The organism is Sinorhizobium sp. RAC02 (genome assembly GCF_001713395.1).
GTDB lineage: Bacteria > Pseudomonadota > Alphaproteobacteria > Rhizobiales > Rhizobiaceae > Shinella.
In genome coordinates this window covers 2941482-3051058 of sequence record NZ_CP016450.1, presented here as the reverse complement: position 1 = coordinate 3051058, position 109577 = coordinate 2941482, and the positions used below count along the sequence as shown (strand labels likewise).

Annotated in this window: 118 protein-coding genes, 1 tRNA gene and 1 pseudogene (1 of these 120 only partly in view); 52 read left to right on the top strand and 68 right to left on the bottom strand. The window is 64.9% G+C overall.

Translation table 11 applies throughout. The features are described 5' to 3' along the window. On the top strand, positions 1–269 hold the 3' portion of the coding sequence (locus tag BSY16_RS14735; RefSeq protein WP_150129969.1) for a GreA/GreB family elongation factor. It extends 262 nt beyond the left edge of the window; only the last 269 of its 531 coding nucleotides appear in the window; the start codon falls outside the window, past its left edge; the stop codon is at positions 267–269. A 12-nt stretch (positions 270–281) separates the two neighbouring features. Here BSY16_RS14735 and BSY16_RS14730 read toward each other — a convergent pair whose 3' ends face one another. The 3 genes from BSY16_RS14730 to BSY16_RS14720 all read right to left on the bottom strand — a co-directional run bounded on the left by BSY16_RS14730 (position 282) and on the right by BSY16_RS14720 (position 3218). Further along, on the bottom strand, positions 282–1433 hold the full coding sequence (locus BSY16_RS14730) for an HPP family protein (RefSeq protein ID WP_069060359.1): 1152 nt from the start codon (positions 1431–1433) through the stop codon (positions 282–284). A 170-nt stretch (positions 1434–1603) separates the two neighbouring features. Further along, positions 1604–1690: transfer RNA gene (locus BSY16_RS14725), tRNA-Leu, on the bottom strand. 97 nt (positions 1691–1787) lie between these two features. Further along, on the bottom strand, positions 1788–3218 hold the full coding sequence (locus tag BSY16_RS14720; RefSeq protein WP_069060358.1) for a phosphohexomutase domain-containing protein: 1431 nt from the start codon (positions 3216–3218) through the stop codon (positions 1788–1790). Positions 3219–3369: 151 nt separating this feature from the next. On the opposite strand from BSY16_RS14720, the gene BSY16_RS14710 reads away from it, so the two are divergent. Next, the gene (locus BSY16_RS14710) at positions 3370–3762 is read left to right on the top strand and encodes a BA14K family protein (RefSeq protein WP_083242917.1); all 393 of its coding nucleotides are present in this window, start codon (positions 3370–3372) and stop codon (positions 3760–3762) included. A gap of 52 nt (positions 3763–3814) precedes the next feature. Here BSY16_RS14710 and BSY16_RS14705 read toward each other — a convergent pair whose 3' ends face one another. Then, positions 3815–4117 (bottom strand): Rdx family protein, encoded by a 303-nt coding sequence (locus BSY16_RS14705; protein ID WP_069060355.1) that lies wholly within the window; start codon positions 4115–4117, stop codon positions 3815–3817. Positions 4118–4295: 178 nt separating this feature from the next. Between BSY16_RS14705 and BSY16_RS14700 the strand changes: the two genes are divergently transcribed. Next, positions 4296–4745 carry a DoxX family protein gene (locus BSY16_RS14700; protein ID WP_069060354.1) on the top strand — a complete coding sequence of 150 codons (450 nt, stop codon included), beginning with the start codon at positions 4296–4298 and terminating at the stop codon, positions 4743–4745. On the opposite strand, the gene BSY16_RS14695 is transcribed toward BSY16_RS14700, so the two are convergent. Continuing rightward, positions 4736–5134, bottom strand: a complete 399-nt coding sequence (locus tag BSY16_RS14695; protein WP_069060353.1) for a response regulator — start codon at positions 5132–5134, stop codon at positions 4736–4738. The genes BSY16_RS14700 and BSY16_RS14695 overlap by 10 nt on opposite strands. Before the next feature lie 187 nt (positions 5135–5321). Here BSY16_RS14695 and BSY16_RS14690 point away from each other — a divergent pair, with 187 nt between their 5' ends. Next, a complete protein-coding gene (locus BSY16_RS14690; protein WP_069060352.1) occupies positions 5322–6083 on the top strand; it encodes a Crp/Fnr family transcriptional regulator in 762 nt (253 codons plus the stop codon). Between the two features lie 4 nt (positions 6084–6087). Here BSY16_RS14690 and pyrC read toward each other — a convergent pair whose 3' ends face one another. The 5 genes from pyrC to BSY16_RS14665 form a co-directional block, all read right to left on the bottom strand. Continuing rightward, positions 6088–7128 carry a dihydroorotase gene (pyrC, locus tag BSY16_RS14685; protein WP_069060351.1) on the bottom strand — a complete coding sequence of 347 codons (1041 nt, stop codon included), beginning with the start codon at positions 7126–7128 and terminating at the stop codon, positions 6088–6090. Between the two features lie 59 nt (positions 7129–7187). Then, entirely contained in the window at positions 7188–7811 is a 624-nt protein-coding gene (locus BSY16_RS14680) for a nucleoside triphosphate hydrolase (RefSeq protein ID WP_069060350.1), read from the bottom strand. Continuing rightward, entirely contained in the window at positions 7808–8587 is a 780-nt protein-coding gene (locus tag BSY16_RS14675) for an ATP-binding cassette domain-containing protein (protein ID WP_069060349.1), read from the bottom strand. The genes BSY16_RS14680 and BSY16_RS14675 overlap by 4 nt, the downstream gene beginning before the upstream one ends. Beyond that, complete coding sequence (locus BSY16_RS14670; protein ID WP_069060348.1) at positions 8587–9687, bottom strand: ABC transporter permease; 1101 nt, start codon at positions 9685–9687, stop codon at positions 8587–8589. The genes BSY16_RS14675 and BSY16_RS14670 overlap by 1 nt, the downstream gene beginning before the upstream one ends. 261 nt (positions 9688–9948) lie before the next feature. Continuing rightward, positions 9949–10974 carry a sugar ABC transporter substrate-binding protein gene (locus BSY16_RS14665; RefSeq protein ID WP_069060347.1) on the bottom strand — a complete coding sequence of 342 codons (1026 nt, stop codon included), beginning with the start codon at positions 10972–10974 and terminating at the stop codon, positions 9949–9951. Between the two features lie 289 nt (positions 10975–11263). Here BSY16_RS14665 and BSY16_RS14660 point away from each other — a divergent pair, with 289 nt between their 5' ends. The 3 genes from BSY16_RS14660 to BSY16_RS14650 all read left to right on the top strand — a co-directional run bounded on the left by BSY16_RS14660 (position 11264) and on the right by BSY16_RS14650 (position 14059). Beyond that, complete coding sequence (locus BSY16_RS14660; RefSeq protein ID WP_069060346.1) at positions 11264–12493, top strand: ROK family transcriptional regulator; 1230 nt, start codon at positions 11264–11266, stop codon at positions 12491–12493. Next, on the top strand, positions 12494–12922 hold the full coding sequence (locus tag BSY16_RS14655; RefSeq protein ID WP_069060345.1) for an RbsD/FucU family protein: 429 nt from the start codon (positions 12494–12496) through the stop codon (positions 12920–12922). It abuts the gene before it with no gap. Positions 12923–13294: 372 nt separating this feature from the next. Further along, complete coding sequence (locus BSY16_RS14650) at positions 13295–14059, top strand: type 1 glutamine amidotransferase (protein WP_502695985.1); 765 nt, start codon at positions 13295–13297, stop codon at positions 14057–14059. Here BSY16_RS14650 and pdxR read toward each other — a convergent pair. Further along, positions 14056–15456 carry a MocR-like pyridoxine biosynthesis transcription factor PdxR gene (pdxR, locus tag BSY16_RS14645; RefSeq protein ID WP_150129968.1) on the bottom strand — a complete coding sequence of 467 codons (1401 nt, stop codon included), beginning with the start codon at positions 15454–15456 and terminating at the stop codon, positions 14056–14058. The genes BSY16_RS14650 and pdxR overlap by 4 nt on opposite strands. Positions 15457–15525: 69 nt before the next feature. Here pdxR and BSY16_RS14640 point away from each other — a divergent pair, with 69 nt between their 5' ends. From BSY16_RS14640 to BSY16_RS14620, 5 genes are all read left to right on the top strand, one after another. Beyond that, positions 15526–16248: a pyridoxamine 5'-phosphate oxidase family protein gene (locus BSY16_RS14640; protein WP_069060343.1), complete on the top strand. Its 723-nt coding sequence runs from the start codon at positions 15526–15528 to the stop codon at positions 16246–16248. A gap of 651 nt (positions 16249–16899) precedes the next feature. Then, positions 16900–17697 (top strand): bestrophin-like domain, encoded by a 798-nt coding sequence (locus BSY16_RS14635; protein WP_069060342.1) that lies wholly within the window; start codon positions 16900–16902, stop codon positions 17695–17697. Positions 17698–17707: 10 nt separating this feature from the next. After that, entirely contained in the window at positions 17708–18319 is a 612-nt protein-coding gene (locus BSY16_RS14630; protein WP_069060341.1) for a class I SAM-dependent methyltransferase, read from the top strand. Between the two features lie 291 nt (positions 18320–18610). Next, positions 18611–19357 carry a F0F1 ATP synthase subunit A gene (locus BSY16_RS14625; RefSeq protein WP_069060340.1) on the top strand — a complete coding sequence of 249 codons (747 nt, stop codon included), beginning with the start codon at positions 18611–18613 and terminating at the stop codon, positions 19355–19357. Positions 19358–19472: 115 nt separating this feature from the next. Beyond that, positions 19473–19700: a hypothetical protein gene (locus BSY16_RS14620; protein WP_069060339.1), complete on the top strand. Its 228-nt coding sequence runs from the start codon at positions 19473–19475 to the stop codon at positions 19698–19700. A gap of 39 nt (positions 19701–19739) precedes the next feature. On the opposite strand, the gene BSY16_RS14615 is transcribed toward BSY16_RS14620, so the two are convergent. The 5 genes from BSY16_RS14615 to BSY16_RS14600 form a co-directional block, all read right to left on the bottom strand. Beyond that, entirely contained in the window at positions 19740–19967 is a 228-nt protein-coding gene (locus BSY16_RS14615; RefSeq protein WP_069060338.1) for a DUF2188 domain-containing protein, read from the bottom strand. A 53-nt stretch (positions 19968–20020) separates the two neighbouring features. Then, positions 20021–20218: a hypothetical protein gene (locus tag BSY16_RS14610; RefSeq protein WP_069061555.1), complete on the bottom strand. Its 198-nt coding sequence runs from the start codon at positions 20216–20218 to the stop codon at positions 20021–20023. A gap of 267 nt (positions 20219–20485) precedes the next feature. Further along, positions 20486–20821, bottom strand: coding sequence for a hypothetical protein (locus tag BSY16_RS31960; protein ID WP_150129967.1), 336 nt, complete (start codon positions 20819–20821; stop codon positions 20486–20488). Between the two features lie 155 nt (positions 20822–20976). Further along, on the bottom strand, positions 20977–22809 hold the full coding sequence (gene lepA / locus BSY16_RS14605) for a translation elongation factor 4 (protein ID WP_069060337.1): 1833 nt from the start codon (positions 22807–22809) through the stop codon (positions 20977–20979). A gap of 61 nt (positions 22810–22870) precedes the next feature. Next, the gene (locus tag BSY16_RS14600; protein ID WP_069060336.1) at positions 22871–24121 is read right to left on the bottom strand and encodes an MFS transporter; all 1251 of its coding nucleotides are present in this window, start codon (positions 24119–24121) and stop codon (positions 22871–22873) included. A 155-nt stretch (positions 24122–24276) separates the two neighbouring features. On the opposite strand from BSY16_RS14600, the gene BSY16_RS14595 reads away from it, so the two are divergent. Beyond that, positions 24277–24843 (top strand): helix-turn-helix domain-containing protein, encoded by a 567-nt coding sequence (locus BSY16_RS14595; RefSeq protein ID WP_502695984.1) that lies wholly within the window; start codon positions 24277–24279, stop codon positions 24841–24843. Between the two features lie 14 nt (positions 24844–24857). Then, entirely contained in the window at positions 24858–25385 is a 528-nt protein-coding gene (locus BSY16_RS14590; protein ID WP_069060334.1) for a GNAT family N-acetyltransferase, read from the top strand. A 203-nt stretch (positions 25386–25588) separates the two neighbouring features. Here BSY16_RS14590 and BSY16_RS14585 read toward each other — a convergent pair whose 3' ends face one another. Next, complete coding sequence (locus BSY16_RS14585; RefSeq protein ID WP_069060333.1) at positions 25589–26575, bottom strand: Gfo/Idh/MocA family protein; 987 nt, start codon at positions 26573–26575, stop codon at positions 25589–25591. A gap of 160 nt (positions 26576–26735) precedes the next feature. On the opposite strand from BSY16_RS14585, the gene BSY16_RS14580 reads away from it, so the two are divergent. Further along, positions 26736–27692, top strand: a complete 957-nt coding sequence (locus BSY16_RS14580; RefSeq protein WP_069060332.1) for an aldo/keto reductase — start codon at positions 26736–26738, stop codon at positions 27690–27692. Next, positions 27689–28132 (top strand): GNAT family N-acetyltransferase, encoded by a 444-nt coding sequence (locus BSY16_RS14575; protein ID WP_069060331.1) that lies wholly within the window; start codon positions 27689–27691, stop codon positions 28130–28132. The genes BSY16_RS14580 and BSY16_RS14575 overlap by 4 nt, the downstream gene beginning before the upstream one ends. Here the strand turns inward: BSY16_RS14575 and BSY16_RS14570 are convergent. Beyond that, positions 28129–29019: a LysR family transcriptional regulator gene (locus BSY16_RS14570; RefSeq protein ID WP_069060330.1), complete on the bottom strand. Its 891-nt coding sequence runs from the start codon at positions 29017–29019 to the stop codon at positions 28129–28131. The genes BSY16_RS14575 and BSY16_RS14570 overlap by 4 nt on opposite strands. A gap of 136 nt (positions 29020–29155) precedes the next feature. Between BSY16_RS14570 and BSY16_RS14565 the strand changes: the two genes are divergently transcribed. Then, positions 29156–30154 (top strand): aldo/keto reductase, encoded by a 999-nt coding sequence (locus tag BSY16_RS14565; protein WP_069060329.1) that lies wholly within the window; start codon positions 29156–29158, stop codon positions 30152–30154. A 238-nt stretch (positions 30155–30392) separates the two neighbouring features. On the opposite strand, the gene BSY16_RS14560 is transcribed toward BSY16_RS14565, so the two are convergent. Together BSY16_RS14560 and BSY16_RS14555 are read right to left on the bottom strand one after the other, a co-directional pair. Continuing rightward, positions 30393–31010, bottom strand: coding sequence for a transglutaminase-like cysteine peptidase (locus BSY16_RS14560; RefSeq protein WP_069060328.1), 618 nt, complete (start codon positions 31008–31010; stop codon positions 30393–30395). Between the two features lie 116 nt (positions 31011–31126). Next, positions 31127–31939 carry an alpha/beta hydrolase gene (locus BSY16_RS14555; RefSeq protein WP_069060327.1) on the bottom strand — a complete coding sequence of 271 codons (813 nt, stop codon included), beginning with the start codon at positions 31937–31939 and terminating at the stop codon, positions 31127–31129. A gap of 223 nt (positions 31940–32162) precedes the next feature. On the opposite strand from BSY16_RS14555, the gene infC reads away from it, so the two are divergent. From infC to pheT, 5 genes are all read left to right on the top strand, one after another. Further along, on the top strand, positions 32163–32699 hold the full coding sequence (infC, locus tag BSY16_RS14550; RefSeq protein WP_286157226.1) for a translation initiation factor IF-3: 537 nt from the start codon (positions 32163–32165) through the stop codon (positions 32697–32699). 225 nt (positions 32700–32924) lie between these two features. Then, on the top strand, positions 32925–33128 hold the full coding sequence (rpmI, locus tag BSY16_RS14545; RefSeq protein ID WP_069060326.1) for a 50S ribosomal protein L35: 204 nt from the start codon (positions 32925–32927) through the stop codon (positions 33126–33128). Positions 33129–33168: 40 nt separating this feature from the next. After that, complete coding sequence (rplT, locus tag BSY16_RS14540) at positions 33169–33573, top strand: 50S ribosomal protein L20 (RefSeq protein WP_069060325.1); 405 nt, start codon at positions 33169–33171, stop codon at positions 33571–33573. A gap of 271 nt (positions 33574–33844) precedes the next feature. Continuing rightward, positions 33845–34930: a phenylalanine--tRNA ligase subunit alpha gene (gene pheS, locus BSY16_RS14535; protein ID WP_069060324.1), complete on the top strand. Its 1086-nt coding sequence runs from the start codon at positions 33845–33847 to the stop codon at positions 34928–34930. A gap of 22 nt (positions 34931–34952) precedes the next feature. Next, positions 34953–37379 (top strand): phenylalanine--tRNA ligase subunit beta, encoded by a 2427-nt coding sequence (gene pheT, locus BSY16_RS14530; protein ID WP_069060323.1) that lies wholly within the window; start codon positions 34953–34955, stop codon positions 37377–37379. Between the two features lie 252 nt (positions 37380–37631). Here pheT and mbfA read toward each other — a convergent pair whose 3' ends face one another. Then, a complete protein-coding gene (gene mbfA / locus BSY16_RS14525; RefSeq protein WP_069060322.1) occupies positions 37632–38615 on the bottom strand; it encodes an iron exporter MbfA in 984 nt (327 codons plus the stop codon). A 119-nt stretch (positions 38616–38734) separates the two neighbouring features. Between mbfA and BSY16_RS14520 the strand changes: the two genes are divergently transcribed. Beyond that, positions 38735–39559 carry a C40 family peptidase gene (locus BSY16_RS14520; RefSeq protein ID WP_286157138.1) on the top strand — a complete coding sequence of 275 codons (825 nt, stop codon included), beginning with the start codon at positions 38735–38737 and terminating at the stop codon, positions 39557–39559. A 70-nt stretch (positions 39560–39629) separates the two neighbouring features. Further along, positions 39630–40097, top strand: a complete 468-nt coding sequence (locus BSY16_RS14515) for a group III truncated hemoglobin (RefSeq protein ID WP_069060320.1) — start codon at positions 39630–39632, stop codon at positions 40095–40097. Between the two features lie 40 nt (positions 40098–40137). Here BSY16_RS14515 and BSY16_RS14510 read toward each other — a convergent pair whose 3' ends face one another. From BSY16_RS14510 to BSY16_RS14490, 5 genes are all read right to left on the bottom strand, one after another. Further along, positions 40138–40695, bottom strand: coding sequence for an AAA family ATPase (locus BSY16_RS14510; RefSeq protein ID WP_069060319.1), 558 nt, complete (start codon positions 40693–40695; stop codon positions 40138–40140). 96 nt (positions 40696–40791) lie between these two features. After that, a complete protein-coding gene (locus tag BSY16_RS14505) occupies positions 40792–41454 on the bottom strand; it encodes a YiaD family glycine zipper/OmpA-like lipoprotein (RefSeq protein ID WP_069060318.1) in 663 nt (220 codons plus the stop codon). 80 nt (positions 41455–41534) lie between these two features. Beyond that, positions 41535–42425, bottom strand: coding sequence for an EamA family transporter (locus BSY16_RS14500; RefSeq protein ID WP_069060317.1), 891 nt, complete (start codon positions 42423–42425; stop codon positions 41535–41537). 247 nt (positions 42426–42672) lie between these two features. Continuing rightward, positions 42673–43698: a histone deacetylase family protein gene (locus tag BSY16_RS14495; RefSeq protein WP_069060316.1), complete on the bottom strand. Its 1026-nt coding sequence runs from the start codon at positions 43696–43698 to the stop codon at positions 42673–42675. A gap of 220 nt (positions 43699–43918) precedes the next feature. Beyond that, a complete protein-coding gene (locus tag BSY16_RS14490; protein ID WP_069060315.1) occupies positions 43919–44329 on the bottom strand; it encodes a hypothetical protein in 411 nt (136 codons plus the stop codon). 127 nt (positions 44330–44456) lie between these two features. On the opposite strand from BSY16_RS14490, the gene BSY16_RS14485 reads away from it, so the two are divergent. Next, positions 44457–45257 carry a helix-turn-helix domain-containing protein gene (locus BSY16_RS14485; RefSeq protein ID WP_069060314.1) on the top strand — a complete coding sequence of 267 codons (801 nt, stop codon included), beginning with the start codon at positions 44457–44459 and terminating at the stop codon, positions 45255–45257. Here BSY16_RS14485 and BSY16_RS14480 read toward each other — a convergent pair. Further along, positions 45215–45604 carry a GtrA family protein gene (locus BSY16_RS14480; protein ID WP_069060313.1) on the bottom strand — a complete coding sequence of 130 codons (390 nt, stop codon included), beginning with the start codon at positions 45602–45604 and terminating at the stop codon, positions 45215–45217. The genes BSY16_RS14485 and BSY16_RS14480 overlap by 43 nt on opposite strands. Beyond that, positions 45601–46599: a glycosyltransferase gene (locus BSY16_RS14475; RefSeq protein ID WP_069060312.1), complete on the bottom strand. Its 999-nt coding sequence runs from the start codon at positions 46597–46599 to the stop codon at positions 45601–45603. The genes BSY16_RS14480 and BSY16_RS14475 overlap by 4 nt, the downstream gene beginning before the upstream one ends. Positions 46600–46712: 113 nt before the next feature. On the opposite strand from BSY16_RS14475, the gene BSY16_RS14470 reads away from it, so the two are divergent. From BSY16_RS14470 to BSY16_RS14460, 3 genes are all read left to right on the top strand, one after another. Further along, on the top strand, positions 46713–48545 hold the full coding sequence (locus BSY16_RS14470) for a hypothetical protein (RefSeq protein WP_069060311.1): 1833 nt from the start codon (positions 46713–46715) through the stop codon (positions 48543–48545). Positions 48546–48647: 102 nt separating this feature from the next. Then, positions 48648–50234, top strand: a complete 1587-nt coding sequence (xseA, locus tag BSY16_RS14465) for an exodeoxyribonuclease VII large subunit (RefSeq protein ID WP_069060310.1) — start codon at positions 48648–48650, stop codon at positions 50232–50234. 7 nt (positions 50235–50241) lie between these two features. Further along, positions 50242–50832, top strand: a complete 591-nt coding sequence (locus BSY16_RS14460) for an NAD(P)H-dependent oxidoreductase (protein WP_069060309.1) — start codon at positions 50242–50244, stop codon at positions 50830–50832. Here the strand turns inward: BSY16_RS14460 and BSY16_RS14455 are convergent, their stop codons facing one another. Further along, positions 50833–51315 (bottom strand): MarR family winged helix-turn-helix transcriptional regulator, encoded by a 483-nt coding sequence (locus BSY16_RS14455; RefSeq protein WP_069060308.1) that lies wholly within the window; start codon positions 51313–51315, stop codon positions 50833–50835. A gap of 83 nt (positions 51316–51398) precedes the next feature. On the opposite strand from BSY16_RS14455, the gene BSY16_RS14450 reads away from it, so the two are divergent. After that, complete coding sequence (locus BSY16_RS14450) at positions 51399–52307, top strand: EamA family transporter (RefSeq protein ID WP_069060307.1); 909 nt, start codon at positions 51399–51401, stop codon at positions 52305–52307. Here the strand turns inward: BSY16_RS14450 and BSY16_RS14445 are convergent. The 6 genes from BSY16_RS14445 to BSY16_RS14420 form a co-directional block, all read right to left on the bottom strand. Then, the gene (locus BSY16_RS14445; RefSeq protein WP_069060306.1) at positions 52258–53046 is read right to left on the bottom strand and encodes a pyrroline-5-carboxylate reductase family protein; all 789 of its coding nucleotides are present in this window, start codon (positions 53044–53046) and stop codon (positions 52258–52260) included. The two genes, BSY16_RS14450 and BSY16_RS14445, sit on opposite strands and share 50 nt — an antisense overlap. Then, entirely contained in the window at positions 53043–54296 is a 1254-nt protein-coding gene (locus tag BSY16_RS14440; protein WP_069060305.1) for an aminopeptidase, read from the bottom strand. Before BSY16_RS14440 ends, BSY16_RS14445 begins: the two co-directional genes overlap by 4 nt. A gap of 70 nt (positions 54297–54366) precedes the next feature. Beyond that, on the bottom strand, positions 54367–54840 hold the full coding sequence (gene ybaK / locus BSY16_RS14435; RefSeq protein WP_069061553.1) for a Cys-tRNA(Pro) deacylase: 474 nt from the start codon (positions 54838–54840) through the stop codon (positions 54367–54369). A gap of 222 nt (positions 54841–55062) precedes the next feature. Continuing rightward, positions 55063–56268: a 3-oxoadipyl-CoA thiolase gene (gene pcaF / locus BSY16_RS14430; RefSeq protein ID WP_069060304.1), complete on the bottom strand. Its 1206-nt coding sequence runs from the start codon at positions 56266–56268 to the stop codon at positions 55063–55065. 71 nt (positions 56269–56339) lie between these two features. Beyond that, the gene (locus BSY16_RS14425) at positions 56340–57044 is read right to left on the bottom strand and encodes a CoA transferase subunit B (RefSeq protein WP_069060303.1); all 705 of its coding nucleotides are present in this window, start codon (positions 57042–57044) and stop codon (positions 56340–56342) included. Then, positions 57041–57748 carry a 3-oxoacid CoA-transferase subunit A gene (locus tag BSY16_RS14420; protein ID WP_069060302.1) on the bottom strand — a complete coding sequence of 236 codons (708 nt, stop codon included), beginning with the start codon at positions 57746–57748 and terminating at the stop codon, positions 57041–57043. The genes BSY16_RS14425 and BSY16_RS14420 overlap by 4 nt, the downstream gene beginning before the upstream one ends. Before the next feature lie 295 nt (positions 57749–58043). Here BSY16_RS14420 and BSY16_RS14415 point away from each other — a divergent pair, with 295 nt between their 5' ends. Then, the gene (locus tag BSY16_RS14415) at positions 58044–58799 is read left to right on the top strand and encodes an IclR family transcriptional regulator (RefSeq protein WP_069060301.1); all 756 of its coding nucleotides are present in this window, start codon (positions 58044–58046) and stop codon (positions 58797–58799) included. A gap of 60 nt (positions 58800–58859) precedes the next feature. Continuing rightward, positions 58860–59510, top strand: coding sequence for a sulfite oxidase-like oxidoreductase (locus BSY16_RS14410; RefSeq protein WP_069060300.1), 651 nt, complete (start codon positions 58860–58862; stop codon positions 59508–59510). On the opposite strand, the gene BSY16_RS14405 is transcribed toward BSY16_RS14410, so the two are convergent. Beyond that, the gene (locus BSY16_RS14405) at positions 59495–60379 is read right to left on the bottom strand and encodes a helix-turn-helix domain-containing protein (protein WP_069060299.1); all 885 of its coding nucleotides are present in this window, start codon (positions 60377–60379) and stop codon (positions 59495–59497) included. The two genes, BSY16_RS14410 and BSY16_RS14405, sit on opposite strands and share 16 nt — an antisense overlap. A 115-nt stretch (positions 60380–60494) precedes the next feature. Between BSY16_RS14405 and pobA the strand changes: the two genes are divergently transcribed. Further along, a complete protein-coding gene (gene pobA / locus BSY16_RS14400) occupies positions 60495–61667 on the top strand; it encodes a 4-hydroxybenzoate 3-monooxygenase (RefSeq protein ID WP_069060298.1) in 1173 nt (390 codons plus the stop codon). Here pobA and BSY16_RS14395 read toward each other — a convergent pair. Then, positions 61661–62524 (bottom strand): phosphotransferase family protein, encoded by an 864-nt coding sequence (locus BSY16_RS14395; protein WP_069060297.1) that lies wholly within the window; start codon positions 62522–62524, stop codon positions 61661–61663. The two genes, pobA and BSY16_RS14395, sit on opposite strands and share 7 nt — an antisense overlap. 102 nt (positions 62525–62626) lie before the next feature. On the opposite strand from BSY16_RS14395, the gene BSY16_RS14390 reads away from it, so the two are divergent. Further along, positions 62627–63028 (top strand): OsmC family protein, encoded by a 402-nt coding sequence (locus BSY16_RS14390; RefSeq protein ID WP_069060296.1) that lies wholly within the window; start codon positions 62627–62629, stop codon positions 63026–63028. On the opposite strand, the gene pcaQ is transcribed toward BSY16_RS14390, so the two are convergent. Further along, on the bottom strand, positions 63029–63955 hold the full coding sequence (pcaQ, locus tag BSY16_RS14385) for a pca operon transcription factor PcaQ (RefSeq protein ID WP_069060295.1): 927 nt from the start codon (positions 63953–63955) through the stop codon (positions 63029–63031). A 95-nt stretch (positions 63956–64050) separates the two neighbouring features. On the opposite strand from pcaQ, the gene pcaD reads away from it, so the two are divergent. The 14 genes from pcaD to BSY16_RS14320 all read left to right on the top strand — a co-directional run bounded on the left by pcaD (position 64051) and on the right by BSY16_RS14320 (position 77369). Beyond that, positions 64051–64863, top strand: coding sequence for a 3-oxoadipate enol-lactonase (gene pcaD, locus BSY16_RS14380; protein WP_069060294.1), 813 nt, complete (start codon positions 64051–64053; stop codon positions 64861–64863). Beyond that, on the top strand, positions 64856–65260 hold the full coding sequence (gene pcaC, locus BSY16_RS14375; protein ID WP_069060293.1) for a 4-carboxymuconolactone decarboxylase: 405 nt from the start codon (positions 64856–64858) through the stop codon (positions 65258–65260). The genes pcaD and pcaC overlap by 8 nt, the downstream gene beginning before the upstream one ends. A gap of 7 nt (positions 65261–65267) precedes the next feature. Then, the gene (pcaH, locus tag BSY16_RS14370) at positions 65268–66017 is read left to right on the top strand and encodes a protocatechuate 3,4-dioxygenase subunit beta (protein WP_069060292.1); all 750 of its coding nucleotides are present in this window, start codon (positions 65268–65270) and stop codon (positions 66015–66017) included. Beyond that, complete coding sequence (gene pcaG, locus BSY16_RS14365; protein ID WP_069060291.1) at positions 66017–66631, top strand: protocatechuate 3,4-dioxygenase subunit alpha; 615 nt, start codon at positions 66017–66019, stop codon at positions 66629–66631. The genes pcaH and pcaG overlap by 1 nt, the downstream gene beginning before the upstream one ends. 212 nt (positions 66632–66843) lie before the next feature. Beyond that, on the top strand, positions 66844–67899 hold the full coding sequence (locus BSY16_RS14360; RefSeq protein WP_069060290.1) for a 3-carboxy-cis,cis-muconate cycloisomerase: 1056 nt from the start codon (positions 66844–66846) through the stop codon (positions 67897–67899). Between the two features lie 139 nt (positions 67900–68038). Then, entirely contained in the window at positions 68039–69211 is a 1173-nt protein-coding gene (locus tag BSY16_RS14355) for an ABC transporter substrate-binding protein (RefSeq protein WP_069060289.1), read from the top strand. 222 nt (positions 69212–69433) lie between these two features. Next, the gene (locus tag BSY16_RS14350) at positions 69434–70297 is read left to right on the top strand and encodes a branched-chain amino acid ABC transporter permease (RefSeq protein ID WP_069060288.1); all 864 of its coding nucleotides are present in this window, start codon (positions 69434–69436) and stop codon (positions 70295–70297) included. Continuing rightward, a complete protein-coding gene (locus BSY16_RS14345) occupies positions 70297–71304 on the top strand; it encodes a branched-chain amino acid ABC transporter permease (RefSeq protein ID WP_069060287.1) in 1008 nt (335 codons plus the stop codon). The genes BSY16_RS14350 and BSY16_RS14345 overlap by 1 nt, the downstream gene beginning before the upstream one ends. After that, entirely contained in the window at positions 71301–72065 is a 765-nt protein-coding gene (locus BSY16_RS14340) for an ABC transporter ATP-binding protein (protein ID WP_069060286.1), read from the top strand. Before BSY16_RS14345 ends, BSY16_RS14340 begins: the two co-directional genes overlap by 4 nt. Continuing rightward, the gene (locus BSY16_RS14335; protein WP_069060285.1) at positions 72046–72762 is read left to right on the top strand and encodes an ABC transporter ATP-binding protein; all 717 of its coding nucleotides are present in this window, start codon (positions 72046–72048) and stop codon (positions 72760–72762) included. Before BSY16_RS14340 ends, BSY16_RS14335 begins: the two co-directional genes overlap by 20 nt. A gap of 145 nt (positions 72763–72907) precedes the next feature. Next, the gene (locus BSY16_RS14330; protein ID WP_069060284.1) at positions 72908–74635 is read left to right on the top strand and encodes a thiamine pyrophosphate-requiring protein; all 1728 of its coding nucleotides are present in this window, start codon (positions 72908–72910) and stop codon (positions 74633–74635) included. A 25-nt stretch (positions 74636–74660) separates the two neighbouring features. Further along, entirely contained in the window at positions 74661–75194 is a 534-nt protein-coding gene (locus tag BSY16_RS14325) for a 2,4'-dihydroxyacetophenone dioxygenase family protein (protein WP_069060283.1), read from the top strand. Positions 75195–75299: 105 nt separating this feature from the next. Then, positions 75300–75476 carry a hypothetical protein gene (locus BSY16_RS32460; protein ID WP_171902420.1) on the top strand — a complete coding sequence of 59 codons (177 nt, stop codon included), beginning with the start codon at positions 75300–75302 and terminating at the stop codon, positions 75474–75476. Positions 75477–75842: 366 nt separating this feature from the next. After that, the gene (locus BSY16_RS14320) at positions 75843–77369 is read left to right on the top strand and encodes an ABC-F family ATP-binding cassette domain-containing protein (RefSeq protein ID WP_069060282.1); all 1527 of its coding nucleotides are present in this window, start codon (positions 75843–75845) and stop codon (positions 77367–77369) included. Here the strand turns inward: BSY16_RS14320 and BSY16_RS14315 are convergent. From BSY16_RS14315 to BSY16_RS14275, 9 genes are all read right to left on the bottom strand, one after another. After that, positions 77358–78116 carry an RES family NAD+ phosphorylase gene (locus BSY16_RS14315; protein WP_069060281.1) on the bottom strand — a complete coding sequence of 253 codons (759 nt, stop codon included), beginning with the start codon at positions 78114–78116 and terminating at the stop codon, positions 77358–77360. The two genes, BSY16_RS14320 and BSY16_RS14315, sit on opposite strands and share 12 nt — an antisense overlap. After that, a complete protein-coding gene (locus tag BSY16_RS14310; RefSeq protein ID WP_069060280.1) occupies positions 78076–78453 on the bottom strand; it encodes an MbcA/ParS/Xre antitoxin family protein in 378 nt (125 codons plus the stop codon). Before BSY16_RS14310 ends, BSY16_RS14315 begins: the two co-directional genes overlap by 41 nt. A gap of 63 nt (positions 78454–78516) precedes the next feature. Continuing rightward, positions 78517–79275: an SDR family NAD(P)-dependent oxidoreductase gene (locus BSY16_RS14305; protein ID WP_069060279.1), complete on the bottom strand. Its 759-nt coding sequence runs from the start codon at positions 79273–79275 to the stop codon at positions 78517–78519. 3 nt (positions 79276–79278) lie between these two features. Then, a complete protein-coding gene (locus BSY16_RS14300) occupies positions 79279–80730 on the bottom strand; it encodes an aldehyde dehydrogenase (RefSeq protein WP_069060278.1) in 1452 nt (483 codons plus the stop codon). Positions 80731–80751: 21 nt separating this feature from the next. Beyond that, a complete protein-coding gene (locus BSY16_RS14295) occupies positions 80752–81465 on the bottom strand; it encodes an ABC transporter ATP-binding protein (protein WP_069060277.1) in 714 nt (237 codons plus the stop codon). Beyond that, positions 81458–82186 (bottom strand): ABC transporter ATP-binding protein, encoded by a 729-nt coding sequence (locus tag BSY16_RS14290; RefSeq protein ID WP_069060276.1) that lies wholly within the window; start codon positions 82184–82186, stop codon positions 81458–81460. The genes BSY16_RS14295 and BSY16_RS14290 overlap by 8 nt, the downstream gene beginning before the upstream one ends. Continuing rightward, a complete protein-coding gene (locus BSY16_RS14285) occupies positions 82183–83106 on the bottom strand; it encodes a branched-chain amino acid ABC transporter permease (protein WP_069060275.1) in 924 nt (307 codons plus the stop codon). The genes BSY16_RS14290 and BSY16_RS14285 overlap by 4 nt, the downstream gene beginning before the upstream one ends. Continuing rightward, a complete protein-coding gene (locus tag BSY16_RS14280; RefSeq protein ID WP_069060274.1) occupies positions 83103–83975 on the bottom strand; it encodes a branched-chain amino acid ABC transporter permease in 873 nt (290 codons plus the stop codon). The genes BSY16_RS14285 and BSY16_RS14280 overlap by 4 nt, the downstream gene beginning before the upstream one ends. Positions 83976–84182: 207 nt before the next feature. Further along, a complete protein-coding gene (locus BSY16_RS14275; RefSeq protein WP_069061552.1) occupies positions 84183–85409 on the bottom strand; it encodes an amino acid ABC transporter substrate-binding protein in 1227 nt (408 codons plus the stop codon). Between the two features lie 182 nt (positions 85410–85591). On the opposite strand from BSY16_RS14275, the gene BSY16_RS14270 reads away from it, so the two are divergent. Continuing rightward, positions 85592–86491: a helix-turn-helix domain-containing protein gene (locus tag BSY16_RS14270; protein ID WP_069060273.1), complete on the top strand. Its 900-nt coding sequence runs from the start codon at positions 85592–85594 to the stop codon at positions 86489–86491. A gap of 3 nt (positions 86492–86494) precedes the next feature. Here the strand turns inward: BSY16_RS14270 and BSY16_RS14265 are convergent, their stop codons facing one another. The 3 genes from BSY16_RS14265 to BSY16_RS14255 are packed head-to-tail and all read right to left on the bottom strand — an operon-like array spanning position 86495 to position 88683. Next, positions 86495–86839, bottom strand: coding sequence for an ArsC family reductase (locus BSY16_RS14265; protein WP_069060272.1), 345 nt, complete (start codon positions 86837–86839; stop codon positions 86495–86497). Between the two features lie 49 nt (positions 86840–86888). After that, complete coding sequence (locus BSY16_RS14260; protein ID WP_069060271.1) at positions 86889–87506, bottom strand: YitT family protein; 618 nt, start codon at positions 87504–87506, stop codon at positions 86889–86891. Between the two features lie 7 nt (positions 87507–87513). Beyond that, a complete protein-coding gene (locus tag BSY16_RS14255) occupies positions 87514–88683 on the bottom strand; it encodes an amino acid aminotransferase (protein WP_069060270.1) in 1170 nt (389 codons plus the stop codon). A 159-nt stretch (positions 88684–88842) separates the two neighbouring features. Between BSY16_RS14255 and BSY16_RS14250 the strand changes: the two genes are divergently transcribed. Beyond that, positions 88843–89313, top strand: coding sequence for an Lrp/AsnC family transcriptional regulator (locus BSY16_RS14250; RefSeq protein ID WP_069061551.1), 471 nt, complete (start codon positions 88843–88845; stop codon positions 89311–89313). A 116-nt stretch (positions 89314–89429) separates the two neighbouring features. Further along, entirely contained in the window at positions 89430–90251 is an 822-nt protein-coding gene (locus BSY16_RS14245; RefSeq protein WP_069061550.1) for an endonuclease/exonuclease/phosphatase family protein, read from the top strand. Here BSY16_RS14245 and BSY16_RS14240 read toward each other — a convergent pair. After that, complete coding sequence (locus BSY16_RS14240) at positions 90223–91683, bottom strand: phospholipase D-like domain-containing protein (RefSeq protein ID WP_069060269.1); 1461 nt, start codon at positions 91681–91683, stop codon at positions 90223–90225. The genes BSY16_RS14245 and BSY16_RS14240 overlap by 29 nt on opposite strands. Positions 91684–91802: 119 nt before the next feature. Beyond that, a complete protein-coding gene (locus BSY16_RS14235) occupies positions 91803–92861 on the bottom strand; it encodes a M14 family metallopeptidase (protein ID WP_069060268.1) in 1059 nt (352 codons plus the stop codon). 134 nt (positions 92862–92995) lie between these two features. On the opposite strand from BSY16_RS14235, the gene BSY16_RS14230 reads away from it, so the two are divergent. Beyond that, complete coding sequence (locus tag BSY16_RS14230; RefSeq protein WP_069060267.1) at positions 92996–93556, top strand: methylated-DNA--[protein]-cysteine S-methyltransferase; 561 nt, start codon at positions 92996–92998, stop codon at positions 93554–93556. Here BSY16_RS14230 and BSY16_RS14225 read toward each other — a convergent pair. The 16 genes and pseudogenes from BSY16_RS14225 to BSY16_RS32455 form a co-directional block, all read right to left on the bottom strand. Beyond that, entirely contained in the window at positions 93553–94440 is an 888-nt protein-coding gene (locus BSY16_RS14225; protein ID WP_069060266.1) for a sigma-70 family RNA polymerase sigma factor, read from the bottom strand. The two genes, BSY16_RS14230 and BSY16_RS14225, sit on opposite strands and share 4 nt — an antisense overlap. Further along, positions 94430–94890 (bottom strand): annotated as a pseudogene (locus tag BSY16_RS14220) (carboxymuconolactone decarboxylase family protein). Before BSY16_RS14220 ends, BSY16_RS14225 begins: the two are co-directional and overlap by 11 nt. Positions 94891–95091: 201 nt before the next feature. Continuing rightward, positions 95092–96654, bottom strand: coding sequence for a glutamine-hydrolyzing GMP synthase (gene guaA, locus BSY16_RS14215; RefSeq protein WP_069060265.1), 1563 nt, complete (start codon positions 96652–96654; stop codon positions 95092–95094). A gap of 53 nt (positions 96655–96707) precedes the next feature. Continuing rightward, a complete protein-coding gene (locus BSY16_RS14210; RefSeq protein WP_069060264.1) occupies positions 96708–97352 on the bottom strand; it encodes a 5'-methylthioadenosine/S-adenosylhomocysteine nucleosidase in 645 nt (214 codons plus the stop codon). After that, positions 97349–97798, bottom strand: a complete 450-nt coding sequence (locus BSY16_RS14205) for a PaaI family thioesterase (RefSeq protein ID WP_069060263.1) — start codon at positions 97796–97798, stop codon at positions 97349–97351. The genes BSY16_RS14210 and BSY16_RS14205 overlap by 4 nt, the downstream gene beginning before the upstream one ends. An 83-nt stretch (positions 97799–97881) precedes the next feature. Then, positions 97882–98340: a TspO/MBR family protein gene (locus tag BSY16_RS14200; RefSeq protein WP_069060262.1), complete on the bottom strand. Its 459-nt coding sequence runs from the start codon at positions 98338–98340 to the stop codon at positions 97882–97884. A gap of 53 nt (positions 98341–98393) precedes the next feature. Beyond that, positions 98394–99497: a DUF1513 domain-containing protein gene (locus BSY16_RS14195; RefSeq protein WP_069060261.1), complete on the bottom strand. Its 1104-nt coding sequence runs from the start codon at positions 99495–99497 to the stop codon at positions 98394–98396. Beyond that, positions 99497–100627: an imelysin family protein gene (locus tag BSY16_RS14190; protein ID WP_069060260.1), complete on the bottom strand. Its 1131-nt coding sequence runs from the start codon at positions 100625–100627 to the stop codon at positions 99497–99499. The genes BSY16_RS14195 and BSY16_RS14190 overlap by 1 nt, the downstream gene beginning before the upstream one ends. Continuing rightward, positions 100627–102159 (bottom strand): di-heme oxidoreductase family protein, encoded by a 1533-nt coding sequence (locus BSY16_RS14185; RefSeq protein WP_069060259.1) that lies wholly within the window; start codon positions 102157–102159, stop codon positions 100627–100629. Before BSY16_RS14185 ends, BSY16_RS14190 begins: the two co-directional genes overlap by 1 nt. A 45-nt stretch (positions 102160–102204) precedes the next feature. Beyond that, positions 102205–103482, bottom strand: a complete 1278-nt coding sequence (locus BSY16_RS14180; RefSeq protein WP_069060258.1) for an imelysin family protein — start codon at positions 103480–103482, stop codon at positions 102205–102207. 211 nt (positions 103483–103693) lie between these two features. Then, positions 103694–104983: an RsmB/NOP family class I SAM-dependent RNA methyltransferase gene (locus BSY16_RS14175; protein ID WP_069060257.1), complete on the bottom strand. Its 1290-nt coding sequence runs from the start codon at positions 104981–104983 to the stop codon at positions 103694–103696. A gap of 77 nt (positions 104984–105060) precedes the next feature. Beyond that, entirely contained in the window at positions 105061–105423 is a 363-nt protein-coding gene (locus BSY16_RS14170) for a septal ring lytic transglycosylase RlpA family protein (protein WP_069060256.1), read from the bottom strand. A 361-nt stretch (positions 105424–105784) separates the two neighbouring features. Beyond that, positions 105785–106660 carry an SDR family oxidoreductase gene (locus BSY16_RS14165; RefSeq protein WP_069060255.1) on the bottom strand — a complete coding sequence of 292 codons (876 nt, stop codon included), beginning with the start codon at positions 106658–106660 and terminating at the stop codon, positions 105785–105787. Further along, entirely contained in the window at positions 106657–107802 is a 1146-nt protein-coding gene (queG, locus tag BSY16_RS14160) for a tRNA epoxyqueuosine(34) reductase QueG (RefSeq protein ID WP_069060254.1), read from the bottom strand. Before queG ends, BSY16_RS14165 begins: the two co-directional genes overlap by 4 nt. 10 nt (positions 107803–107812) lie before the next feature. After that, the gene (locus tag BSY16_RS14155; RefSeq protein ID WP_069060253.1) at positions 107813–108505 is read right to left on the bottom strand and encodes a glutathione S-transferase family protein; all 693 of its coding nucleotides are present in this window, start codon (positions 108503–108505) and stop codon (positions 107813–107815) included. Between the two features lie 11 nt (positions 108506–108516). After that, entirely contained in the window at positions 108517–108663 is a 147-nt protein-coding gene (locus BSY16_RS32455; RefSeq protein ID WP_160857823.1) for a hypothetical protein, read from the bottom strand. A 30-nt stretch (positions 108664–108693) separates the two neighbouring features. Here BSY16_RS32455 and BSY16_RS14150 point away from each other — a divergent pair, with 30 nt between their 5' ends. Then, positions 108694–109500 carry an undecaprenyl-diphosphate phosphatase gene (locus tag BSY16_RS14150; RefSeq protein WP_069060252.1) on the top strand — a complete coding sequence of 269 codons (807 nt, stop codon included), beginning with the start codon at positions 108694–108696 and terminating at the stop codon, positions 109498–109500. Positions 109501–109577 lie beyond the last annotated feature (77 nt).

Here is a 109577-nt window from a genome sequence, read left to right as displayed (position 1 = left end):
TCCTGCCGGTTACCACCTTCTATGGTCTGGCGCTGCTCGGGCTCAGCGTGGGGCAGGCCATGGCCTTCGCCCGGCCAGAGGGCCGGCGAGACTGGATCGTGCTGGAAAAGGTGCTTTTCCAGCCGGTGGCCGTGTCCGATCTCTCCTATGCAGCGATCCCGGTGGCGCGGCCGGCATTCCGGCTGATTGCCGGAGGGCTGGAAGAACGCGCCTTCACGCCGGCCAACGAAAACGGCCCCGGCACGGGTCCGGGACCATCGGCCGCCTGAAACGCGATCGGTTCAGATGCCCTGCCCGTGGCCGGCCATCAGGCTGGTCGGGCCGGCCTGGGAGAGGCTTTTTGCGAGCGTCGCCAAAAGGTCGGTCTGCGAAATGATGCCGACGACGTGGTGCTCGTCATCGAGGACCACGACCGCATGGATTGAGCCGTCCGTCAGGCGCGGCAAGAGACCGATCGCCGGGTCGGACGGCTTGGCGATCGCGGCCTGCGAAACGGGAAGCGGCGTGCCGGGCGCCATGGCGGCGAGTTCCCGGAGGCCGAGGGTGCCGCGAAGATGTCCCGCAGCATCGAGCACGGGCAGCGTGCGGATATCGTGGTCGAGCAGCAGACTGCGCGCCTCATCCGCCGTCGCGTTCTCGGCGACCGTCACCACGTCGCGCGACATGATGTCGGCGGCGCTAAGCTCGCCGCGCTGGCGCAGCAGCGCCTGGAGCTCGACCTGGCGCAGCAGCGCGTCGATGTCGGCGCGGCTGACGTCGAGCGTCTCGTTGAGGCTGGCAATGGCGACGTCGATGTCCTCGCTGTTGAACCCGACGCGAAAGGCCGCTGGCGGGTCGGCGGTCTTGTGCGTGTTGACGGGCACGATCGCCTGGCGATGCGGATATTGCCGTCCGGCAAGCCGGTGAAACACCATGCCGACGGCCACAAGGATCAGCGAGTTGATCGCGATCGGCACCAGCGGAAACCAGAAGCCGGCCCGCGCCACGGCGGCACCGCCGACGACGGCCGTCAGCGCGGCGGCCCCGCCCGGCGGGTGCAGCGAGCGGGTCAGCGACATGACGAGGATGGCAAGGGCCACGGCAAGACCGATGGCGAGCGACGGATTGGTCACGAGCGTGGCGACGCTGACGCCGACAAAGGCGGAAATCGTGTTGCCGCCGACGATCGACCAGGGCTGGGCTAGCGGGCTTGCCGGCACGGCGAAGAGCAGGACGGCGGAGGCGCCGATGGGCGCGACGATCAGCGGCAGGTTCGGATCCTGCCCCATGACGAGCGCGCAGACGAGGCTGGTCAGGCAGATGCCGATGAGCGCGCCGACGCAACCGATCAGCCGCTCCTTGAGCGTGGCACCGGCGAGAATCGGTGCAAAAAACCTGAACCTGGATGAAGTGCCCGGTTTCTGGGCATCGTGCGGAGGAATGGCCACGATGATCCTGATCGCAGAAGCGGATGACTGATTTTCAGGCTTATCTGCCTATCGCGGCCGGGACGCAAGGCGCAATCGGAAGATTCTGCGCTACGGCGAGCAGGGTTGCCGTCGGCAACAAAAAAGCCCGGCAGAGCCGGGCTTTTTTAGTGTTTCGGAAAACCGAAACGGGAATTTGGTGCCCAGAAGAGGAATCGAACCTCCACACCCTTTCGAGTACCAGCACCTGAAGCTGGCGCGTCTACCAATTCCGCCATCTGGGCGACGGAGAGCGATGTAGAAGGAGCGCCGCCCGGTGTCAACAGGCTTTTTGAAGTTTTTGCAACAGCTTGGCGAAAACCTTGTGGCGGGCAAAAGTCTTCACCGGCCGAGCGCCCATTCGCGAATGCGCGCAAGCCCGGCCGCCAGCAGCCGGAGAGCGGCGGCCTCGTCGCGGGCCTCCACGTAGCAGCGCATTTCCGGCGCATTGCCGGACGGACGAAAATGCACGACGTCGCCGGTCTCCAGCGTCACGCGCAATCCGTCGATGTCGCTGACCGTCGACGGCACGCCGATCGGCGCGAGGAACGCAGCAAGCGCGCCGGCGCCGGAGCGCAGCTCGGCCATCAGCGCAGCGCTCGTTTCAACGGGGAAGTTTTCGAGGCGGTCGCTTGCTGCGGCCGGCAGGGCAAAGCCGGCGGCGATGGTGGAGAGCGGACGCTTTTGTGCGGCGGCAAGCACCAGCACGGCAAGCACCGGCATCAGGCTGTCGCGCGTCGGTAGCGGCGCGAGCATGTGGCCGTTCACGGTGAAGGGCGTGGCGGTCAGCGTGCCGCCATTGGCCTCGAAACCGGCCACGGCCTTTTCGCCGGCCGCCACCGCGTCGTTCATGGCCGCGATGACGAAGGGAGAGCCGACCTTGGTGCGCAGCACGGTGCCGTCGACCGCGGCTTCGATGCCGGAATTGGACGTCACGGGCGTGGCGATGGCAGTGGCGCCGAGGAATCGGCTGGCGATGAGCCCGACCAGGTCGCCGCGGATCGGCATGCCGGTCTCGTCGGTGACGAGCGGCCGGTCGCCGTCGCCATCGGCGGAAATGATGGCGTCGAGCCCGTGCTGCACGGCCCAGCCCTGCAGCAGCGCGATAGTCTCGCTGGAGACCGCCTCCGTATCCACCGGAATGAAGGTTTCCGACCGGCCGAGTGCAACGGCATCCGCGCCGTAATGGGCGAGCACGGAGACGAACAGATCGCGTGCGACCGTCGAGTGCTGGTAGACGCCAACCCGCAGGCCGGTGAGGCTACCGGCCGGCAGAAGCAGGCGGTTGCGCGCGTCGTACAGCGCCATCGCGGCATCATGCAGGTCGTCGGCCGTTTCCTGTTCGGCGCCAGGGACGGTGCCCTCGGCGCGGATCGCATCGGCCGCCGCGGTGATGGCGGCTTCATCCGCCTTGTCGATCTCGCCGTCCGGCCGGTAGAATTTGATGCCGTTGCGGTCGGCGGGAATATGCGAGCCGGTGACCATCAGGCACGCCGCCTTGCGGGCGAGGCCGGTGAGCGCGAGGGCCGGCGTCGGCAGCGCGCCGCAATCGTGCGGGGCAAATCCGGCCTTGCGCAAAGCGGCGATCGCAATGGCCGAAATGGCCGGGCTGGAGGCGCGAAAATCGCGGCCGACCAGCACGAGGTCGCCCGGTTGCGCGATGCCGGCCGCCAGCAGATGGCGGGCGAAAGCCGTGGCATAGAGCGCGGTCGCCGGTCCCTCAAGATCGACCGAGAGACCCCGCAGGCCGCTGGTTCCAAATTTCAGGCTCATCTCGTCCCCTCATGCCTCTTGCGGATCGCAAATCCGGCGGTAAATCCCATGCTTATGCGGATGCGCGATCATGAATAAAACAAAATGCGTGAACGTAATGCAAAGCAGGGACGAGACAGGGAGAAATCCCGCCAGAACAGTGAGGATCAACATGTCGAAGATTCGAAATCTCGTTTTCGGTTGCGCTATGAGCATTGCCTCCGCAATCGCGCCCATGGGCGTGGCTGAGGCCGTTCCACTGGCCGTGCCGAAGGTCGAGACAAAAAGCGACGTCACCAGGGCCCAGGTGGAGTTCTGCTACGGCTATGGTTGCGAACGCCGCCAATATCGCCGCTACAATCGCCCGTATTACGGCGGTTATGAGCGTCGCTACGAGCGGCCACGCTACTATCGCCCGCGCTACGAGCGGCCGCGCTACTACGGTGGCGGCGGGAACGCCCATGTCCGGTGGTGCTCCAACCGCTACCGCACCTATGACCCCTATACCAACCGCTACCATGCGGGCGGTGGTGTCTATCGCATGTGCTATTCGCCCTACCGTTAAGCGCGGTCGGGTGACGAATAGGAACGGCGGGCTTCGGCCCGCCGTTTTCGTTTCATCCGGGATTGCTGTCGGCAACGCGGTCCGTGTGGCCGAGATCGCGGCCGGGTTCGATGACATCGCGCACGCGCTGTTTCAGTTCCTTTGGCCCTGGAAAACCGCCGTCGCGCTTGCGCTCCCAGACCAGCGCCGCGCCGACCCGGATTTCGAAATTGCCGCCGCTTCCAGGAATGAGCGCCACCTCGCCAAGCGAATCGGAAAAGGTCGACAACAGCTCCTGTGCCATCCAGCCGGCGCGCAGCAGCCAGTTGCACTGGGTACAATAGAGTATGGAAACGCGCAGCTTTTCCCCGGTCATGGCTACCTCCTGATGACCGGGAAAGCATATAGCAGCGCACGCGACTTGGCACCTATTTGCGCGCGATCCCTTCACGGAAATGTCAACTCAATTTATCATGTTTTGTTGTTGGACATCTTGTCGCAGGCCGGTTCATGAGAGAGACGTGGTGCACTGCAACATCCTACCAGGAGACCCCATGACCGACTTCACCACCAGCCGTCCCCGCCTCATCATTCCGTCGCTCGGCGGCATCTATGCGGCGCTCGGCGAAAGCGCGGAAACGATCCTGCGCGTCGCCGCCGGCCTGCTGCTTGTCACCCATGGTTACGGCAAGATCATCAACCCCTTCGGCGCAAGCGGCATGGTCGAAAGCCTCGGCTTCTATCCCGGCGCCTTCTGGTCGCCGCTGCTCGCCGCCACCGAATTCTTCGGCGGCATCCTGATCGCCATCGGCCTCTTCACGCGGCCGGCCGCTTTCGCGGCGATGATCGTGCTCGCCGTCACCGTCTATTTTCACGGCATCGTGCAGGCCGAAGGCCTGATGGGCGCGGAAAAGTCCATCCTCTGGGCGCTGATCATGTTCTACTTCGTCATCCGTGGCGCAAACAGCCATTCGGTCGACGCGAAGCTCGGTCGTCAGTTCTGATCGATCGCTTCCGGTGGTTGCGGCATCTGCCGCAGCCGCCCTTTGATGAGGGTCATGATCGCCTCGCCGTCATAGGGTTTTTTCGCGACGGGGATCACCTCGAAGCCTTCGACGCCGCTGACATCGATGCCGCCGACCGTCGTGAAAAGCAGCGGCACCCGCGCGTCGATCAGGCGCTCAATACGGGCTCTTACATGGCTCGCGTCGAGCGGCACGTCGAACAGGCAGAGATCGATACCCGAAAGCGCCGCCTCGTCCCACTGGTCGAGCTGCTCCGGCCGCAGCAGCGTTATGCGGCAGTCGAGCGCCCTCTTGATCAGAAATTCCGCATCGAGCGCGATCAGGAATTCGTGTTCTGCGATCACGATGTGCGGAAGAAAAGGTTCCATGGTGCCGCACTCCTCAGTCCATGCGCAACCGCCGGATCGGCCGGCGGTTCAGGACGCGGACTGTGGAGCCGGACCCATGGGGTGTCATTTAAAAAAGACATAGCAAATCGCCTTATGGAACAACGCGCGATGTTCCACGTTCAGCAAGCCAGTCCGGTGCTCAGGGCTGTGAACGGAAGGGGCAAGCATGGCCAGCAGCACGGCGGGCAACCATCATTCCAAATGGCGCACGCCCTGCCAGCAATGTCCCTTGCGGGAGCTCTCGGGCTTCCGCGATTTCACCGCCAAGGAAATCGACTTCGTCTCGCATTTCAAGAGCGGCGAACTGTCGAGCGAGCGCGGTGCGACCATCCTCGTCGAGGGCATGCACAGCGCCCATCTCTTCACCGTGCTCTCCGGCTGGGCCTTCCGCTACAAGCTTCTGCCGGATGGCCGGCGCCAGATCATGAACTATGTGCTGCCCGGCGATCTTCTCGGCCTGCAAGGCAGCCTGATGGGCGAGATGAATCATTCCGTCGAGGCGCTGACGCCCGTCACGCTCTGCGTCTTCGAGCGCTCCAAGCTGGAACGGCTGTTTGAGCGCCACCCCTCGCTCGGCTATGATCTCACCTGGATCGCCGCCCAAGAGGAGCGCATCCTCGATGAACACCTGTTGAGTGTCGGCCGGCGTTCGGCGCTGGAGCGCACGGCCTATCTCCTGTCCTTCATCCATCAGCGCGCCCATTCGGCGGGCGTCAATGGCGGTCGGCGCGTCATTCCGATCACCCAGCAGCATGTCGCCGATACGCTCGGCCTGTCGCTCGTCCATACCAACAAGACGCTGCGCAAGCTTTCGGATCGCAAGCTGATGCGCTGGCAGGACAGGGGCTGCGAAATCCTCGATGCGGACGGCCTGCTTGCGCTGGCCGGATGGGAGGGCCTGAAGAAGGAGGCCCGCCCCTTCATCTAGCCTTTTACGCGACGTCCCAGTGCAGCGGGAACATCGGGTCGAACACGGTCACCGGTCCGGCCCCCGTCTCTATCCTGGCCGGGAAGCTTACCGGTTCCGTACGCTTGACCAGGCGTATGGTCTCCTCGTTTGCCGGCAGGCCATACCAGGCCGGGCCGTTCAGCGAGGCGAAGGCCTCCAGCTTGTCGAGCGCGCCATCCTGTTCGAACACATGGGCAAGGCAGCTCATCGTGTTGATCGAGGTGTAGATGCCGGCGCAGCCGCAGGCGCATTCCTTCAGCGGATCGACATGCGGCGCGGAATCGGTGCCGAGGAAGAAGCGGGCGTCGCCGGACGTTGCCACGGCGCGCAGCGCCAGCCGATGCTCCTCGCGCTTGGCGACGGGCAGGCAGTAATAATGCGGCTTGATGCCGCCGACGAGGATGGCGTTGCGGTTGATGATCAGGTGATGTGTGGTGATCGAGCCGGCAAGGTTCGCCTTCGACGCCTTGATATAGTCGACGCCGTTCTTCGTCGTGACATGCTCCATGGTCACGCGCAGTTCCGGCAGGCGCTGGCGCAACGGATCGAGCACCGTTTCGATGAACACGGCCTCGCGGTCGAAGATATCGACTTCCGGCGTCGTCACCTCGCCATGCACGCAGAGCGTCAGGCCGATCTTCGCCATGCGCTCCAGCACCGGCATCGCCTTGTCCATGTCGCGCACGCCGCCATGGGAATTGGTCGTCGCACCGGCCGGATAGAGTTTGACCGCACGGATAAGGCCACTCTTATAGCCGGCTTCCACGTCGTCGGGGTTGGTGTGCTCGGTGAGATAGAGCGTCATCAGCGGTTCGAACCGGTCGCCGGCGGGCAACGCGGCGAGGATGCGATCACGATAGGCCGTGGCGTCCGCGGTGGTGACGACCGGCGGCACGAGGTTCGGCATGATGATCGCGCGGGCGAAATGGCGGCTGGTGTCGCCGATCACGCCTTCCAGCATGGCACCGTCGCGCAGGTGCAGGTGCCAGTCGTCCGGCCGGCGGATGGTGATTTCTGTGGTCATCGGCGTCGCTCCCGTGTTTGGCGCTGCGATAGCATCCATGGGCCGTGACGACAATCGCCTCAGAACATGTCGATATGCAGATCCGCGGGCCGGGAGTTTTCCAGGATGCGCTTTCCGTTCGGCAGATCATTGCCGTAGAGCTTCCAGCCGATCTGGTCCTCCGGCAGCGCATAGCCCATCCAGCGCTGACGCAGCCGCTCCTCCAACACGGGGTAGGGTGGGCCGACGAAGATGGTGAAATCGAACACGCCGTCCAGCCTGTCCCAGGGCGCATCCTTGAAGAGCAGGTAGTTGCCTTCGGCAAGGATGAAGCGTGTTTCGACCGGAATGGCGCGGGCGGCATTGATGGCAAGCTCGCGCGACCGGTCGAACACCGGCACCAGCACTTCGCCGTCAGCCTGTTTCAGGGCCTGCACGATATCGACGAAACCGCGCCCGTCAAAAGACTCCGGCACGCCCTTGCGCTGCAGCAATCCGCGCTCGGCGAGAATGCCGTTGTCCATGTGGAAGCCGTCCATCGGCAGGATTTCGGCGCTCTCGCCCCGGGCAACGAGCCCGTCGCGCAACGCTTCGGCCAAGGTCGACTTGCCGGCAGCCGGCGGTCCGGCAAGGCCGACGAGGAAGCGGCGCGCGTCCCCCGCGCGCCGTTGGAGTGCATCGACGATCGTGGTCGGCGATATCATGCCGCAATGGCCTCCGCAGGTACCTTGGCGCCGGTCATGAAGGCGACGGCGTCTGACATGGTGTAGTCCTTCGGATTGATGACGGTCAACCGACGGCCGAGCCTGTGGATGTGGATGCGGTCGGCCACCTCGAAGACATGCGGCATGTTGTGCGAGATGAGCACGATAGGAATGCCGCGCCGGCGCACATCGAGGATGAGTTCCAGCACGCGCCGGCTCTCTTTGACGCCAAGCGCCGCCGTCGGCTCGTCGAGGATGATGACCTTCGACCCGAAGGCCGCAGCGCGGGCCACGGCCACGCCCTGGCGCTGGCCACCCGACAGCGTCTCCACCGCCTGGTTGATGTTCTGGATCGTCATCAGGCCGAGTTCGGAGAGCTTGTCGCGGGCGAACTTTTCCATCGCGCCCCGATCGAGCGTGCGGAACAGATTGCCCATGATGCCGGGTTTGCGGATCTCGCGGCCGAGGAACATGTTGTCGGCAATCGACAGCGCCGGCGAGAGCGCGAGGTTCTGGTAGACCGTCTCGATGCCGGCCTTGCGGGCCTCGATCGGCGAGCGGAAGTTGATCACCTCGCCCTGCAGGCGGATTTCGCCTTCGTCCGGCGTGATGGCGCCCGAGATCGCCTTGATCATCGAGGATTTGCCAGCACCATTGTCGCCGATCACGGCGAGGATTTCGCCGGGATAGAGGTCGAAGTCGGCGTGGTCGAGGGCGGTGACGCGGCCATAGCGTTTTACGAGACCGCGGGCGGTGAGAATGGGTTCGAGAGCCATCAGCCTGCTACCTTTCTGATCCACTGGTCGATTGCGACTGCCGAGATGATGAGGACGCCGATCAGGAGATAGGTCCATTGCGGGTCCGTGCCGATGAGGCGCAGGCCGAGCGAGAAGACGCCAACGATGAGTGCGCCGAAGATCATGCCGAGGATCGAGCCGCGTCCGCCGAACAGCGAGATGCCGCCGATCACCACGGCGGTGATCGATTCGATGTTGGCGAACTGGCCGGCGGTCGGGGAAACCGAGCCGATGCGGCCGATGAGCGCCCAGCCGGCCAGCGCGCAGATGAGGCCGGACAGCGTATAGACCGAGACCAGCATGCGCTTGACGTTGACGCCGGCAAGCTCCGCCGCGTCCGGGTCGTCGCCGACCGCATAGACATGGCGACCCCAGGCGGTGTGGTTCAGCACGTACCAGAGCAGCGCGACCAGCAGCACCATGGCGATGACGCCGTAGGTGAAGACCGCGCTGCCAAGTTTGAGGTTGTTGCCGAAGAATTGCAGGATGGGCGCTTGCGTCGAAATATCCTGCGAACGGATCGTCTCGTTGGCCGAATAGAGGAAGTTCGAGGCGAGAATGATCTGCCACATGCCGAGCGTGACGATGAAGGGTGGCAGTTTCATGCGGGCGACGAGCAGGCCGTTGATGTAGCCGCAGATCGCACCGCAGGCGAGGCCGCACAGCACGGCAAGCGCCGGCGGCAGGCCGTAGCGGAAGGTGAACTGGCCCATCACGACGGACGAGAGCACCATGATGGCGCCGACCGACAGGTCGATGCCGGCCGTCATGATGACCAGCGTCTGTGCCGCGCCGACAATGCCGACGATCGCCACCTGTTGCAGGATGAGCGTCAGCGTGAAGGCGGAGAAGAACTTTCCGCCGAGGACGATGCCGAAGATCGCCACCGACAGCACGAGCACGATGAGCGGCACGGCAGAGGGACTGCCGTGCAGGAAGTGCTGGAACTTCTGGATGGGCGTCTTGTCATGCGTATCGAAGGATGCGACCTGCGTTGCGCTGCCGGTCAGCACCTTCTCGAATTCCTGTGAGGGTTGTGAGCCCTGCAAGGGCTGCGTGCCCGTCGTTGTCTCAGTCATGATGCTGTTCCTCCCCTTCCGGTGCCGACCGTCGCGGCTCCCCCGGATGAAATGGTGCACGGACGCATCGGTGCAGACGCTTTCGCGCACCTGCCGCCTTCTTCGGGCGGCCTCTTGCGAACGGTCTCGGCTTTCGCCGCCGCTCGTCAGAAGAAAGGTGCCCACGTCTGTTCGCGATTGTCAAAGCGGGTGCGTCGTCGCGCGCCCATCCGTCCGTAGCGGAATGCCGGCCCGGTCAAACCGGGCCGGCCTGGCAGGGCATCAGCCCCAGCACTTGTCCTTGCCGGCCTTGGTGTCGATGGACTCGACGCCGGCTGCCGGCTTGTCGGTTACGAGCGTGACGCCCGTGTCGAAGAAGTCCTTGCCTTCGGTTGCCTTCGGCTTTTCACCGGTATCGGCGAACTTCTTGATGGCCTCGACGCCGAGCGCCGCCATCATCAGCGGGTACTGCTGCGAGGTCGCGCCGATGACGCCGTCTGCGACGTTCTGCACGCCCGGGCAACCGCCGTCGACGGACACGATCAGCACATCGCCTTCCTTGCCGACAGCCTTCAGCGCTTCATAGGCGCCGGCGGCAGCCGGTTCGTTGATGGTGTGCACCACGTTGATCGACGGGTCCTTCTGCAGGAGGTTTTCCATGGCGGTGCGGCCGCCTTCCTCGTTGCCGTTGGTCACGTCATGGCCGACGATGCGCGCATCGTCCTCATCACCGATCTTGGTGATGTCCTTAACGTCGATGCCAAAACCCTTCATGAAGCCCTGGTTGCGCAGCACGTCGACCGACGGCTGGGAGGGCGTCAGGTTCAGGAAGGCGATCTTGGCATCCTTGGCAGCGTCGCCGAGGGTGGCGGCGGCCCACTTGCCGATCAGTTCGCCGGCGAGCAGGTTGTCGGTGGCAAAGGTCATGTCGGCGCTGTCGAGCGGCTCCAGCGGCGTGTCGAGTGCGATGACGAGCAGGCCGGCGTCACGCGCCTTCTGAACCGAGGGAACGATGCCCTTGGTGTCGGAAGCGGCAATCAGGATGCCCTTCGCGCCGTCGGCAATGCAGGTCTCGATCGCGGCGACCTGGCTTTCCGAGTCACCGTCGACCTTGCCGGCATAGGCCTTCAAGGTTACGCCGAGTTCGGTGGCCTTGGCGGTCGCGCCTTCCTTCATCTTGACGAAGAAGGGGTTGGTGTCGGTCTTGGTGATCAGGCAGGCGGTGGTGTCGGCGGCAGCGGCCGGCGACGAAAAGGCAACGCCGAGCGCAAGTGCGCCGAGAGCGGCGGAAACGATCGTCTTCTTCATATCATCAATCCTCCCAAGGACGAAACGGGATGCGCCCTTGTCCGGGCCATCCGGTCACACGGGCCAGGGGCTCCTCCGCCGGCCTTCCGTGTTTCCGGGGGTGAAAAGACCACCAAAAGAAATGCCTGTCAATAAATAAATCGAATTGAATTATTAATTCGATGTGGCATGCTGGTGGAAAGAATGGGTGAAAGCCCCGGCTGCATCGTTTCCGATGGAAGAGCGGAACCGCAGCCGATAAGAGGACCGGAAAGGGCGCGCCGCGTCGTGACCGGCACGGGAGGAGACGATGAGCAAACATGCCGCGACGGCACCCGCCGCGCCGGCCGAAATCCTCGACCCGAGCGGGGGCGCCAACCAGGTGCGCGTGCGCGCCTATAACGAGCGGCTGGTCATGTCGCTGGTGCGTCGGCACGGCAGCCTGTCGAAGGCCGATATCGCCCGGCGCAGCGGCCTGTCCGCCCAGACCGTCACCGTCATCATGCGCGTGCTGGAGGCCGAGGGCCTGTTGATGCGCGGCGAGCCGATGCGCGGCAAGGTCGGCCAGCCCTCCGTGCCGATGCGGCTCAATCCCGATGCCGTCTATTCCTTCGGCCTGAAGATCGGCCGCCGCAGCGCCGACATCGTGCTCATGGACTTCGTCGGCGGCATTCGCCGGCAGGTCCGCCGCACCCATGCCTATCCGATGCCTGGCCCGCTGCTCGCCTTCGTCGAGGAGGGGCTTGCCGAACTGGACGCGGCGATCACGCCGGAGGAACGCGCCCGCATCGCCGGCTTCGGCGTTGCAGCCCCCTTCGAGCTGTGGAGCTGGGCGGGCGAGGTGGGGGCGCCGCAGGCCGACATGGACCAGTGGCGGGGCGTCGATCTGGAAGCGGAGATCGCGAGGCGCGTGCCCTATCCGGTCGCGCTGCAGAACGACGCGACCAGCGCCTGCGCCGCCGAACTCGTCTTCGGCCTCGGCCCGCAATATCCGGACTTTCTCTATCTGTTCATCGGCTCCTTCATCGGTGGCGGCGTGGTGCTGAATTCCGCGCTGTTTACCGGCCGCACCGGCACGGCCGGCGCCATCGGCCCGCTGCCCGTGCAGGGTCGCGACGGCGAGACGGTGCAGCTCCTGAAGATCGCCTCGATCTACCGCCTCGAAAATCTTCTGCGCGAACATGGCATCGACCCGAAGCCGCTGTGGTATTCGCCGGATGGCTGGATCGATTTCGGCCCCCCGCTGGAAATCTGGATCGACGACATGGCGGCAGCGCTTGCCCAGGCGGTCGTCGCCTCCGCCTCGGTCATCGACTTTTCCGCCGTCGTCATCGATGGCGGTTTTCCGGCCTGGGTGCGCGAACGGGTCGTGGTCGCGACGAAGGCCGCCGTCGCCCGGCTCGACCTCCAGGGCGTGACCTTGCCCGAGATCGTCGAAGGCGCCGTCGGCAGCCACGCCCGCTCGGTCGGCGGCGCCAGCCTGCCGCTGTTCTCGCGGTATCTTCCCGACCACAATGTCCTCTTCAAGGAGCTTGCCTGAATGCTGAAAGGTATCGACCCCATCCTGAGCCCGGAATTGCTCGCCACGCTGCGCGCCATGGGCCACGGCGACGAGATCGCCATCGTCGATGGCAACTATCCGGGCGTCGAACATGCCCGCCGGCTGATCCGCCTCGATGGCGTGCCGCTCATCCCGGCGCTCAACGCCGTGCTCTCGGTGATGCCGATCGACGATTTCGTCGAGGACGCGATCTTCCGCTCGACCTTCCGCCAGGAGCGCGACACGCTGGAGCCGGTGCACCACGAGATCATCGCCTGCTGCGCAGGCCACGAACCGGCCCGCACGGTCGTGCCCCTCGTCGGCGCCGATTTTTACAATCGCGTCCGCGCCGCCCACACGCTGGTGCAGACCGGCGAGCCGCGGCTCTATGCCAATGTCATCCTGCGCAAGGGTGTGATTTATCCGTAGGGCTTTTTGTCCTGTTCCATCCGGAACAGCGCGGGGCGGGGCGATATGGGACAGTCCGGTCACTGGATGAGAGAGGCTCATCCCCAACCAGAGATCAGGAGAGACCCCATGCGCAAGTTCATCCTTTCCGCCACCGTCGCCGTCGTTGCAGCCGTGTCCTTCGCAGCGCCCTCGCAGGCCGGTTATTACAGCTATGGCTACGAGCACGATTGCTCCTCAAGCCGGTAAAACCCTGCGATCGCTACGGCAATGTCTTCGTCAAGAAGATCCGCATCTGCCGCCGATTTTCCCCTTCGCCGATCCTCCCCGCCTCGCCCGGCTCGAAAGAGCCGGGTTCTTTCTGTTCGAAGTCCTTGAACGAAGCACAAGGGCATGATTGTCTCGCGCGATATCGATGAGCAGGAGTATCGCATGCGGGTGTTGGTGGTGGAAAACGACAAGGTGACGTTGCTGGGCCAGATCGGCGTGGCGCTCAAGGAGGCAGGCGCCGAGATCGACATCTGCCGGCCGCATGCCGGCGACGCCATCCCCGCGGACGAGACCGGCCACGACGCCATCGTCGTCATGGGCGGCCCGCAGAATGCCCGCGACGACGAGCGGCACGGCTATCTGCCGACACTCGCCGCCCTGATGCGCCGCTTCGGCGACGCCGGAAAATCGGTGCTCGGCGTGTGTCTCGGCAGCCAGCTGCTTGCCCGGGCCTATGGGGCGGAGAACCGCATCGGCGCGGCGCCGGAATTCGGCTGGTGCACCGTGGCGCTGACGGCAGACGGGGCCGGCGATCCGGTGCTCTCCGCTGCCAGCGGTTCGTTCCCGATCTTCCAGTGGCACAGCGATACGTTTACGCTGCCGGAAGGGGCGGTGCGGCTTGCCACCAATGGCGCTGCCGAAAACCAGGCGTTTCGCATCGGCCGCGCCGTCTACGGCACGCAGTTCCATTTCGAGGCGAGCCGCGCGGTGGTGGATGGCTGGGCGGAGACCTTCCCGCAGCTGATCGAGACGCTGCAGCCCGGCTGGCTTGCGAAACGGGCGGCCCTTGCCGCCGAAAACGGCCCCAGCGCCGACGCCACGGGCCTCGCGATCGCCCGTGCCTGGGTGGCGACGATCACCGCCGCCGAGGCCCGCCGCGTCGCCTAAAATCCCGACAGCGCCGCTGCAAATCGTGTTGCGGCGGCGTGCAGGACCGCGGGCGCAAAGCCGGAAAAGCCGATGACCAGGCCCTGCTTCGGCGGGTTGGTGACGGCCATGGACGAAAGCGCCCGCACGCCGAGCCCGGCATGACGCGCGATCTCCACCGCATCCGTATCGATGAGTGACGCGGGCAGGCCGGCGACGAGGTGCAGGCCCTGGTCCGGCACGTCGAGCGAGAGATTTTCTGCCGCCGAAAGCCCTGTCACCAGAGCATCGCGCGCCGCCTGTGCCTGGCGCCGGGCGCGGCGAAGATGGGCGGCGAAATGGCCCTCGCGCAGGAGGTCGGTCAGGGCGGCTTCTGCCAGCGTCGGCGGGCTGCGGTCGGTGCGGCTGCGCAGGGTCATGACGGTGTCGAGCAGCGGATCCGGGATGACGGCGTAGCCGAGGCGCAGGCCGGGAAACAGCACCTTGGAGAAAGTGCCGAGATAGATCACGCGGCCGCTGTCATCCATGCCCTGCATGGCGGCGAGCGGCGGGCCGGCATAGCGGAATTCGCTGTCGTAGTCGTCCTCGATGATCCAGCCACCCGTCTCGCGTGCCCAGTCGATGAGGGCAAGGCGGCGGCGCATGCTCATGGTCACGCCGAGCGGGAACTGGTGCGACGGCGTGACATAGACCGCGCGGGCGCCGGGGGCTGCAAGCGCGATGTCGGCGCCCTCCGCATCGACGGCGAGGCCGGAGAGATCGAACCCGTTTCCGGCAAAGGCGGCCCGGGCGCTGGGATAGCAGGGGTCCTCGATCATCACCCGGTCGCCCGGCGAGAGCGCGGCGCGGATGACGAGGTCGATGCCCTGCTGCGTGCCGGTGGTGATGACGATCGAGCGGGCCTCGCAGCGCACGCCGCGTGCCTGCCGCAAATAGGCGGCGACGGCTTGGCGCAACGCTTCGCCGCCGCGTGGATCGCCATAATAGAAGTGCTCCGGGCCGGGGCGGGTGAGATGGCGCGACAGAAGCGTGCGGAAGATTTTTAGCGTGCGGGCATCCGCCATGGCGACGCCGAGCGTGCCGGGCAACGGCATTTTCGGATCGGCGCTTTTTGTTTCTAGGGCGACCACCGGCTTCACCGTCGGCACCCGATCGGCGACGAAGGTGCCGGCACCGGTGCGCGCCACGGCGTAGCCTTCGGCGATCAGCGTCTCGAAGGCGGCGACGACGCTGCCGCGCGCCGTCTTCAGCCGCTGCGCCAGATCGCGCGACGGCGGCAGCTTGCTGCCGGCCGGAATGGCACCCGCCTCGATCAGCCGGCGCAGCTCGCGATACAGTGCGGGTGTGCGCTTTCCGGTCGCCGGCAGGACGGGAATGAGCGACGACCAGTCCGGCAGATTGGCCTGATTTTTTTGCATAGGATTGGTACTTTTTCGATCCAATGGCATGGCGCACCATGGCGGCATCATTCCTGAAAGGCAAGATGCATGACCGCTGAGACCGAGACTGCCACCTATCCCGTCACCCCGCGCAACCGCGTCAAGCGTCTGCACGAACGCGGCAGCTACGACCGCGCCGCCGTGCACGCCATTCTCGATGCGGCCATGCTCTGTCACGTCGCCTATGTCATCGACGGCCAGCCCTATACGACGCCGACGCTGTTCTGGCGCAAGGGCGACACGCTCTACTGGCACGGCTCGTCGGCGAGCCGCATGCTGCGCCACCTCAAGACCGGCACGCCCGCCTGCCTCACCGTCGCCCATCTCGACGGGCTGGTGCTGGCGCGCTCCGGCTTCAACCATTCGGCCAATTACCGCTCCGCCATGTGTTTCGGCACCGCCCGCCTCGTCGAGGACCCGGAGGAGAAGATCGAGGCGATGCGCGACGTCGTCGACCGCTTCTATCCCGAGCGCAGCGCGCTGCTCCGCCCCATCACCACCCAGGAGGCCAAGGCCACGACGATCATCGCCATGCCGATCGACGAGGCGGCTGCCAAGGTGCGCGCCAAGGGCGTCGGCGACGACGAAGAGGATTTTGCGCTGCCCATCTGGGCGGGCGTCATCCCCGTGACGACGGTGCTCGGTCAAGCGCAGACCTGTCCCCGGCTGGTGGCGGGCGTCGACAAGCCCGAGGCGCTGTCGATCTTCCCCGAGGGCGGCCGGCTGGATGAGGCGCTGAAGACCGGGCAGCGGATCTACGAGGACGGCTGACCGGTCCGCCGTGCACGCCCAATGCCGACATCCACGCGGCGGAATCTTCGCCCGTGGGGTTTCAAGGAGCATCGGACGGGGCGCTGGAAGCTGCCTCGTAAAAGTGAGTGTATGTGGCACCTTTCAGCGCCCCGTTCAGCGGTTTTTGCCTGCGACCCCGATCCCTCTGCAAAGGCCGGTGCCGGTGGATGTCTGCCGCCGGTTTCCGGGATGGGCCGTTCCGATTTTTCGTCGCGCAAGACCTCGCCTTGAGGACATTGTGGACGGAAAGGGGTTTGCCCCTTCCGGACTGCTGCCATCCCGGCGGACGATGCCGACGCATCCGCCAGACCCAACCTCCTTGCGTGCCGCACAGGCACATCCGGCGCGCCGTTCGCGGCGTGAAACGACAGGGTCGGTCCGATGCCCTGCCGTTTCCCCCGTGTCGCCGGAGGGAGACCATTTTCCGCAGGCCCTTCCGGTGAAGGTTCACGTCCTTCCCGCACCGCAAGCACCGACCCCGCCTGACTGCCACGCCTGGCAGCGTATCCTCTAGCGGGATGCACAGAGTATGGCGCGTCCGGCGACAGCGGGGAAAATTGAGTCGCGCGCAAGAACAATTGCGGGCGCCTCCGGCTTGATTCTTCAGGGGTCGTGACGAATGGTGCGTCGATGGAAGATCTCGCCGACGTCCTCTCGTCTCTGCTGTCCGGTTCCGCCGTCGTTGTGGCGACGGTCGTGCTGGTGCTGGGGTCCTATTTCCTGGCGCGCCGGCTGATCCATCCGGGGCAGGAGGGCGACAGGACGCTGGAGGTGGCGGGAAACGTCGCCGTGCGCGTGGCCACGCTGCACAGCCTTATCCTCGGGCTCGTCTATGCGCAGGAACTGGACGACTACAAGGGCGTGCGCGCGACGCTGGTCGACGAGGCCATTGCGATCTCCGACGTCTTCAACGATGCGGGCCGCTATGGCGGGGCGATTGCGCTGCCGATCCAGCAGGGGCTGGCGCGCTATGTCGTCATCGTCGTCGACGAGGAGTGGGAGCGGCTCGGCCATCGCGAGGGGCTGTCGCCCCGTGCCTGGGAGGAGTGGAATGCCGTTTACACGCGGGTGCTGGATCTTGCACCGACCACCGAGCGCGAGCGCTATCTGAGCGGCCACATGAAGGAGAAGACCGCGGCGATCGCAAGGTTCCGCCAGTTGCGCGAGGCGGCCTCGGCCGGCCGCTTCTCCGGCCTGTTCTGGGGACCGGCGATCATCGGCCTCATCATCATTTCGGCGGCCTTCTACGTCTACCGGCCGACCAAGACGGATCTCGTCCTGCTGTCGTTCTTCGGCGCCTATTCCGGCGTCATCCTGTTTTTCATCTTCGCCTTCTCCAATCCCTATGCCAATCCCGGAAAGCTGCCGCCGCGGCCGTTCCAGCACCTGCTGAGCGGCGACGTCGGCAAGATGCTTCCGCCTCCCTGACCGCAGCACCATGAACGACATTCTGGACGGCTATGCCGCCGCCGCGACGCCAGAGCTGATCGAGCGCTACGAGGCCTTCGATCCGGCGGCGCTCTACGCGCCCGTGCTCGACCTGCTGCCGCAGACACCCGGCCGCGTCGCCGATATCGGCACCGGCACGGGACGGGATGCGGCGTGGTTTGCCGGCCAAGGGCACCGGGTTCTGGCGGTCGAGCCGGTCCGGGCGCTGCGCGAGGCCGGGATGGCGCGGCATGGCGACAAGGGCCTCACCTGGCTAAACGACACCCTGCCGGAGCTCGCGGCAACGCGACAGCACGGACCGTTCGATCTCGTGACGCTGAACGGCGTGTGGCAGCATATCGACGAGGCGGCACGCGCCATCGCCTTGCCGGTGCTGGCGGGGATGCTCGCACCGGGCGGACGCCTTGTTCTTGCGCTGCGCCACGGTCCCGGGGCTGCCGGCCGGCCCGCCTTCCCGATTTGCGACGACGACACGATTGCGGCCGCCGTCGGCTGCGGCCTCATTTTGCTGCGGTGCCGGGAGGCGGGATCGCACCAGGCGGCGAACCGGGCGCTCGGTGTCCGCTGGAGCTGGATGGTGTTCGAGCGGCCATCGGCGTGATCTGCTGCTGGGCGGGCCGGCCTGCGCCGAATTGAGGGGTGCGGTTGCTTTCGATGGTCCTTGCCATCGGCCGATGCAGCGGCTAAACAGCCTTCGCGCTGGACGACCAGCGCCTTGTTCGTTCCGGGGACGGCCCCTCATCTCGCAATCGAGAGAGAATGCCGCGACCGATGAACCCTTCACTCCCGTTCGTTCTAAAATCTGCCGCGCGGCCCGCGCGTGCCCTGCATCGCCGCGTCGCGATCACGGCGCGCTCCCTTGTCGTGCGCCTTGCCTTTCCGAGGATATCCGATGGCCGGACCCATTGAGCAATTCGAGATCAAGCCGCTAGTCCCGTTCGAAATCGGCGGACTGGACCTCAGCTTCACCAATTCCTCCGCCTATATGGTGGCGACCGTCGTGCTCGCGAGCGCCTTCCTGCTTCTGGCGACGGGCCGGCGCGGCCTGGTGCCCGGCCGCTGGCAATCGGGCGCGGAAATCGTCTACGAATTTGTCGCGACGACGCTCAGGGCCAATGCCGGCGAACAGGGCATGCGCTTCTTCCCGCTGGTGTTCTCGCTCTTCATGTTCATTCTGGTGGCAAACCTGGTCGGCATGTTTCCCTATGCCTTCACGGTGACGAGCCATCTCATCGTCACCTTCGCGCTCGCCATGCTGGTCTTCGCGACCGTGACGCTCTACGGCCTGTTCCGGCATGGCGCCGGTTTCCTGAAACTCTTCGTGCCGGACGGCGTGCCGCTGATCCTGACGCCGATCATCGTGCCGATCGAGGTGATCTCCTATCTCTCCCGCCCCGTCAGCCATTCCGTGCGTCTCTTCGCCGTCATGCTGGCTGGGCATATCACGCTCAAGGTCTTTGCCGGCTTCGTCGTCTCGATGGGCGAACTCGGCACGCTCGGCCTTCTGGGCGCGGTGCTGCCGCTCGCCATGACGGTGGCGCTGACGGCGCTGGAATTGCTGATGGCGATCATCCAGGCCTACGTCTTCACCATGCTGACCTGCATGTATCTGAACGACGCGCTGCATCCGGGCCATTGACGGCCTCCGGTCCTGTGCCGATTCCGCACAGGACCGGGCATCCGGCCGGCTTTGCCGTTCACGCGATGGAAAGTGCCGTCGCGTAGAACGTCAAGGGATCAACGAGGCCACCGCAATGCAGATAGCCGGCATCCTGAACACGGCCCTCCAGGGCATGGCGAGCGAGACGGCGCGGGCCGAGAAAATCGCCCGCAGCATCGCCGGCGGGGCATCACCCACGAGCGATCCGGCCATGGACATGCTGGACCTCATCTCCGCCGAAACCGGCTTCCGCGCCAACGCCGCCGTGTTCGAGACCGGTGCGGACCTCTGGGAGGTTCTGGCGAGTATCAAGCGGGATTGATTGGGCAAAAAAAGGCGGCGCGAGCGCCGCCCTTTCATGTCAGCCTTTCGGCGGGTAGGGATCGCTGCCGTAAGAGTTGCGTTCACGAATGCGACCGTTTTCCCCGTGGATTAGCATTTCGCTGCCCTGATTCTGTGCGATACCACGCGCGATGCCAATTGCTTCGCGCTGGGTTTCGACGACCTTGGTCGCGCGCTCGGAATTAGCGCCTTTGACAGCCCATCCGTTGGCATGGGGCACGACGTGTTGATTGCGTCCTTTGGACATGATCTGAATCCTTTTCAGAATGAGAAAGGCCGGCGCTTGGCGCCGGCCGATTGTTACGCACTACGCTTGGTAAGCGCCGCATCGCGGCTGCCGACGAACTTCCGTTCCTTGAGAACGTCGTTCACGCGCGCCGGGTTGACGTCAAAACTGGCGGCAATCCTGTTCTGAAATTCGCCGTTCCAGTGGCGGAGCCAAACCTCGACGGCGTCATCGAAGGTGAGCGTATAGCTCGGCATGTTGTCGTTGGTCATCATGACTTCCTGACTTCAAAAGGTAACGCCCTCTTGAAACGGAGACCAGGAAATGCGATTCTGAAGATGCAAACGGTTCAGATATCGGCATTCCCAGCTACTCCGTCCAACGGATTCGGGCTTGTCCGCTGACACCATGGGTCACATTTCAGGTCGGGTACCAGCCTTCCTGTTTTGTGGCCCTTATTGTTACCGCCAACCGCGACGGTGCTCGATGGTGCGGTTGGCTAATGCTCTTCTTGTGGGCTGTTGCATGTGTGGACTCCGCTACATGAGCTTCCGTGCCCATGAGGTTTTTACGGATGCACGTCCAAGTTCGGTCAGAACGTAACATCCCCGAGTGAGCGCCTCACCCTTTCTATAAGTCGCCAACCCGCGTTTTTCTAAAGTGCGATGGCTGACGAGGTTTCGTATCACTTGGCTTAACCGATCATCTTTTCTTCCCTTTAACTGCGCCAAATCCGCTGGTTTCGGGCGAATGATCTCGCGAAGCTTTTTTGCAAGAACGGAAATCTCCAAGCCATTCTCGATGTCACCATATCTCGATATGAGAGCAATTGCCGGATCCACCAGATCGGCCTCCAATGTGCGCTCGTTAACCATGTATTTCTCTGTATTTAAGCGTATTTTAGCACATGATACGAATCCGAATCCATTTGTCAATGATTCGTTAACTATATTTTGATCTGCATTTGTACGCCGTGGGATAAAAAAAGGGAGGCAAAGCCCCCCAATTTTACGTCGCATGAATCTGTGGCCTACTCGTCGCCCATCTTGAGCGCTGCGATGAACGCTTCCTGCGGGATTTCGACCTTGCCGAACTGGCGCATGCGCTTCTTGCCGGCCTTCTGCTTGTCGAGAAGCTTGCGCTTGCGGGTCGCGTCGCCGCCGTAGCACTTGGCGGTCACGTCCTTGCGCAGCGCCGAGATGGTCTCGCGGGCGATCACGTTACCGCCGATGGCGGCCTGGATCGGGATCTTGAACATGTGCTTCGGGATCAGCTCCTTGAGCTTCTCGCACATGTCGCGGCCGCGCTTTTCGGCGGCCATGCGGTGCACCATCATGGAGAGCGCATCGACCGGCTCGCCGTTGACGAGGATCGACATCTTTACCAGATGGCCTTCCTGGTGGTTGGTGATCTGGTAGTCGAAGGAGGCGTAGCCCTTGGAAATTGACTTCAGGCGGTCGTAGAAATCGAAGACCACTTCGTTGAGCGGCAGATCGTAGGTCAGCATCGCGCGGGTGCCGACATAGGTGAGTTCCACCTGGATGCCACGACGGTCCTGGCAGAGCTTGAGGATGCCGCCGAGATAGTCGTCCGGCGTCAGGATGGTGGCGCGGATCCACGGCTCGTGGATTTCCTTGATCCTCACGACATCCGGCATGTCGGCCGGGTTGTGCAGCTCGCGCTCCGTACCGTCGTTCATGAACAGCTTGTAGACGACCGAAGGTGCCGTCGCGATCAGGTCTAGGTCGAATTCGCGCTCCAGGCGTTCCTGGACGATTTCGAGATGCAGCAGCCCGAGGAAGCCGCAGCGGAAACCGAAGCCGAGTGCTGCAGACGATTCCATTTCGAAGGAGAAGGACGCGTCGTTGAGGCGCAGCTTGCCCATGGCGGCGCGCAGGTCCTCGAAGTCGGCGGCATCGACCGGGAACAGGCCGCAGAACACCACCGGCTGCGCCGGCTTGAAGCCCGGCAGCATGTGGGCTGTCGGGCGCTTGTCCTCGGTGATCGTATCGCCGACGCGGGTATCGGCCACTTCCTTGATGGAGGCGGTGATGAAACCGATCTCGCCGGGGCCTAGCGCCTCGACGGTGACCATCTTCGGCGTGATGACGCCGACGCGTTCCACCTGGTATTTCGCGTCCGTGCCCATCATGCGGATGGTCTGGCCCTTTTTCAGCACGCCATCGAGAATGCGCACGAGCACGATGACGCCGAGATAGGTGTCGTACCACGAATCGACGAGCAGCGCCTTCAGCGGCGCGGTCTCGCCGCCCTCGCTCTTCGGCGCGGGCAGCTGGTGGACGATGGCTTCCAGCACGTCGGGAATGCCAAGGCCGGTCTTGGCCGAAATCAGCACGGCCTGCGAGGCGTCGATGCCGATGACTTCCTCGATCTGCTCGCGGATGCGGTCGGGCTCGGCCGCCGGCAGGTCGATCTTGTTGAGGACGGTGACGATCTCGTGGTTGTTGTCGATCGCCTGGTAGACGTTGGCGAGCGTCTGGGCCTCGACGCCCTGCGACGCATCCACCACGAGCAGCGAGCCCTCGCAGGCCGACAGCGAGCGCGACACTTCGTAGGCGAAGTCGACGTGGCCGGGCGTGTCGATGAGGTTGAGGACGTAGGTCTCGCCATTGTTGGCGACATAGTGCAGGCGCACGGTCTGCGCCTTGATGGTGATGCCGCGCTCCTTCTCGATATCCATGTTATCGAGGACCTGTTCCGACATTTCGCGCGCGGCAAGGCCGCCGGTCGACTGGATCAGCCGGTCGGCGAGCGTCGACTTGCCGTGGTCGATATGGGCCACGATCGAGAAATTGCGGATATGGTCGAGGGGCGTCGAATTATTGGTGCTCATGCGCGCCATATAGCAGCGGGCGAGATTCCCGCAAAGCGGTAAATGAAGGGTTTCCTGCGCTCCGGCACCGCTATTCCGGGACGTTCTGGCCTTCGACGAGCGCGCCGGCATTTGGCACCTGGGCGCTGCGGATCTCAAAACTCTCCCGCGCCTCCATCGGCACGGTCTCGCGACGGCGCAGGCGATGGGTGACGAAGGCGGCGTAGAGCAGTGCGACCGCCATGGCGGCATAGATGAAGGTCTTGGGGCCGTAGATGGGCGTGAGCGCCGTGACCGCCAGCGGAACGAGCGTCGCGGAAGCCGACCAGGCGACGAGCAGCGTCGAGGCGAGCGGCACGAAATCCTCCGGATCCGTGCGGTCGTTGGCATGCGCATTGGCGATCGAATAGACGCTTTCGACCGCCCCCGCCCAGAGCGCGAAGACCAGAATGAGGATGGCGAAGGCCTGGAAGGAGACGAAGAGGGCGGCGACCGCTGTGCCGGATATCAGCAGGCAAGTGAAGATCAGCACGATGCGCCGGTCGATGCGGTCCGACAGCGTGCCGAGCGGATATTGCACGAAGAGCAGGCCGAACTGCATGACGAACATCAGCAGCGCCACGTCGGTCTGGCCGACATTGTTGGTGGCGGCGTAGATCGGCGTGAAACCCTGCACGACCATCGACAGGCCGCCGGCGGCGAGCACGCCGATGAGGGCGACGGGGGAATTGCGCCAGGCCATGGCGAAATCGACGCTGACGCGGGCGGGCGCGGGCGGCGTGGGCAACCGGGTCAGGCCGATCGGCAGAAGGGCGATGGTGGTGACGAAGATGGTGACGAGGGGCGCGAGGTTGCCGTCGGCCGGCATCTGCCCGAACAGCCAGGCGCCGACGCCCAGCCCCAGCACATAGGCCATGTAGAAGAACGACATGGCCTTGCCGCGCCAGCGGTTGTCGGCCGCGTGGTTCAGCCAGCTCTGGGCGATGATGAAATTGGAATTGCCCGCTGCGCCATAAATGCCGCGCGCCAAAATCCAGACAAGCGGGTTGACGCCGAGCGCCACGAGAAAGGCGGCGATGAGGACCAGCGCCATGGAGCAGGAGAAGGCGCGGGCATGGCCGACGCGGCGGATGACCGGGCCGGCGAGAATGCAGCCAAGCAGGCCGCCGAAGGCGATGGCGGTGACGGCAGCACCCGGCGTCCACGAGGGTGCATCAGCGCGCGACAGGACATAGGGCACATAGGCGAGCATGATGCCGTTGCCGATCGCCACGAAGGTCATCGAGACGACGATGGCGGTGATGGAAAAGAGCGAGGATGCCCGCTGCGTTTCACCTGTCATCCGTCCGCCCTCCCTGATTCTAGCGGCGTCACCATATCCGGGTGATCGATGTCGCATTGTCGCTGGAGCGGCATGGCGGAGAATTATTTTCAGATGGGTTGATGTCTGTTGACTCCATTATACGAGACAATTATTCCAGAATAATGGAAAACGAAATGGATCCCCTGGAAAGCGCGATTGGCGAGCGCGTGCGGCTGCTGCGCACTGCGAGGAACCAGACGCTCGACGACCTCGCAAGCGCGTCCGGCGTCAGCCGGGCGATGATCTCGCGCATCGAGCGCGGCGAGGCGAGCCCGACGGCGCAGCTTTTGTCGCGGCTCTGCGCGGCCCTCGACCTGACACTCTCGGCCTTCTTCGCCTTTTCGCAGGAGGACGGCGATCCGCTGTCGCGACGGGAAAAGCAGACGGTCTGGCGCGATCCGGAAACCGGCTACCAGCGCCGTGCCATCTCGGCGCCGAACACGGTTTCGCGTGTCGAGGTGATCGAGGTGGAGTTCCCGGTGGGCGCCCGCATGGCCTATCCGCCGGAAACGGCGAAGGCGGGCATGACGCAGCATGTCTGGCTGTTTTCCGGCGAGCTTCGCATGACGATCAAGGACGTCGTGTACGACCTTCGCCCCGGCGATTGTCTCTACATGAGCATCACCGAGGGCCATATTTTCGAAAACCCCGGCAGTGAACCGGCCCACTATGCCGTGGTGCTGGACCGCGGCCGCACCTGACCCTTGAGGAAGCGATGAGCGATATCAGACTGCTCGACCCTGCCGAAACCCGCGCCCGGCTGGGTGAACTTGCCGACGTGCTGGCCGATTGCGTGACCGGCGGCGCCTCCGTCGGCTTCATGGCGCCCTATGGGCCTGATGATGCGCTGCCCTTCTGGGAAGGGGTCGCAACGGCGGTCGGCGAGGATGCGACGCTGCTCTTTGCCGCCGAACGGGGAGGGCGCATCGTCGGCACGGTGCAGGTCGGCATTCGCCAGATGCCGAACCAGCCGCACCGGGCGGACGTCAAGAAGCTGCTGGTCATGGAAAGCGAGCGCGGCCGCGGCCTCGCCCGCGCGCTGATGGCGGCGGCGGAAGCAGAAGCCGCCCGGCGCGGCAAGACCGTGCTGGTGCTGGACACCGCCACTGGCAGCCCCGCCGAGACCGTCTACGAACGGCTCGGCTGGCAGCGCGCCGGCGTCATTCCGGATTATGCGCTCTATCCGGATGGGCGCTATTGCGCGACAACGTTCTTCTACAAGCGCATCGGCGACGGGGCGTAGGCCGCCCGGTCATCAGGACGCATGCCCTGCCGCGTGGATCCTCGGGTCGAGCCCGAGGATGATGGGGGAGGAGGGGCTCTAATTCCTAGCTGACGACGCGGCAGGCGGTGCTGGCAATTTGGCTGACGAACATTCCTTCTGTCGTCATCCTCGGCCTTGAGCCGAGGATCCACCCTGCACGCTCCCTCTCTGGAGAGGGGCGGTTACACCGCTTCCCAGCCATCCTTCTCGCTGGCCCGGTAGATGGCGTCGATGAGCTTCTGGTTGTTGACCGAGCTTTCGAGCGTCACGATCTCCTCGTTTTCCCCGAGCGCTGCCCGCGTAAAAGCTTCGGCTTCGCGCTTGTACTGGCGGGCATCCTGGAAGCGGAAGAGCTGGCTTTCGGTGTGGCTCTGGTTGGTGAGTTCGAGTTCCTCCGCGCCGTAACGATCGGCGTTGAACGGCGATTTCACCTCGATGAAACCCTTGTCGCCGTGAAAGACCATGACCTGCCGCTGGGCGAGCTGGGTGGAGACGTAGAAGGACAGTTCGAAATCGCCGAAATCGGCACGCACGCTGGAATAGATGTCGGTGCCGAATTCCGGGTCGCGGTCGGTGGTGGCCTGGACGCGGAGCGCTTCCTTGCCGGTGGTGAAGCGCGTGGTGATCGTCGGGTAGACGCCGATATCCGGCAGGCCGCCGCCGCCGAGCGCCGGCACGTTGCGCATGTTGCCGGGATCGCGGTTGTAATAGGTGAAAGCGCCCTGCACATGACGCAACTTGCCGATCGCGCCTTCCGCCAGAAGCGAGCGGACCTTGCGCCAGACGGGGCTGTAGGTGACCATATAGGCTTCGGAAATCAGCACCTTGTTGCGGTCGCGTGCTTCGATCAGCGCCGCGATCTCGCCGGCGTTCAGCGCAATCGGCTTCTCGCACAGCACATGTTTGCCGGCATCCGCCGCCTTGATCGACCACTCGACGTGCTGCGCGGTCGGCAGCGGAATGTAGACGGCGTCGATCGTGTCGGAGGCGAGCATTTCCTCGTAGGAGCCGAAGGCGTGCGGCACGGAAAACCGGTCGGCCATGGCGCGGGCCTTCGCAAGGTCGCGGCTGGCAATGGCGGTGATGACGCAGTTTTCCGCATCCTGGATGGCGGGCACGACAAGTTCGCGGCCGATCTTGGCGGTCGACAGGATTCCGAAACGCAGCATGATGATCTCTCCCTGATTGCGGCGAGAGACTAGTCGCGAGGTACGTTCCTCGCAAGCCGCGAGGCGTTCAAAAAATCGCAGCGGTGCAGCGTGCAATAGGCGCCGCACCGTCCTATGTTCCCTTCGACACTTTTCAGCACGAACCCTTTGGAGGACCTCCATGCAGCATCGCACCCTCGGCAAGACCGGCCTTTCGATCGCGCCCCTCGTCTTCGGCGGCAATGTCTTCGGCTGGACGGCCGACGAAAAGACCTCCTTCGACCTGCTGGATGCCTTCACCGGCGCCGGCTTCAATGCCATCGACACGGCGGATGTCTATTCGCGCTGGGTGCCGGGCAATGAAGGCGGTGAATCGGAGACGATCATCGGCAAGTGGCTGAAGCGCTCCGGTCCTTCCCGCGACAAGGTCGTCGTCATCACCAAGGTCGGCTCCGACATGGGGCAGGGCCGGCGGGACCTGCGCAGGTCGTGGATCATCGAGGCCGTGGAGAAATCTCTGAAGCGGCTGCAGACCGATCATATCGACCTTTACCTTTCGCACTGGCCGGACCCGGAAACGCCCTATGCGGAAACGCTGGAGGCCCATGCCAGCCTCGTGAAAGCGGGCAAGGTGCGGGCCTTCGGCGCCTCGAACCTCGATGCCGGCCAGTTGCAGGCCTCGTTCGAGGCGGCCGACACCGCAGGCCTGCCGCGCTACGGCGCGCTTCAGCCGGAATACAATCTCTACGACCGCGCCGGCTTCGAGGGCGCACTGGCAGATCTCTGCCAGAGAGAGGAGATTGGCGTTATCACCTATTACAGCCTGGCCTCCGGCTTCCTGACCGGAAAATATCGCACGAAGGCCGATACCGAGGGCAGGGCGCGCGGCGAGGACGTGGCGCACTATTTGGACGACAAGGGCCTGCGCATTCTGGCAGTTCTCGATGAGGTCGCGGCACAAACCGGCGCGAAGCCGGCGGAAATCGCGCTGGCCTGGCTGATGGCAAAGCCGGCGGTGACAGCGCCGATTGCCAGCGCCACCAGCCTTGCCCAGCTAGCCAGCCTGACGAAGGCGGCCTCGCTTTCCCTCTCCGCCGAACAGGTTTCGGCACTCGACACGGCAGGAGCCGCATCATGACGCTGACCATCCGCGATCCGATTGAAAGCGACGAAGCGGCCTGGAGAAAACTCTGGGCCGGCTACCTCACCTTCTACAAGACAGAGGTGCCGGAGGAGGTGACCGCCTTTACCTGGGCACGCATTCTCGACGCGGGTTCCCGGGTCTCGATGCGCGTCGCCTTGGAGGACGGCGAGATGCTCGGTTTCGCCATCCATCACTATCACGATTCCACCTGGGACATCGCGCCGGAAGGTTATCTCGAGGACCTCTATGTCGACGAGACGACGCGCGGCAAGGGGGTCGGGCGGGCGCTGGTGGACGACCTCGTCACGATCTCCAAGCGCAACGGTTGGCGCGGCATCTACTGGCACACCAACGAGGACAATCTTCGCGCCCGCAAACTCTATGACAGCTACGTTAAATCGGACGGGCATATCCGCTATCGGCTGCGGACCTAACTCCTGTAGCGGAAGAAATCCACGAAGGCCCGGAGTGCCGGGCGCATCTGTCGGCGGGACGGGTAGTAGATCGAAAAGCCGTCGAAGGCCGGGCACCAGTCCTCCAGCACGGGGATGAGCCGGCCGGCGCGGATATCCTCGTCGACGCGCTGGTCGAAGACATAGGCGAGGCCCGCGCCATCCATCGCCGCGCCGCGCATCAGCCGCTGGTCGGAGACGATCAGCGGACCCGTGACGTCGACCGTCACCAGCCGTCCATCCTTTTCCAGCTCCCAGCGATAGAGCCGGCCGCTCGAAAAGCGCCGGCGGATGCAGCGGTGCTGCATGAGATCGCGCGGCTGTACGGGTTTCGGATGCGTTTCGAAATAGGCGGGTGCGCCGACGATCAGGCCGCGCCACGGGCCGCTCGCCCTGACGGCGATCATATCCGCCTCCAGATGCTCGCCGAGGCGCAGGCCGGCATCGAAACCCTTTTCGACGATGTCCTCGAAGCGGTCGTCGGTGCGCAAATCCAGTTCGATATCCGGATAGGCCGCGAGGAAGGCAGCGAGCCGCGGCATGACGATGTCTTCGGCGGCGATCAGCGGCATTGTGATGCGCAAGGGGCCGGCCGGGCGGCTTTGCCGGTCGGCAAGTCCCTCCATGACGGCGCCGATATCGGCCAGTGCCGGCGCCAGCGTCTCCAGCAGCAGGCGACCTTCCTCCGTCGGCGCCACGCTGCGGGTGGTGCGGGCGATGAGGCGCACGCCGAGGCTCGCCTCCAGCGCCGACACTGCGTGGCTGACGGCGGAGGGCGCGATGGCGAGTTCGGCCGCGGCCTTGCGGAAGGAGCGCGCTTCCGCGACGATGGCGAGCACGGCGAGTTGGGAAAGCTGGGTTCGGTTCATTGTTCCAACAGATAGAACAAGCCGTTGGCCTTTGCAGCAATTTTCAGATGAAGCGCCGCACCCTAGATTGGTGTTGTCCGGATGACGGCGGCCGGCCCAACGGCCTGCTTGCCGGTGCCACGAAAAGGATTTTGTCATGCATCACAGAAAACTCGGCCCCCTCGATGTTTCCGCCCTCGGCCTCGGCTGCATGGGCATGAGCCATGCCTATGGCCCTGCCCAGGATGAGACGGCGGCGATCGACACGCTGCATCGCGCCGTCGATCTCGGCGTCACGCTGTTTGATACTGCTGAGGTCTACGGCCCCTACAAGAACGAAATCCTTGTCGGCAAGGCGCTGAAGCCGGTGCGCGACAAGGTGGTGATCGCCACCAAGTTCGGCTTCAGCATCGATCCGAGCAAGCCGGCGGCGCAGATGATGACGGGCACCGACAGCCGGCCGGAAAACGTCAAGGCCGTCGCCGAGGCCTCGCTGAAGCGGCTCGGCATCGAGGTCATCGACCTGTTCTACCAGCACCGCGTCGATCCAGCCGTGCCGATCGAGGAGACGGTGGGCGCCATGGCGGAGTTGGTGCGCGAAGGCAAGGTGAGGGCGCTCGGGCTTTCCGAAGCCGGCGCCGAGACGATCCGCCGGGCGCATGCCGTGCATCCGATCGCAGCCCTTCAGAGCGAATACTCGTTGTGGACCCGCGATCCGGAGGAAAACGGCGTGCTGGAAACCTGCCGCGATCTCGGCATCGGCTTCGTGCCCTTCAGCCCGCTCGGCCGCGGTGTTCTGACCGGCGCGCTGAAGAAGCTCGACGGCCTGTCCGCCGATGATTTCCGCCGCTCTCTGCCGCGCTTCGAGGCGGAGAATTTCGATGCAAACCTGGCGCTGGTGGCAGCCCTTGAAGAGATGGCGACGGAGAAGGGCGTGGCGCCCGCACAGCTGGCGCTTGCCTGGGTGCTGGCGCAGGGCGACTTCATCGTGCCGATCCCCGGCGCCAGCAAGGTGCCGCACCTCGAGCAGAACGTCGCCGCCGCCGACGTGGTGCTGACGGCTGAAGAGGCGGCCCGCCTCGGCGACATGCTGTCGCCGGCAAAGGTGTCCGGCGGGCGCTATTCGCAGCGCATGGCCTCGATGGCCAATCGATAAAGGCGCTGGCAGCGCGGTCCCGACCTGCTCCACGCTGCTGTCCCTCCGTCGTCATGGTCGGGCCTGACCCGACCATCCACGCCTCACCCGCTGCATGGATCCTCGGGTCGAGCCCGAGGATGACGGAGGAGGGGCGGTATGGAGCAGGACGGTAGTGTGGAGGTGAGGCATCGCGCACTGGAAAACAAAAAGGCCGCGGATCGCTCCGCGGCCTTTTCAAATCCGGCCTGCGGCCTGCTTACTGGCCGACCGACGATACCATGACGGCGTCGCCGTTTTCGATCGAGACCCAGCGGCCGGCGTGGAACGAGGCCTGGCGCTTCAGGTAGCGGTAGGGCGTCGTCGTCCAGGGTTTTACTTCGTTGTTGAGGTTGTCGAGGATGAAATCGCCCTCGGTGGTGCGCACCGTCAGCACGGCATGACCTTCGCCGTCCGGCTTGCGCACGACGGTAATCAGCAGGTCGCCGGGGGCAAAACCCTTCTGCATCAGCTTCTTGCGCTTCAGGAGGACGAAATCCTCGCAGTCGCCGGCGCCGTCCGGATAGGACCAGTATTCGTCCTTGCCGTGCAGTTCCTTGTCGGTCATCGGCGTGATGTCGCGATTGACGCTGGCATTGATCTGGCGAATGGCCGACCAGCCGACCTTCGTTACCTTTGCCGGTGCCTGGTTGCGCACGCCGGCGCGGCATTCGGACTTGTAGGTCTGACAGAACTCGTAGTGGCCGATCGGCTGGGAGGTCACGCCGCCGGTCTTCATGGAAAGCGCCGATGCCGGAGCCGTGAAAGCCGAGGAAGAAGAAACGAGGAGCGCAAAAAACGCCGCAGCCCCAGCCTTCGCACCAATCATTCGTGCCATGAAACGTCCCCTAATCGTTAACAAAGAGTTAACGGTCAGGAGGGCATCTCGTCAATCATCAGAATTGGCGATCCGACAATATGGTTAAAATGCGACCGCCGGGATGTGCAAAGGCCTCATTCCGCGCGGGCGAGCGCCTCCGCCGCCTCGAGGATCTTGGCGATATCCTGCGGGCGCGACAGGCGGTGATCGCCGTCGCGGATCATCGTCAGCACCACATCGTCGCCGGAAAGGTGCTCCATCAGGCGCACGGCATGGGTATAGGGCACGTCCGGATCCGCCATGCCCTGCAAAATGTGCACCGGGCAGCCGGTCTCGATGACGCCGGTCAGAACACGGTTGTCGCGGCCGTCCTCGATGAGCTTCAGCGTGTAGATGTTCGGATCCGGGCCGTAAGGCGTCGGCTCCTCGAACTGGCCGCGCTCGGCGAGCGCCGTGCGCTCGGCATCCGTCAGGTTCGGCTCGATCAGTTCGGAAGTAAAATCGGGCGCGGGGGCGATGAGCACCAGACCGGCGACCGCGACATCCCGGCGCTTGGCCAGTTCGGCGACGGCGCGCAGCGCGATCCAGCCGCCCATGGAGGAGCCGACGAGGACGACGCGGCGCGTGCCGAGGGCCTTTGCGGCACGGTCGATCACGGCGAGCGATTCTTCCAGCCAGCGCGAGATCGTGCCGTCGACGAAGGCACCGCCCGAGGCGCCGTGGCCGGAATAGTCGAAGCGCACGCAGGCTGTGCCGAGGCGGGCGGCGAGCGCTGCAAGCTCGATAGCCTTGGTGCCGGTCATGTCCGAGCGGTAGCCGCCGAGCCAGACGACATGGGCGAGCGCATTGCCGGCGGCGGCCGGCTGGAGCGCGATCGCGATCTGCCGGGCATCGTCACCCTTGCCGACCGTGAGGAAGTCTGCCCCGTTGTCCTTCGTCGCCGTCATACCTATCTCCTGTCTGCATCCCGGCCCCGAAAAGCCGGTCTTTTGCCGAAACCTAGACCAGATTCGCGCGTGCAAGGACAGGTGGTGATTTTTTCCACGGGCCATGCTATTGACTTCGCAAGCGTGATCAACACATTGCCGAAAAACGCCGAAAGGCGGGCAAACGGCCCGGTTGACGCACCCTAATTCATACCTGTCGAAACAGTTCGAGGAGAACACGACCATTCGCAGACCTTTTAAAGCGGAAGCTCCCGTCAAGGACGGCCCGCGCTCCAACAAGGAAATCCGGATTCCCCGGGTTCAGCTTATTGACGCCGACGGCAACAACCACGGCACCGTCCCCACCGATCAGGCGCTCCGCATGGCGGAAGAAGCAGGCCTCGATCTCGTGGAGATTTCGCCGAACTCCGAACCGCCCGTCTGCAAGATTCTTGACCTCGGCAAGCTGAAATACGCCAACCAGAAGAAGGCGGCCGAAGCGCGCAAGAAGCAGAAGATCGTCGAAATCAAAGAAATCAAGATGCGCCCGAACATCGACACCCATGACTATGAGGTGAAGATGAAGGCGATGAACCGCTTCTTTGAAGAGGGCGACAAGGTCAAGGTGACGCTGAAGTTCCGTGGTCGCGAAATGGCCCACCAGGAACTCGGCATGAAGCTCCTGATGCAGGTCAAGGAAGACACGCTGACCATCGCCAAGGTCGAAGCCGAGCCGAAGCTCGAAGGCCGCCAGATGATGATGGTGCTCGCTCCGAAGTGAGCCCCTCTCTCGCGCGTCTACGGACCGCACGGATCGAAGCCGCCTTACGGGGCGGCTTTTCCTTTTTGCACCGGGAACACCAAAACAAGGATTCCGGTTGCGCTTTCGAAGGACTTCGGTTACAAGCCGCCGTCCGAACGGTCCGGCAGGGCATGCCGTGGCCGTTCTTTTCGCTGGAGCCGTGCATCGTCACGCGGTTCAATTCAAGAAGAATGGAGTAGCAAAATGCCCAAGATGAAGACGAAATCGTCCGCCAAGAAGCGGTTCAAGATCACCGCGACCGGCAAGGTCGTCGCGGCTGCCGCCGGCAAGCGCCACGGCATGATCAAGCGTAGCAACAAGTTCATTCGCGACGCGCGCGGCACCATGGTGCTGGCCGAAGCCGATGGCAAGAAAGTCATCAAGAACTACCTGCCCAACGGTCTCTGAGACTATCTGGCACTTTTGATACGTTTAAGGAGATCATGATATGGCACGTGTAAAACGCGGCGTAACGTCCCACGCCAAGCACAAGAAGACACTGAAGGCAGCCAAGGGTTTCTACGGCCGCCGCAAGAACACGATCCGCGCCGCCAAGGCCGCGGTTGACCGTTCGAAGCAGTTCGCCTACCGCGACCGCAAGGTCAACAAGCGCAATTTCCGCGCGCTCTGGATCCAGCGTATCAACGCTGCCGTCCGCGAGCATGGCCTGACCTATGGCCGCTTCATTGACGGCCTCAACAAGGCCGGCATCGAAGTGGACCGCAAGGTGCTGTCCGACATGGCGATCCATGAGACCGAAGCTTTCGGCGCGCTCGTCGCTGCCTCCAAGAAGGCTCTCGAATACCTCAAGGACGCTGGTACGAAGAACGAGTTTGAAGCCGCCGTAAACTAACCGGCGCTTCCACAACCAAACGTCTTTTCGTTGTGAAACCCGCGCCGGGAAACCGGTGCGGGTTTTTGCGTGATGGCCACCGCCGAAACGGGCCTGCACCGTTTCCATGCCTCGTCTTCCGGCGGCGGTCGTTGCCAAGTTTTTATGGCGCACCCGATTGATCGGGCGCGTGCACATGGGTAGTGATCTGCGGGCTTCCGCGCCGCAACCCGCTATCTGTCGCAGGTTCTCTTGGCCCTCCGCCCGGCCGACGCAAGCAAAGCAGGTAAAGATGACTGAACTCGACACACTGGAACATCAGCTCCTCGCCGACGTTGCCGCAGCCTCCGACGAAGCGGCGATCGAAGCCGTGCGCGTGGGCGCGCTTGGCAAGAAGGGCTCCGTCTCGGACCTCCTGAAGACGCTCGGCACCATGTCGCCGGAAGAGCGCCAGACGCGCGGTGCGGCGATCAACGCGCTGAAGACGCGCGTCACCGACGCGATCACCGAGCGCAAGACGGCGCTGCGCGATGCCGCGATCGACGCCCGCCTCAAGGCCGAGACCGTGGATGTCAGCCTGCCGGTCCGCCCCTCGCCGGCCGAGCGCGGCCGCATCCACCCGATCAGCCAGATCGTCGACGAAATCACCGCGATCTTCGCGGATATGGGTTTTTCCATCGCCGAAGGCCCCGATGTCGAGACCGACTACTATAACTTCACGGCGCTGAATTTCCCGGAAGGCCACCCGGCCCGCGAGATGCACGACACGTTCTTCTTCCCGCCGGACGAGAATGGTGGACGCAAGGTGCTGCGCACGCACACCTCGCCCGTGCAGATCCGCACCATGGAAGCGCAAAAGCCGCCGATCCGCATCATCATCCCCGGCAAGACCTATCGCCAGGACAGTGACGCCACCCATTCGCCGATGTTCCACCAGGTCGAAGGCCTCGTGGTCGACAAGAAGGCGAATGTCGCCAACATGCGCTGGGTGCTGGAAGAGTTCTGCAAGGCGTTCTTCGAGGTCGACAGCGTCACCATGCGCTTCCGCCCGTCCTTCTTCCCGTTCACCGAGCCGTCCTTCGAGGTCGATATCCAGTGCGACCGCTCGTCGGGCCCGATCGTCAAGTTCGGCGAAGGCACGGACTGGATGGAAATCCTGGGCTGCGGCATGGTTCACCCGAACGTGCTGCGCGCCGGCGGGCTCGATCCCGACGAGTACCAGGGTTTTGCCTGGGGCATGGGCCTCGACCGCATCGCCATGCTGAAATACGGCATGCCGGACCTGCGCGACTTCTTCAACGCCGACGTCCGCTGGCTCAGCCACTACGGCTTCCGCCCGCTCGACATGCCGACCCTGTTCGGCGGCCTCAGCGCGTAACCGGCATCCAAGGAGAAACATCATGAAATTCACGCTCTCCTGGCTGAAGGACCATCTCGAGACCGACGCCTCGCTGGACGACATCTGCGCGAAGCTGACGGCGATCGGGCTTGAGGTGGAAGAGGTCGACGACAAGGCGGCGTTCAAGCCCTTCGTCATCGCCAAGGTCGTTTCCGCCGAACAGCACCCGAATGCCGACAAGCTGCGCGTGCTGATGGTCGACACCGGCAAGGGCGACCCGATCCAGGTCGTCTGCGGCGCGCCGAATGCCCGCACCGGCCTCGTCGGCGCCTTTGCTGCGCCCGGCACCTATGTGCCCGGCATCGACGTGACGCTTGCCGTCGGCACCATTCGCGGCGTCGAAAGCCGCGGCATGATGTGCTCGGAGAAGGAACTGGAAATCTCCGACAACCATGACGGTATCATCGATCTGCCGGCCGATGCGCCGGTCGGTGAGAGCTATGCCGCCTATGCCGGCCTTGACGATCCGGTCATCGAGATCAACCTGACGCCGAACCGTCCGGACTGCACGAGCATTTTCGGCATCGCCCGTGATCTTGCCGCCTCCGGCCTCGGCACGCTCAAGACCCCGAAGGCGCCGTCCTTCGCGGTCGAAGGCGAGACGCCGGTCAAGGTTAAGCTCGATCTCGGTGGCGACGATCATCTCTGCCCGGGCTTTGCGCTCCGCCTCGTGCGTGGCGTCAAGAACGGCCCGAGCCCGCGCTGGATGCAGCAGCGGTTGCTGGCGATCGGCCTCCGCCCGATCAACGCGCTCGTCGACATTACCAACTACATGACCTTCGACCAGGGCCGCCCGCTGCACGTCTTCGATGCGGCCAAGGTGAAGGGCAATCTCGTCGTGCGCCGGGCAGTGGACGGCGAAAAGGTACTGGCGCTCGATACGCGCGAATACACGCTGAACCCGTCGAACGTCGTGATAGCCGATGACAACGGCGTCGAATCGATCGGCGGCATCATGGGCGGCGAGCATTCGGGCTGCGACGCGGACACCACGGACGTGCTGATCGAATCGGCGCTGTGGGACCCGATGAACATTGCCAAGACCGGCCGCGCGCAAGGCATCATCACCGATGCGCGCTATCGCTTCGAGCGGGGCGTCGACCCGGAATACATGGTGCCGGGCCTCGAGCGCGCCACCGAACTGGTGCTGGAACTGTGCGGCGGCACGGCGGCCAAAACCGACGTCGTCGGCTACAAGGGCTATGATGCCAGGATCATCGATTTCCCGTTCACGGAAGTGAAGCGCCTGACGGGGCTCGACATTTCGTCGGACGAGAGCGTCGACATCCTGACCCGCCTCGGCTTCAAGGTTTCGGGCTCCGGCGAGCGCGTCTCCGTTGCGGTTCCTTCCTGGCGCCCTGACGTCGATGGCAAGGCTGACCTCGTCGAAGAGGTCATGCGCATCCACGGCGTCGACAATATCAAGCCGGCGCCGCTGGAAAGCCATGGCGCGGTGAACGGCCGCATCCTGACCACGCTGCAGATCCGCTCGCGGCTGGCCAAGCGGGCGCTCGCCGCGCGCGGCATGATGGAGGCCGTCACCTGGTCGTTCATCCCGAAGGCCCATGCCGAACTCTTCGGTGGTGGGGCGGCTTCGCTTGCGCTCTCGAACCCGATTGCGGCTGACATGTCCGACATGCGGCCCTCACTGCTGCCCGGCCTGCTGGCGGCAGCCCAGCGCAATGCCGACAAGGGGCATGGTGACGTCGCGATCTTCGAAGTCTCCGGCACCTATGAGAACGACAGGCCGGAAGGCCAGCGTCGCGTCGCCGGCGGTATCCGTCGCGGCACGGCCTCGCTTGCCGGCGCCGGTCGCCTCTGGTCGAATGCGGCCAAGGGCGGCGGCAAGGCGGTCGATATCTATGACGCCAAGGCCGATGCGCTCGCCGTGATCGAGGCCTGCGGACTGCCGATGGGCAATGTGCAGATCGAGGCCGGTGCGCCCGCCTGGTATCACCCGGGCCGCTCCGGCACGATCAAGATGGGGCCGAAGGTCGTGCTCGGCTACTTCGGCGAATTCCACCCGAAGGCGCTCGGTGCGCTCGACGTGTCTGGTGCGCTCGCCGGCTTCGAGATCTATGTCGATGCCATGCCGGAGCCGAAGAAGAAGGCGACCCGCACCAAGCCGGCGCTCGACCTTTCGCCGTTCCAGGCGGTGAAGCGCGACTTCGCCTTCGTCGTCGACAAGACGGTGGATGCGGGTGCGATCGTGCGCGCGGCGACGGGTGCCGACCGCAAGCTGATTTCGACCGTCAGCGTCTTCGACGTGTTCGAGGGCGCCTCCGTTGGCGAAGGCAAGAAGTCGATCGCCATCGAGGTCGTCATCCAGCCGACCGACAAGACCCTGACCGACGAGGATTTCGAGGCGCTGACCGCCAAGATCGTCGGCAATGTGCTGAAGACCACGGGCGGCACGCTGCGCGCCTGAGCGATTAGGGAGCGGGGCGTCAACGCCCCGCTCTCGTTTCCGTGTGCGACGGTCGCATTTTGTGAACACAGCGTAACAGGTTTCGCGATTGCGGATTGGTTAGCAAGACCTTAACTGTTCCCTCAAGGGGACAACGAGGTCGACATGGATTCTATTGCCAATCTTCTACCCCTCGCCATCATGGGCGGCGGTATCTACCTTTTCTTCCGCTGGGTCGTGCGCGACATGAACCGCCCGACCGGGCGCTAGCCCTCACGCATTGCCGATCAGCACGCCCGCGGCCAAAACGAGGCTGCCGCCGAGCACGACCTGCATGGCAGCACGCAGGAACGGCGTTTCCATGTAGCGGTTCTGGATGAAGGCGATCGCCCACAATTCCACGAAGACGACGAAGACGGCGATGGTCGTCGCCAGCATGAAATTCGGGATCAGGTAGGGCAGGGCGTGGCCGAGGCCGCCGAGCGCCGTCATGATGCCGGAGGCGAGGCCGCGTTTGACCGGCGAGCCGCGGCCGGACAGCTTGCCGTCGTCGTGTGCGGCTTCCGTGAAGCCCATGGAGATGCCGGCGCCCACCGAGGCGGACAGGCCGACCAGAAACGTCTGCCAGGTATCCTGCGTGGCGAAGGCGGCGGCGAAGATCGGCGCGAGCGTCGAGACCGAGCCGTCCATCAGGCCGGCAAGGCCCGGCTGCACATAGGTCAAAACGAACTGCCGCCGGGACGTCTGGTCCTCCTCGGCCTTCACATCCACGGGGGTGTGCTCCTCGCCGAGCCGGCGGGCGAGCGATTCATGCGATTTTTCCGCCAGCGCCAGATCGCCAAGCAGTTTGCGCGTCGCGGCATCCTGCGTGCGGGCGGCGGCTTCGAGATAGAAGCGGTGCGCGGCCTCTTCCATCGCCTCGGCCTGCGCGCGGATTTTTTCGATCGGCATGTTGTGGATCAGCCAGTCGGGCTTGCGCTCCGGGAAATCGCGCACAAACTCCCGCCGTACCAGCGGAATGCGATCGCCGAAGCGCGCGATGTGCCGGTCGATCAGCATCTGGCGGTGATGGCTTTCCTCCGCTGCCATCTCCTCGAAGACGCGGGCGGAGTAGGGATAGGCATCACGCAGCGCATCCGCATAGGCAAGGTAGATGCGGCCGTCGTCCTCTTCGGAGGAAATCGCGAGCGCCAGGATTTCCTGTTCGCTCAAGGACTCGAGGCTGCGTTTGCCGGGGCGGAGAAGGCGGGAGAACATCTGCAAATATCCAGTTTAGAATAATTCTAAATATAGGGCGTGGAGCCTTTTGGTCAAGCTCGACAGGATGTCGCGGCTAGGGTTAGAGTGGCGCGATGTGAGACTGTGAAGGACGAGCCGTGACTGCTGCCTTGAAGCCGCTTTCCCTAGGCCGCGACACGCTGCTCGACCGCCTCGGGCGTCGCGTCGCGGATCGGCTGCAAAGCCAGACCTCCGGCTACGAACCCTACACGCCTTCCGACCCGGAAACGCTGGCGCGCACGCTGAGGCCCGGCGACATCCTGCTCGTCGAGGGCAACCAGAAGGTCTCGGCAGTGATCAAGTATCTGACGCAATCCACCTGGTCGCATGCGGCGCTCTTCGTCGGCGACGAGACCCCGCTGACGCTCGACCAGGCGACCTTGACCTCGGTGGAGCGCCCGCAGCTCATCGAGGTCAATCTCGGCGAAGGCTGCGTTGCCGTGCCGCTCACGAAGTACCGCACCTACAACACGCGCATCTGCCGCCCGGTCGGGCTGACGCCGGAGGACCGCAATGCGCTGGTCTCCTTCATGGTCTCGCGCCTCGGCCTCAAATACGACCTGAAGAACATCACTGACATGCTGCGCTACTTCCTGCCGGCACCGCCCGTGCCGGTGCGCTGGCGCCGCCGCATGCTGGCCTTCGGCTCGGGCGATCCGACGCGGGCGATCTGCTCGACGCTGATTGCCGAGGCTTTCGAGCGGATCCGCTACCCGATCCTGCCGGAAATCGCCCGCGCGCCCGGCCATGCGGCCGCGACCTCCACCTATTCGCGCGAGGAAATCCTGCATATCCGGCATTATTCGCTCTACACGCCGCGCGACTTCGACCTCTCGCCCTACTTCGAAATCATCAAGCCGACGCTGGAATACGGGTTCGATTACAAGCGGCTGGAATGGGCGCCGGGGCGGGAAGGGCCTTGATTTCGTCCTGTCCCGTCCTGCGGCGATCGGCCGGATTGTACCGACACGGAAAGCTCCCTATCTTCCGGCCATGAGCGAAACCGATCCAGACCGTCTTTCCCACTTCGCCGCCATGCGCGTCCGCGCACAGTCCGACATGCAGGCGATCGGCGTCACCGCCGATTTCATTCCGCTGCTGGTGGAGACGTTTTACGGCCGGGTGCGGGCGCATCCAGAGCTTGGCCCGGTCTTCGACGGCCGGCTGAACGGCCGCTGGCCCGAGCATATGGAAAAGATGAACCGCTTCTGGTCCGCCGTCGCCTTCAAGGACGGCAGCTATGGCGGCAAGCCAGTCATGGCGCATCAGGGCGTTCAGGGCATGAACCCGCCGCTGTTTCAGACCTGGCTCGGCCTGTTCTCCGCCACGCTCGATGATATTGCGCCCTCGCCGGAAGCAAAGGCGTGGTTCATGGCGACGGCCGAGCGGATCGCGAAGAGCCTGGTGCTCTCGCTCTTCTACAATCCGGCCGACGACGACCCGCGGCTCAAGCAGGCCTGAACCCCGCTTCAAGCACGTTTGCTGGACTGTTCCAGCAGGCTTACTCTTGCTGACCGCCTATATCGAGCCAGCCAGTTTTCTGAAGAATGATCCCTGCCAGTTCCGCAGGTCTTTTGCCGTCCGTAGGCAGCAAGATGATGCCGTCCGCGTCTTCGCCTGCCATGCGCCTTGCCTGCCGAAGCGAGCGCTGTGCTTGTTCGTCTGCTCCAGAACCGATCTCCCGCTGCGCAAGCCGCGCCAACAGTGTCGGCTCGGCAGCCACCATGCGGACGACCGTAATTCGCGCTTCGGGTATAGCGGAAAGGATCCACCGCTTGTCAAAATTCAGGTGCATCATGACGCCCGACATGATCAAGCGCGTGTGCCCCAAGGCCTGGTATGTCGACCAGAGCGCAGCCAGGTTGATGCTGCTGACGTCAATCGCGCCGGGCTGAATTCTGCCAAGCTCATCGGCATCGGGACGCGGGAACACCCTATCGAGTTCATCGCTTTCGATAACGGCGTGAGCGACCTGAGCTGCGGCGAGTTGAGCACTCATTTCCCAGCTCAGCGTTGATTTGCCCACGCCGGCGGGTCCGGTAATCAGCAACAGCTGCATGCCACCTCGGCTTCCCATTCGATCTCGGGCTTTCTGGTGCGCCGGACGGCCCGGCACACCCCAACACCGGTCATTTCGAATTTACGCGTTCGCGGCCTAGCTCTTGAGCGGCGAGATCGCGATTTCGACGCGGCGGTTCTGCGCGCGGCCGGCTTCCGTCGCGTTGGAGGCGATCGGGCGCTCCAGACCGTAACCCATTGCCGACATGCGGCGCGGATCGACACCGCGCGACGCCAGATAGTTGGCGACCGAGTTGGCGCGGCGGTTGGAGAGATCCTGGTTGTAGCCGGCATTGCCGACCGAATCGGTATGGCCGTCGACGTCGATGAGCGTCTTGTCGAACTTGCGCAGCACGATCGCGACGGAATCGAGCGTCGGGTAGAACGGCGGGATCACCTGGTCCTGGTCGGTCGAGAACGTGACGTTCGACGGCATGTTGAGGATGATGCGGTCGCCGTTGCGGGTGACCGAGACGCCGGTGCCCTCAAGCTGTGCGCGCAGCTCGGATTCCTGCGTGTCCATGTAGTTGCCGATGGCGCCGCCGGCCAGTGCGCCGATGCCCGCGCCGATCAGCGCGGCATTGCGGCGCTGCTTCGGGTTGTTGCCGATGAGAAGGCCGGCGACCGCGCCCATGCCGGCACCGATCGCGGCGCCGCCTGCGGTGTTGGAAACCTTCTGCTCGCCCGTATAGGGATCGGTGGTCGTGCAGCCGGTGAGGTAGACCGCGGCAAGCGCGACGACAGCGTATTTCTTGTACATTGAGGCGTCCCCGAGAATTCGATGATTCTGCTTGAACCTACCGATTGCGGCAGGAACATGAAAGGGGGCGGTCCTTTTGACTAGGTTTCACCGCCGCCGCTCGAGGTCACACCGGCGCTGGCGGCGACCACAAGTGCCGTGCCGAGCATCTGGAAGGGCGTCATCGGCTGGCTGAGCACGAGGAAGCCGGCGAGCGCGCCGAGCGCCGGCTCGAGGCTCATCAGGATGCCGAAGGCCGCCATCGGCATGCGCCGCAGCGCCGTCATTTCCAGCGCGTAGGGGATCAGCGGCACGAGAAGGGCAAGGCCGAGCATCATGCCGAGCCCTTCCGGGTTCATCGCCTCATGCGCCCGCGGCAGGCCGAAGGGTGCTGCGACCATGGCGGCGACGATCAGCGACATGGACAGCCCTTCGAGCCCCTTGAAGAGCTTACCGGACTTTTTCATCAGGATGATGTAGGTGCCCCAGCCAACGCCCGCACCACAGGCGAAGAGCATGCCGACGGGATCACCGACCCAGCCGCTGCCATCATGCGAGAGCAGCACGACGCCGATGAAGGCCGCCAGCGGCCAGATCAGCCGCCATCCGCCGCCAAGCCCCCATGTCGCAACGGCAAGCGGCCCGAGAAACTCGATCGCCACGGCAAGCCCGAGCGGAATGCGCCCGATCGCCGCGAAGAAGCAGAGCGTCATCGCGGCCATGGTGGCGCCGAGCGCCAGTGCGCTCTTCCACTGCTGGCGGCTGTAGGAGCGCATCGGCGGGCGCACGATGACGGCAAGAATCGCCGCCGCCATGACGAGGCGCAGGAAGGTCGTGGCGAACGGCCCGAAATCGGCAATCGCCGTCGCGGAAAAGGCCGCGCCGAACTGGATGCACGACATGGAGGCGAAACAGAGCAGGATGCCCGTGAAGAGCCCCGCATTTCCCGAGCCCGAAAGCCCGCCGCCTGCCGCTACCTGTTGATCTGCCATGTTGAAGCCCTCCCGGCATCGCCGCCATCATAGGAAAGCCCCCTCATCCGACCCTTCGGGCCACCTTCTCCCCGAGGGGAGAAGGGAAACGAGGCGCCATATATCTTCCCCTTCTCCCCAGCGGGGAGAAGGTGCCGGTAGGCGGATGAGGGGGCTCTAATGAACCGCGTCGCAGTCCTAGACGAGGGCGCGTCCTGCGACAAATGGATAATCGTGACGTCTTGCTTCAGGAAAATTGATGCTGGTCTCAGCCGGCAATGCCCTTCAGCGTGTTGGCGACGTTGAGGCCGATTTCCGGCACGCCGTAACCGCCTTCCATGACGACGAGTACCGGCACGCCGCTGGCGGCGACTGCCTGGCCCATCGTGATGTAGTCCGCCGAGACGAGCTTGAAGAAGGAAATCGGGTCCTTCTCGAACGTGTCGACGCCGAGCGACAGCACGATCGCTTCCGCGCCGAAGGCGGCGATGCGCTTCAGTGCGTCGTGAAGGGCGGCTTCCCAGACGGAGTAGGGCGTGCCGGGCGGCATCGGATAGTTTTGCGTCGTACCAACACCTGCGCCCTTGCCGGTCTCTTCCGCATAGCCGAGGAAGTGCGGGAAGGCTTCGGCCGGGTCGCCGTGCAGCGAGGCGAAATAGACGTCGCCGCGTTCGTAGAAAATGTCCTGCGTGCCGTTGCCGTGGTGGAAATCGACGTCGAGCACGGCAACCTTCTTCGCGCCCTTGTCGAGGAGGCGCTGGGCGGCGACGGCGGCGTTGTTGATGAAGCAGTAGCCGCCGAAACTGTCGATGCCGGCATGGTGGCCGGGTGGACGGCAGAGCGCGAAGGCGGCCTTTTCACCGCCCGCCACGATATCGGTCGCCGTCAGCGCGGTCTGCATGGAGGAGACGGCCGCCTCCCAGGTACCGGGCGAGATCGCCGTCTCGGCGGCATTGCAATAGTAGCCGAGCAGGCCGTCGATCTGGGTCGGGATGCGCGGCGAGGTGCGGCGCACGGGAAACGAGGTGGCGATCGCCTCGCCGTTATAGCCCGCCGCCTTCCAATGGTCCCAGGCGGTTTCGAGGAAGGAAAGGTAGCCGGCATCGTGTACCTTCAGCGCGGTCTCGAGCCCGTGGCGTTCCGGTGCTGCAATGTCGGTGAAGCCGGCATCCTTGACCGCGGCCAGAATCCATTCCGCCCGGAACGGCGCCTCGAAGGGCGGCACGAGTTCGCCGCCGTGCAGCTCGCTGCGGGCGTTCCTGAGCTTGTGGTCCTCGGAAAAGATAACGCGCATGAAAGGCTCCCATTGTCATTCGGGCGCGACGGTAGTGCATTTTGCGAGAGAGGGGAATCACTCCCGCGGGGTAGGTTTTTGCTTTGTTGCCGGGCCACAAAGGTCCTTCGCCCTCGCTTTTGGCGAGGGCAATCCTACCGGGTTGAAGAGCGGTTCCTTCCTCCCCTTCTCCCCGCTGGGGAGAAGAGGTGTGTGGCTGCCGTGTAGACACATGGCTCCGTCAGGCGAGGACGGCGCGCTGTTGCCGGCCGAGGCCGATTTGCTTGAGAAGCAGGATATCGGCGACGGCGACGGCGGCGACGGCGATGAGGCCGATGCCGGTCAGCGTCAGGCCGTCGCGGGCGACGAGCAGAACGGCGATGCTGCCGAGTATCCACAGCGCGTCACCGGTGATGGCGAAGCGCACCGCGGCGGGTGAGGGTCGCTCCTGCCGGCCGACAGCGAGATGGAAGGCGCCCCAGAGCAGGAAGAAGGCAGCGAAGCCGTTGACGATGGCAGGCGTCGCATGGGGGCCGACAAGGGCACTGACCGGGCCGGAAAAGGCGAAGAGGCCGGCGGCGGTGACGATAGAGAACACGCCGTCGAAGAGCATGATGGACTTCAGCAGATTGCGGTTGAGGGTGGCGAACATGATGGGGCTCCTTTCGTTTCGATGGGCCAATCCTGCCGGGAGCCGTGCGGCAAACCAATTACCTTGGAGGTAATGGAAATCATGCCGTGCCTCATGTTTAGTGCGCGGGACATGAGAGGAGTGAAGCATGGAATTCGGAGACCATCTTAAGGAGTGGCGCGGCCACCGGCGCATGAGCCAGCTGGAGCTGGCGACCGAGGCCGGCATTTCGTCGCGCCACCTGTCCTTTCTGGAGACCGGCCGCTCGCGTCCGTCCGAGGGCATGATCCTCAGGCTTTCCGCCGTGCTCGACATTCCGGCGCGCGACCGGGGCATGCTGTTTTCCGCCGCCGGATTTCGCCCGCGCTTCGCAACCGCGCCGGCCGCCAGCCTTGCGGCCTTCCCGCCGGCGGTGGCGGAAGCGATCGGCCTCATCCTGGGCCGGCACGATCCCTATCCCGGCGTCGTCTTCGACCACGAATATAACGTGCTGACAGCAAACCCGGCATTTCTCGGCCTTGCCGGCATGGCGGGCATTGCGGTGTCACCCGGCGACAATTTTCTCGATGCCTATCTCGGCGCAACGCCGCTGCGCTCCATCGTCGTCAACTGGGCGCAGTCGGCGGCCGATCTGGTGCATCGCATCAGGGCGGAAGCCTGGCTGCAGGGGCCGCGCAGCCCCCTCTCCAAGCGCATCGAGCGACTGTCGGCGGCGGCGGATATTCAGGCGGCGCTGGAGGCGTTCCCGGAAACCGACCGGCTGCCCATCCTGCCGATCGAGATGAAGATCGGCGCCAAGCGCTTCAACTGGATCACCACGCTCACCTCTTTCGGTTCGGCGCAGGATGCACTGGTGCAGGGCGTGCTGATCGAGAGCTTTTTCCCGGCGGACGCCGAGACGCGGGCTCACTTCGAGGGCGAGGACGCGCCGAAGACGAAGCGGGAATAGCCGAGGAACGACCAGACCATCGCGACGAGCGAGGCGATGGCGACGGCAAGAACCGGCCAGAGCGCCGGGAAGGCAAGTATGAGTGCCGAATAGACGGCGTAGTTCAGCACCGCCGCACTGATGCCGACGCCGCCATAGCGCGCGCCTTCCGCGGCGAGGCTGCGTTCGCTGCGACCGAAGGTGAAGGTGCGGTTCAGCCAGAAGGTGAAGAGCATGGCGGCCGCGATGGCGAATAGCCGCGCGACGAGCGGCCCGAGCGGCGTTGCCCAGAGGAGGAGCGCAAGGATGCCCGCATCGACGAGGAAGCCGGCGGCGCCGGCAACCGCGAAGAGCAGGACGCGTTTCATGCGGCGCGGGACCGCGTTGCCGGTGCCTCCGCCGGCCGGGCGCGGCGGCGGTGACCGCTCTGGATGGCGGGCAGGCCCATATAGTGGATGCGCAATTGCTCGGCGCGGGCGCGGGCGAGCGAATCGAGGATCATGCCGGCTGAAAAGACCAGGAAGGACATCATCATCAGCACCAGCGAGAACACCCAGGTCGGCATGCGGTCGACGAGGCCGGTGCGGAAATAATCGGCCAGGACCGGCGCCATGAAGGTGAGGCTTGCCAGCATGAACAGGCCGCTGATCGCGCCGAAGAAGGCAAAGGGCCGCGTCTCCTTCATCAGCATGGCGAACATCCAGAGGATCTTTGCGCCGTCGCGGAAGGTCGAGAGTTTCGAATGCGAGCCTTCCGGCCGGCGACCGTAATCGAGTTCCAGTTCGGCGATCGGCAGGCGCAGGCGCGAGGCATGCACCGACATTTCCGTCTCGATCTCGAAACCGCCGGAGACGGCGGGAAAACTCTTGGCGAAGCGGCGCGAGAAGGCGCGGTAGCCGGAGAAGATATCGGAGAAATCGTTGCCGAACAGCGAGCGGAACAGCGTGTTGAAGATGCGGTTGCCGAAGGCGTGGCCCTGGCGTCCGGCATCGGCGCGCACGTTGCGGCGCGTGCCGACGACCATGTCGGCGCCCTCGGTGATCAGCGTGCGGACGAGCTCCGGCGCATCGCCGGCGGCATAGGTGCCGTCGCCGTCGGCCATGAGGTAGATGTCCGCGTCGATATCGGAGAACATGCGGCGCACCACATTGCCCTTGCCCTGGCGGCGCTCGCGCACGACGGTGGCACCAGCAAGGGCTGCGCGCAGCGCCGTCGCGTCGGTGGAATTGTTGTCGTAGACATAGACGCGGGCGGATGGCAGGGCGGCCCGGAAGGCCGTCACGACGTCGCCGATGGTCTGCGCCTCGTTGTAGCAGGGCAGCAATACGGCAATTTCGAGGTCTTCCAGCAAGGCTTCCGTCATGACGACGCGTTCTCCCATCCGGCCGCCTCATGCGACCGCTGGTTTTACTATTTCTTGAGAAGGTTAAGGCTAGGTTTCGCACACGGTTCCAATGGTGGACGAAGGGGCGAAACGTGCTGAAAAACCTGCCTGCGGCCCTGTCGCTCGCAAACTCTGAGGCGCCATCGCGCCGCGAAGGCATGACGCTGGGCGTGCTCGCGGCCTATTCCCTCGTCACGATCATCCTGTTACTGGCAATGACGCTGCCCTTCGTGACCGACTATGTCGGTCCCGACAATGACGACACGATGCGGCTCGTGATGGTGCGCGATCTGATCGCCGGCCAGAACTGGTTCGACACGACCCAGTATCGCCTCGGCCTCGACGGCGGCACCACGATGCACTGGTCGCGGTTCGTCGACCTGCCGATCGCCAACCTCATCGGTTTCTTCTCATTGTTCACCGGGCAGGAGCGGGCGGAGGCGCTGGCGCTCGCCGTGTGGCCGGCGCTCCTCGTCGTGCCGACCTTCTTCGGCATGGGGCTCGCGGCCTACCGGCTGGGTGGCACCGCTGCCATGCATGCGACGCTGGTGCTGACGACGATCCTCATCCTCTCGGTCAACCGCTTCCAGCCGGGCGCGATCGACCATCACAATCTCCAGATCGCGCTCGTTGCCTGCATCGCCGCCATGCTGCTCGATCCCGCAAAACGGGCTCGCGATCATGCCATTGCCGGTGCGCTTTCCGGTTTTGCCATTGCCATCGGCGCGGAAACGACACCGCTGATCGGCGCCGTCTGCATCGTGGTGGCGCTGCGCTGGGTCTGGCACGGGCAGGCTTTTCGCGAGGCCGCGGCCGCTTTCGGCCTCGCCTTGGCCCTGACGGTGACCATCGCCTTCTTTTCGACCGTCGCGCCGTCGCACTATGGGCAGGTCACCTGCGACAGCCTTTCCTACGGCTTCTACGCGCTCGCCACCTTCGGCGGCGGCATACTTTTCCTGACCGTGTCGCTCACCAGCCCCTGGTCACTCGCCGGACGGGTCGGCGCGCTCGCCGGTGCCGGGGTGGTGGTGGCCGCCGCGGTCCTGCTGATTGCGCCCGGCTGCCTTGCCAACCCGCTGGACACGCTCGATCCGCTGCTGAAAACCTTCTGGCTTTCCGGCGTCATCGAAGCGCAATCGCTGTTCGCCCAGTTCCGCCTCGATCCGGGCTCCATTGGCGGCTTTTACGCGGTGGGCCTTTTCGCGATCCTGGTCTGCCTGTGGCGGATCCGGCGCGGTGACCGGGTGGAAGCCCATCTGGTGCTGCTCACGCTGCTTGTCGTTGCCTATGCCGTGACGCTCATCCAGATCCGCGGCTCGATCTTCTCCAACCTGCTGTCCGCCTTGCCGCTTGGCCTGCTGATTGCCGATCTGCGCCACGCCTCCCATGCCGATCCGAAGAACCTGAAGCGCGGGCTTGTCTTCGTCGCTGCGACGCTTGCCGCCGTGCCGGCGAGCTGGGCGCTGGCGGGCGCACTGCTGCCCGGCCGGTCGCAGGACATCCTGGCGGCCGAAATCTCCGACGATGCGGCGCCGCGGCAAGCCTGCAACGACCAGGCGGCGATGGCGCCGCTTGCCGGCGAGCCGACCGGCGTGGTCGCGGCGGCGTCCGATCTTGGCGCATCGACCCTGCGCTTTACGCGCCACCGCGTTCTGTCGGCGCCCTATCACCGCAACCAGGGCGGCATGCTGACGGAACTGCATATCGGCCTATCCAATCCGCACCAGGCCGAGGCCTTTCTGCGCGGTGCGAAGGTGACGCTCGTCGCCTTCTGTGAAACCGACACGCAGACCCACAACATCGCCGGCGCCGAACCCGAAGGCCTCTATGCCGATCTTCTGAAGGGTCGGGTGCCGGCCTATCTGGAGCCGGTCGCGGGCACGGAGACGGCGGCGCTGCGGCTCTACCGGGTGCGGCCGGAATAGAGGGCTGGCCCGTTCCGGGATGGGACGCTTGACAACCAAGTGTGCTGGGGATGCGGCCTTTGCGGGCCTGTCATCGGCAAGCAAACGCACTACACTTCTGCCATGAGCTTCTTTTCGGACACTGATTCGCCCAGCAACCTTGCCGAATACTCGGTGTCGGAACTCTCCGGCTCCATCAAGCGCACCGTCGAGCAGGCCTTTGACCAGGTGCGCGTGCGCGGCGAGATTTCCGGCTATCGCGGGCCGCATTCCTCCGGCCACGCCTATTTCTCGCTGAAGGACGACCGGGCGCGCATCGACGCGGTGATCTGGAAGGGCAGTTTTTCAAAGCTGCGTTTCAAGCCGGAAGAGGGCATGGAGGTGATCGCCACCGGCAAGATCACCACCTTCCCTGGCTCGTCGAAATACCAGATCGTCATCGAAACTTTGGAGCCGGCCGGGGCAGGGGCGCTGATGGCGCTGCTCGAGGAGCGCCGGCGCAAGCTTGCCGCCGAGGGGCTGTTCGACCAGGAGCGAAAGAAGCCGCTGCCCTTCCTGCCGAAGGTGATCGGCGTCGTCACCTCGCCGACCGGCGCGGTCATCCGTGACATCCTTCACCGTATCGCCGATCGCTTTCCGGTGCATGTCATCATCTGGCCGGTCAAGGTGCAGGGGGACGGCTCTGGGCAGGAGGTGGCCGCCGCGATCGAGGGGTTTAACGCCTTCGAGCCCGGTGGCGCCATGCCACGGCCGGATGTGCTGATCGTCGCACGCGGCGGCGGCAGCCTCGAAGACCTGTGGAGTTTCAACGACGAGATCGTGGTGCGGGCCGCCGCCGCGTCAAAAATCCCGCTCATCTCCGCCGTCGGCCACGAGACGGACTGGACGCTGATCGACCACGCGGCCGACCGGCGCGCACCGACGCCGACGGGGGCCGCGGAAATGGCCGTGCCGGTGAAGGCCGATCTCGACGCGGAGGCCGCCTCGCTCGGCGCGCGGCTCAGCGGCGCCGTGCTGCGCCAGATGGACAACCGCCGCCAGGGGGTTCGCGCGCTCGCCCGCGCGCTTCCGTCGCTCGACCAGCTTCTCGCCTTGCCGCGTCGCCGTTTCGATGAAGCGGCCGCCGGCCTTGGCCGCGGCTTGCAGATGAACACGGTGAACAAGCGCCGCGCCTTCGAGCGTACGGCGGCGCATCTGAGGCCCGACGTGCTTCTCACCCGCATCGCCGAGCGCCGCCAGCGTGTCGCCGATCGAGTGCAACGGGCCGAACGCATTGTCGAGCGCAGGCTCGACCAGTTTCGCGCTCGGCTTTCGGCCTTCGATGTCTCGCTGCGGGCGACGCCGGCGCGGATCGCCGCCCATACGGGGCGGGCGCGCGATCGGCTTACCGGCCTTGCGCTGCGCGGTGAAAGTGCGCTTGCCGGCGACCTCGCCCGCCGTCGGGCCCTGCTTCAGGCGCAGGACCGGATGCTGCAATCGCTGTCCTATCGTAACGTGCTGAAGCGCGGTTATGCGCTGGTGCGCGACGAGGAGGGCGCGCCGGTGAATGGGGCAGCCAACCTCGGCCCCGGCCGTGCGATCGCCATCGAGTTTGCCGACGGCACGGTGGATGCCGTCACCGGCTCGGGTGGCGGGACGCCGCCGCGCAGGAAGGCGAAGGTAGACGCGGAGGCGGAAAAACCCGCAGCCCGCCAAGGCTCGCTGTTCTGAGGCCGCCATGCGCATCCTGCTCGTGCTCGCCCATCCGCTGGAGGAAAGTTTTGCCGCAAGCGTCGCCGAGACGGTGCGGCAGAAGCTGACGGCGAACGGCCATACGGTCGACCTGCTCGATCTCTACAGCGAAGGGTTTGACCCGCGACTGACGCCAGACGAAAGGGCGCGTTATTTTGAGCCGGCTTACGATCCGTCTTCCGCCGAACCCTTCATCTCCCGGCTGAAGCAGGCGGATGGGCTGGTGCTGGTCTTTCCGCAATGGTGGTTCAATTTTCCGGCCATCCTGAAAGGTTTCTTCGACCGGGTCTTTGCACCCGGCGTCGCCTTCGAGAACGACCCGGCCGGTGGGCGCATCCAGCCGCGGCTCGGCAATATCCACCTGTTCTGGGCGTTTACGACAACCGGTTCGCCCTGGTGGGTGGTCAATCTCTATATGGGAAACCCGGTGAAGCGGCTTTTGAAGCGCGGCATCGCCGCCTTCTGCGCCAAGGGGCTCGATTTCAGGCTCACCAATCTCTACGACATGGACCGGGTGAGCGCGGAAAAGCGCAAGGCGCACATTGCGCGGGTCGAAAAGCTGGTCGACCGGATCTGACTATTCGAAGTCGACGAGAAATTTTCGAAGCAGGTCATCCAGTGCCACGCGCTCGTCCGTGCTCAGGTTTTCCAGCAGCCGGTGCTGGTTGGCGACATGCGATGTCACGGCCTCGTCCACCAGCGCAAAACCCTTCGGCGTCAGCGCGATGATGACGCTCCGGCGGTCGTCCGGATTGTGCGAGCGTTCGATGAGGCCGGCCTTTTCCAGTTGATCGAGCCGGTTGGTCATCGTGCCGGAGCTGACCATTGTCGTCGCGATGAGATCGCCCGGCGACAGCCGGTAGGGCGGGCCGGAACGGCGCAGCGTCGCCAGCACGTCGAAGCTCGCCGAATTTAACCCGTGACCGGCGAGCGCCTTTTCGATCTCCCTGGCAAGATGCGTGCGAAGCCGCGCCAGGCGGCCGAGCAGGCCCATCGGCTCGACATCGAGGTCGGGCCGTTCGCGGTTCCATTGGGCGAGAATTCTATCGACGTGATCCATGCTCCGACTTAACGAGGAGATTCTCTTGACGTCAAGATAAAATGAGGTATCTTGATGTCAAGATTCTTTGAGTGGAGATAATCATGTCCCGCGCCACCGATGTCCTTCTCACCGCCGCTGCACCCGCCATCTGGGGCAGCACCTATATCGTCACGACCGAGCTGCTGCCGGCCGGTTATCCGCTGACCGTCGCCATGCTGCGCGCACTTCCCGCGGGGCTGCTCCTGCTGCTCCTCGTCCGGCAATTGCCGCAGGGCATCTGGTGGGGTCGGACCTTTCTGCTCGGCGCGCTGAACTTCTCGTTCTTCTGGGCGATGCTGTTCGTCTCGGCCTATCGCCTGCCGGGCGGTGTGGCGGCGACGGTCGGCGCCATCCAGCCGCTGATTGTGCTGGGGCTGTCCCGCGCGGTGATGGGAACGACGGTGCAGCCGCTGTCGATCGTCGCGGGTCTTGCCGGCATAGGAGGCGTCGCCCTCCTCGTGCTGACGCCGTCCGCCAGCCTCGACCCGATCGGCATTGCCGCCGGTCTTGCCGGTGCGGTCTCCATGGCGTTCGGCACGGTGCTCTCGCGCCACTGGCAGCCGCCGGTGCCGCCGCTGACCTTCACCGCCTGGCAGTTGACGGCGGGCGGCCTGCTGCTCGTGCCCGTCGCGCTGTTCTTCGAACCGGCCCTGCCCATGCCGACGGCACAGAACCTCGTCGGCTTCCTCTATCTCGGCCTGATCGGCGCAGCGCTCACCTATATCGTCTGGTTCCGTGGCCTCGCGAAGCTCGGTCCGGCGGCGATCTCGCCGCTCGGTTTCCTCAGCCCGCTCGTTGCCGTCGTGCTCGGCTGGGCGATGCTCGGGCAGGATTTGAGCTGGCTACAGATCGCGGGCATGGTCGTCGTGCTGGCGAGCGTCTGGCTCAGCCAATGGGCGCAGGCATCGCGGCCGGCGCCGGTCAGCTCCCGCTCTGCGCCGCCTTTCGCCGCGCCGCGGTCAGGCCGTTGAAGATGGCGTGTTCGATATTGGCTTCCATCATGGCGGAAAGGCCCGCGGCCGTGGTGCCGCGGTACTCCATGAAGAGCTCCACGATGTCGGCCGGCGTGTCGGAAACCCGTGCCATCTGCGTGGCGGCGCCGAGAAAGAGCTGGCGAACCGCGAGGTCCGCCGTATCGGGATCGATGCCGGCCTCGACGGCGTGCCGGATCATCGCATCCGCCATGAGTGCCGGGAAGGCGGCGCCCGAGCCGGTTAGCGCGGTGAAATAGTCGAGGTCCTGCTCGTTAGTGATGAGATGCGCCTGGCCGGATGCGGAGAAGAAGCGCTGCGCGAAGGCCGTTTCCGAGCGGCGCACGTCGTCCGTCGCAAACCACGGCGTGAACGAGAGGCGCTGTTCGGCGCAGGCATTCGGCATTGCCCGCACGATGCGACGGGCGCCGTAACGCTCGCCGATTTCCTCGACCGTCACCCCCGCCATGACGGAGATGACGAAGCGCCCGCGAAGATCGAGTTCTATGGCGTCGAGATCCTCCGGCCGAACGGAAAAGAAGATGACGTCGGAGGCGTCGACAAGGATCGCATTGTCCGTCGTCATATGCACGCTCGGCCAGGATTCGAAACCGGAAATCTGGCCGGAGCGCGAGGAAAGAACAAGGTCGGCGGGCCGGATGACGCGGTCGGCAAGTGCCGGCCGGAGCAGCGCCCCGGCCAGCCATCCGCCGCCACCGATCACGCCGAGATTGGTCATGCCCACTCGCCGGCGCGCATGACGGGCGTGCGGCTTCCGTCATTGCGGATGCCGTCGATATCGACCTTGTCGGAGCCGATCATCCAGTCGATATGGATGAGGCTTTCATTGCCGCCCTGGGCGCGGATCTGCTCCGGCGTCAGGCTCGCGCCATCGAGGAAGCACTTGGAATAGCACTGGCCGAGCGCGATGTGGCAGGAGGCGTTCTCATCGAACAGCGTGTTGTAGAACAGGATGCCGCTCGCCGAAATCGGCGAGGAATGCGGCACCAGCGCCACTTCGCCGAGCCGGCGCGCGCCCTCGTCCGTGTCCAGCACCTTGTTCAGCACCGCTTCGCCCTTCGAAGCTTTCGCCTCGACGATGCGGCCACCCTCAAAGCGCACCTGGATATCGTCGATCAGCGTGCCCTGGTGGGAGAGCGGCTTGGTCGACGAGACGTGGCCTTCGACGCGCAGCGCGTGCGGCGTGGTGAAGACTTCCTCCGTCGGGATGTTCGGATTGCAGGTGATGCCGTTCTTGGCGGTGGATGCACCGCCGTGCCATTCGTGGCCGTCGGCGAGGCCTACCGTCAGGTCCGTGCCCGGTCCCTTGAAGTGAAGGGCTGCAAAGCGTTCGCCATTGAGCCACGCGGAACGCTTGGCAAGAGCCGCATTGTGTTCTTTCCAGGCGGCGACCGGATCGGCAACATCGACGCGCGAAGCGGCGAAGATGGCGTTGGCGAGCTTTTCGACCGCTACGTCTTCCGGGTCGTTCGGAAACACCTGCTTGGCCCAGGACGGGTTCGGATAGGAGATGATGTTCCAGTTGATGTCAAAATTGGCGATCTTTTCCAGCGCCGGCTTGTAGGCGGTGGAATTGGCCTTGTTGGCGCGGGCGACTTTGGCGGGGTCTTCGGCCGACAGCAACATCGGGTTGTCGCCGGCAATGGCGAGACGTGCCGCGCCATTGGCATAGGCCTTGGCCATGCCTTCGTAGAGCCAGTCGCTTGCGCGATCGAAACTTTCGTCCGGCGCGTGGTGGTAACGGGCAAGCGTTGCCTCTTCGTCGGCATAGAAGGTGCTGACGAGGCCGGCGCCGGCCATATAGGCGTGTTTGGTGATCAGGCGGGCGAGCGGCAGTGCGGCAATGGGCGCCGTCATCACGAGGTCCTGCCCCCTCTGCAGCTGCAGGCCGATGCGCACGGCGACTTCGGCGAGCTTGTCGAGCTTTGTCGCATCGACGGCAGGGGCGGAATTGGCGGGAGTGGTCATGGCATGCCTGTCTGTTTCTGAAAGGGACGGAAGAAACTTAGTGTGCTTGTTGCCGGATGAGAAGGCGCAATCAGGCGATGACCGGCGCCGAAATCGCTTTCAGCGCGACAAGCACGTCGCTCGGCGCCAGCCGGACCTGAAGTCCACGCTGCCCGCCATTGATGTAAACCGCCGCGTGTACCAGCGCTGCCTCCTCGATTGCCGTGGGGACCTGCTTCTTCTGGCCGAACGGGCTGATGCCGCCGACGACATAACCCGTCAGCCGCTCGGCATCTGCCGGCTTCATCATGCTCGCCGACTTGCCCTTGAAGGCGCTTGCCAGCTTTTTCATGCTGACCTCGCAGTCTGACGGGACGATGACACAGACCGGCTTGCCATCCACCTCCGCCATCAGTGTCTTCAGCACGCGCGACGGGTCTTCCCCCAGCGCCTCGGCCGCCTGCATGCCGACGCGCTCGGCGGTCGGGTCGTAGACGTAGGTATGGACGGTGAAGGAAATACCGGCCTTGGCAAGGGCCTGGGTGGCGCGGGTGGTCTTAGACATGGTGGTCGTCATCGAAGCGAGGATATCGGACCGCATGGGTGCCGGAGGGCAGGGCGGGTGTCAATGTGCTTGGTGAAAGCTGCCCCTCATCCGGCTGCCGCCACCTTCTCCCCGCAAGCGGGGCGAAGGGATATGCCGCTCCGGTTCGCCACACTCTATAACTTCGTTGGGCACGTTCCCTCTCCCGCTTGCGGGGAGAGGGTTAGGGTGAGGGGCTAAACGTCAAGCCCGCTCCAGCGCCACCGCGATGCCCTGGCCGACGCCGATGCACATGGTGGAGAGCGAGCGCTTCTTGCCGGTGAACTGCAGTTCCAGCGCGGCCGTGCCGGTAATGCGTGCACCGGACATGCCGAGCGGATGGCCGAGCGCGATGGCGCCGCCGTTCGGGTTGACGTGATCGGCATCGTCGGCAATGCCGAGTTCGCGCAGCGTCGCGAGGCCCTGGGAGGCGAAGGCCTCGTTCAATTCGATGACATCGAAGTCGGACGGTTTCAGGCCGAGCCGTGCGCAGAGGCGCTGCGTGGCATAGACCGGGCCGATGCCCATGATACGCGGCGGAACGCCGGCCATGGCGCCGCCCAAAATGCGGGCGATCGGCGTCAGGCCGTATTTCTTGATGGCCGCTTCCGAGGCGATGATCAGGGCTGCTGCCCCATCATTGACGCCGGAGGCATTGCCGGCGGTCACGGTGCCGCCCTCTTTCTTGAACGGTGTGCCGAGCTTTGCGAGCGCTTCCAGCGTGGTTGCGCGCGGATGCTCATCCGTGTCGACGACAATGGGATCGCCCTTCCTCTGCGGGATGGTGACGGGCGTGATTTCCTTGGCCAGGCGGCCGTTTGCCTGCGCCTCAGCGGCTTTCGCCTGCGAGCGCACGGCGAAGGCGTCCTGGTCCGCGCGCGACACCTTGAAGTCCTCGGCGACATTCTCGCCGGTCTCCGGCATGGAATCGACGCCGTACTGCTTCTTCATCAGGGGGTTGATAAAGCGCCAGCCGATGGTCGTGTCGTAGATTTCCGCATTGCGTGAAAAGGCGCTGTCCGCCTTGGGCAGCACGAAAGGTGCGCGGCTCATGCTTTCGACGCCGCCGGCGACGATCAGTTCCGCCTCGCCGGCCTTGATGGCGCGGGCGGCGGCGATGACGGCATCCATGCCGGAACCGCAGAGCCGGTTGATCGTGGTGCCGGAGACAGAAACGGGCAGGCCGGCCAGCAGCGAGGACATGCGCGCGACGTTGCGGTTGTCCTCGCCCGCCTGGTTGGCGCAGCCGAAGATAACGTCGTCGACGGCTTCCCAGTCGATGCCGGTGTTTTTCGCCATCAGCGCCTTCAGCGGGATGGCGCCGAGATCATCGGCGCGCACGGCGGAAAGCGAGCCGCCGAAGCGGCCGATGGGCGTGCGGATATAGTCGCAGATATAGGCGTCAGACATGGCTTTTCCTTTCAAGCAATTCCAGCAAAAGTGCGCAGCGGTTTTGCGTGCGGAATTGCGTAAACAACGTTCTAGAGTTCCGGCACGACGAGATCGGCAACGGGGCCGTCGACATGAAGTTTCGCGCCTGTCATAGCCTGCAATTCCTCGATCGTCATGCCGGCCAGTTTTTCACGCAGCACGAAGCGGCCACCGGATACGTCGATCACCGCATGGCTGGTATAGATGCGGGTGATGCAGCCGACACCGGTGAGCGGGAAGGTGCAGGCTTCGACGAGCTTCGGCTCGCCGTTCTTGGTGACATGCTCGGTGATCACGACGACCTGCTTGGCGCCGTGCACGAGGTCCATCGCCCCACCCACTGCCGGCACACCCTTGGAGCCGACGCGCCAGTTGGCGAGGTCACCGTTCTCCGCCACCTGGTAGGCGCCGAGAATGGCGACGTCGAGATGGCCGCCGCGCACCATGGCAAAACTGTCGGCATGGTGGAAGAAGGCGGAGCCGGGCTTCAGCGTCACGGCCTTCTTGCCGGCATTGATCAGGTCCCAGTCCTCCTCGCCAGCCGGCGGCGCCTCGCCGAAATCCAGAATGCCGTTTTCCGTATGGAAGATCGCTTCGCGGCCTTCCGGCTGGTAGCGGGCGACCATTTCGGGAAAGCCGATGCCGAGATTGACATAGGCGCCGTCCTCGATGTCCTGCGCCGCGCGCCAGGCGATCTGCGCGTTGGAGAGTTTTATGTCTTCGCGTGTATCGATTTCGCTCGTAACGGGGCTCATGCGTAAACCACTCCTGCGCGGATGAGATCTTCTTCCTGTCTGGGCGCGGAAACTTCCACGACGCCATCGACGAAGATGCCGGGGGTGACGACCTGTTCCGGGTCGATGCCGCCCGGCTTCACCAGTTTCGAGACCTGCACGATGGTCTTTGCCGCCGCCATGCACATCAGCGGGCTGAAGTTGCGGGCGGCCTTGTTGTAGGTGAGGTTGCCGTGCGTGTCGCCGACATGCGCCTTGATCAGCGCGACATCCGCCTTGAGCCAGCGTTCCTGCACATACATGCGGCCGTCGAATTCGGCGGTGGGCTTGCCCTTCGCCAGCTCCGTGCCAAAGCTTGTGGGCGTGTAGAAAGCCGGAATACCGGCGCCGCCGGCGCGGATGCGCTCGGCAAGCGTGCCCTGCGGCACCAGCTCCAGTTCGATCTTGCCGGCGAGATAGCTGTCGGTGAAGGCGCGTGGATCGCTCGAGCGCGGGAACGAGCAGATCATCTTGCGGATCAGCCCCGCATCGATCATCGCCGCAATGCCGATGCGGCCGTTGCCGGCATTGTTGTTGACGACGGTGAGGTCCCTGGCACCCGTATCGATGAGCGCGTGGATCAGCTCGATCGGGGCGCCTGAACCGCCGAAGCCGCCGATCATCACCGTCGTGCCATCACCGATACCCGCCACGGCCTCCGCCAGACTTCCGATGGTCTTGTCCATGCAAAATCTCCCGTTGTGGCCCTAGAGGTAAATCCGAAGGGGGAAACGGGCAATCCATTTTGTGCGATAATTGACTTTTGTTCAATTATCGCACAAACTATAGCGAGATGCTGTTCGCGGGGAATGGCGACGCTCACTCCACTCTCGTCGTCATCCTAGGCCTCGAGCCGAGGATCCATGCGGCAACCCGAGCCTGGATGCTCGGGTCAAGCCCGAGCATGACGACGGAGGGCAGGGAGGGATGGAGGCGACGCGATGGCGGACGGCCAAACCGACCGCCCGAAAAGGAGACGCCATGCGGGAAACGGATTTCATCGGCGGGTTTGCCAAGGGCCTGAAGGTCATCGAAGCCTTCGACGAGGCAAAGCCGCGGCTCACCATCAGCGATGTGTCGAAGGAAACCGGTCTCGACCGGGCGACGGCGCGGCGCTGCCTGCTGACGCTCGCCGAACTTGGCTATGCGGCCTATGACGGGAAGTTCTTCCAGCTGACGCCCAAAATCCTGCGGCTCGGCCATGCCTATCTGTCGGCAACACCGCTGCCGCGGCTGGTGCAGCCCTATCTCGACCAGCTTTCGGACAAGGTCGGGCAAAGCGCCTCCGCCTCCGTGCTCGACGGGACGGAAATCGTCTATGTGGCACGCGCCGCACAGAAGCGGGTTATGTCGATCAACCTCATGCCCGGCTCGCGCCTGCCGGCCTATTGCGCCTCGATGGGCCGGGTGCTGCTTGCCGCCCTTCCCGAAGCGGAGGCGCGCGCCATTCTGGAGGCCTCGGACCGCAGGGCGAACACCCCCTTCACCAAGACCGATCCCGATGTGCTGATGGAAGAGTTCGCCCGCGTGCGCCGGCAGGGTTTTGCGGTGATCGACCAGGAGCTGGAAATCGGCCTCTGCTCCATCGCGCTGCCGCTGGAAAATGCCCGCGGCCGGGTGGTGGCGGCGCTCAATATCGGCGCACCGGCGGCCCATGCGGCGGCAGGCGAGATGGTCGAGCGCTACCTGCCGGCGATGCGCGAGGTGCAGGCGGCACTCCGGCAGGTGCTGGCTTGAGCCGACCTTGACAGACGACAGGCGGCGATCCCACCTATTGCACTGCAGCAGGAGACCGCCATGCGCGACGACGACAGCAAGCTTACCCGCACGAAACGCCAATGGGCGGACCAGGGAAAATTCCTGACGGGCCGCATGTCGAGGCCGGAGACCGACCGCCTGCCGCCCGGCCAGCACCTCGTCAAGAACTGGCCGGTGCTCGATCTCGGCCAGCAGCCGGTGATCCGTCCGGAAAACTGGCGGCTCGACGTGAAGGGCGGTGCGGAAAACCCGATGTCCTTCGGCTGGGCGGATTTTCTTGCGCTGCCGCAAAGCCAAAAGCTGTCCGATATTCATTGCGTAACGACCTGGTCGCGCTACGACAACCGCTGGGAGGGCGTTGCCACCCGCGATCTGCTCGATCTCGTCATACCGCGGCCGCAAGCGAATTTCGTGATGCTGACGAGCTATGACGGCTATACGACGAACCTGCCGCTCGCCGATTTCGCCGTCGAGGACGCCATTCTCGCCACCCATTGGGAAGGCCAGCCGCTGACCGCCGAGCATGGCGGCCCGATGCGCCTCGTCGTGCCGCATCTGTATTTCTGGAAGAGCGCCAAGTGGCTGACACGCATCGATTTCCTACCCGGCGACCAGGCCGGCTTCTGGGAGCGCAACGGCTATCACATGCGCGGCGATCCCTGGATGGAAGAGCGTTACGCCGACGACTGAGCGGCGAGCCGCGCCCGTTCGGCGAGCCGCCAGGCGCGCGGTGTCTCGCCGGTCTCGCGCAGAAAGAACCGCGAAAAATACGCCGGGTCGGCAAAACCGAGGCGCAGACCGATCTCCTGCGCCGGCCTTTCGGTGAAGACGAGCTCGCGTTTCGCCTCGTCGACCAGTTTCCGGCCGATATAGGCGTGCGCCGTCAGGCCCGTCGCGGCCTTGACGATGCGGTTGAGATGCGTCGACGACACGCCAAGCTGCTGGGCGTAGAAATTCGCCGGCTTCTGGCTGCGGAAATGCTGCTGGATCAGGCCGTTGAGACGTTCCATGCGGCGCACCGTCTCACCGATGCCTTCGGTCGGATTGTCGCGGGCCCACAGCCGCGCCGTCAGCGTCAGCGTCGAAACGAGATAGGCCTCCATCAGATCCGTGCGCCCGCTGCGCCGGCTCGCCCATTCCGCCGCCAGCCGCTCGAGCGTCGCGATCAGGAAGGCGCCCTCCGGATCGGCGGCGTCGAGCGCGGTGACGCGTGGTTCCGCCGCAAAACGCGCCGCCTCGCCGGCAAGCCGCCCGTGTGAGGCGAGCATGGTGAAGACATAGCCATCGATATCGGGAGAAAAGCGGAACCCGTGGTTGACGGCCGGCGGCACGGAGACGATGGCCGGCGGGCGCAATGTCAGCCGCCTGGCCCCGAACAGCGCATCGCCCGATCCGGCGGAAATGTACAGGATCTGGAAAAAACTCTCGTGCCGGTGCAGGCCGATTTCGTAGCGATGCAGGCTGCTGCGCGACGGGATCGTTTCGCAGTGCAACCAGAAATCCGACGGATTTCCCGTTCTTTCGCCGTAGAGATCATAGGTCGGAACGGGCCTGTTCATGTCGGTGCCGCCGGTTTGCAATGTTTGATTTGTACAAGTCGAGGGCTGATCCGTCCATTGCCCGGAGCCACCCATCTCGCCGACACTTTGCGAAATGCCAGTTTCGGAGGACAGCATGCGCGTTCAGGTCGTCATCATCGGTTCGGGGCCGTCGGGCCTGCTGCTAGGCCAGCTGCTCGGCAATGCCGGCATCGAGACCGTCATCCTCGATCGGTCGAGCCGCACGCATATTCTCGGCCGCGTGCGGGCCGGCGTGCTGGAGGCGGGCACGGTGGGTCTGATGGACAGTGCGGGCGTCGGCGCGCGCATGCATGCCGAGGGCCTGCCGCATGACGGCTTTTCGCTCGCCTTCGATGGCCGCGATCATCGCATCGACCTCTTCGATCTCACCGGCGGCAAACGCGTGATGGTCTATGGCCAGACCGAGCTGACCCGTGACCTCATGGAGCAGCGCCAAGCCAACAGCCGGCTAACGATCTTCGAGGCTGCAAACGTGACGCCGCACGGCTTCGATGGCGCAACACCTTATGTCACCTACGACAAGGACGGTGTGACGCACCGCATCGACTGCGATTTCATCGCCGGCTGCGACGGCTTTCACGGCGCAAGCCGCAAGGCGGTGCCGGATGGCGCGATCCGCACCTTCGAAAAGATCTATCCCTTCGGCTGGCTTGGCCTTCTCTGCGAGGTGCCGCCGGTCAGCGACGAACTGATCTACGCCAACCATCCGCGCGGTTTCGCGCTCTGTTCCATGCGCTCGCCGACCCGCAGCCGCTACTACATCCAGTGCGCGCTGGACGAGAAGATCGAGGACTGGTCCGACGAGCGCTTCTGGGACGAGTTGCGTCGCCGGCTTCCCGCCCACCATGCGCAGGCGATGGTGACCGGGCCGAGCTTCGAGAAGTCGATAGCACCGCTGCGTTCCTTCGTCGCCGAGCCGATGCGCTTCGGCCGGCTGTTCCTCGTCGGCGATGCCGCCCATATCGTGCCGCCGACCGGGGCCAAGGGGCTCAATCTGGCGGCAAGCGACGTGCATTACCTGTTCTCCGGCCTGCTAGAGCACTATCAGGACCGCTCGAATGGCGGCCTCGACGGCTATTCGGCAAAGGCGCTCGCCCGTGTCTGGAAGGCGGTGCGTTTCTCCTGGTGGATGACGAGCATGCTGCACCGGTTTCCGCAGACCAATGATTTCGACCAGAAGATCCAGGAAGCCGAACTCGACTATCTTACCCATTCGCGCGCCGCGGAAACGGTGCTGGCGGAAAATTACGTCGGCCTGCCCTACTGACGGCGGGCCCAGGCGGCGATCGAATCAATCATCGTCGCGTGATGCTCCGGTGCTTCGGCCAACGCCGCGAGTTCCCACAGGCGATGCACGCCGGTCAGCAGATGGATGCGGGTGCGGTCGAGCGTTCGACCAGTGATGCGCTCGTAGCCGTCGGCGATCCGTGCGGTCAGGTCCGGGCTGATGAAGTTGGAATATATGAAATCCTGGTGCAGCGGCCCGAAGCCGGAATCGGCGAAATCATAGATGCCGTTAAGCTGCCCGGCGGCATGATCGAAGGCCATGTTCCAGCCGTGGCCGTCGAAGAAACCGTAGGTCTCGCCATGGGGCTCCGGCGACAGGACGCGCCAGCCGGCAAGGGTTTCCTCCGCGAAGGCATGCAGGTCCCGCGGCAGAAGCGGCAGGGCCTTGGCCGCAATCGTATCGGCATCGAGCCAATGCTCGATGGGCCTGGCACCGGCAGTGGCCATGGTGGCGCGGTCGAGCGCGTGCAACTCGGCATAGAAGCGGACGAGATTTGTACCTAGCGCCAGCCGTGCCGGCTCCGGCAGGGCCTCGTAGTGCGCCGTTTCCAGATGCTCCCCGGGGATGATCCGGTGTTCGGAGAAGAGGGGCGTCCCCTCGTGCAGGCGAAGGTTGGGGACAGTCATGGTGACGTGCGGGCGCACAGCGGCGAGGATCGACGCCTCGCGCCGCAACGCGCTTTCCGCCTGTTCTCCCTGCGGGAACTTGAAGACGAGGCGCCCATCGACCTCGAAAGCCTTTGAATGCCACCCGCCGGGCAGTGGCCGGATGTGCGCATCGGCGAGGTCGGAGGCGGCGTGGGCGATGATGGCGCGGTATGAATCGAGATCGGACATGCGCAAAAACTACCCGCCCTGCGGAGCCGGTTCAACGGGGCTTTGGACCTGCGGGCTGTCCGTCTTAAAGTGGCGCAGGATTGTTTGCCCATGGAGGGGGATATGGTCGCTGTTGCGGTGGAATTGCGCAATGTCGAAGGAACCGAAGCCGCGATGGGTTGGGCTGGCGGCCACACGATCGTTGTCGACCGCCCGGAAGGCAAGGCCGGCGGTGCCGGGCTCGGCTTCAACGGCGCTCAGCTGCTTGCGCTGGCGCTCGGCGGCTGCTTTTGCAACGATCTGCGATACGCGTCCCACGAGATCGGCGTGCCGCTCGGGCGTATCGCGGTTACCGTGACAGTCGAACTTGGCGGCACGCCTCTTGTTGCAATGTCGGCGGCGATGCGCGTGGACTGCGAGACGCTGGATGGGTCGGACCCGCGGCCTGTCATCGAGCAGGCGAAGGCCGTCTGTACCGTTGCGCATTCGCTGCGAAACGGCCTGCCGGTATCCATCGACGGCTGATCAATGTCCCTGGGACACCGCCCCGGCCACTTCGCGGATCGTCTGCATGAGGATGGCGAGCGGCATGGAGGGAACGGCGTCGGTGCGCATGGTGAGGCCGACCGGGCCTTTCGTGCCGCTGGTATCGATCGGCAAGGCGGCCAGCTTGCCCTCCGCGATGTCGGCCGCGACGACCCCTTCGGAGATGATCCAGATCGCATCGCTTTCGCGCACGAAGGCGCGGCCGAAGGCGTCGGAGACGGTCTCGATCTGGTTCGGCAGCCCGGCAATGCCGTTGGTGATCAGGAAGCTCTCGACGAAGGGGCGGATGATCGAGGCGCGGGTCGGCATCAGCACCGGATAGGCATCCAGTCCGGCGAAGATCGCGTTGCCACTGGACAGCAACGGGTGGCCGGCGCGCACGCAAAAAACCACCTGTTCGGAATAGAGATGCTCGAAGGAAAACCCCGTCATTTTTTCCGGTGCCGTCAAGCGGCCGACGACGAGGTCCAGATCGCCGACGCGCAGCTGCTCGAGCAGCACGGCATTTTCGCCGGTGACGATCTTGATCCGCGCGCCTGTTCCCTCGGCGAGGAATAGCCGCATTGCTTTCGGCATGATGCGCGTCGAGACCGTCGGTAGCGCCCCGATGCGGATCGGTGTCGCATCGCCGGACAGCGCCTGCGAGACGGAATCGAAGCCTTGCCGCAGCGCCGTCAGCGCAGCACCTGCATGTTTGAGGAAAACCTCGCCGTAGCGGGTGATTTTTATGCCGCGGCCGTCGCGCTCGAAGACCGCGACGCCCAGAACCTCCTCCAGTTCGCGGATCGTCTTGGTCACGGCAGGCTGGCTGACATGCAGAAGGTCCGCCGCCTTCATCACGCTCTTCTGGCGCGCCACCTCGACAAAGGTTTGCAGATGACGGAACTTGATACGGCTGTCGACCATGGCTTTCATAACTCTGAAGTTAACGAAACGGCATGAAATATCATTTTACCTAACCAGATCAAGCGATCAATCTGGGAAGACGGGAGGAGAAAGCCGTGCAATTCGCAACCGTCAACGACGTCATCCTGCATCACCAGCTGATCGGCGGCCCGGCCGGGCGGCCGGTGATCGTCTTTTCCAATTCGCTCGGCACCGATTTCCGCATCTGGCGCGACGTCGTGGTCCGGCTTGCCGGTGATTTCCCGATCGTCACCTATGACAAGCGCGGCCATGGCCTGTCCGATCTCGGCCAGGTGCCCTATTCGATCGACGATCATGTGCTCGATCTCGCCGCCCTGCTCGACCGGCTCGACGTCAGGAACGCGATCATCTGTGGCCTCTCGGTCGGCGGCATGATCGCGCAGGGGCTTGCGGCCAAGCGGCCGGATCTCGTCAAGGCGCTCATCCTCTGCGACACGGCGCACAAGATCGGCACGGCCGAGATGTGGAACGCCCGCATCGAAAGCGTCGAGACGAAGGGCATCGAAAGCCTCGCTGATTCTGTCATGGAGCGCTGGTTCACGCCGGCCTTCCGCCGCCCGGAAAATGCCGCCTATCATGGCTACCGCACCATGCTGACCCGCCAGTCCGCGGTCGGCTACGCCGCGACCTGTGCCGCCCTGCGCGATGCCGACCTCACCCAGTCCACCAAGAACATTTCCGTGCCGACGCTGTGCGTCGTCGGCGACCAGGACGGCTCGACGCCGCCGGATGTCGTGCTGTCGATGGCAAAGCTCATTGCCGGTGCGCGCTACGAGGTCATCAAGGATGCCGGGCATATTCCCTGCGTCGAGCAGCCGGAAATCCTCACCGAGATGATCCGCGCCTTCATCGCCACCCTACCTGCCGGAGACGAGCCCCATGGCTGATGCCCATACCTTTTCCGATCGCTATCGCCAGGGCATGGTGACCCGTCGCGCGGTGCTCGGCGACAACCATGTCGACCGCGCCTCCTCCGCCGCGACGGACTTCGACCAGCCGTTTCAGGAGCTGATCACGGAAGGCGCCTGGGGCACGGTCTGGTCGCGGCCGGGCTGGACGAAGCGCGAGCGCTCCATGGTGACGATCGCGCTGCTCGCCGCACTCGGCCATGACGAGGAGGTGGCGATGCATGTGCGCGCGACGGTCAACACCGGGGCGAGCCGCGACGACATCGCCGAGGCGCTGCTGCATGTGGCGATCTATGCCGGCGTACCGGCCGCCAACCGGGCGATCAAGGTCGCCAAGCAGGTCTTCGAACAGTTGGACGCGGAAAAGGCGGCTTGAGGCAGAGATGACGGACCTTTCCAATCGCAAGCCCGAAACGGGCGCCTTCTTCTCGCGGGATCGGCTGTGGCATCCGCCCGGTCTCACCCCCGGCTACAAGACCTCCGTGCTGCGCTCGCCGCAGAAGGCACTGCTGTCGCTCGACGGCACGGTGTCGGAAATCACCGGGCCGGTCTTCGGCCATTCGATCCTCGGCGAACTGGACAACGACCTGATCCACAATTTCGCGAAAGCCGGCGAAAGCGCTATCGGCGAGCGCATCATCGTGCATGGACGGGTGCTCGACGAGCGGGCGCGGCCGGTGGCCGGCGCGCTCCTGGAATTCTGGCAGGCCAATGCCGGCGGACGCTACCGTCATAGACGAGAAAGTTATCTCGCACCACTCGACCCGAATTTCGGTGGCTGCGGCCGCACCATCACCGATGCGGACGGCTACTATGCTTTCCGCACCATCAAGCCCGGCCCCTATCCCTGGCCGAACGGCGTCAACGACTGGCGCCCGGCGCATATCCACTTCTCCGTCTTCGGCCATGGATTTGCCCAGCGGCTGATCACGCAGATGTATTTCGAAGGCGACCCGATGATCTGGAAATGTCCCATCGTGCAGACGATCCCGGACAAGGCGGCGATCGAGCAGCTGGTCGCGGCCCTCGACTGGGGCAACACGATCCCGATGGATGCGCGTGCTTACAAGTTCGACATCGTGCTGCGCGGTCGCCGCTCGACGCTCTTTGAAAACCGCATGGAGGGCAACTGATGGTCCAGCCGCTCGGGTATCTCAAGGAAAGCGCCTCGCAGACGGCGGGGCCTTACGTCCATATCGGCCTGACGCCCAATTTCTCGGGCATCGGCGGCGTCTATGAGAGCGATCTCGGCGCCACCATGGTGAACGACAAGACGCTCGGCCGGCGCATCACCATTACCGGTCGCGTGCTCGACGGCACCGGCACGCCACTGAAAGATGCACTGCTCGAAATCTGGCAGGCGGATGCCGCGGGCCTCTACAACAGCCCGTCGGAACTGCGCGGCAGCGCCGATCCGAATTTTTCCGGCTGGGGGCGCTCAGCGACCGACGGCGTGACGGGGGAATACCGTTTCGAGACGATCAAGCCCGGCCGCGTGCCGTTCAAGGACGGTCGTCCGATGGCGCCGCACATTTCGGTCTGGATCGTCGCGCGCGGCATCAATCTCGGCCTCAACACGCGCCTGTATTTTGGCGACGAGGAGGCGGCCAACGCCGAAGACCCAGTGCTGGCCCGCATCGAGCACCGCGTGCGCGTGCCGACCTTGATCGCCGTGGCGGATGGGGACGAGTACCGCTTCGACATCCATCTGCAGGGCGAGAAGGAAACGGTGTTCTTCGATATTTGAGGCAGCGTTTGCGCGGCAATCGCCTATAATGTGTTTTCCGCCGGGGCGTGGATCGTCGGGTCGAGCCCGAGGATGACGAAAGAAGGGAAGCCTGGGTACATCGAGCGATACGGCAGGCCGCGCCGCCCAGGAATCCGGCAAACTATCCTCCCCTCCGTCATCCTCGGGCTCGACCCGACGATCCACGCCCGCCCATCTTGCCAGAGGGACCCATGACCGTTTCATCCTTCGACCATCCCTACCTCTCGGGTCTTCTCGGCGACGAGGAGGTGGCGGCATTCTTCTCCATCGCGGCGGAGCTGGAAGCCATGCTCGCCTTCGAGGTGGCACTGGCCAAGGCCGAGGCGGCCGAAGGGCTTATCCCGACCGAAGCCGCGGATGTGATTGCGGATAGAGCGCATCGTTTCTCGCCGGATGTGGCGAGCCTGCGGGACGCCACGGCGCGCGACGGCGTCGTGGTGCCGGATCTCGTGCGCCAGCTACGCGTCGCCGTCGGCGAGCCGCATGGCAGGCATATGCATTTCGGCGCGACCAGCCAGGATGTCATCGACAGCGGCCTGATGCTGCGCCTTGCGCGGGTGGTGCCGATTTTCGAAACGCGGCTGGCTGCGCTCGCCGATATCCTCGACGGACTTGCAGTCACGTTCGGCGAACGCACGCTGATGGGACGCACGCGCATGCAGGCGGCGATCCCGATCACCGTGGCTGACCGCATCACCTCCTGGTGCGCGCCCTTGCAGCGCCATGCCGACCATTTGACGGCCTTCGCCCAGACGGGCCTCGCCATCCAGTTCGGCGGTGCCGCCGGCACGCTGGAGAAACTCGGCGAAAAGGCGCCGGCGGTGCGCGCCGCGCTGGCGGGCGAGCTTGGCCTTGCCGATGCTCCCCAGTGGCACAGCCAGCGCGACCGGATCGGCGCGCTTGCCGCATTGCTGGCGGCCATCACCGGCAGTCTCGGCAAGATCGGCCAGGACATTGCGCTGATGGCGGATCGTGGTGACGAGATCGCGCTTGCCGGCGGCGGTGGTTCGTCTGCCATGCCGCACAAGCAGAACCCGGTCGCCGCCGAAGGGCTTGTCACGCTTGCCCGCTTCAATGCCGCCCAACTCGGCGGGCTGGCCCAGGCGATGGTGCACGAGCAGGAACGCTCCGGTGCAGCCTGGACGCTGGAATGGCTGATCCTGCCGCAGATGGTGGTGGCTTGCGGCGCATCGCTTCGCCTTGCCGCCACGCTTCTTTCTTCCATTCGCCGGTTTGGCGCGGCCTAACGCATTTTCATAATTTATGAGTTATGAAAATGGCCGATTTTTTCATTTTACATCACCGTTTCATCTGGCAATCTGACAAAAAGCCATTCTGGGACTGGACCGCGTGTTGGCGGGAGGCCGGCTTTTCTGGGAGGAAAACATGAAGACGATTGCAATCGCCGCGCTGACGGCTGCACTTCTGGGCGGTGTCGCCAATGCCGATACGATCAAGGTCGGGGTGGTCGGGCCGTTCTCCGGTCCCTTCGCGCTGCAGGGCAAGAATTTCAAGGCGGGCATCGATGCCTATATGGCGCTGAACGGCGCGACCGTTGGCGACGACACGATCGAGATCATCTACCGCGACATCCCGACCGCCGATCCGGCGCAGTCGAAGGCCCTGTCGCAGGAGCTGGTGGTCAAGGAAGGCGTGCAGTACTTAGCCGGCTTCTACTTTACGCCGGATGCCATGGCCGCCACGCCGCTGCTCGAGCAGGCGAATGTGCCGATGGTGGTGATGAACGCCGCGACCTCGGCCATCGTCACGAAGAGCCCCTATGTGGTGCGCACCTCGTTTACCACCTGGCAGACCTCGACGCCGATCGCCAAGGTCGCCTTCGACGGCGGCACGAAGAAGGTGATTTCCGTCGTCAGCGACTACGGCCCGGGTGTCGACGCGGAAGCCGCCTTCAAGGCCGGCTTCGAGAAAGCCGGCGGTGCCGTCGTCGAGGCGATCCGCATCCCGCTCCAGACCAATGACTTCTCGCCGATCATGCAGCGCATCAAGGATTCGGGTGCCGAAGGCATCTTCGCCTTCCTGCCGTCCGGCCCGACGACGCTTGGTTTCGTGAAGGCCTTCAACGAGAACGGTCTGAAGGATGCCGGCGTCAAGTTCTTCGCGCCCGGCGACCTGACGCAGGAATCCGACCTGCCGGCGCTCGGCGAGGCCGCACTCGGCCTCCAGACCACCTTCCACTATGCCGTCTCGCATGACTCGGCGGAAAACAAGAAATTCGTGGAGGCCGCCGCCAAGGCGATCGGCAACCCCGCGGAACTGTCGTTTCCCTCGGTCGGCGCCTATGACGGCATGCATGTCATCTACAAGATGATCGAGGCGACGGGCGGCGAGCAGGATGCGGCCAAGGCCGTCGAAGCTGTAAAGGGCCTGTCCTGGGAAAGCCCGCGCGGGCCGGTGACCATCGATCCCGAAAGCCGCCATATCACGCAGAACATCTATCTGCGCGAGGTGGCGAAGGCAGAGGACGGGACCTACTACAACAAGGAAATCCAGACCTTCGAGAAGCAGGGCGATCCGGGTCTGGCGGCTGCGAAATAGCCGGACTACCCCGGCGACGTGCCTGGCGGGTGGATCCTCGGGTCAAGCCCGAGGATGACGGAGGGCAGGGAAGCGCTTCCCGTCCATCAGGCGGCGCGGCAAGCGTCGTCGTCGCTGTGGTACGTTGCCCTCGCTTCTTTCGTCATCCTCGGGCTTGACCCGAGGATCCACCGGCCTCCGACGAGTGACCGCCGACATCCCGGCGACAAGCAGGACAGGAACATGCAAACGGTCTTCAGCATCGGGGTCGATGCCCTTGCCTATGGCATGGTGCTCTTCGTCATCTCCATCGGCCTTTCGGTGACGATGGGGCTGATGCGGGTGGTCAATCTGGCGCATGGCGCCTTCGCGATGATCGGCGGCTACATCGCCTCCTATGCGGCACGTGATCTTGGCCTTGCCTATGCCGTTGCCGTCATGCTCGCGGTCGCCGGCACGATCCTCATCGCCATTCCCATCGAGCGCCTGCTCTATCGCCGCATCTACGGCCAGCCGGAGCTGACGCAGGTGCTGATGACCATCGGCATTACCTTCTGCATCATCGGCATCGCCAATTACGTCTTCGGCCCGACGCTGAAGACCATTCCGACGCCGGAAATGCTGCGCGAACCCGTCAGCCTCGGCTTCCGCACCGTCTCGGCCCACCGGCTCTTCGTCATCGGTTGCGGGGCCGCCGTTGCCGTCGGCCTCTGGTATTTCATCGAGCGCACCGCCTTCGGTGTGAAGCTGCGCGCCAGCGTCGACAATGCGGCGATGGCGGCAGCGCTCGGCGTGAAGACCGAGGTCGTCTATGCCGTGAGCTTCGCCGTCGCCGTCGGCCTTGCCGCCTTCGGCGGCGTGGTCGGCGCCGAGCTGCTACCGATCGAGCCCTATTATGCGCTGCGCTACATGGTGACCTTCCTCGTCGTCGTCTCGGTCGGCGGGGCGGGATCCATTCCCGGCGCGCTTGCCGCCTGCCTGCTGCTCGGCGCCATCGACACGACGGGGCGTTATCTCATGCCGGAATTCGGGGAATTCTTCTTCTATCTTGCGGTCATCGCCATCGTCTGGCTTTTCCCGCGCGGCCTTGCCGGAAGGGCTAAGTGATGGCGCTGCTGACGAATTCCGACACGCTCTCCGCCGCGGGTGACCGCCGCGCACGCCTGACGCGCGACGCCATCGGCGTGCTTGTCATCCTCGCCCTGGCCGTCGTGGGTTATGTCCTCTTCCCGAACAATCTCGCGCTGCTTACCCGCATCATCGCGATCGCGCTGCTGGTGCTCTCGCTCGATCTCGTCACTGGCTATTGCGGTGTCGCGACCCTTGGCCATGCGGCGCTGTTCGGCGCGGGAGCTTATGGCGCGGGCATCGCGGCGGCGCATTTCGGCATCACCGACCCGATCGCCATGCTCGCCGTCGGCATCCTCGCGGGCGCGCTTGCCGGCCTCCTGTCCGGCGCCGTCGTGCTTCGCGCCCATGGCCTGCCGCAGCTCGTGCTGTCCATCGCCATCGTTCACCTCGCCCATGAGGCCGCCAACAAGGCCTCCGGCTGGACCGGTGGCAGCGATGGGCTTGCCGGCATCATGCCGGACGCCGTCTTCGGCCTCTGGCAGTTCGATCTCTGGGGCCGCACGGCCTATGTCTTCGGCATCGTGCTGCTCGTCGTCGCCTTCGTCATCCTGCGCCAGATCGTGCGCTCGCCCTTCGGCATGCTGTGTCGCGGCATCCGGCAGGATCCGGTGCGCGTGCGCGCCATGGGTGGTTCGGTGCACGGCACGGTGATCCGGATGTACGCGATCTCCGGCGCCGTCGCCGGGGCAGGCGGCGCGCTCAATGCCATCTCGACCCAGGTCGTCGGCCTCGACAGCCTGTCCTTCACCCTGTCGGCGGAGGCGCTCGTCATGCTCGTGCTCGGCGGCACCGGCTCGCTGTACGGCGCCCTGATCGGCACCGTCGTCTTCATGTGGTTCGAGGATGTCGTCTCGGCGGCAAATCCCTTCCACTGGCTCACCATCGTCGGCGCGCTCCTGATCGCCGTCGTGCTGTTCGCGCCGAAAGGCCTTTACGGTTCGTTCGCCGCCTATCTCGAACGCCGCGGGAGGAAGGGCCGATGAGTGCGATCTTCGACGTCCGCAACCTGAAAAAGATGTTCGGCGGTCTCGCCGTCACCAACGACGTTTCGCTCTCGATGGCGCCGGGCGACCGCGTTGCGCTGATCGGCCCGAATGGTGCCGGCAAGACGACCTTCGTCAACCTCGTCACCGGCAACATCCTGCCGAATTCCGGAAGCGTTATGCTCGGCGGTCAGGACGTGACGCGGCTCGGCCCGACCGAGCGCGTGCGTCGCGGCCTCGTGCGTTCCTTCCAGGTGACGCGGCTGTTTTCCGAGATGACGCCGGAGGAACATGTAGCGCTCGCCATCCTGCAGCGCGAAGGCCGTTCGGGACACATGTTTGCAAGCCATCGCGCGATGCCGGACGTCATGGACGAAGCGCATGCCTTGCTGGCCAAACTCGGCATAGCGCATCTCGCCCGCCACCGCGTCAGCGAAATCGCCTATGGCCAGCAGCGCCTGCTGGAACTGGCGCTGGCGCTCGCCCTGAAGCCGAAGGTGCTGTTGCTCGACGAGCCCGCCGCCGGCGTGCCGCAGAGCGATACGGCGCGCATCGAGCAGGCGATCGCCGACCTGCCGGCCGATCTTGCCGTGCTGATGATCGAACACGACATGGATCTCGTCTTCCGCTTCGCCAAGCGCGTCATCGTGCTGGCGGCGGGCGAGATCATTTTCGACGGGTCGCCGGACGCCGTCACCAAGGACGCCCGCGTCCGCCAGGCCTATCTCGGGAGCTATGCCGATGCCCGCAGCGTCGCTTGAAATTTCAGGCCTGTCCGCCGGCTACGGCCCGACGCGGGTGCTGGAGGATATTTCCTTCTCCGCCGGCGCCGGCCGAAGGCTCGCGGTACTCGGTCGCAACGGCATGGGAAAATCGACGCTCTTTGCCACGCTCGCCGGCCAAACCAAGCGCTACGGCGGCGAAATCCGCCTCGGCGGCCAGCCGATCGAGGGTATCGACAGTTCGTCGCGTGCGCTGAAAGGGCTGGGCTACGTGCCGCAATCGCGCGACGTCTTCCCGACGCTGACCGTCGAGGAAAACCTCTTTGTCGGCCTGAAGGCCCGGCCGCGCTCGGCGATCGAGGAAGCCTATGCGATGTTTCCCCGCCTCAAGGAGCGGCGGAAGAACCTCGGCTCGCAACTGTCCGGCGGCGAGCAGCAGATGCTGACGACGGCGCGCACCATTCTCGGCCAGCCCTCCGTGCTGCTGCTCGACGAACCGCTGGAGGGCCTCGCGCCGGTCATCTGCGAGGAACTGATGGCTGCCTTCGGCACGCTCGCCGCCTCGGGCGAAATGACCATCCTGCTCGTCGAACAGCGCATCCAGAGCGCGCTTGATTTCGCCGACGAGGTGATCATCCTCGAGCGCGGCCGGATCGCCTGGACGGGCACGCCGCAGGCGCTGTCCGCCGATGCGCATACGGTCGAAACCCTGCTCGGCGTCGGTGGCCTGCACTGATGGGATTCATATGGCTTTCGTTATGAAACGGAGCCGGCATTTCATTTTACATCGCTGCCTCGCCTGTCAGAGTGCGGCCTGACAGTCGCGTCCCGGTTTGAGGAGACCGGACGCGACGACGGGTCCGGACGAAGGGGAGGTTCCGATGGGCAGGCACGAAAGCGATCCCGCCGCAACGCCGGTGATGACGGCGGGCGGCGCGCTGCTCGCCCGGCTGAAGGCCGTCGGGGTCGACTATATCTTTGCCAATTCCGGCACGGATTTTCCGCCGATCATCGAAGGGCTTGCCGAGGCCGAAGCCAAGGGTATCGCGCTGCCGCAGGCGCTCGTCATGCCGCACGAGGGGGCGGCCATGGGCATGGCGCACGGCTATTATCTGGCGACCGGCCGCGCCCAGGCGGTGATGGCGCACACCAATGTCGGCCTTGCCAATTGCGCGATCGGCGCGATCAACGCCGCCATGGAGCATATCCCGGTCCTGCTCTTCTCCGGCCGCACGCCCGTCACCGAACGCGGGCGCAAGGGGTCGCGCACCGTGCCGATCGGCTGGGGACAGGAAATGCGCGACCAGGCGGCGCTGGTGCGAGAGGCCTGCAAGTGGGACGACGAATTGCGCGTACCCGAGCATATCCCGCAGATGGTCGATCGCGCCTATGCCATCGCCTGCTCCACGCCGCGCGGGCCGGTCTATATGAGCCTGCCGCGCGAGGTGCTGTGCCAGCCTTGCCCGACGGAGGGGCTGGACGCGCCGGCCACGATGGCGCCGGCAATCTTCGTGCCGTCACCGAAGGACATCGAGACAGCGGCGCGGCTGCTGGCGGAAGCGGAAAACCCGGTGATCTTTGCGCAGCGCGGTGCGGGCTCGGCCGAAGGGTTTGCCGCGCTGGCAGCACTTGCCGAGGCGTGGGGCATTCCGGTCTGCCAGTACTGGGCGGTGCAGCTTGCTATCGCGACGGACCATCCGATGGCGGCGCAGGCCGATCCCAAGCCGCTGCTCGACAAGGCGGATGTGGTTCTGGTGCTCGACGCGCTCGCGCCCTGGTCGCCGGATGCACATCCGCTCAAACCCGGTTGCAAGGTCATCCAGCTCGCGCAGGACCCGCTCTACCAGCGCCAGCCGGTGCGCTATTTCCGCTCGGACGTAACACTTGCCTGCGATGTCGATGCGGGCCTTCTCGCGTTGAAGGCGGCGATGGATCTGCTGCTGCCCATCCATCGGGCGAAGGCCGAGCGGAACGCCCGGGAGGTCGCGGCGCGCAATCGGGCGGCTCGTGCCGGCGTGCTTGAAACGGCACGGCGCGGCAACGGCACACCGATGACGAAGGATTTTGTCTCGCTGACACTGTCGGAGGCTTTGGCCGGGCGGGATGCGACGGTGCTGTCGGAACTCGGCTGCCCCATGGCGCCGATGACACTCGCCCATCACCAGGCCTGGTATCAGGAGCCGCATTCCGGCGGACTCGGCTGGTGTTTTCCGGCAGCGCTCGGCATGCAGCTCGCGCGGCGCGACCGGCTCGTCGTCGCCACCATGGGCGACGGTTCCTACATGTTCGCCAATCCCGTCGCCTGCCACCAGATTGCCGAAGCCCTCGACCTGCCGATCCTCGTCCTCATCGTCAACAATGCGGAATGGGGGGCGGTGCGCCAGTCGGTGCTGGGCCTCTATCCGGACGGCTATGCGGCAAAGACCAACCGCATGCCGCTGACCGCACTGTCGCCGGTGCCGGATTTCGTCAAGGTCGCGGAGGCAAGCCGGGCCTATGCCCGCCGCGTGACCGACGGTGCGGCGCTGGCCGGCGCCATTGCGGAGGCGCTCGAGCATATCGAGACGAAACGGACGCTGGCGCTCATCGACGTGCAGGTCCGCGCCTGAACCAGACCCATGCAAGGAGGAAACCATGCCCGAACTGGCGACCCATGAATTCTGGAAGGACCTGAAGCCGATCGACAAGGTGTTTCAGCCGGATGCCCTGCCGGAAGTCTACCTGCAGAACGCGCCGACCGAAGACGAGCGCTATTACGTGCCCTTCACCGAAACCGTCTCGTCGCGCCCGCTGTGGATTTCGCCGACGCAAAACAAGTGGTGCGACATCCTGATGGCCAAGAAGGCCGGGCTGGTGAACCGCCACTACCATCCGCACGAGGTCTTCGCCTACACGATCTCCGGCAAGTGGGGTTACCTGGAGCACGACTGGACGGCAACGGCCGGCGATTTCGTCTACGAGACGCCGGGCGAGGGCCACACGCTCGTCGCCTATGAGCATGAGCAGCCGATGAAGGTGTTCTTCCAGGTGACGGGGCCGCTGATCTGGCTCGACGAGAGGGGCGAGCCGGACGGTTTCTTCGACGTGCACAACTACATCGCGCTCTGTCGCGACCACTACGAGAAGGTCGGGCTCGGGCGGGACTATGTGGAGCGGCTGTTCCGATAGTTTTTCGCGTGTTCCATGCGGAACAGCGCGTTGCGGGGCAATGTGGGAAAGTCTGATCACTGGATGAGAGAGGCTCATCCCCAACCAGAGATCAGGAGAGACCCCATGCGCAAGTTCATCGTTTCCGCCACCGTTGCCCTCGTCGCCGCCGTGTCCTTCGCCGCTCCCTCGCAGGCCGGCTATTACAGCTACGGCTACGAGCCGTACTGCTTCATCAAGAAGGTCAAGGCCTACGACTACTATGGCAATGTCGTCATCAAGCGGATCAAGGTCTGCAAATAAGCCGTATCGTCGCTGACCTCCCCAAAAGCCCGGATGTCCCCTGCATCCGGGCCTTTTGACGTGGTGATAACCGGCCCGGTTGCAAATGCCGCCGCCCGATGGTACCCGTTGTCTCGTTCGCAACACGAAAGAGAGGGGCTGCGCGTGAAGACCGACTTCCTGCCACATCGTACGCATGGCCCTGATTTTGCCCTGCAAATGCGTTTGCAGGGCTGATCGGAACGAACGCTTTCTTCTGGTCTGCCCTTCCCGGCGATGCGCTGACGTGCCTTCAGGTGTGCTGCCGCATCAGATTTCATCGGGCCTTTTCGCGTGACTGACGGCTGATGCCGCGCCGCGGGGGTCCTGAAAGACCAGAGAATTCCCATGTCGCTTCTCAATATCCGCGCGCTCGGCGTCACGCTGTCCACCACCCTCTTTGCCAATCTCAGCCTCTCCGTCGCTGCCGGCGACCGGATCGGTCTCGTTGCTGCCAACGGGCGTGGCAAGTCGACCCTGCTGAAATGCATCACCGGCGAGTTCGAGCCGACGACCGGCGAGATTACCCGCGCGCGCGGCCTCACCGTCGGTCATATGGAGCAGAACCTGCCTGCCGGGCTCGAAACGCTCACCTTCCGCGACGCCGTGCTGGGCGCGCTTTCGCCCGAGCAGCAGGAGAGCGAGGGCTGGCGCGCCGATGTGACGCTGGAGGAGCTGGAGGTGCCGGAAGCGCTGCGGGAGCGCCGGCTCGATGCCTTGAGCGGCGGCTGGCAGCGCATCGCCCTTGTTGCCCGCGTGCGCGTCGGCGAACCGGACCTGCTGCTGCTCGACGAGCCGACGAACCATCTCGACCTCTCGAAGATCGCCCTGCTGGAGACCTGGCTCGCGACGCTGCCGCGCGACATGCCGGTCATCATCTCCAGCCATGACCGCGCCTTCCTCGATGCCGTGACCAACCGCACGCTGTTCCTGCGTCCCGAGCGGTCGCCGCTGTTTGCTCTGCCCTATTCCGAGGCCCGGGCGGCGCTGGACGAGATGGATGCGGCCGAGGGGCGGCGCTACGAGCGCGACATGAAGACGGCGCAGCAGCTTCGCCAGCAGGCGGCAAAGCTCAACAATATCGGCATCAATTCCGGCAGCGACCTGCTGGTGGTGAAGACCAAGCAGCTGAAGCAGCGGGCGGAGAAGATCGAGGATGGGGCAAAGCCGGCCCATCTGGAGCGTTCCGCCGGTGCGATCCGTCTCGTCAACCGCGGCACCCATGCCAAGGTGCTGCTGACGCTGGAGGATGCGGCGGTCGAAACGCCGGATGGCACGCCTCTCTTCCGCACGGGCCAGAAATTCATCTGCCAGGGCGACCGCATCGTGCTGCTCGGGCTGAACGGCGCCGGCAAGACACGGCTGGTCGGCCAGTTGCGTCGGGCGATCGAGGCGGCGGGGGCAAGCCTTCAGGGCATCAAGGCGACGCCATCGCTGGTGCTCGGCTATGGCGACCAGGCGCTTTCCGATCTCTCCGACACGGAGACGCCGCACGGCACGATCATCCACCGCTTCGACGTGGGCGACCAGCGGGCGCGCAGCCTGCTGGCGGGCGCCGGCCTGTCGATCGAGATGCAGGCGCGACCCGTGGGGCAGCTCTCCGGCGGGCAGAAGGCGCGGCTCGGCATGCTGGTGCTGCGGCTCACCAACCCGAATTTCTACCTGCTCGACGAGCCGACCAACCATCTCGACATCGAGGGGCAGGAAGCGCTGGAACGGGAACTGACGGGAAGCGAGGCAAGCTGCCTCTTCGTCTCGCACGACCGTGCCTTCGTGCGGGCGGTGGCAAACCGCTTCTGGGTGATCGAGAAGCGGCGGCTTGTCGAGGTGGACGGCCCGGAGGACTTTTTCGCCGAAGCTGCTTTATCCGCGTGAGAGGATGCGCGGATCGGCGCGAAAATCCTCACGGGAAAAGCCGATGCGGCGCGGCGGGTGGTCGCACAAAGCCTGCACGCCGAGCGCCGACAGCCGGATGCGCCAGGTCTGGCGCTCCACCGGTTTGGGGGCGGCAAAGGCCGTCGCGGTCAACAGCGCCATGTTCGTGCCGGCACCCGGGTCACGCACCGAGCGGTAGAGGATGGCGGAGACATCCGCCGTCCTTGCGCCATCGGCCAATGACTGACAGGCGGCGTAATCGGTCGGGTGCGTCCAGAGGGTGAGGTCGCGGTCGAGTGGCGGGACGGTCAGGTCGATTGCCGCGTCCGTGCGAATGGCGACGGAGAAGGCGGTGTAGTCGGCGGCATTGCCCGGCAGCGGCGTTGCGGGCGATTCGGCGAAGAACAGCAGCCGGTAAAAGGCCATTTCGGCGAGCGCCGTCTCCACCGACAGGGCGGCATAGTAGACACCGAGCGTGCGCCCGGCGCGGCGGAAGCGCGAGCCGTGCGGATAGACCGCGCCGTAGCGGAAGGGTGTGGCGAGCAGATAGTCGAGGCCGGCACATTCCGGCGGCAGCACCGGCTTGCTCTCCTCCAGAATGTCTTCCAGCAGTGCCTGCTCGTCCAGCGTATCGACGAGTTTCAGCGTCGAGACGCGGTGCTGTGCCTCGACGAACCGCCAGACGTGGCCCGCAAAGGGCCGCGCCTCAGACGAGAGCGCGGCGGGCGTCCAGGTAGGCAAGGACATCGATGAGGCCTGAAATGGAGACGATACGGTCGACGGGGCGCGCGCCGAGCGCGGTGTTCTCTGCCGTCATCCAGGCGCGGGCGACGGTCTCGTCGCCGCCGGTAATGGCGTCGAGCGAGCGGAAGAGGCGCACCAGCAGCACGGCGAGTTCGAAGGGTTTCGTACCGCGCTCCAGCAGCACATCCTGCCGCTTCAGCCGCGACACCGTCGCCTCCGAAACGCCGATGACGCCGGAGAGGATGCGCGCGGTCAGCCCCAGCCGATCCGCCGCACCGACAGCCGCCTTGGTGAGCACCGAGCCTTCTGCATTGGTCTGTGGAATGGGGTTGCGTTGCATGGTCGAAATCCTTTCACTGGAAAGAATGTAGCATATATTTTTCCAATGACAAGGTTTCGTGTCCTAGATGCTCATGCCGCCGTCGACCATCAGCATCGTGCCGGTGACGAAACTCGCCTGATCGGAGGCGAGGTAGAGCACCGCGCGGGCGACTTCGTCGGGGCTGGCATGGCGGTCCATGGGGATGAGCCTGTTGAAGAACTCCGTTCCATCCGCGCCGATCGCGGCTCCCAGGCCCTGTTCCACGGCAAGCTGGAAACCGTTGTCAACGGGGCCGGGATTGACGGTGTTGACGCGGATGCCGCGCGGCGCGAGTTCCTTGGCAAGGCAGCGCATCAGGCCGGTCTGGGCGTGCTTGGCGGTGATATAGGCATAGACGCCCGCATCGCCGCGCGTCGCCGCCACGCTGGACGTGATGACGATGCTGCCGCCGCTTCGCATGTGGGGGACGGCGCACTGGGCGGCAAGAAACGCGCCACGGACATGCACGGCCTGCACCTTGTCGAAGAGTTCGAGCGGATAGTCGGCGATGGGCGCCACGATGCCGAAGATGCCGGCATTGGAAAACAGCACGTCGATGCCGCCGAACCGGGCAACGGCAAGGTCGACATAGGTCCTGGTGGAGGCCGCGTCCGTGACATCCGCCACGGCAAGCGCTACCCGGTCCTGCGGCAGGGTGGCCGCGGCGCGTTCCAGGCCGGCACGGTCCTGGTCGACGAGCACGACATTGGCGCCCTCGGCGAGGAAGAGCCGGGCGGTGGCGAGGCCGATACTGCCGGCGCCGCCCGTGATGATGCAGGTCTTTTTGTGAAGAAGCGCCATGGCTCAGATCGGGTAATGGATCGGGCCGTCCTGCACGGTAATCCAGCGCAATTCGGTGAATTCGGCAATGCCGGCCTTGCCGCCGAAGCGTCCATAGCCGGATTCCTTGACGCCGCCGAAGGGCATCTGCGCTTCGTCATGCACGGTCGGGCCGTTGATGTGGCAGATGCCGGATTCGATGCGCCGGGCGACCTGCATGGCGCGGTTGACATCCCGGCCGAAGACGGCGGCCGAGAGGCCGTATTCCGTGTCGTTGGCGACGCGAACCGCCTCGTCGATCGAGCCGACACGAATGACGCTGACGACGGGGCCGAAGCTTTCCTCGCCATAGATGCGCATGGCTGGCGTCACGCGATCGAGCAGGGTGGCATCGACGATGGTGCCTCGGACGCTGCCGCCGGCGGCAAGCACCGCACCCTTGCCGACCGCATCGCGGATGAGTTGCTCGAGGCGTTGCGCCGCGTGCGCATCGACCACCGAGCCGAGCGGCGTGTTGCCCTCGCGCGGATCAACGGCGACGAGGGTTTTTGCCTTTTCCGCCAGTGCCTCGACGAAGCGGTCGGCGATTGTCTCATCGACGACGATGCGCTCGGTCGACATGCAGATCTGGCCCTGGTTCATGTAGGCGCCGAAGGCGGCCGCCGCGACGGCGGCGTCGATATCGGCATCGTCCAGCACGACGAAGGGCGCCTTGCCGCCGAGTTCGAGCAGGGCGGGCTTGAGATAGCGCCCGGCCGTCTCGGCGATGATGCGGCCGACGCGGGTGGAGCCGGTAAAGTTGACACGGCGCACGGCGGGATGGGCGATCATCGTCTCGACGATGGCGGCGGCATCCTCCGGCGCGTTGGAGACGGCGTTGAGCACGCCCTCCGGCAGGCCCGCGTCATGCAGCGCATCGACGATCAGCCGGTGTGTGCGCGGGCAGATTTCCGAGGTCTTCATGACGACCGTGTTGCCGCAGGCAAGTGGGGTGGCGAGCGAGCGCACGCCGAGGATGACCGGCGCATTCCACGGCGCCATCGACAGCACCACGCCGGCCGGCTGGCGCAGGCCCATGGCCAGCGAACCGGGGCGGTTGGAAGGGATGATCTCGCCGGTGATCTGCGTGGTCAGCGATGCCGCCTCGCGCAGCATGTCGGCGGCAAGGCCGACATTGAACATTGCCCAGCCGGCCGTGGCGCCCGTCTCCGCGGCCATGGCGGCGACGAAATCCGGCGTCTTCGCCTGCAGCTTGTCGGCAGCGGCGTTGAGCAGCCTGCGCCGCTGGCCGGGGCCGGTCGCCGCCCAGGCGGGGAAGGCCTTGGCCGCGGCGTTGACGGCCTGGCGCGCATCGTCCAGCGAGGCGGCGGCGACTTCGGACGCGACCTCGCCGGAAATCGGGTTGATGCGGGAGAAGGTGCGCCCGTCGGAGGCCGCCTGGTCGAGGTTGTTGATCTTCAGTCCAAGGACAGACATGTTTGGCTCCCTGCTCAAAATTCAGACGGTTGCGCCGAGGAACGCACGCTTCACTGCGTCGTCGTTCATCAGCGCTGTTGCGGTGTTTTCGCCCACAATGCGCCCGGCCTCCATGAGGTAGCCGCGGTCGGCGAGGGAAAGGCTCAGTTTCACGTTCTGCTCGACGATGAGGAGGGCCAGCCCGCTTTCGCGCACGCGGCCGAGGGCTGCGAAAAGCTCGCCGACCACGACGGGGGCAAGGCCGAGGCTAGGCTCGTCGAGCATGAGGAGATCGGGCTTCGACATCAAGGCCCGGCCGATCGCCACCATCTGCTGCTCGCCGCCCGACATGGTGTTGACGAATTGCTTTCGCCGGTCGGCAAGCTTGGGAAAGAGCGCATAGACGAGGTCGCGGCTTGCCTTGCCGTGCGCACGGGCACGCCTGGCATAGGCACCGAGCGCGAGGTTTTCTTCCACCGTCAGGTCGCCGAAGACGCCGCGGCCTTCCGGCACCAGCGCGATGCCCGCTTCGAGCACGAGATGGGCGGGCCGGTTGACGATGTCGGTGCCGACAAAGCGGATGCCGGCGCCGGGATCGGGCTTGACGAGGCCTGCTGCCGCCTTGAGGAGCGAGGATTTGCCCGCCCCGTTCGCGCCGAGGATGACGACCGTTTCGCCCTTGCCGACCGTGACGGCAATCTGGTCGAGCGCGAGGTGCTGGCCGTAGTGCAGGGAGAGGTCGCGGATCTCAAACATGGCCGTCTCCGAGATAGGCCCGCACCACCTCCGGGTCCTTCAGCGTCTCCGCCGTCGGGCCATCGGCGATCTTGCGGCCGGCGTTCATGACGATCGAGCGGCCGCAGAGCGCGCGGATGGCATCCATCACATGCTCGACGAGCAGCACGGTGATGCCGCGATCCTTCAGCGACAGGATGAGGTCGATGCCGGTCTTGAGTTCCGTCGGGTTGAGGCCGGCGAGCCATTCGTCGAGCAGCAGCAGTTCCGGCTCGGCGGCGAGCGCCCGGGCAAGCTCCATGCGCTTCTGGTCGATATAGGTGAGAGAGCCGGCCGGCCGATCGGCCCGCCCGGCGAGGCCGACGGCGGAAAGGTGGTGGAGCGCCGCATCGCGGGCGGCTGCACCCCACAGCCGCTGTCGGCCGAAGGCAAGTGCTGCGATGACGTTTTCCGCCACCGTCAGCGAGGGCAGGGCGCGGACGAGCTGGAAGGTGCGGGCTACCCCCTTTTTCGCGATGCGGTTCGGGCCAAGCCCGGAGATCGCGTCGCCGTTGAGCGCGATCCGCCCGCCGGTCGGCGGCAGGAGGCCGGAGATCATGTTGAGCACGGTCGTCTTGCCGGACCCGTTCGGCCCGAGCAGGCCGACGACCTCGCCGCGTTCCAGCGAGAAGGAGACGGCGTTGACGGCGGTGAGACCGCCGAAGCGCTTGGTGAGGCCGGTGAGCGCCAGGAGTTCGCTCATTGCCCGCCTGCCTTTCTCGTCCGGCCTTCGATGGCGGCCAGAACGCCCTTCGGCAGCAGGAAGACGATGGCGATGAAGACGAGGCCGAGGATGATCGGATAGTGGTTCGGGAAATTGGCCGACAGCCACTCGAAGAGCAGGAAAAGCGGGATGGCGCCGAGCAGCGGCCCCCAGAGGCGGTCCGCGCCACCAAGCAGCGCCATGATCAGCGTCAGGAACGAGATGGTCGGGTTGAAGACGATGCTCGGCTCGATATAGGTCCAGCGCGGTGCCTGGATCGCGCCCACGAGGGTGATAATGACGGCGCTGGTGGCGAAGAGCGCGAGCTTCAGTCTGGTGATGTCGATGCCGCAATGGCTGGCCACCACCTCGTCGTCGCCGATGACCTTCAGGGCAAGGCCCCAGCGGGTCCGGCCGATTCCCCAGGAGATGAGGAAGGTGGCGGCGGCAAGCGCCAGCAATTGCCAGTAGATGCCTTCGGGCGTCACGGGCAGGAAGATGTAGCGGCCGAGCGTGCCGGTCACGTTGACCTCGTACCAGGTGACGACCTGGCGGATGAGTTCTGCAAGACCGAAGGTGAAGATGACGAAATAGACGCCGGCGAGCCTAAGCGTCGAGAGCCCGACGACGAGCGCCACCGCAAGGCCGATCAGGGCGGCGACGAGAAGGACAAGCGGGTAGGGCAGGGTCTCGCTGAGCACGCCCACCGTATAGGCGCCGATGCCGAAGAAGGCGACGGTGGCGAGCGAGACATACCGCGTCGGGCCGGAAAACAGGCCCCAGGCGGTGGCGAGCACCACATAGCCCGTCATGCCGATCATCAGCGTCACGGCATAGGGGCCAGCGAAGAAGGGCAGGGCTGCGAGCGCCGCGAGGGCGAGGCCGGCGACACCAAGGCCGAGGAGGGTACGGACGGTCATCGCGCAGCCCTCCCGAACAGGCCCGCCGGGCGCCAGAGCAGGATGGCGAGGAAGATCAGGTAGGTGGCGGCAAGCGTCAGGCCGGGATCGACATAGGTGGCGACGAAGGTTTCCACGAGACCGAGGATGAGGCCGGAGAGCAAAGCGCCCAGGACGTTGCCGACGCCGCCCATGATGACGACGATCAGCGCCTTCATGGTGAAGACGACGCCGGCCGTCGCGGTGAATGTCTGGTACATGGAGATGACGACGCCGCCGGCGGCGGCGAGCGCCCCGCCGATCGCGAAGGCGAAGCGGGCCGCGCGGTCGACGTCGATGCCGACGAGCGGCGCGGAGGTGGGCGACACGGCAACGGCGCGCAAGGCAGTGCCCCAGAGGGTGCGGGTCAAAAGCAGATAGAGGCCGCCGCCGAGCACGATGGCGAGAAGGAAGGCGAGCAGGCGGTTGGCGGCGATATTGGTGCCGAGCACGTTCACGCCGACATTGAGATAGCTGTAGCTCGTATAGTTGCTGCCGAAGAGCACCAGCATGACACCCTGCAGGACGAACAGCAGGCCGAAGGTGGCGAGGATGGAATCGATCTCGAGGGTCTCGCGGTTTCTGGCCCGGCGCACCAGCGGGCGCATCATCAGGCCATAGACGAGATAGCCGAAGGCGAAGCCGAGCGGGACGGCGACGAGAAGGCCGAGCACCGGGTTGATGCTAGAGCCGCTAAACAGCACATAGGCGAGGAACGCCGCCGCGATGATCGTCTCGCCATAGGCAAGGTTCATGATGCGCGCGATGCCGTATTGAAGCGTCAGCCCCATGGCGAGCAGTGCGTAGGTTCCGCCGAGCACGAGCCCGGACAACACGGCCGTGACGAGCATGGCCACTCCTTACATTTGGGCCGGGCGAGCCGCCGGGCTTTTAATTTCTGACAGAATGCCCTTCATCCGCCCTGCCGGCCACCTTCTCCCCGCTTGCGGGGAGAGGTTTAGGGTGAGGGGCAATCTCGCCTATCCGGTTCGCATGGAAGGAAGGGATGGGCCGGTCCGCCGATGCCCGCTTCCCAAGCTTCCGCAACAACGGTGCCGCTACTTCTTCCAGGCCTGCCGTGGCAGGATCGGCGGGCTGGCACCGGCGCGGTCCACGGGCGCGATGCCGACGAACTGGCCGTTCTGCCACTGGCCGGTCCACCAGAGGGTACGAAGCTGGTTGTTCTCCATCTTCGTCTCGCCGAGCACGGTCTGGAACGTGCCGGTCGACAGTTCCGCCGACACGGCCTCTCGGTCGAGGCCCTTGCGCTTGATCGCCTCCTGCAGCATCTGCAGCGAGGCGTAGGTGATGACGCTGCCCCAGTAATCCGGACCTTGTCCTGTCACCTCTTCATGACGCTTGCGATAGGCGGCATTCTCCGCATTGGCCGGGTCGATGCCGCCGAGGCTCATGATGCCGGTGGCATTGTCGCCATTGTTCTTGCCGTAGATGGGGAAGCCGGTGCCGACGCCGAGATAGAGCAGTTTGGGATTGAAGTCCGCGACCTGGCTCTGCTGGGTCAGCGCGAAGGTGTCCGGCGGGTAGGAGAAGGCGACGAAACTGTCGGCGCCGCTCGCCTTCGCCTCGTTGATCATCGGCGTGAAGTCGGAGGTGCCGATCGGGTAGGTCTTGTCATAGACCACCTCGATGCCGGCCGCCTCGAAGGCCGGGCGGGCGGCGGTCACGAGGTCGATGCCGAAACCATCGGCGACCGAGACCATGGCGACCTTGTTGTTGAGCGTGCCGTCGGCGGCCGCCTTCTTGATGATGCCGGCGAGCGCGCCGGCATAGTCATGGCCGCCGCCGAGCATCCAGAAACTCTTCGTCCAGCGCTTGACGAAATCCGGCGCCTTGTCGGTGACGGAGGAGACGGCAAGCTGCGGATAACCGTAGCGGTCGAAGAGGGGGGCGGCAGCGAGGTTGAAGCCCGTGCCCCAGGGCGCGAGGATAAAGTCCGCCTCGTCCTGCGTGGCGAGGCGCTCGACGGCACGCACCAGTTCCTCGGAGGCGGAGCGATCGTCATATTCGATTACCTCGATCGGCAGCTTCTTGCCATCCGGCAGTTCGAGCCCGCCGGCGTCGTTCACGTCCTTCACCCAGAGCTGGTAGTTCGGCAGCGTCGTGATGCCGGCGCCGCCGGCATTGGGGCCGGTCTTGGAAATGGCGTAACCGATCTTCACGGATGTGCGGTCCTGGGCGAAAGCGCCCGGTGCAGCGCCTGCGGCCAGCAAGATCGAGGCAGCCGCCATCACGCGCAGGACATGCCTGCGTTGAACAGATTTCATTGTCGATTCCTCCCAAAAGGCCTGCTCTTCCGGCAGGCGGCGCGTCACGCGGGCAGCGGCCCCGTTCTCCTCCGGGCCTTCTGCCGCTTCCTGACAAATGGAAGGTTAGCCGCCGGCAAGGGTTTGCGGAATAGACTTTTACAAGAGATACTTGTACTTTTCACGGGTAAGGAGTTTTGGCCATGCCGTTCCAGGACAGTCTTGCACCGCAGCATCGCCCTCTCGCCAATGCGCCGCCCCTGCCGACGGAGGCGCGGCTTTTCCGCGGCGCCCTTTCCCAATCCGGCTGGACGTTTCGCGGCGGCCGCAACCGTGTCTTCCTGCTGCTGTCGGGAAGCGGGCGTGTGTCGCTCGGCGGCACCGATCTCGGCCTTTCCGGTCCCTCGCTCGTCTGGGCGCCGGCCGGCGCGCGGGGCTCCGTGACCTTCGATGCGGGGGCGGAGGGGGCAGCATTGGCCATCCCGGAACTGGCGCTCGGTCCCGCCATGCCGACGGGCGCCATTTTTGCCGAGGTGCGCGATGCCGTCGCCCGGCCGATCCTCGGCGCCCGGCTGGCGCTCCCCGATGCCAGAAAAATGTTGCAGACGGTGGAGACGATCGAGGCGGAACTGCGCGAGAACGCGGCGGGCATGCAGGAGGTGGTGCGTCATCACCTGGCGTTGCTGCTGATTGCCATCTGGCGCCGCGCCAACCCGTCGACGGAAAAGCCGAAACCTTCGCCGCGCGCCACGGTGCGCAGCTTCCTGCACCTGGTGGAGCTGCACATGCGCGAACAATGGTCGCTGGCTGACTATGCCAACGTTCTGGGTGTCACGCCGGACCGGCTCAACACAGCGGTGCGGCGCGCGACGGGCCGCTCGCCGATGGAACTGATCCATACCCGGCTGATGATGGAGGCGGAAATGCTGCTCGACGGATCGAGCCTGCAGATCGCCGAGGTGGCGGAAGCCCTCGGTTTTCGCGATGTCGCCTATTTCAGCCGGTTCTTCAAGCGGCTTGCCGGCGTGTCGCCGCGCGCCCGCCGGGCGGGCCTCGTCAGCCGCCAGGTGCGCGAGGAGACGTCCTATGCCGCCTGGCCCTGAGGCTCAGAACAGCGTTTCGTAGATATCCGGCTTGAAACCGGCGGTAAGCTGGCCATCGCGGTCGAGGATCGGGCGCTTGATCATCGAGGGCTGCGCGCGCATCAGGGCGATTGCCTTCTTTGCATCGAGGTCCTGCTTGTCGGCATCGGGAAGCGCGCGGAACGTGGTGCCGGCGCGGTTCAGCACGGTTTCCCAGCCAAGTGCGTCCACCCAGCGCTTGAGGCTCGCGTCGTCGATGCCTTCGGCCTTGTAGTCGTGGAAGTCATAGACCACGCCCTTGGCGTCGAGCCAGGTCCGCGCCTTCTTCATCGTGTCGCAGTTCTTGATGCCGTAGATCGTGACGGTCACGCGTCTCTCCCGATTGTGTCAGTCGCGCTTTCTTAGAGCGACGAGGCCGTCACGTCACCCCGAGATAACGCCCGGGGCGGTGATTGATCGCGAGCGTCATGTTGACGACGACGGCGGCCAGAACGGAAAGGGCGAGGCGATCGAGCGGAATGACGAAGAACGCGGCAGCGAGGATGGCAAGATCCACGATGAGCTGGAAATAGCCGGCGCGGATACCGAAACGGTCCTGAAGGTAGATCGCCAGCACGTTGATGCCGCCGAGCCCGGTGCGGTGGCGGAAGAGGATGAGCAGGCCGGCACCGGACAGTGCTCCGCCCATGACGGCCGCGTAGAGCGGGTCGAGATGGGCGAAGGAAACAAGTTCCGATGTTAGCCGGGTAAAGATCGATACAAGCGTGACGGCGGCAAAGGTGCGCAGCGTGAAGGCCCAGCCGAGCTTTTTGACGGCGAGGATGTAGAAGGGCAGGTTGATGGCGAAGAACAGCCACCAGAAGCTTATGCCGGTCGCATATTGCACAAGGAGTGCCAGGCCTGCGGTGCTGCCGGCAAGCAGCACCGCCTTGGTGTAGATCACCACGCCGAGCGCCATGAACAGCGTGCCGACGACGATGGCGATGGCATCCTCGTAGGCGGAATGACGCTCGGGCGTTGCGATCTCGACCGACATGGCGACCTCAGAGGCTCAGGAATTTCTCGATGACGGCATCGACTTCCGCCGACTTGAGACCGGCAATGTTGATCCGGCCGGAGGTCGGCATGTAGATGGCGTGCTCGGCACGTAGTTTCAGCACGTCCGCTTCTTCGAGCGGCAAAAGCGAGAACATGCCCTCCTGCTCGCGCACGGCCGTCAGCACCTGCCAGCGGCGGGACAGGCCGGCGGCCAGCCGCTCGCGGATCGAGGTGATGCGCAGCCGCATGGTTTCGATTTCCTCCATCCAGTCGGCTTTCAACGCCTCGTCGCCGAGGATCATGCTGACGATGGCGGCACCGTGGTCCGGCGGCATGGAATAGCTGGTGCGGGCGAGCGCAGCGAGGTTGGTGCGCACGGAAAGCGCGGTCTCGGGGTTGCTGCAGGCGGCATAGATCGCGCCGGTGCGCTCGCGGTAGAGGCCGAAGGATTTCGAGCAGGAGACGGCGACCAGTGCTTCGGGAACAGCGGCAAGCAGCGTGCGCAGACCGGCGGCATCCTCGTCGAGGCCGCGGCCATAGCCCTGATAGGCGATATCGACGAGCGGCAGCAGGCCACGCGCGGCGATAAGGTCGGAGACGGCGCGCCACTGGTCGGCGGAAAGGTTCGCGCCGGTCGGGTTATGGCAGCTGGCATGCAGCAGCACGGCATCACCGGCGGCAGCGCCCGACAGCGCCTCCATCATGCGGTCGAATTGCACGGCCTGGGAGGGAATGTCGAAGAACGGGTAGGTGATCACGTCGAGACCGGCAGCCTTGAAGATGCTGGCATGGTTCGGCCAGCTCGGCAGGCCGAGCCAGACGCCCTTGGTGCCCATGCGGGCCATCAGGTCGGCGGCAAGGCGCAGGGCCCCGGAGCCGCCCGGCGTCTGGAGGGCTGCGGTGGCGCGGCCGCGGCCTGCCTCGCCCGTCGTCAGCGCCCAGAGGCGTTCAAGGAAGAGCGCGTCGCCTTCCGGGCCGATATAGGCCTTGGTCGGCTGCGTTTCGACGAGGCGGCGTTCGGCCTCCTTCACGGCGCGGAAGATCGGGGTCGCACCCGTCTCGTCGCGATAGACGCCGACGCCGAGGTCGACCTTGCCGGCCCGCTCGTCGGCCCGGAAAAGGCCGATCAGGGCAAGCAACGGATCATCGGGCTGGCGGGTGAGGGCGTCGAACATGGCCGGTTTCCTGTGCGTGTGGGGTGTCAAAGGGGTGTAGGACAAAGCCTCCGCAAAATCGACCATGATATTGCGGGAAGGGCGCAAGAAGCTTTTGTATTCTTGCCGCTACCCGCTAGATTTATGCAGGTTTTTGCGTGAGGGACGAATATGGACAAAATGGCGGGTGACGAGGTCGTGCTGGACCAGACGGACCGGCGCATCATCCGCCTGCTCGTCGAGGATGCCGGGCTCTCCAACAACCAGCTCGCGGAGAAGGTTGGCCTGTCCCCGGCACCGCTGTCGCGCCGGCTGGCGCGTCTGGAGGCGAGCGGCGTGATCCGCCATACCGTGATCGTCGATCCGCGTGCAGCCGGCATCGGTTTCCAGGCTTTCCTGGAGGTGACGCTGGAGCGCACGGCGCCGAAGGTCGGCGAGCGCTTCATCGATCTCGTGCGGCGCATGCCGGAGGTGGTGGAATGCCACACGGTCGCCGGCGATTTCGATTTCCTGCTGAAGATCGCGGTAAAGGATGTTGCCGACTACCGTCGGCTGCTGTGGAGCGAGTTCGAGCGCATCAGCGAGATCAAGACGCTGCGCTCGACCATCCTGCTCGACAGCCCGAAGATGCAGGTGAGCGCACTTCCCTGACGCCTGGCGCGAAACCTTTCTCGGCCCACGGAGGTTGCCGATGGAGGGAAAGCGCCCATATGATGGACTGCGTCACCAAGGAAGGGCTCGTGGACAGAAAGTCGAACGACAAGGTCATGTCGGCCGCGCTGCTGTCGGCCATCCGCAACCGCCGCGGCCACCGGCCGCCGGAAGCCAATCGCCCGGGCGATACCGTGATCGCGTCCTACAACGTGCACAAATGCATCGGCGTCGACCGGCGTTTCGATCCGGAACGCACGGCAAGCGTGATCGCCGAGATCGACGCGGACATCATCGCCATCCAGGAGGCGGACAAACGCTTCGGCGAACGCTCGGGACTGCTCAACCTCGAAATCCTGGAGCGCGACTGCGGCCTCGTGCCGGTGCCTATCACCTCGCTCTCCTCCACCGGCCATGGCTGGCACGGCAACATGATCATGATCCGCAAGGGTGCGGTCGGCGCCGTGCGGCAGTTGAAGCTGCCGGGCGTGGAGCCGCGCGGCGCGCTGGTCGTGACGCTCGATCTGCCGGTCGGGAAACTCCGCCTCGTTGCCGCGCATTTCGGGTTGTTGAAGCGCTCGCGCGAGCAACAAGCCATGGCGATCCTTGCGTCGGTCGCCGAAGAGGAGCAGATGCCGACGCTGCTCGTCGGCGATCTCAACGAATGGCGCGTCGGTCGGCGCTCGTCGCTCTCCCGCCTTCAGCCGACCTTCGATCCGGCCTCCGGCGCAGTGCCGAGCTTTCCGTCACGGTTTCCGGTGCTGGCGCTCGACCGGGCGCTCGGCCATCCGCACGATCTCGTCACCTCGGTCGAGGTGCATGATTCTCCGCTCGCCCGTGTCGCCTCCGATCACCTGCCGATCAAGGCGCATATCGATCTGAAAGTTGTCTGGGAACGCTCGCTCAGGCTCACAGATACGGTGAGCCAAGCCATGTGACGCGCTCCACGAGGCGCTGCGCAAAGGGGCGGGCCCGGAGCTCGTCGAGCTTCACCTCCACCGCCTCCGAAAGCGCGGCACCGATGCGGCGGCCGATGAGATCGGCGAAATCCGCATCCACCACCTCGATATCCACCTCGAAATTCAGCCGCAGCGAGCGCGGATCGATGTTCGACGAGCCGACATAGGACCAGACGCCGTCGACGACGGTCAGCTTGGAATGGTTGAAGGCACCGGAGGCGCGCCAGATGCGGCAGCCGTGTTTCAGCATCTGGTCGAACTGTGCGGTCATCGCGAGATCGACGAGCTTCAGGTTGTTGGCCGACGGCACGACGATGTCGATCTCCACACCGCGCCGCGCCGCCGTGACGATAGCGCTGATCAGCTCGCGGTCCGGCAGGAAATAGGGCGACATGATGTGGATGTGCTTCTTGGCGACGGAAACGGCGCCCATCAGCACGCGGTGATTGGTCTCCAGGCTCTTGTCCGGCCCGGAGGGCACGATACGGGCGAGCATGCCGTCGCCCGGCGCATCCGGCGGCGGCGCGATCTGCCAGGCTTCGTGGGAAAGCTCGTCGCCACCGGAAAAACGCCAGTCCTCGTAGGCAATGCGGAAGAGGTCGCTGACAATGGGACCGGTGATGCGAAAATGCGTGTCGAGCGCCGCCGCCTCGCCGGAAAATTCCGTGCAGAAACCGGCGCGGATGTTGAGCCCGCCGGTGAAGGCGATGCTGCCATCGACGATGAGGATCTTGCGGTGGGTGCGCAGGTTCGCATAGGGCAGGCGCAGGCCCATGACGATATTGCCGTTGAAGACATCCGTCGGCACGTTCGCCCGCTGCAATTCCGAGACGATCGAGGGGATGGAGTAGCGCGCGCCGACCGCATCGATCAGCACGCGCACCTCGACACCGCGCGCGACCGCCGCCGACAGCGCGCGCACGAAGCGCTCGCCGGCCTTGTCGCGGTCGAAAATATAGGTTTCGAGCAGGATGGAGTGTTCGGCGGCGTCGATGGCAGCGAGCATCGCGGCATAGGCCTCGTCGCCGGTCGACAGCACCGCAATGCGGTTGCCCGAGGTGAGCTTGCAGCGCCCGACCGTGTCGCCGAGGCGCTGCATCGCGGCAAGCGCCCCGCCATAGGCCACCTGCATGTGCGCGTTGGAGACGTCGTACTCGGCCATGTGATGCCAGCCGGCAGCGAGCAGTCCCTCACGGCTGAGGTTGAGCGTCTTGCGGCGGATGCGGTTCACCCCGCCGATGGCATAGATCAGCGGACCGACGACCGGCGAGAGCATGATCACGCCGACCCAGCCGATGGCCGCGCGCACCTCTTCCTTCGTCATGGTCGCATGAATGGCCGCCGGCACGCCGAGGATGATCGACAGGGCGACGAGGATATGCGGCCAATAGGCGGAAAGCGTTTCAAACATGATGCGTGCGGATCATCCAAAGTGCGGCAGTCGATGCTGCCGCCCCTATATATTGCGCCGGACGAGCCGAAGGCGAGGGCCAAGTGCATGCCCCAGCAAAATTCTCTACCGGAGGATGTTCAGTCCTCCAGCGTACCCGGCTTGCGGTCCTTGCGCGTCGCCTCATAGCAGGCGATCTTCATCAGGTCGTCGCCGCGCCGCGCATAGCGGGCGGAGCTGCGGGTGGCGATCAGGCCGTCATGCCCGGCCTTGACCTCCAGCGTGCCATCGGCTGCGCCGGGCCGCGTGATCAGTGTCGCCAGAAGATCGCCGGCCTTGACCTGTTCACCGATATTGCGGTGGAAGAGGATCGTGCCGGGCTCGGGCGCGCGCACCATCTCGATATTGTCGAGTGGCAGCGCCGGGCCGGTGTAGGGCTTGGCCACATGTGCCGGGTCTGCCACGACGCCGCGACCGGCAAGGAAGGCCCACAGGCCGTCCGCATCGCGCTTCGCCATGTCCGGATAGACATCGCGCCGGCCGCGCAGCTCGACGGTGACCGCAAGGCGGCCCGGTACGGATTTGAGCTTCTCGCCGCCCTGATGCTTGAAAGCGTGGCCGACGGCCTCCTCGAAGGCGGTGCTTTCGCCGTCCGAGAGGAATACGGCCTGCATGTCGAGCGCGCCAGCGAGATCGGCCGCCTCCGGCCAGAAGGCGTCGTCGATATAGGCATATTGCAGGGATTCGTCGTCGCAGTGCAGGTCGATCACCAGATCGGCTTCAAGCGCGGTGTGCAGCAGCCTGCGCTTCAGTCGGTCGGCGGCGCTGCGGCGATCGAGATCTTTCAGAAGCGTTTCACGCTCGGAAAGGGCGACCAGCGGGAAGTCGCGGTTGAAATTGGTGCGCGAGCCGAGATCGAACCGGCCCTGCATCTCGCCGAAATGCGATTGCGCAAGGCCGATCGGGTTCGCCTGCGGGATGACGGTGGTGTCGCCAAGGATCGCGCCCTCCGCATCCGCCTTGCGCAGCCTTTCCAGCAGGAAGTGCAGGAGGGCGGTGCCCGGCAGCTCGTTGGCATGCAGCGCCGCCTGGAGATAGGTGGACGGTGCCTTGGCGTCGCGGCCCTTGAAGCGGAAGACGGGCACGCGCCATTCGATGCCCGCCGTATCGCCGCTGATGATGATCTCCGAAGTCTCCACGTCGTTTCCTCGCTGACACGTTTTTGCGACGGTTTATGCGAATTGGCGGCCTCTGGCGCAAGCCCCGGCAAGAAACGGGTTGAAAGCGGCCGGGCAAAGCCCGATCTTTCGATGAAACGGGAAGGAGCCGAACCATGACCGGCAAAACCTATTATCGGATCTTCGACACCGACGGCGGCCCCTGCGGCATCGCCTGGACGGCGGCGGGCGTTTTGCGCTTCCAGCTGCCAGGCGACGATGCGGCGACGACGCGCCGCCTGCTGCTGCGCCACCTGCCGGAGGCGGAAGCCGCCGAGCCGTCGCCTGCGGTTGCCGAGGCCATTGAAGGCGTCAGACGCTATTTTGCCGGCGAGCCCGCGGATTTTTCCGAGGTACCGCTCGACCTTGCCGGCCAGAGCGACTTTTTTCGCGCGATCTACGATGCGGCGCGCCGCGTGCACTGGGGCGAGACGACGACCTACGGCACGCTCGCCCGCGATCTCGGTGCCGGTCCGGAAATGGCCCGCGAGGTCGGCCAGGCCATGGCGAAAAACCCCGTCGCCCTCATCATCCCCTGCCACCGTGTGCTGGCCGCCGGCGGCAAGGTCGGCGGCTTCTCCGCGCCCGGCGGCGCCTCCTCCAAGCTGAAGATGCTGGCTCTCGAAGGCATTTCCTTCACGCCGCCGGAACCGGCGCAGTCGTCGTTCGGGTTTTAGTGGGCTTGCGGTGGTCCGGGCAGTGCCGGGCTGATCAGGCCGGCCAGCTTGTCCGGATTGCGCGTAATATAGATTGCCGTGATGCGGCCTTGCACGATTTCCACGGCCGTGGTCTGCAAGTAGCCGTCGGTACGGCTGAGAAAGCCCGGCAGACCATCGATGACGGCATGGCCGATGAACTCCATGCGCGGCCCCAGCTTGCGCGCAAGCCCGAGATAGAGGCGCACCAGACGGTCGGCACCATGGATCGCGTTCGGAAAGGCCAGCACCTTGCCGCCGCCGTCCGAGCGGAGCGCCACATCGGCGGCGAGCATGGAACCGAGCGCTGACGCATCGCCCAGGCGGCAGGCCTCGAAGAAGGCGCGGACAAGCGCCTCGCCGTCCTCCCGTGCGATCTCGTAGCGCGGCCGGTCGATCTGCACATGCGCCCGCGCCCGGGCGGCCAGTTGCCGGGTTGCGGCCGGGCTTCTTTGTAGCGTGGCCGCCACTTCATCCATCGGCTGGTTGAAGACGTCGTGCAGCAGAAATGCCGCGCGCTCCAGGGGCGAAAGGCGCTCCAGCGCCACCATCAGGGTGAGCGTGATGTTGTCGGCCCGCAGCTCGTCATCCGCCGGCTCGATCAGCGGTTCGGGCAGCCAAGTGCCGGGATAGGTCTCCCGGCGGGAGCGGGCGGATTTCATGGCGTCGAGGCAGAGGCGCGAGACGATGCGGGTCAGCCAGGCGGCGGGCTCGGCCACCGCCTCGCGGTCGCTGCGGTGCCAGCGCAGCCAGGCCTCCTGTACGATGTCCTCCGCCTCCGAATGCGATCCCAGCATTCGATAGGCGAGACGCAGCAGCCGGGGCCGCTGCATCTCGAAGACATCCGTGGAGGGGTCAAGCGGCATGGCGCTGCTCGGTCGGATGTTGCGCGCGGAACCCGACCTGCACGCGGTTCCAGACATTGATCGCGCCGATGGCGACGGTCAGCCAGGCCTGCTCGTCGGGCGTGAAGGCGGCCTCGACGGCTGCCCAGTCCGCATCGGGGGCATGCGTTTCAGCCACCAGCGTCAGGGCTTCGGTCCAGGCCAGGCGGCTCGCTCGCGCGGCGAGTAGAATGACGAGTCGCGCCAGCCGGCAAGCAGGTGCAGGCGCATCGCTTCCTCGCCGTCCTTCAGCGCCTCTCCCACATGCATGTGGATGCAATAGGCGCAGCCGTTGATCTGGGAGGCGCGTATTTTGACCAGGTGCACGAGCGTCGCATCGAGCGGGCTCGCCTTTATTGCCGCTTCCAGGGAAAACATCGCCTTGAAGGCCGGCTCTGCACGTTTGAAATAGTCGGTCATGCGCGGTGACATTCCACTCTCCTTTTCGTTCACACATGGCCATGACGAGGCAGCAGTGCGCGATGTGACATGGCCGCCGAAATTTTTAGACAAGACGGGTTTTGCCGCACCCCATCTGGATTACGGCGCGCAGGCAAAGAAAAAGTCCCGGCGCGTGGCACCGGGACCCTGTTTCTGTCTATTCGCTCTGAGGGATGCCCGGGAAGCGGCCCGTCATTCCCACTCGATCGTGCCCGGTGGTTTGCTGGTCACGTCATAAACGACGCGGTTGATGCCGCGGACTTCGTTGATGATGCGGGTGGCGGCGCGGCCGAGGAAGTTCATGTCGTAGTGGTAGAAATCGGCGGTCATGCCGTCGACGGAGGTGACGGCGCGCAGCGCGCAGACGAATTCGTAGGTGCGTCCGTCGCCCATGACACCGACGGTCTGGACGGGGAGCAGCACGGCAAAAGCCTGCCAGATTTTGTCGTAGAGGCCGGCCTTGCGGATCTCGTCGAGATAGATGGCGTCGGCGTCGCGGAGGATTTCCAGCTTGTCGCGGGTGATGCCGCCCGGGCAGCGGATGGCGAGGCCAGGACCGGGGAAGGGGTGGCGGCCGATGAAGCTGTCCGGCAGGCCGAGTTCGCGGCCGAGCACGCGCACTTCGTCCTTGAAGAGTTCGCGCAGCGGCTCGACCAGCTTCATGTTCATGCGGTCAGGCAGGCCGCCGACATTGTGGTGCGACTTGATGGTGACCGAGGGGCCGCCGGTGAACGAGACGCTTTCGATGACATCCGGATAGAGCGTGCCCTGGGCGAGGAATTCCGCGCCGCCGAGCTTCTTGGCTTCCTCTTCGAACACTTCGATGAACAGGCGGCCGATGATCTTGCGCTTGGTTTCCGGGTCGGAAACGCCCTCCAGCTCGCCGACGAAGCGGTCGACGGCATCCACATGGATGAGGTGCAGGTTGTAGTGCTCGCGGAACATGGCGACGACGTCGGCCGCCTCGTTCTTGCGCATCAGGCCGTGGTCGACGAGGATGCAGGTGAGCTGCGCGCCGACCGCCTCATGAATGAGGAGGGCCGCAACGGAACTGTCGACGCCGCCCGACAGCGCGCAGATGACCCGCTTGTCGCCGACCTGTTCGCGGATCGCTTCCACGGCGCGGGCGCGGTAGGCCGACATCGACCAGTCGCCCTTGATGCCGGCGATCTTGTGCACGAAGTTCGACAGCAGCTTTGCGCCATCCGGCGTGTGCACCACTTCCGGGTGGAACATGGTGGTGTAGTAGCGCTTCGCCTCGTTGACGCAGATCGCGAATGGCGCGTTTTCCGAAGTGCCGATGATTTCGAAGCCCTCGGGTGCCTCGGTGACGCGGTCGCCGTGGCTCATCCAGACGGGGTATTTCTTGCCGACTTCCCAGAAACCGTCGAAGAGCGGGCTGTCCTTCAGGATTTCCACGTCAGCGCGGCCGAATTCGCGGGCATGGCCGCCTTCGACATTGCCGCCGAGCTGCAGGCTGAGTGTCTGCTGGCCATAGCAGATGCCGAGGATCGGCAGACCCGAATCGAAGACCACCTGCGGTGCGCGGGGGCTGCCCTGGTCGAGAACCGAGGCGGGGCCGCCGGAGAAGATGATCGCCTTCGGCTGCATGCGGTGGAAGGCTTCTTCCGCCGACTGGAAGGGGATGATCTCGCAATAGACGCCTGCTTCACGCACGCGTCGCCCGATGAGCTGGGTCACCTGGCTGCCGAAATCGATGATGAGAACGCTGTCGGGAGTGGCTGTCTGGGTCATGGCGAGCCTTTAATGAAAAACCGCGCGCCGCGCAACGGGGGAAGGCCGGATTTTCAGCCCTTCAACACGATGGTGCCGTCGAGAACGGCCGCTTCCAGCCGGTCGACGGCGGCGGCGAGCTTCTCGTCGATGACACCAAGGTATTCCGTCCAGTCGCCGATATGGGTGAGTTCGGTCTTGCCGTCGGAAATGCCGCGCAGGCCGATGAGGCGCACACCGAAGGCCTGGCAGGCGCGCAGTTCGGCGTAGGTTTCCATCTCCACCATGTCGGCGTCGATGCCCCTGTAGGCGGGACCGGAGACGATGTTGGCGCCGGTCGAAAGGCGGGCTTCGGGGATGCCGGGAATGCGGACGGGAAGTATTACTTCCACGGGTAGGTCGAGGAAGGGCGTGGCGCCCTTGGTGAAGCCGAGCGCCGAGGCGTCCATGTCGCGATAGGAGACGGCGGTCGCCTGATAGACGCCGGTCTGCTCCAGTGTGGCGGAGCCGGCGGAGCCGAGCGAGACGACGAAATCAGGCAGCTGGGCCTCGGCTTCGAGGTGGCAAAGCGCCAGCGTCAGCTGTACCGCGGCCTCGACCGGGCCGACGCCCGTCATGAACGGCGTGATGCGGGCCTTGAGGTGCGGCCCGTATTCGGCGTCCGCCGCCATGACATAGAGGATGCGGTGCGCGCCGACCGTCTTCAGGACGACGCTCATTCGGCGACGTCCTCGCGGCCGCGCACCACCATCATGGTGCCGGTCATGGAGGCGATGAGCTTTGCCGGGCCGTCCGAGATGGCATAACCGCGCCCGTCGGCGACGATGATGTTGGAGCCTGGCTTGGTGACCTCGCCGCGGAACAGGAAGCGGTCGCCACGTCCGGGTGACATGAGGTTGACCTTGAACTCGATGGTGAGGATCGAGGCATCCGCATCGATCACCGAATAGGCAGCGTAGCCGCAGGCGGCATCGAGGGCGGCGGAAATGATGCCGGCATGCAGAAAACCGTGCTGCTGCGTCAGCTTCTCGTCGAAGGGCAGCTCGATTTCCACCGTGCCGTGCTCGACGCGGGTCAGCTCGGCGCCGATCAGTCGCAGCGCGGGCTGCCGGTCGAAGCTTCGGGTGATGCGGCCGGCAAAATCGGCGGGCGGAAAATCGGTCATGGTGCACACATGTCTGCCGGCGCGCCGGCCTGGAACGGAGTTGATCGACGTTTGCACGGCCCATGCTGCATCGCAAGCGTCTTTCAGTTCAATGCGATAATTGCCGCATTGAGGGCCGTCGCGAAGAGCACCCAGGCGAGATAGGGCAGGAAGAGCAGGGCTGCCGTCCGGTCCTGCCGCCAGGAGACCGCGATGAAGCCTGCGACCGAGGTGAGAAGGCCGAGGATGATGATCATCGCCGACATCGGATCCTGCAGGCCGAAGAAGGCCGGCGACCAGGCGAAATTGAACACGAGCTGGGCGAACCAGAGGCGCATCGCGATCGACCGGCGGAGCGGGGAAAGCCATGTGCGGGCGCCCACCACGCCGATGATGACGTAGAGAAGGCTCCAGGCCGGCGCGAACACCCAGTTCGGCGGGTTGAAGGACGGTTTTGCCAGCGATTGATACCAGTCGCCCGGCACGTTGTTGGCACCGATCAGGAGACCGCCACCGAGGACAAGGATGATGAAGAGCAGATAGACGAGGGGTTTGTTGTTCATGCGCCTGGAGGTAGTGCGCGACAGACGGTCGTCCAGAGGCGGAGGGGCCGTAATCAGCGGCGCGGCATCAGCCCGGCAATGTGCTGGTCCCAGGAGACGCCCTCGCGGTGGCCGGCAAAACGCCCGTCATAGGAGGAGACGGCGAGGCCCTGCGGCGCGGCGGCGATGCCGGCGGCGTTCGTGACGCTTTCCTCGCGCAGCACGCTGCCGGTTCCTGCATCGAGCACGACGAAGCGTCCGCCATTCGGCGAGGTGAGGCCGACAAGACCCTCGCGCCGGTTGACGGCGATGGCGCCGACATAGTTGGCCAGCCCGATGGTGGTCTCCTCCGGCAGGGAGAGGAAGGTCAGGTCCTCGCCCTTTCCGAAATGGCCGACGAGCGGCGGCAGGTCGTTGCGCGGCCCCTCGTACTGGCAGGCAAACCAGATGCGGCCCTTGTCGTCGAGATCGATATGGCGGGTAGAAAGCTGGCGGAGTTTCTCAGGCAGCGTGTGGCGCTCGATCAGCGCCCCGGTCGCAGCGTCGATGAGCGCGAGCGACGGCTCCATATGGTCGAGGTTGAGCTTGGTGCGGCCGAAATCCGGGTGGGTCTCGATGCCGCCATTGGCGGCGATCAGCAGGCTGCCGTCGTCGCTGACGGAGAGGTCGTGCGTACCGATGCCGTAGGTGGGATATTCGCCGATGCGGCGGTAGCCGTCGTGGGCATCATAGAGGCCGATCACGCCGTGGTTGGCGTCGAAATCGTTCTCGCTGGCATAGAGCAGTCTTCCATCCGGCGAAAAGCAGCCGTGGCCGAAGAAATGCCGGTCCTCGGCAGCGGCGATCGTTATGGGCTCCGCCTTGCCGCTGCGGTCGATCACCAGCGCAAAAGTGCCTGGGCGCCGGGCGAAGGCGACGAGGTGGCCGGTTGCCGGCGAAAAGGCCATGCCGTGGCTTCGGGCGGGCAAGGGAGTGCGGTCGATGATCGTGCCGTCTTCGGCAAGAACCGCGATGCCGAAACGGCCATTTCTGTCCCGGTAGCCGGAAGCGAAGACGGCATCGGTGCGGGTAAGCGCAAAGGCCTGGCGCGCGCTGAGCGTCGCGACCCAGGCCGCACCCGCCATGCGCAGGAAGGCGCGCCGGTCGACAAGCGCGCTATGGCCGCCCGTCGCCGTCATCAATCGCCGTCCGAGAAGGAGAAGCCCGAGCCGAGACCGATGGCGCCGCCATAGCCGCCGTCGAGACTGACGATCAGGTCGCGCGTGTTGACGAGAAGAAAGTTGATCTTCTGCTGTTCCGCCGGTGTGGAAACGGCCTTCTCCATGTCGGGGTCGATCGTCGGGGCGATGCGGTGGAGCGAGTTCAGCACGAACTCGATATTGCCGTTGATCGACGCGACGTTGGGATCGACGAGGTCCGCCATGCCGGACTTGTCGAACAGCGTTTTCAGGCCGTCGATATTGGCGGTGATCGATGTCCAGGTGTTGCCGGAGCGCCAGAACACCGCCGATTTCGGGCGGGCGATGCCGCCATTGCGATAGAAGGTTTCGATGCGCTGGTCACGCACCGCCTCCGCGCCGTGCACGAGAATGCCGAGCAGCGCGGTCATTGCTTCCTTGGCGGTGCGGAACACCGGGTTCTGCGGGCCGGGATGTTTCCAGTCCCGCTGCACGTCATCCGGCGCGTCCCAGGCCGCGACCAGCTGGCCGGCCGTCGTCTCGATATGGGTGGCGACGGCGGCGGCATAGCGGCAGCGGAAACCGTCCGGGGTATTCATCAGCGTTTCGGAGCCGGTGCCGTAGAGGGCGAACTCGATGGCGCCAAACCCCTGGATGGCGACGCTCTTGCCACCCATCGTTTCGGCCTTCGTATCCGCTTCGTCCTGCTTCTGGAGCAGCGCCTGCACCTGTTTCAGGCCGGTGCCCTTGCGGTCAGGGTAAAACAGGATGCGCTCGAAGCGGTTGTCCTCGATGACAGGACCGATGCGCACGATCTCGATGTGTCCCCAGTCGGTCACCGCCTGGCGGAAGGCGTCATCGACCGCTTTCCGGCCATCCTCGGATGGGACCTTGCAGAAAGCGGCGGTCGTCTCGGCAAGTGCGCCGGCGGAGGCCTGGAAGGCGCGGTAGCCGGGGCGGATGACGTCGTCGACGGCGCGCGTCATGATGCCGGTGACGATCTCGTCGGTCAGCTCCGGCAGCACCGGCGCGCCACCCTCCTGCGCGGCGGCCGGCAGACTGGCCGTGAGCAGCAGGCCGGCTGCGAGGAGAGTTCCGAAACGGTGGAAGGTTGGTCGCCGGGTCAGCATCAGAGACTCTCCAGGAAGGTCAGAAGGGCGTCGCGGTCTTGTTTTTCCAGGGCAGTGAAGCGGTCGCGCGCAGCCTTGGCCTCGCCGCCGTGCCAGAGGATGGCCTCGGTGAGGTTGCGGGCGCGTCCATCATGCAGGAAGAACGTATGGCCGTTGACGGTTTTTGTAAGGCCGATACCCCAGAGCGGCGGCGTGCGCCACTCCCGGCCGCTCGCCACGCCGACCGCCTGCCCGTCGGCAAGGCCTTCGCCCATGTCGTGCAGCAGGAAATCGGAATAGGGCCAGATGAGCTGGAAGGCATGGGCCTTGTTTTCGGCGTCACGGCGGGTCACGAATTTCGGTTGATGACAGCTCACGCAGCCCGTCTCGTAGAAGACGCGCTTGCCCGCCAGCGTCTCGGCAAAACTCGCCTTGCGGCGCGCCGGCACGGCGAGGTTTTCCGCGTAGAAGGTTACGAGATCCATGATCGGCGGCGGCGCTTCCACGTCGCCGAGCCGTTTCTGCACGCCGTCCGGCCGCTCCAGGCAGACGGCCTGTGCGGGCATGCAGTCGCCCTGGTGCAGCGGCACCTCCGGTGTCGAGATGCCGATGTCGAAGGCGAAGGCGTCGGCGCTCTGCTGGCGCACCGTGGCGGACTGCGCCTTCCAGCCGAACCGGCCCAGCGTCTGCTTGCCGGTTTTCGGGTCGATGGCGATCGCGGCCTTGCCGCTGATCCCGTCTTCATCCGCATCGTCCGGGTCGGCGAGCGCCAGGATATCCGCCGCGTGGATCGCCTGGACGAGACCAAGGCCGAGCATGGGCTGGGTAACGCGCGGCGAGAGCGTGGTCGCCGCATCGAGGTCGCCATAGGCGAGATCGACAACGGAATAACTCGGCCGGCGCAGGCTGACGACCTCGCCACCGGCAAGCGTCACCTGCTCTTCCGTGTAGGTGATGACCATTCGGCCTTCGGCCTTGAGGCCGGGCACGGCGAGATCCTGAAGCTGGCGGCCGTAGACGGGGTCCGGCAGGCTCATCTCGCTGAAAGTCTTCAGCGCTGCCTCTTCCTCCGGCGTCGTCGCGGGCCGCGCCAGGCGCAGGAACATGGAGCTTGCCTCGGCCGACCCCTCCGGCGGATGGCCGCGGCCGTCCTTGATGTGGCAGGTCTGGCAGGAGCGTGCATTGTAGAGCGGCCCCAGGCCGTCCGAGGCCTGCGTGGAGGAGGGCGAAGAGACCCAGAGCTTCTGGAACAGCGCGTTGCCGAGCTTGAACGTCTCTTCCTCGGCGAAGGTGAGGTTGTCCGAAAAATGCGAAAAACTGTTCACGTCGGTCGACGCAAGCGAGGTCGCGGCCCCGCCGGACATGGCCTCGTATTGTTCGGCGGCGGAGAAATCCGTCGTTAGCCGCGTCACGGTAGCGACGCGTTTGCGGTCCTTTTCCGAAAGATCGTCGCGCCCGCCATCAGCGGAATGGGCGCCAATAACAAAAACGCCCGCCGCGACAAAGACCGCGGCAGAAACCGCGAGCAGGCGACGGGCAGGGCGTTCTGTCATGCGTGAAATCGGGCCGCCATCTTGGGAGAGGCGGCCCGCCTTCTATCATTGGAAGACAGCGTTAGGATTATCCAGGCTGTCGGAGCCTTCAAGCTCGATCTTGCCGATGTCCAGCGACCCGATGACGCGTTCGATGGTCTTCGTCTGGTCGATCAGGCTGTCGACGGCGGTCTGCACCACCTTGTTGCCTTCCGCATTGCCTTCACCGATCATCTGGTCATAGGCTTCGCCGCCTTCCGCACGGTCGACCAGCGCCTTGAAGGCGGCATGGCTGGCGTCGAGCTTGCCCTTCATCTCGGTGTCGAGTGCGGCGTCCTTTTCCGCAACCAGCTCCGAAAGCGACGGGCCGGTCAGCTTCGAACCGTCCGGACGGGTATATTCGCCCGTATAGACGGTCTGGATGCCGACGACGTCGTAGTAGTGCGAGTTGTGCGTGTTGTCGGAGAAGCAATCGTGCTCTTCTTCCGGATCGTGCAGCAACAGGCCGAGCTTCATGCGCTCGCCGGCCAGTTCGCCGTAGGAGAGCGAGCCCATGCCGGTCAGCATGGCGGTGATGCCGGCCTTCGGATCGGCGGTGACGTTCTTGGTGGCGTCGCCATCCGCGGCCCAGGCCTTCACCATCTCTTCGAGATCGGTGACGAGCAGCGAGGAGGCGGCCTTCAGATAGGCGCCGCGGCGGTCGCAATTGCCGTTGGTGCAATTGGCCTTGTCGTAGTCGGAAGCCTGGCGGTTGCCGGCGCCTTTGCCGGTGCCGTTCAGGTCCTGGCCCCACAGCAGGAACTCGATGGCATGGTAGCCAGTGGCGACGTTCGCCTCGACTTCGCCGGCCTCATGCAACTCCTGCAGCACAGCCGGCGTGATCGTCGTCGCGTCGATCGTCTTGCCGGCGATCTCCAGCTTCGGGTTGGCGATGACATTGCCGACGAACAGCGCGTTCTCGTCGCTTTCCGTGCCGTAGCTCGGGTCGACATAGTCGATCAGGCCTTCGTCAAGCGGCCAGGCGTTGACCTTGCCTTCCCAGTCGTCGACGAGCGGGTTGCCGAAGCGATAGGCTTCCGTCTGCTGATAGGGCACGCGCGACTTCAGCCACGCCTCGCGCGCTGCCTTCAGTGTTGCGTCGCTCGGCTTAGCAATGAGGGCATCGACCGCCGCATCGAGCGCCTTGGCGGCATCGAGCGAGTCGGAGAATTTGGCATGGGCGATTTCGGCATAGTGCTTGACGATCGCAGCCGGATCGGCCGCCGCATGGGCGGAGCCGATGGCGAGGCTTGACGCCGCCGCAGCAAGCGCAAAGGCGACCGCGCGAAGAGTGGAAGTGGTCATGACGTCTCCTGGTGTCCTGTTTGGCGTGTCCCCCCGACACCGGACGTCGCGGCTTGCTCGACAGCAGGCCGTTGCCCGGATGGCCCGGCAGACCGCCGGGCTCGGGATTATTCAGGCGTTATTGTCATGGACCAAATAAAAACTGGTGTCAAAGTGTATAGTTTAGAACGATTTCAAGCTGTTCTGCCCGTTTTGACAGAGCGCAAACGCCTCAGGCCTTGCGACCCATGGCGCAGAAGAAGAAACCGTCCGTATCGGTGGATGCCGGGGTCAGCGTGACGGTCTTTCCATCGCGCGACCAAGGCTGCGGCTTGTCCGCGCCGAACAGCTTCTGCCACGTATCGGTGACGGGCAGGATCTCGAAATCTGGATTGGCCGCACAGAAGCCGTGCACTTGGTCCTCGTTCTCCTGCGGCAGGATGGAACAGGTGACGTAGAGCAGGGAACCGCCCGGCCGCACGAAGGCGCTGGCATTGGCGAGCGCTTCCTGCTGCTGGACGATGCGTTCCTCGAGGTTCTTCTCGGTGAGGCGCCACTTGGTGTCCGGGCGTCGGCGCCAAGTGCCGGTACCCGTGCAGGGCGCGTCGACCAGCACGCGGTCGAACCGGCCCTTGAGCGACGAGAGGCTGGAAATGTCCTCGTGGACCTGGACGTTGCGGGTGCCCGCGCGCTTCAGCCGCTCGATGATCGGCGCGAGGCGCTTGCGGTCGGTGTCGTAGGCGTGCACCTGGCCCTTGTTGTGCATCGCGGCCGCCATGGCGAGCGTCTTGCCGCCGCCGCCGGCACAGAAGTCGAGAACCTGGTCGCCATCCTGCGGGAAGACGAGATCTGCGACGATCTGCGAGCCCTCGTCCTGCACCTCGAACCAGCCCTTCTGGAAGGCGAGGTCGGCGGTGACGTTCGGCAGGCGCGACGGGCCTTCGCCGGCGGGAATGCGCACACCCTGGCGGGCGATGGGGGAGGCGACGGCGGCGTTGCGTTCCAGCGCCTTCAGCACCTTGTCGCGGCCGGCCTTCAGCGTGTTGGCCCTGAGGTCCAGCGTCGGCCGTCCGGCCAGCGCCTTGGCTTCGGCCAGCCACGCATCGGCAAAATTCGTCTCGAAGGCAGACTGGATCCATTCCGGGATATCGCCCTGCACATGCGGGGCCGCCTCATCGAGGCTGCGGGTGCGGAAGGCCGCGAGCTTTTCTTCGGAAAGCGTTTCCGGGGCGAAGCGATCACCGTCGAATTCCGCAGCCAGTGCCTCGGGGGCGAGGTCCCACTGGCGCAGCAGCACCGCGTAGCCGAGGGCGGTAGGGCTGTCATCGTTCATCAGGAAGGCGTGCGACAGTTTCATGCGCAACGCGTCGTAGACGATATTGCCGATCGCGGCGCGGTCGCCGGACCCGGCGAAGCGATGGGACAGGCCCCAGTCCTTGAGCGCATCGGCGACGGGACGCCGCCGCGTCTCGATATCCGTCAGAACCTCGATGGCTCCCGAGAGCCGCCCACCCAATCGCATCCGCTTACTCCATTTTGCGTCGTGGTAGCGGCGGAACGCGCCGAGGGCAAGCGGGAGTGCGCAGATTCAAGGTTTGATCAGCCGATGACTTCGAAACAGATCTTGGCGTGGCCGGAGCGGATCATGCCGATGTTGGAAGCGGCGGCCTTGGAAAGATCGAGCACGCGGCCGCGGATGAACGGGCCACGATCGTTGATGCGCACCACGACGCTCTTGCCGTTGTTGGCGTTGGTGACCTTCACCTTGGTGCCGAAGCGCAGGCTGCGATGGGCGGCCGTCATCAGGTTCGGATTCATCCGCTCACCGGAGGCCGTGCGCGAATGCAGCGCATACCACGAGGCACGACCGCAACCAGCGGCTTGAGCATCAGAAAAAGCAACGAAGGTGGAGGAGGTGACGACGAGAGAAGCGAGCGCGAGGCTGGAGAGCTTGGACAGCATGTCTAGGATGACCCTTACGGCGAGTTGTGAAAATCCCCTTTGATGCTTGCCCTATGATGAAGCAAAAGTGGCAAAAGCGTGCCTCAACCCGCCACAATTCTGTCGAACGGCGTTCCGATATACAGTCCATCGCCCACGATGGATTTTTAATCTTTGTTAAGATGACAGGAAAAGGTCTTCTGAATCAGTCGCTAAACTGTATCGACTGTCGAACTGGAATGCCGATGAGGCATTCGTGCAAATTTTCAGAAAAAACTTCCAATATTAGCAATTACTGCGCAGGAATTCGGCGGCAAAAATAGGGCAGATAAATTTCAGGTTGTATTAAACAACAAAAGGGGCCGTTGCCTGCCCCGCCCCGTCAGCCCCGCCACCGCCCGGACGCGTGCAATTCTGCGAGCGACTGGCGGTAGTTCGAAAAGCGGAAGTCGAAGCCTGCAGCCCGCAGTTTCGCGTTCGAGACGCGTTTGTTCTCGCCATAGAAAGACCTGGCCATGGGAGAAAGTTCCGCCGTCTCGAAAGCAATGTCCGGCGGCGTCGGCAGGCCCATCAGGCGGGCGGCTTCCGCCACCACATCCTGCGGCGGGCCGGGCTCGTCGTCGGTGATGTTCCAGACGCCGCCGAGATGCTTTTGTGCAAGGAACAGCGCCGAGCCGCCGATATCCTCGACGCGGATGCGGTTGAACACCTGGTCCGGCTTGATGAGGCGGCGCGCCGTGCCATCCTCCATGTTGCGCAGCGCATTGCGCCCCGGCCCATAGATGCCGGCAAGACGCAGTACGGCGACGGGCAGGCCTGATGCCTCTCCGGAGGCGAGCCAATGGTTTTCCGCTTCGACCCGCTCGACGGAGCGGGCGGAGACCGGGTTCAGCACCGTGTCCTCGTTCACCCATCCACCCTTGTGGTCGCCGTAGACGCCGACGGTGGAGAGATAACCGGCCCATTCGAGCTTCGGCATCAGGGTGGAGAGTGCGGGGCTCTCGGTGCGGAAGAGCGGATCACCATCCTTGCCGGGAGCGATCGACTGAACGAGATGGGTGGCGCGCGCCATGTCGGCAGCCAGCGCCTCGGAGATCGCGCCGCCGTCATAGAGGATCGGTTCGACGCCGAGGGCGCGAAGTGCCTCGGCTTTCTCGGCGGACCGTGTGGTGCCGGCGACGGAAAAGCCGGCATCCCGAAAGGTTTCGCCGATGGCCTTGCCGGAAAAGCCGGCACCGAGGATCAGGAGGTGTTTCATAGACAGTCTGCCTTCGCTCTCTCATATTCCGCACGCACGTCGTCGTCGGCGTCCTCCACCCTTCCTGCCGCAAATTGCCGGAATTCGGAAGGTGTCATCAGGCGGGAAAGCGCCCATGCGGCCATGCCCCGCACCACGGGCGCGGTGTCGTCGGCAAGGCGCGTACATTGCGCAATCAGGCTGCGGTCGCCGGAATTGCCGGCGGCGATCAGCGTGTTGCGCACGAAGCGGTCGCGGCCGATGCGTTTGACGGGCGAGCCGGAGAAATGGGCGCGGAAGCCGGGATCGTCGAGCATCAAAAGGTCGGCAATGGCCGGCGCCTTCAGCTCTTCGCGGGCAACGAGCTTCATTTCGGAGGCGCTGGCTGCGAACTTGTTCCAGGGGCAGGCGGCGAGGCAGTCGTCGCAGCCATAGATGCGGTTGCCGATTTTTGTCCGAAATTCCGGCTCGATCGGCCCCTTGTGCTCGATGGTGAGGTAGGAGATGCAGCGCCGGGCATCGAGCTTGTAGGGCGCCGGGAAAGCCTGTGTCGGGCAGGCGTCCAGGCAGGCGCGGCAGGAGCCGCAATGATCGCGCTCCGGCTCGTCGCGGAAGAGATCGGCCGTGGTGAAGAGGCTGCCGAGGAAGAGCCAGGAGCCATGCGTGCGGCTGACGAGATTGGTGTGTTTGCCCTGCCAGCCGAGGCCTGCCGCGGCGGCGAGCGGCTTTTCCATGACGGGTGCCGTATCGACGAAGACCTTGACATCCGCTCCGCCACGCGCGGCAAAACGCGTCGCCACTTCCTTGAGCTTGCCCTTGATGATGTCGTGATAGTCGCGGTTCTGTGCGTAGACGGAAATCGCCGCCCGGTCGGGCATGGCGAGCACGGCGCGTGGATCGTGCTCGGGGCCATAATTCATGCCGAACAGCACGACGGAGCGCACATCGCTCCACAGCACCCGCGGATCGGCGCGACGGGCTTCCGTCTCGGCCATCCAGTCCATCGTGCCGTGATAGCCGGCAGCAAGGAAGTCGGCGAGACGCGGCGGCGCTTCCGGGATCGAGTCGGGGCCGGTGATGCGACAGAGGTCGAACCCCTTGTCCGCGGCTTCCGCCTTCACAAAATCGGTCAGGCGGCGCCGGATCCTCTCGTCGCCCGACATTGTCTTGTCCTCAGAAATCCAGGTCCGCGTAATGCGAGACCGGCGTGACGCCGCGCACGCGCTCTGCGAGCAGCGGGCGGAAGGAGGGGCGGGATTTCAGCCGCTGGTACCAGTCCTTGGCCTGCGGCGCGTCCGCCCAGTTGATCTCGCCCATATAGTCGAGCACCGAGATCATGGCGGCGGCAGCGAGGTCGGCATAGCTCAGGCGGTCGCCGGCGAGATAGGTGCGCGAGCCGGCAAGCCAGGAGAGATATTTCATATGCTGGCGGATGTTGGCGCGCGAGTTGCGGAGAATCTTGCTGTCCGGCGCGCCGCCACCCTGGTCCGGCGTCATCTGGAGCTTGAAGATGCGCTCGCGCACCAGCGGGCGCGTGACGTCCTGTTCCATCTTCTGCAGGAACCATTCCGTCAGACGGCGGATTTCCGCGCGCTGGAAGGGGTCCTCCGCAAGCAGCCGGCGATCGCGCTTCAGCACGCCGTGCGTCTCGTCGAGATATTCGGAGATGATGCTCGCGCCACAGAGCGCACGCATGCTGTCATCGACATAGACAGGCAGCGTTCCGGCCGGATTGAGGGCCAGGAAATCGCGGCGGTTTTCCCACGGCGCCTCCTCGGCAAGCTCCGTCTGGAAGCCGTATTCCGAAAGGATCAGGCGGACGAAGCGTGACGCGGACGACATCGGATGATGATAGAGTGTGGGCATGAACGCTGCTTTTACTCGTCTTGCGGAAGGGGCGATGCCGGGCCTGCCGCTTCATGCGGAACTGATTTGGCGACGGCTGATTTGACGAACCTATAGAAATTTGGTGGTACAAACACAAGCGAATCGGGCTTTTTGCCGTAAGCCTGCTTCACTTTCATGCCTTCCTTTCCCAGTCTCAAGGAACTTTCATGGCAGATCAATCGATTGTCAGTGCCCTCATTCTCGGTCTCATCGAGGGCCTGACCGAATTCATACCAGTGTCCTCCACCGGACACATCCTGCTTGCCGGGCACTTTCTCGGCTTCAAATCACCGGGCAATACCTTTGCCGTGCTGATCCAGCTCGGCGCCATCCTGGCGATCCTCTCCGTCTATGCGGCAAAGCTGCTGCGTATCGCCTTCGCGCTGCCGTCGAGCCCCGAAGCCCGGCGTTTCGTGCTGAGCGTGCTCATCGCCTTCCTGCCGGCGGCGGTCATCGGCGCGATCGCGCATGATTTCATCAAGACGGTGCTGTTCGAGACGCCGATGCTCATCTGTATCGTGCTGATCATCGGCGGCGTCATTCTCTACGTGATCGATCAGCTGCCGCTGACGCCGCGTTATACGGATGCGATGACCTACCCGCCGTCACTCGCCTTTAAGATCGGCCTGTGCCAGTGCCTGGCGATGATTCCCGGCACCTCCCGCTCGGGTGCCACCATCGCCGGCGCCCTGCTGATGGGCACCGACAAGCGTTCGGCGGCGGAATTCTCGTTCTTCCTCGCCATGCCGACCATGGTCGGCGCCTTCACGCTCGATCTCTACAAGAACCGCGATGCACTCTCGTCGGACGACCTGCTGGTGATCGGCGTCGGCTTTGCCGCTGCCTTCGTGGCTGGTCTGTTCGTCGTGCGCAAGCTGCTCGACTTCGTGTCGCGCCGCGGCTTCACGCTGTTTGCGATCTGGCGAATCGTTGTGGGAACGCTGGGCCTGATCGGCCTGCTGGTCTTTGGTTGAGAAGCAATTCCAGGAAAAGTGCGTAGCGGTTTTCCGTTCGGAATTGCGTCAAACAAAGAATCAATTCGGCCGGTCTC

Coding starts and splice junctions, on each gene's coding strand:
- BSY16_RS14390 (WP_069060296.1), top strand. CDS start 62,627: ATGGTCGCTGTTGCGGTGGAATTGCGCAATGTCGAAGGAACCGAAGCC.
- BSY16_RS14345 (WP_069060287.1), top strand. CDS start 70,297: ATGGCGCTGCTGACGAATTCCGACACGCTCTCCGCCGCGGGTGACCGC.
- BSY16_RS14500 (WP_069060317.1), bottom strand. CDS start 42,425: ATGGCAGATCAACAGGTAGCGGCAGGCGGCGGGCTTTCGGGCTCGGGA.
- pcaG (WP_069060291.1), top strand. CDS start 66,017: ATGGTCCAGCCGCTCGGGTATCTCAAGGAAAGCGCCTCGCAGACGGCG.
- BSY16_RS14640 (WP_069060343.1), top strand. CDS start 15,526: ATGACCGCTGAGACCGAGACTGCCACCTATCCCGTCACCCCGCGCAAC.
- BSY16_RS14355 (WP_069060289.1), top strand. CDS start 68,039: ATGAAGACGATTGCAATCGCCGCGCTGACGGCTGCACTTCTGGGCGGT.
- BSY16_RS32455 (WP_160857823.1), bottom strand. CDS start 108,663: ATGAAAGTGAAGCAGGCTTACGGCAAAAAGCCCGATTCGCTTGTGTTT.
- BSY16_RS14650 (WP_502695985.1), top strand. CDS start 13,295: ATGATTGTCTCGCGCGATATCGATGAGCAGGAGTATCGCATGCGGGTG.
- BSY16_RS14335 (WP_069060285.1), top strand. CDS start 72,046: ATGCCCGCAGCGTCGCTTGAAATTTCAGGCCTGTCCGCCGGCTACGGC.
- BSY16_RS14635 (WP_069060342.1), top strand. CDS start 16,900: ATGGAAGATCTCGCCGACGTCCTCTCGTCTCTGCTGTCCGGTTCCGCC.
- BSY16_RS14295 (WP_069060277.1), bottom strand. CDS start 81,465: ATGTTTGAGATCCGCGACCTCTCCCTGCACTACGGCCAGCACCTCGCG.
- xseA (WP_069060310.1), top strand. CDS start 48,648: ATGAGCTTCTTTTCGGACACTGATTCGCCCAGCAACCTTGCCGAATAC.
- BSY16_RS14175 (WP_069060257.1), bottom strand. CDS start 104,983: ATGCGATTGGGTGGGCGGCTCTCGGGAGCCATCGAGGTTCTGACGGAT.
- BSY16_RS14630 (WP_069060341.1), top strand. CDS start 17,708: ATGAACGACATTCTGGACGGCTATGCCGCCGCCGCGACGCCAGAGCTG.
- pheS (WP_069060324.1), top strand. CDS start 33,845: ATGACTGAACTCGACACACTGGAACATCAGCTCCTCGCCGACGTTGCC.
- BSY16_RS14290 (WP_069060276.1), bottom strand. CDS start 82,186: ATGAGCGAACTCCTGGCGCTCACCGGCCTCACCAAGCGCTTCGGCGGT.
- BSY16_RS14700 (WP_069060354.1), top strand. CDS start 4,296: ATGACCGACTTCACCACCAGCCGTCCCCGCCTCATCATTCCGTCGCTC.
- BSY16_RS14170 (WP_069060256.1), bottom strand. CDS start 105,423: ATGCTGTCCAAGCTCTCCAGCCTCGCGCTCGCTTCTCTCGTCGTCACC.
- BSY16_RS14180 (WP_069060258.1), bottom strand. CDS start 103,482: ATGACCACTTCCACTCTTCGCGCGGTCGCCTTTGCGCTTGCTGCGGCG.
- BSY16_RS14555 (WP_069060327.1), bottom strand. CDS start 31,939: ATGACGGCGACGAAGGACAACGGGGCAGACTTCCTCACGGTCGGCAAG.
- BSY16_RS14510 (WP_069060319.1), bottom strand. CDS start 40,695: ATGCAGCTGTTGCTGATTACCGGACCCGCCGGCGTGGGCAAATCAACG.
- BSY16_RS14360 (WP_069060290.1), top strand. CDS start 66,844: ATGACCGTTTCATCCTTCGACCATCCCTACCTCTCGGGTCTTCTCGGC.
- BSY16_RS14570 (WP_069060330.1), bottom strand. CDS start 29,019: ATGAACCGAACCCAGCTTTCCCAACTCGCCGTGCTCGCCATCGTCGCG.
- BSY16_RS14505 (WP_069060318.1), bottom strand. CDS start 41,454: ATGTACAAGAAATACGCTGTCGTCGCGCTTGCCGCGGTCTACCTCACC.
- BSY16_RS14350 (WP_069060288.1), top strand. CDS start 69,434: ATGCAAACGGTCTTCAGCATCGGGGTCGATGCCCTTGCCTATGGCATG.
- lepA (WP_069060337.1), bottom strand. CDS start 22,809: ATGGCGCGCATGAGCACCAATAATTCGACGCCCCTCGACCATATCCGC.
- BSY16_RS14310 (WP_069060280.1), bottom strand. CDS start 78,453: ATGCAACGCAACCCCATTCCACAGACCAATGCAGAAGGCTCGGTGCTC.
- BSY16_RS14710 (WP_083242917.1), top strand. CDS start 3,370: ATGTCGAAGATTCGAAATCTCGTTTTCGGTTGCGCTATGAGCATTGCC.
- BSY16_RS14660 (WP_069060346.1), top strand. CDS start 11,264: ATGAGCAAACATGCCGCGACGGCACCCGCCGCGCCGGCCGAAATCCTC.
- pdxR (WP_150129968.1), bottom strand. CDS start 15,456: ATGCAAAAAAATCAGGCCAATCTGCCGGACTGGTCGTCGCTCATTCCC.
- BSY16_RS14480 (WP_069060313.1), bottom strand. CDS start 45,604: ATGAAACGCGTCCTGCTCTTCGCGGTTGCCGGCGCCGCCGGCTTCCTC.
- pcaC (WP_069060293.1), top strand. CDS start 64,856: ATGGCTGATGCCCATACCTTTTCCGATCGCTATCGCCAGGGCATGGTG.
- BSY16_RS14600 (WP_069060336.1), bottom strand. CDS start 24,121: ATGACAGGTGAAACGCAGCGGGCATCCTCGCTCTTTTCCATCACCGCC.
- BSY16_RS14575 (WP_069060331.1), top strand. CDS start 27,689: ATGACGCTGACCATCCGCGATCCGATTGAAAGCGACGAAGCGGCCTGG.
- BSY16_RS14560 (WP_069060328.1), bottom strand. CDS start 31,010: ATGGCACGAATGATTGGTGCGAAGGCTGGGGCTGCGGCGTTTTTTGCG.
- BSY16_RS14420 (WP_069060302.1), bottom strand. CDS start 57,748: ATGGACAAGACCATCGGAAGTCTGGCGGAGGCCGTGGCGGGTATCGGT.
- pyrC (WP_069060351.1), bottom strand. CDS start 7,128: ATGACCACAGAAATCACCATCCGCCGGCCGGACGACTGGCACCTGCAC.
- BSY16_RS14190 (WP_069060260.1), bottom strand. CDS start 100,627: ATGCTGACCCGGCGACCAACCTTCCACCGTTTCGGAACTCTCCTCGCA.
- BSY16_RS14320 (WP_069060282.1), top strand. CDS start 75,843: ATGTCGCTTCTCAATATCCGCGCGCTCGGCGTCACGCTGTCCACCACC.
- BSY16_RS14410 (WP_069060300.1), top strand. CDS start 58,860: ATGCGCGACGACGACAGCAAGCTTACCCGCACGAAACGCCAATGGGCG.
- BSY16_RS14595 (WP_502695984.1), top strand. CDS start 24,277: ATGGATCCCCTGGAAAGCGCGATTGGCGAGCGCGTGCGGCTGCTGCGC.
- BSY16_RS14245 (WP_069061550.1), top strand. CDS start 89,430: ATGTCGGCCGCGCTGCTGTCGGCCATCCGCAACCGCCGCGGCCACCGG.
- BSY16_RS14415 (WP_069060301.1), top strand. CDS start 58,044: ATGCGGGAAACGGATTTCATCGGCGGGTTTGCCAAGGGCCTGAAGGTC.
- BSY16_RS14225 (WP_069060266.1), bottom strand. CDS start 94,440: ATGCCGCTTGACCCCTCCACGGATGTCTTCGAGATGCAGCGGCCCCGG.
- BSY16_RS14405 (WP_069060299.1), bottom strand. CDS start 60,379: ATGAACAGGCCCGTTCCGACCTATGATCTCTACGGCGAAAGAACGGGA.
- BSY16_RS14305 (WP_069060279.1), bottom strand. CDS start 79,275: ATGGCGCTTCTTCACAAAAAGACCTGCATCATCACGGGCGGCGCCGGC.
- BSY16_RS14425 (WP_069060303.1), bottom strand. CDS start 57,044: ATGAGCCCCGTTACGAGCGAAATCGATACACGCGAAGACATAAAACTC.
- BSY16_RS14270 (WP_069060273.1), top strand. CDS start 85,592: ATGCCGTTCCAGGACAGTCTTGCACCGCAGCATCGCCCTCTCGCCAAT.
- BSY16_RS14590 (WP_069060334.1), top strand. CDS start 24,858: ATGAGCGATATCAGACTGCTCGACCCTGCCGAAACCCGCGCCCGGCTG.
- BSY16_RS14615 (WP_069060338.1), bottom strand. CDS start 19,967: ATGTCCAAAGGACGCAATCAACACGTCGTGCCCCATGCCAACGGATGG.
- BSY16_RS14495 (WP_069060316.1), bottom strand. CDS start 43,698: ATGCGCGTTATCTTTTCCGAGGACCACAAGCTCAGGAACGCCCGCAGC.
- BSY16_RS14155 (WP_069060253.1), bottom strand. CDS start 108,505: ATGCCCACACTCTATCATCATCCGATGTCGTCCGCGTCACGCTTCGTC.
- BSY16_RS14695 (WP_069060353.1), bottom strand. CDS start 5,134: ATGGAACCTTTTCTTCCGCACATCGTGATCGCAGAACACGAATTCCTG.
- BSY16_RS14395 (WP_069060297.1), bottom strand. CDS start 62,524: ATGTCCGATCTCGATTCATACCGCGCCATCATCGCCCACGCCGCCTCC.
- BSY16_RS14580 (WP_069060332.1), top strand. CDS start 26,736: ATGCAGCATCGCACCCTCGGCAAGACCGGCCTTTCGATCGCGCCCCTC.
- BSY16_RS14665 (WP_069060347.1), bottom strand. CDS start 10,974: ATGAAGAAGACGATCGTTTCCGCCGCTCTCGGCGCACTTGCGCTCGGC.
- BSY16_RS14610 (WP_069061555.1), bottom strand. CDS start 20,218: ATGACCAACGACAACATGCCGAGCTATACGCTCACCTTCGATGACGCC.
- pcaQ (WP_069060295.1), bottom strand. CDS start 63,955: ATGGTCGACAGCCGTATCAAGTTCCGTCATCTGCAAACCTTTGTCGAG.
- pcaH (WP_069060292.1), top strand. CDS start 65,268: ATGACGGACCTTTCCAATCGCAAGCCCGAAACGGGCGCCTTCTTCTCG.
- queG (WP_069060254.1), bottom strand. CDS start 107,802: ATGTCGGGCGACGAGAGGATCCGGCGCCGCCTGACCGATTTTGTGAAG.
- BSY16_RS14450 (WP_069060307.1), top strand. CDS start 51,399: ATGTCCCGCGCCACCGATGTCCTTCTCACCGCCGCTGCACCCGCCATC.
- BSY16_RS14675 (WP_069060349.1), bottom strand. CDS start 8,587: ATGGCTCTCGAACCCATTCTCACCGCCCGCGGTCTCGTAAAACGCTAT.
- BSY16_RS14280 (WP_069060274.1), bottom strand. CDS start 83,975: ATGCTCGTCACGGCCGTGTTGTCCGGGCTCGTGCTCGGCGGAACCTAC.
- BSY16_RS14250 (WP_069061551.1), top strand. CDS start 88,843: ATGGCGGGTGACGAGGTCGTGCTGGACCAGACGGACCGGCGCATCATC.
- BSY16_RS14150 (WP_069060252.1), top strand. CDS start 108,694: ATGGCAGATCAATCGATTGTCAGTGCCCTCATTCTCGGTCTCATCGAG.
- BSY16_RS14340 (WP_069060286.1), top strand. CDS start 71,301: ATGAGTGCGATCTTCGACGTCCGCAACCTGAAAAAGATGTTCGGCGGT.
- BSY16_RS14625 (WP_069060340.1), top strand. CDS start 18,611: ATGGCCGGACCCATTGAGCAATTCGAGATCAAGCCGCTAGTCCCGTTC.
- pheT (WP_069060323.1), top strand. CDS start 34,953: ATGAAATTCACGCTCTCCTGGCTGAAGGACCATCTCGAGACCGACGCC.
- BSY16_RS14680 (WP_069060350.1), bottom strand. CDS start 7,811: ATGATATCGCCGACCACGATCGTCGATGCACTCCAACGGCGCGCGGGG.
- BSY16_RS14210 (WP_069060264.1), bottom strand. CDS start 97,352: ATGAGCGTCGTCCTGAAGACGGTCGGCGCGCACCGCATCCTCTATGTC.
- BSY16_RS14240 (WP_069060269.1), bottom strand. CDS start 91,683: ATGTTTGAAACGCTTTCCGCCTATTGGCCGCATATCCTCGTCGCCCTG.
- BSY16_RS14325 (WP_069060283.1), top strand. CDS start 74,661: ATGCCCGAACTGGCGACCCATGAATTCTGGAAGGACCTGAAGCCGATC.
- BSY16_RS14260 (WP_069060271.1), bottom strand. CDS start 87,506: ATGTCGGTCGAGATCGCAACGCCCGAGCGTCATTCCGCCTACGAGGAT.
- BSY16_RS14300 (WP_069060278.1), bottom strand. CDS start 80,730: ATGTCTGTCCTTGGACTGAAGATCAACAACCTCGACCAGGCGGCCTCC.
- BSY16_RS14460 (WP_069060309.1), top strand. CDS start 50,242: ATGCGCATCCTGCTCGTGCTCGCCCATCCGCTGGAGGAAAGTTTTGCC.
- BSY16_RS14315 (WP_069060281.1), bottom strand. CDS start 78,116: ATGTCCTTGCCTACCTGGACGCCCGCCGCGCTCTCGTCTGAGGCGCGG.
- rplT (WP_069060325.1), top strand. CDS start 33,169: ATGGCACGTGTAAAACGCGGCGTAACGTCCCACGCCAAGCACAAGAAG.
- BSY16_RS14515 (WP_069060320.1), top strand. CDS start 39,630: ATGAGCGAAACCGATCCAGACCGTCTTTCCCACTTCGCCGCCATGCGC.
- BSY16_RS14440 (WP_069060305.1), bottom strand. CDS start 54,296: ATGACCACTCCCGCCAATTCCGCCCCTGCCGTCGATGCGACAAAGCTC.
- pobA (WP_069060298.1), top strand. CDS start 60,495: ATGCGCGTTCAGGTCGTCATCATCGGTTCGGGGCCGTCGGGCCTGCTG.
- BSY16_RS14200 (WP_069060262.1), bottom strand. CDS start 98,340: ATGAACAACAAACCCCTCGTCTATCTGCTCTTCATCATCCTTGTCCTC.
- BSY16_RS14195 (WP_069060261.1), bottom strand. CDS start 99,497: ATGACGGCGACGGGCGGCCATAGCGCGCTTGTCGACCGGCGCGCCTTC.
- BSY16_RS14670 (WP_069060348.1), bottom strand. CDS start 9,687: ATGACTGAGACAACGACGGGCACGCAGCCCTTGCAGGGCTCACAACCC.
- BSY16_RS31960 (WP_150129967.1), bottom strand. CDS start 20,821: ATGGTTAACGAGCGCACATTGGAGGCCGATCTGGTGGATCCGGCAATT.
- BSY16_RS14205 (WP_069060263.1), bottom strand. CDS start 97,798: ATGACCGATTTTCCGCCCGCCGATTTTGCCGGCCGCATCACCCGAAGC.
- BSY16_RS14255 (WP_069060270.1), bottom strand. CDS start 88,683: ATGTTCGACGCCCTCACCCGCCAGCCCGATGATCCGTTGCTTGCCCTG.
- BSY16_RS14490 (WP_069060315.1), bottom strand. CDS start 44,329: ATGTTCGCCACCCTCAACCGCAATCTGCTGAAGTCCATCATGCTCTTC.
- BSY16_RS14655 (WP_069060345.1), top strand. CDS start 12,494: ATGCTGAAAGGTATCGACCCCATCCTGAGCCCGGAATTGCTCGCCACG.
- BSY16_RS14720 (WP_069060358.1), bottom strand. CDS start 3,218: ATGAGCCTGAAATTTGGAACCAGCGGCCTGCGGGGTCTCTCGGTCGAT.
- BSY16_RS14585 (WP_069060333.1), bottom strand. CDS start 26,575: ATGCTGCGTTTCGGAATCCTGTCGACCGCCAAGATCGGCCGCGAACTT.
- rpmI (WP_069060326.1), top strand. CDS start 32,925: ATGCCCAAGATGAAGACGAAATCGTCCGCCAAGAAGCGGTTCAAGATC.
- BSY16_RS14330 (WP_069060284.1), top strand. CDS start 72,908: ATGGGCAGGCACGAAAGCGATCCCGCCGCAACGCCGGTGATGACGGCG.
- BSY16_RS14620 (WP_069060339.1), top strand. CDS start 19,473: ATGCAGATAGCCGGCATCCTGAACACGGCCCTCCAGGGCATGGCGAGC.
- BSY16_RS14275 (WP_069061552.1), bottom strand. CDS start 85,409: ATGAAATCTGTTCAACGCAGGCATGTCCTGCGCGTGATGGCGGCTGCC.
- guaA (WP_069060265.1), bottom strand. CDS start 96,654: ATGACCCAGACAGCCACTCCCGACAGCGTTCTCATCATCGATTTCGGC.
- BSY16_RS14230 (WP_069060267.1), top strand. CDS start 92,996: ATGACCGGCAAAACCTATTATCGGATCTTCGACACCGACGGCGGCCCC.
- BSY16_RS32460 (WP_171902420.1), top strand. CDS start 75,300: ATGCGCAAGTTCATCGTTTCCGCCACCGTTGCCCTCGTCGCCGCCGTG.
- BSY16_RS14455 (WP_069060308.1), bottom strand. CDS start 51,315: ATGGATCACGTCGATAGAATTCTCGCCCAATGGAACCGCGAACGGCCC.
- BSY16_RS14565 (WP_069060329.1), top strand. CDS start 29,156: ATGCATCACAGAAAACTCGGCCCCCTCGATGTTTCCGCCCTCGGCCTC.
- BSY16_RS14185 (WP_069060259.1), bottom strand. CDS start 102,159: ATGACAGAACGCCCTGCCCGTCGCCTGCTCGCGGTTTCTGCCGCGGTC.
- BSY16_RS14690 (WP_069060352.1), top strand. CDS start 5,322: ATGGCCAGCAGCACGGCGGGCAACCATCATTCCAAATGGCGCACGCCC.
- BSY16_RS14165 (WP_069060255.1), bottom strand. CDS start 106,660: ATGAAACACCTCCTGATCCTCGGTGCCGGCTTTTCCGGCAAGGCCATC.
- mbfA (WP_069060322.1), bottom strand. CDS start 38,615: ATGTTCTCCCGCCTTCTCCGCCCCGGCAAACGCAGCCTCGAGTCCTTG.
- BSY16_RS14445 (WP_069060306.1), bottom strand. CDS start 53,046: ATGACCAATCTCGGCGTGATCGGTGGCGGCGGATGGCTGGCCGGGGCG.
- BSY16_RS14485 (WP_069060314.1), top strand. CDS start 44,457: ATGGAATTCGGAGACCATCTTAAGGAGTGGCGCGGCCACCGGCGCATG.
- BSY16_RS14705 (WP_069060355.1), bottom strand. CDS start 4,117: ATGACCGGGGAAAAGCTGCGCGTTTCCATACTCTATTGTACCCAGTGC.
- pcaF (WP_069060304.1), bottom strand. CDS start 56,268: ATGTCTGACGCCTATATCTGCGACTATATCCGCACGCCCATCGGCCGC.
- BSY16_RS14285 (WP_069060275.1), bottom strand. CDS start 83,106: ATGACCGTCCGTACCCTCCTCGGCCTTGGTGTCGCCGGCCTCGCCCTC.
- ybaK (WP_069061553.1), bottom strand. CDS start 54,840: ATGTCTAAGACCACCCGCGCCACCCAGGCCCTTGCCAAGGCCGGTATT.
- BSY16_RS14475 (WP_069060312.1), bottom strand. CDS start 46,599: ATGACGGAAGCCTTGCTGGAAGACCTCGAAATTGCCGTATTGCTGCCC.